General features: G+C 43.5%; 140 protein-coding genes, 1 pseudogene and 2 riboswitches (1 of these 143 running past the window's edge). Of the genes and pseudogenes, 26 read left to right on the forward strand and 115 right to left on the reverse strand.

Features of this window, described 5'->3' with window-relative positions; all coding sequences use genetic code 11:
• Window positions 1–286: 286 nt before the first annotated feature.
• The 25 genes from AZ46_RS08435 to AZ46_RS08555 form a co-directional block, all read right to left on the reverse strand.
• Complete coding sequence (locus tag AZ46_RS08435; protein WP_029280171.1) at window positions 287–475, reverse strand: hypothetical protein; 189 nt, start codon at window positions 473–475, stop codon at window positions 287–289.
• A gap of 51 nt (window positions 476–526) precedes the next feature.
• Window positions 527–1,012: a hypothetical protein gene (locus AZ46_RS08440; protein ID WP_029280169.1), complete on the reverse strand. Its 486-nt coding sequence runs from the start codon at window positions 1,010–1,012 to the stop codon at window positions 527–529.
• A gap of 80 nt (window positions 1,013–1,092) precedes the next feature.
• Complete coding sequence (locus tag AZ46_RS08445; protein ID WP_029280166.1) at window positions 1,093–1,521, reverse strand: hypothetical protein; 429 nt, start codon at window positions 1,519–1,521, stop codon at window positions 1,093–1,095.
• Window positions 1,522–1,592: 71 nt separating this feature from the next.
• Window positions 1,593–2,006, reverse strand: a complete 414-nt coding sequence (locus AZ46_RS08450; protein WP_267881648.1) for a DUF5412 domain-containing protein — start codon at window positions 2,004–2,006, stop codon at window positions 1,593–1,595.
• Between the two features lie 51 nt (window positions 2,007–2,057).
• Entirely contained in the window at window positions 2,058–2,783 is a 726-nt protein-coding gene (locus AZ46_RS08455) for an alpha/beta fold hydrolase (RefSeq protein ID WP_029280162.1), read from the reverse strand.
• A 436-nt stretch (window positions 2,784–3,219) separates the two neighbouring features.
• Window positions 3,220–3,714 (reverse strand): hypothetical protein, encoded by a 495-nt coding sequence (locus AZ46_RS08460; RefSeq protein WP_029280161.1) that lies wholly within the window; start codon window positions 3,712–3,714, stop codon window positions 3,220–3,222.
• A gap of 189 nt (window positions 3,715–3,903) precedes the next feature.
• Window positions 3,904–4,515, reverse strand: a complete 612-nt coding sequence (locus AZ46_RS08465; RefSeq protein ID WP_051865371.1) for a hypothetical protein — start codon at window positions 4,513–4,515, stop codon at window positions 3,904–3,906.
• Between the two features lie 171 nt (window positions 4,516–4,686).
• Complete coding sequence (locus AZ46_RS08470) at window positions 4,687–5,823, reverse strand: hypothetical protein (protein WP_029280158.1); 1,137 nt, start codon at window positions 5,821–5,823, stop codon at window positions 4,687–4,689.
• Window positions 5,820–6,356: an RNA polymerase sigma factor SigX gene (gene sigX, locus AZ46_RS08475; protein ID WP_029280156.1), complete on the reverse strand. Its 537-nt coding sequence runs from the start codon at window positions 6,354–6,356 to the stop codon at window positions 5,820–5,822. Before sigX ends, AZ46_RS08470 begins: the two co-directional genes overlap by 4 nt.
• A gap of 117 nt (window positions 6,357–6,473) precedes the next feature.
• Window positions 6,474–7,052: a cob(I)yrinic acid a,c-diamide adenosyltransferase gene (locus AZ46_RS08480; RefSeq protein WP_029280154.1), complete on the reverse strand. Its 579-nt coding sequence runs from the start codon at window positions 7,050–7,052 to the stop codon at window positions 6,474–6,476.
• Between the two features lie 80 nt (window positions 7,053–7,132).
• Window positions 7,133–7,648, reverse strand: a complete 516-nt coding sequence (locus tag AZ46_RS08485; RefSeq protein ID WP_029280152.1) for an ECF transporter S component — start codon at window positions 7,646–7,648, stop codon at window positions 7,133–7,135.
• A gap of 12 nt (window positions 7,649–7,660) precedes the next feature.
• On the reverse strand, window positions 7,661–8,074 hold the full coding sequence (locus AZ46_RS08490) for a DUF4430 domain-containing protein (RefSeq protein ID WP_029280150.1): 414 nt from the start codon (window positions 8,072–8,074) through the stop codon (window positions 7,661–7,663).
• Window positions 8,075–8,224: 150 nt separating this feature from the next.
• Window positions 8,225–8,409: riboswitch (cobalamin riboswitch) on the reverse strand.
• 77 nt (window positions 8,410–8,486) lie between these two features.
• The gene (locus AZ46_RS08495) at window positions 8,487–10,292 is read right to left on the reverse strand and encodes an ATP-binding protein (protein WP_029280148.1); all 1,806 of its coding nucleotides are present in this window, start codon (window positions 10,290–10,292) and stop codon (window positions 8,487–8,489) included.
• Window positions 10,289–11,011, reverse strand: coding sequence for a response regulator transcription factor (locus AZ46_RS08500; protein WP_029280146.1), 723 nt, complete (start codon window positions 11,009–11,011; stop codon window positions 10,289–10,291). The genes AZ46_RS08495 and AZ46_RS08500 overlap by 4 nt, the downstream gene beginning before the upstream one ends.
• 230 nt (window positions 11,012–11,241) lie before the next feature.
• Window positions 11,242–12,417, reverse strand: coding sequence for a c-type cytochrome biogenesis protein CcsB (ccsB, locus tag AZ46_RS08505; RefSeq protein ID WP_029280145.1), 1,176 nt, complete (start codon window positions 12,415–12,417; stop codon window positions 11,242–11,244).
• A gap of 20 nt (window positions 12,418–12,437) precedes the next feature.
• Complete coding sequence (gene resB / locus AZ46_RS08510) at window positions 12,438–14,063, reverse strand: cytochrome c biogenesis protein ResB (RefSeq protein ID WP_029280143.1); 1,626 nt, start codon at window positions 14,061–14,063, stop codon at window positions 12,438–12,440.
• A 16-nt stretch (window positions 14,064–14,079) separates the two neighbouring features.
• Window positions 14,080–14,604 (reverse strand): thiol-disulfide oxidoreductase ResA, encoded by a 525-nt coding sequence (gene resA / locus AZ46_RS08515; RefSeq protein ID WP_029280141.1) that lies wholly within the window; start codon window positions 14,602–14,604, stop codon window positions 14,080–14,082.
• Between the two features lie 100 nt (window positions 14,605–14,704).
• The gene (gene rluB / locus AZ46_RS08520; RefSeq protein ID WP_029280139.1) at window positions 14,705–15,430 is read right to left on the reverse strand and encodes a 23S rRNA pseudouridine(2605) synthase RluB; all 726 of its coding nucleotides are present in this window, start codon (window positions 15,428–15,430) and stop codon (window positions 14,705–14,707) included.
• A gap of 174 nt (window positions 15,431–15,604) precedes the next feature.
• The gene (locus AZ46_RS08525; protein ID WP_029280137.1) at window positions 15,605–16,132 is read right to left on the reverse strand and encodes a spore maturation protein; all 528 of its coding nucleotides are present in this window, start codon (window positions 16,130–16,132) and stop codon (window positions 15,605–15,607) included.
• 2 nt (window positions 16,133–16,134) lie between these two features.
• Window positions 16,135–16,728: a nucleoside recognition domain-containing protein gene (locus tag AZ46_RS08530; RefSeq protein ID WP_029280135.1), complete on the reverse strand. Its 594-nt coding sequence runs from the start codon at window positions 16,726–16,728 to the stop codon at window positions 16,135–16,137.
• Window positions 16,721–17,872: a D-alanyl-D-alanine carboxypeptidase family protein gene (locus AZ46_RS08535; protein WP_029280133.1), complete on the reverse strand. Its 1,152-nt coding sequence runs from the start codon at window positions 17,870–17,872 to the stop codon at window positions 16,721–16,723. Before AZ46_RS08535 ends, AZ46_RS08530 begins: the two co-directional genes overlap by 8 nt.
• A 508-nt stretch (window positions 17,873–18,380) precedes the next feature.
• Window positions 18,381–18,872 (reverse strand): DUF3907 family protein, encoded by a 492-nt coding sequence (locus tag AZ46_RS08540; protein ID WP_029280131.1) that lies wholly within the window; start codon window positions 18,870–18,872, stop codon window positions 18,381–18,383.
• Window positions 18,873–18,896: 24 nt separating this feature from the next.
• On the reverse strand, window positions 18,897–19,304 hold the full coding sequence (locus AZ46_RS08545) for a hypothetical protein (RefSeq protein ID WP_051827269.1): 408 nt from the start codon (window positions 19,302–19,304) through the stop codon (window positions 18,897–18,899).
• Window positions 19,305–19,403: 99 nt separating this feature from the next.
• On the reverse strand, window positions 19,404–19,988 hold the full coding sequence (scpB, locus tag AZ46_RS08550; RefSeq protein ID WP_267881649.1) for an SMC-Scp complex subunit ScpB: 585 nt from the start codon (window positions 19,986–19,988) through the stop codon (window positions 19,404–19,406).
• A 4-nt stretch (window positions 19,989–19,992) separates the two neighbouring features.
• Window positions 19,993–20,742 (reverse strand): segregation/condensation protein A, encoded by a 750-nt coding sequence (locus tag AZ46_RS08555; RefSeq protein WP_029280125.1) that lies wholly within the window; start codon window positions 20,740–20,742, stop codon window positions 19,993–19,995.
• Between the two features lie 198 nt (window positions 20,743–20,940).
• Here AZ46_RS08555 and AZ46_RS21470 point away from each other — a divergent pair, with 198 nt between their 5' ends.
• Window positions 20,941–21,036 (forward strand): YjcZ family sporulation protein, encoded by a 96-nt coding sequence (locus AZ46_RS21470; RefSeq protein WP_081414149.1) that lies wholly within the window; start codon window positions 20,941–20,943, stop codon window positions 21,034–21,036.
• 133 nt (window positions 21,037–21,169) lie between these two features.
• Window positions 21,170–21,691: a DUF309 domain-containing protein gene (locus AZ46_RS08560; protein WP_029280124.1), complete on the forward strand. Its 522-nt coding sequence runs from the start codon at window positions 21,170–21,172 to the stop codon at window positions 21,689–21,691.
• A 74-nt stretch (window positions 21,692–21,765) separates the two neighbouring features.
• Here the strand turns inward: AZ46_RS08560 and AZ46_RS08565 are convergent, their stop codons facing one another.
• The 7 genes from AZ46_RS08565 to AZ46_RS08600 form a co-directional block, all read right to left on the reverse strand.
• Complete coding sequence (locus AZ46_RS08565; protein ID WP_029280123.1) at window positions 21,766–22,122, reverse strand: GNAT family N-acetyltransferase; 357 nt, start codon at window positions 22,120–22,122, stop codon at window positions 21,766–21,768.
• Window positions 22,123–22,310: 188 nt separating this feature from the next.
• Entirely contained in the window at window positions 22,311–22,775 is a 465-nt protein-coding gene (gene ribH / locus AZ46_RS08570; RefSeq protein WP_029280121.1) for a 6,7-dimethyl-8-ribityllumazine synthase, read from the reverse strand.
• A gap of 17 nt (window positions 22,776–22,792) precedes the next feature.
• Complete coding sequence (locus AZ46_RS08575) at window positions 22,793–23,989, reverse strand: bifunctional 3,4-dihydroxy-2-butanone-4-phosphate synthase/GTP cyclohydrolase II (RefSeq protein WP_029280119.1); 1,197 nt, start codon at window positions 23,987–23,989, stop codon at window positions 22,793–22,795.
• Between the two features lie 15 nt (window positions 23,990–24,004).
• Window positions 24,005–24,646 carry a riboflavin synthase gene (gene ribE, locus AZ46_RS08580; protein WP_029280117.1) on the reverse strand — a complete coding sequence of 214 codons (642 nt, stop codon included), beginning with the start codon at window positions 24,644–24,646 and terminating at the stop codon, window positions 24,005–24,007.
• Window positions 24,647–24,652: 6 nt separating this feature from the next.
• The gene (ribD, locus tag AZ46_RS08585; RefSeq protein WP_029280115.1) at window positions 24,653–25,738 is read right to left on the reverse strand and encodes a bifunctional diaminohydroxyphosphoribosylaminopyrimidine deaminase/5-amino-6-(5-phosphoribosylamino)uracil reductase RibD; all 1,086 of its coding nucleotides are present in this window, start codon (window positions 25,736–25,738) and stop codon (window positions 24,653–24,655) included.
• 146 nt (window positions 25,739–25,884) lie between these two features.
• A riboswitch (FMN riboswitch) is annotated at window positions 25,885–26,030 on the reverse strand.
• Between the two features lie 674 nt (window positions 26,031–26,704).
• Complete coding sequence (locus tag AZ46_RS08595) at window positions 26,705–27,622, reverse strand: nuclease-related domain-containing protein (RefSeq protein WP_051865373.1); 918 nt, start codon at window positions 27,620–27,622, stop codon at window positions 26,705–26,707.
• A gap of 112 nt (window positions 27,623–27,734) precedes the next feature.
• Window positions 27,735–28,169: a peptidylprolyl isomerase gene (locus AZ46_RS08600; protein WP_029280109.1), complete on the reverse strand. Its 435-nt coding sequence runs from the start codon at window positions 28,167–28,169 to the stop codon at window positions 27,735–27,737.
• A 172-nt stretch (window positions 28,170–28,341) separates the two neighbouring features.
• Between AZ46_RS08600 and AZ46_RS08605 the strand changes: the two genes are divergently transcribed.
• On the forward strand, window positions 28,342–29,223 hold the full coding sequence (locus AZ46_RS08605) for a DUF1002 domain-containing protein (protein ID WP_029280107.1): 882 nt from the start codon (window positions 28,342–28,344) through the stop codon (window positions 29,221–29,223).
• Between the two features lie 39 nt (window positions 29,224–29,262).
• On the opposite strand, the gene AZ46_RS08610 is transcribed toward AZ46_RS08605, so the two are convergent.
• The 24 genes from AZ46_RS08610 to spoIIM form a co-directional block, all read right to left on the reverse strand.
• A complete protein-coding gene (locus AZ46_RS08610) occupies window positions 29,263–30,687 on the reverse strand; it encodes a sigma-54 interaction domain-containing protein (RefSeq protein WP_029280106.1) in 1,425 nt (474 codons plus the stop codon).
• A gap of 162 nt (window positions 30,688–30,849) precedes the next feature.
• Window positions 30,850–31,635, reverse strand: a complete 786-nt coding sequence (locus AZ46_RS08615; protein ID WP_029280105.1) for a 3-hydroxybutyrate dehydrogenase — start codon at window positions 31,633–31,635, stop codon at window positions 30,850–30,852.
• A 30-nt stretch (window positions 31,636–31,665) separates the two neighbouring features.
• Window positions 31,666–32,319: a CoA transferase subunit B gene (locus AZ46_RS08620; RefSeq protein WP_029280103.1), complete on the reverse strand. Its 654-nt coding sequence runs from the start codon at window positions 32,317–32,319 to the stop codon at window positions 31,666–31,668.
• A gap of 15 nt (window positions 32,320–32,334) precedes the next feature.
• A complete protein-coding gene (locus AZ46_RS08625) occupies window positions 32,335–33,036 on the reverse strand; it encodes a CoA transferase subunit A (protein ID WP_029280101.1) in 702 nt (233 codons plus the stop codon).
• Between the two features lie 30 nt (window positions 33,037–33,066).
• Entirely contained in the window at window positions 33,067–34,509 is a 1,443-nt protein-coding gene (locus AZ46_RS08630; RefSeq protein WP_029280099.1) for a GntP family permease, read from the reverse strand.
• 755 nt (window positions 34,510–35,264) lie between these two features.
• Window positions 35,265–36,587 (reverse strand): diaminopimelate decarboxylase, encoded by a 1,323-nt coding sequence (lysA, locus tag AZ46_RS08635; RefSeq protein ID WP_029280097.1) that lies wholly within the window; start codon window positions 36,585–36,587, stop codon window positions 35,265–35,267.
• 136 nt (window positions 36,588–36,723) lie between these two features.
• Entirely contained in the window at window positions 36,724–38,202 is a 1,479-nt protein-coding gene (locus AZ46_RS08640; RefSeq protein WP_029280095.1) for a spore germination protein, read from the reverse strand.
• Window positions 38,159–38,767 carry a stage V sporulation protein SpoVABEA gene (spoVAEA, locus tag AZ46_RS08645; protein ID WP_029280093.1) on the reverse strand — a complete coding sequence of 203 codons (609 nt, stop codon included), beginning with the start codon at window positions 38,765–38,767 and terminating at the stop codon, window positions 38,159–38,161. The genes AZ46_RS08640 and spoVAEA overlap by 44 nt, the downstream gene beginning before the upstream one ends.
• A 9-nt stretch (window positions 38,768–38,776) precedes the next feature.
• On the reverse strand, window positions 38,777–39,127 hold the full coding sequence (gene spoVAE, locus AZ46_RS08650; protein WP_029280091.1) for a stage V sporulation protein AE: 351 nt from the start codon (window positions 39,125–39,127) through the stop codon (window positions 38,777–38,779).
• Window positions 39,115–40,149: a stage V sporulation protein AD gene (gene spoVAD / locus AZ46_RS08655; protein WP_029280089.1), complete on the reverse strand. Its 1,035-nt coding sequence runs from the start codon at window positions 40,147–40,149 to the stop codon at window positions 39,115–39,117. Before spoVAD ends, spoVAE begins: the two co-directional genes overlap by 13 nt.
• 22 nt (window positions 40,150–40,171) lie before the next feature.
• Window positions 40,172–40,621, reverse strand: coding sequence for a stage V sporulation protein AC (spoVAC, locus tag AZ46_RS08660; protein ID WP_029280087.1), 450 nt, complete (start codon window positions 40,619–40,621; stop codon window positions 40,172–40,174).
• A gap of 17 nt (window positions 40,622–40,638) precedes the next feature.
• On the reverse strand, window positions 40,639–41,061 hold the full coding sequence (locus AZ46_RS08665) for a stage V sporulation protein AB (protein ID WP_029280085.1): 423 nt from the start codon (window positions 41,059–41,061) through the stop codon (window positions 40,639–40,641).
• Window positions 41,051–41,671, reverse strand: a complete 621-nt coding sequence (locus AZ46_RS08670; RefSeq protein WP_029280084.1) for a stage V sporulation protein AA — start codon at window positions 41,669–41,671, stop codon at window positions 41,051–41,053. The genes AZ46_RS08665 and AZ46_RS08670 overlap by 11 nt, the downstream gene beginning before the upstream one ends.
• A 292-nt stretch (window positions 41,672–41,963) precedes the next feature.
• On the reverse strand, window positions 41,964–42,722 hold the full coding sequence (gene sigF, locus AZ46_RS08675) for an RNA polymerase sporulation sigma factor SigF (protein ID WP_029280082.1): 759 nt from the start codon (window positions 42,720–42,722) through the stop codon (window positions 41,964–41,966).
• An 11-nt stretch (window positions 42,723–42,733) separates the two neighbouring features.
• Window positions 42,734–43,174, reverse strand: coding sequence for an anti-sigma F factor (spoIIAB, locus tag AZ46_RS08680; protein WP_029280081.1), 441 nt, complete (start codon window positions 43,172–43,174; stop codon window positions 42,734–42,736).
• Window positions 43,171–43,524, reverse strand: coding sequence for an anti-sigma F factor antagonist (gene spoIIAA, locus AZ46_RS08685; RefSeq protein WP_029280080.1), 354 nt, complete (start codon window positions 43,522–43,524; stop codon window positions 43,171–43,173). The genes spoIIAB and spoIIAA overlap by 4 nt, the downstream gene beginning before the upstream one ends.
• A gap of 110 nt (window positions 43,525–43,634) precedes the next feature.
• A complete protein-coding gene (locus AZ46_RS08690; RefSeq protein ID WP_029280078.1) occupies window positions 43,635–44,795 on the reverse strand; it encodes a D-alanyl-D-alanine carboxypeptidase family protein in 1,161 nt (386 codons plus the stop codon).
• 117 nt (window positions 44,796–44,912) lie between these two features.
• Window positions 44,913–46,217 (reverse strand): pyrimidine-nucleoside phosphorylase, encoded by a 1,305-nt coding sequence (locus tag AZ46_RS08695; RefSeq protein ID WP_029280076.1) that lies wholly within the window; start codon window positions 46,215–46,217, stop codon window positions 44,913–44,915.
• The gene (locus tag AZ46_RS08700; protein ID WP_029280074.1) at window positions 46,214–47,047 is read right to left on the reverse strand and encodes a purine-nucleoside phosphorylase; all 834 of its coding nucleotides are present in this window, start codon (window positions 47,045–47,047) and stop codon (window positions 46,214–46,216) included. The genes AZ46_RS08695 and AZ46_RS08700 overlap by 4 nt, the downstream gene beginning before the upstream one ends.
• Window positions 47,048–47,061: 14 nt before the next feature.
• Entirely contained in the window at window positions 47,062–48,249 is a 1,188-nt protein-coding gene (gene deoB / locus AZ46_RS08705; RefSeq protein ID WP_029280072.1) for a phosphopentomutase, read from the reverse strand.
• A 211-nt stretch (window positions 48,250–48,460) separates the two neighbouring features.
• Entirely contained in the window at window positions 48,461–49,354 is an 894-nt protein-coding gene (gene xerD / locus AZ46_RS08710; protein WP_029280070.1) for a site-specific tyrosine recombinase XerD, read from the reverse strand.
• Window positions 49,355–49,360: 6 nt separating this feature from the next.
• Window positions 49,361–49,591 carry a YqzK family protein gene (locus AZ46_RS08715; RefSeq protein WP_029280067.1) on the reverse strand — a complete coding sequence of 77 codons (231 nt, stop codon included), beginning with the start codon at window positions 49,589–49,591 and terminating at the stop codon, window positions 49,361–49,363.
• 100 nt (window positions 49,592–49,691) lie between these two features.
• The gene (fur, locus tag AZ46_RS08720; RefSeq protein ID WP_029280065.1) at window positions 49,692–50,156 is read right to left on the reverse strand and encodes a ferric iron uptake transcriptional regulator; all 465 of its coding nucleotides are present in this window, start codon (window positions 50,154–50,156) and stop codon (window positions 49,692–49,694) included.
• A gap of 113 nt (window positions 50,157–50,269) precedes the next feature.
• Entirely contained in the window at window positions 50,270–50,920 is a 651-nt protein-coding gene (spoIIM, locus tag AZ46_RS08725; RefSeq protein WP_029280063.1) for a stage II sporulation protein M, read from the reverse strand.
• A 126-nt stretch (window positions 50,921–51,046) separates the two neighbouring features.
• On the opposite strand from spoIIM, the gene AZ46_RS08730 reads away from it, so the two are divergent.
• Window positions 51,047–51,610, forward strand: a complete 564-nt coding sequence (locus AZ46_RS08730) for a GNAT family N-acetyltransferase (RefSeq protein ID WP_029280061.1) — start codon at window positions 51,047–51,049, stop codon at window positions 51,608–51,610.
• Window positions 51,611–51,642: 32 nt separating this feature from the next.
• On the opposite strand, the gene AZ46_RS08735 is transcribed toward AZ46_RS08730, so the two are convergent.
• Window positions 51,643–52,812, reverse strand: coding sequence for an endonuclease Q family protein (locus AZ46_RS08735; protein WP_029280059.1), 1,170 nt, complete (start codon window positions 52,810–52,812; stop codon window positions 51,643–51,645).
• A gap of 1 nt (window position 52,813) precedes the next feature.
• The gene (locus AZ46_RS08740; RefSeq protein WP_029280057.1) at window positions 52,814–53,365 is read right to left on the reverse strand and encodes an NUDIX hydrolase; all 552 of its coding nucleotides are present in this window, start codon (window positions 53,363–53,365) and stop codon (window positions 52,814–52,816) included.
• 139 nt (window positions 53,366–53,504) lie between these two features.
• On the opposite strand from AZ46_RS08740, the gene mciZ reads away from it, so the two are divergent.
• Window positions 53,505–53,627 (forward strand): Z-ring formation inhibitor MciZ, encoded by a 123-nt coding sequence (gene mciZ / locus AZ46_RS21475; protein WP_081414156.1) that lies wholly within the window; start codon window positions 53,505–53,507, stop codon window positions 53,625–53,627.
• A 71-nt stretch (window positions 53,628–53,698) separates the two neighbouring features.
• Entirely contained in the window at window positions 53,699–54,604 is a 906-nt protein-coding gene (locus tag AZ46_RS08745) for an aldo/keto reductase (protein WP_029280055.1), read from the forward strand.
• 57 nt (window positions 54,605–54,661) lie between these two features.
• Here the strand turns inward: AZ46_RS08745 and AZ46_RS08750 are convergent, their stop codons facing one another.
• Together AZ46_RS08750 and AZ46_RS08755 are read right to left on the reverse strand one after the other, a co-directional pair.
• On the reverse strand, window positions 54,662–55,480 hold the full coding sequence (locus AZ46_RS08750; RefSeq protein WP_035319167.1) for a sugar phosphate isomerase/epimerase family protein: 819 nt from the start codon (window positions 55,478–55,480) through the stop codon (window positions 54,662–54,664).
• On the reverse strand, window positions 55,477–56,328 hold the full coding sequence (locus tag AZ46_RS08755) for a phytanoyl-CoA dioxygenase family protein (protein WP_029280052.1): 852 nt from the start codon (window positions 56,326–56,328) through the stop codon (window positions 55,477–55,479). The genes AZ46_RS08750 and AZ46_RS08755 overlap by 4 nt, the downstream gene beginning before the upstream one ends.
• Window positions 56,329–56,452: 124 nt before the next feature.
• Between AZ46_RS08755 and AZ46_RS08760 the strand changes: the two genes are divergently transcribed.
• Window positions 56,453–57,403, forward strand: a complete 951-nt coding sequence (locus AZ46_RS08760) for an AraC family transcriptional regulator (RefSeq protein WP_029280050.1) — start codon at window positions 56,453–56,455, stop codon at window positions 57,401–57,403.
• A gap of 36 nt (window positions 57,404–57,439) precedes the next feature.
• On the opposite strand, the gene AZ46_RS08765 is transcribed toward AZ46_RS08760, so the two are convergent.
• From AZ46_RS08765 to AZ46_RS08780, 4 genes are all read right to left on the reverse strand, one after another.
• Window positions 57,440–57,697, reverse strand: a complete 258-nt coding sequence (locus tag AZ46_RS08765; RefSeq protein ID WP_029280048.1) for a DUF3886 domain-containing protein — start codon at window positions 57,695–57,697, stop codon at window positions 57,440–57,442.
• A gap of 66 nt (window positions 57,698–57,763) precedes the next feature.
• Complete coding sequence (locus tag AZ46_RS08770) at window positions 57,764–58,432, reverse strand: CoA transferase subunit B (RefSeq protein ID WP_029280047.1); 669 nt, start codon at window positions 58,430–58,432, stop codon at window positions 57,764–57,766.
• A 14-nt stretch (window positions 58,433–58,446) separates the two neighbouring features.
• Complete coding sequence (locus tag AZ46_RS08775) at window positions 58,447–59,142, reverse strand: CoA transferase subunit A (RefSeq protein ID WP_029280045.1); 696 nt, start codon at window positions 59,140–59,142, stop codon at window positions 58,447–58,449.
• A gap of 3 nt (window positions 59,143–59,145) precedes the next feature.
• The gene (locus AZ46_RS08780) at window positions 59,146–60,339 is read right to left on the reverse strand and encodes an acetyl-CoA C-acetyltransferase (RefSeq protein ID WP_029280043.1); all 1,194 of its coding nucleotides are present in this window, start codon (window positions 60,337–60,339) and stop codon (window positions 59,146–59,148) included.
• A gap of 920 nt (window positions 60,340–61,259) precedes the next feature.
• Between AZ46_RS08780 and AZ46_RS08785 the strand changes: the two genes are divergently transcribed.
• From AZ46_RS08785 to AZ46_RS08795, 4 genes are all read left to right on the forward strand, one after another.
• Entirely contained in the window at window positions 61,260–62,171 is a 912-nt protein-coding gene (locus AZ46_RS08785) for a hydroxymethylglutaryl-CoA lyase (RefSeq protein WP_029280041.1), read from the forward strand.
• 137 nt (window positions 62,172–62,308) lie between these two features.
• Complete coding sequence (locus AZ46_RS22445) at window positions 62,309–62,437, forward strand: hypothetical protein (RefSeq protein WP_267881650.1); 129 nt, start codon at window positions 62,309–62,311, stop codon at window positions 62,435–62,437.
• A 97-nt stretch (window positions 62,438–62,534) separates the two neighbouring features.
• Entirely contained in the window at window positions 62,535–63,455 is a 921-nt protein-coding gene (locus AZ46_RS08790) for an alpha/beta hydrolase (RefSeq protein WP_029280039.1), read from the forward strand.
• 82 nt (window positions 63,456–63,537) lie between these two features.
• The gene (locus tag AZ46_RS08795; RefSeq protein WP_029280037.1) at window positions 63,538–64,494 is read left to right on the forward strand and encodes a proline dehydrogenase family protein; all 957 of its coding nucleotides are present in this window, start codon (window positions 63,538–63,540) and stop codon (window positions 64,492–64,494) included.
• 80 nt (window positions 64,495–64,574) lie between these two features.
• On the opposite strand, the gene AZ46_RS08800 is transcribed toward AZ46_RS08795, so the two are convergent.
• Window positions 64,575–64,817, reverse strand: a complete 243-nt coding sequence (locus tag AZ46_RS08800) for a DUF2552 family protein (RefSeq protein ID WP_029280035.1) — start codon at window positions 64,815–64,817, stop codon at window positions 64,575–64,577.
• A gap of 13 nt (window positions 64,818–64,830) precedes the next feature.
• On the reverse strand, window positions 64,831–65,154 hold the full coding sequence (locus tag AZ46_RS08805) for an iron-sulfur cluster biosynthesis family protein (protein WP_029280033.1): 324 nt from the start codon (window positions 65,152–65,154) through the stop codon (window positions 64,831–64,833).
• A gap of 128 nt (window positions 65,155–65,282) precedes the next feature.
• On the opposite strand from AZ46_RS08805, the gene AZ46_RS08810 reads away from it, so the two are divergent.
• Window positions 65,283–65,480 (forward strand): CDGSH iron-sulfur domain-containing protein, encoded by a 198-nt coding sequence (locus tag AZ46_RS08810; protein ID WP_029280031.1) that lies wholly within the window; start codon window positions 65,283–65,285, stop codon window positions 65,478–65,480.
• 406 nt (window positions 65,481–65,886) lie between these two features.
• Here AZ46_RS08810 and AZ46_RS08815 read toward each other — a convergent pair whose 3' ends face one another.
• Both AZ46_RS08815 and AZ46_RS08820 read right to left on the reverse strand, forming a co-directional pair.
• On the reverse strand, window positions 65,887–66,219 hold the full coding sequence (locus tag AZ46_RS08815) for a YolD-like family protein (protein WP_029280030.1): 333 nt from the start codon (window positions 66,217–66,219) through the stop codon (window positions 65,887–65,889).
• Between the two features lie 14 nt (window positions 66,220–66,233).
• Complete coding sequence (locus tag AZ46_RS08820) at window positions 66,234–67,496, reverse strand: Y-family DNA polymerase (RefSeq protein ID WP_029280029.1); 1,263 nt, start codon at window positions 67,494–67,496, stop codon at window positions 66,234–66,236.
• Window positions 67,497–68,373: 877 nt separating this feature from the next.
• Between AZ46_RS08820 and AZ46_RS08825 the strand changes: the two genes are divergently transcribed.
• Complete coding sequence (locus tag AZ46_RS08825; RefSeq protein ID WP_029280027.1) at window positions 68,374–68,565, forward strand: YqzH family protein; 192 nt, start codon at window positions 68,374–68,376, stop codon at window positions 68,563–68,565.
• Between the two features lie 45 nt (window positions 68,566–68,610).
• Here AZ46_RS08825 and AZ46_RS08830 read toward each other — a convergent pair whose 3' ends face one another.
• A complete protein-coding gene (locus tag AZ46_RS08830) occupies window positions 68,611–69,405 on the reverse strand; it encodes an SDR family NAD(P)-dependent oxidoreductase (RefSeq protein WP_029280025.1) in 795 nt (264 codons plus the stop codon).
• Between the two features lie 13 nt (window positions 69,406–69,418).
• On the reverse strand, window positions 69,419–70,372 hold the full coding sequence (locus AZ46_RS08835) for an MBL fold metallo-hydrolase (protein ID WP_029280023.1): 954 nt from the start codon (window positions 70,370–70,372) through the stop codon (window positions 69,419–69,421).
• A 498-nt stretch (window positions 70,373–70,870) separates the two neighbouring features.
• On the opposite strand from AZ46_RS08835, the gene proC reads away from it, so the two are divergent.
• From proC to AZ46_RS08855, 4 genes are all read left to right on the forward strand, one after another.
• A complete protein-coding gene (proC, locus tag AZ46_RS08840) occupies window positions 70,871–71,710 on the forward strand; it encodes a pyrroline-5-carboxylate reductase (RefSeq protein WP_029280021.1) in 840 nt (279 codons plus the stop codon).
• Between the two features lie 81 nt (window positions 71,711–71,791).
• Window positions 71,792–72,097 (forward strand): antibiotic biosynthesis monooxygenase family protein, encoded by a 306-nt coding sequence (locus tag AZ46_RS08845; RefSeq protein ID WP_029280018.1) that lies wholly within the window; start codon window positions 71,792–71,794, stop codon window positions 72,095–72,097.
• Window positions 72,094–72,462 carry a globin family protein gene (locus tag AZ46_RS08850; protein ID WP_029280016.1) on the forward strand — a complete coding sequence of 123 codons (369 nt, stop codon included), beginning with the start codon at window positions 72,094–72,096 and terminating at the stop codon, window positions 72,460–72,462. The genes AZ46_RS08845 and AZ46_RS08850 overlap by 4 nt, the downstream gene beginning before the upstream one ends.
• 20 nt (window positions 72,463–72,482) lie before the next feature.
• On the forward strand, window positions 72,483–73,178 hold the full coding sequence (locus tag AZ46_RS08855) for a cobalamin B12-binding domain-containing protein (protein ID WP_081870163.1): 696 nt from the start codon (window positions 72,483–72,485) through the stop codon (window positions 73,176–73,178).
• A gap of 24 nt (window positions 73,179–73,202) precedes the next feature.
• On the opposite strand, the gene AZ46_RS08860 is transcribed toward AZ46_RS08855, so the two are convergent.
• The 3 genes from AZ46_RS08860 to AZ46_RS08870 are packed head-to-tail and all read right to left on the reverse strand — an operon-like array spanning window position 73,203 to window position 76,055.
• On the reverse strand, window positions 73,203–73,640 hold the full coding sequence (locus AZ46_RS08860) for an NUDIX domain-containing protein (protein WP_029280014.1): 438 nt from the start codon (window positions 73,638–73,640) through the stop codon (window positions 73,203–73,205).
• 17 nt (window positions 73,641–73,657) lie between these two features.
• Window positions 73,658–74,422 (reverse strand): alpha/beta hydrolase, encoded by a 765-nt coding sequence (locus tag AZ46_RS08865; RefSeq protein ID WP_029280012.1) that lies wholly within the window; start codon window positions 74,420–74,422, stop codon window positions 73,658–73,660.
• Window positions 74,403–76,055 carry a M20/M25/M40 family metallo-hydrolase gene (locus AZ46_RS08870; RefSeq protein ID WP_029280010.1) on the reverse strand — a complete coding sequence of 551 codons (1,653 nt, stop codon included), beginning with the start codon at window positions 76,053–76,055 and terminating at the stop codon, window positions 74,403–74,405. Before AZ46_RS08870 ends, AZ46_RS08865 begins: the two co-directional genes overlap by 20 nt.
• A 395-nt stretch (window positions 76,056–76,450) precedes the next feature.
• Here AZ46_RS08870 and namA point away from each other — a divergent pair, with 395 nt between their 5' ends.
• Window positions 76,451–77,467 carry an NADPH dehydrogenase NamA gene (namA, locus tag AZ46_RS08875; RefSeq protein ID WP_029280008.1) on the forward strand — a complete coding sequence of 339 codons (1,017 nt, stop codon included), beginning with the start codon at window positions 76,451–76,453 and terminating at the stop codon, window positions 77,465–77,467.
• 369 nt (window positions 77,468–77,836) lie between these two features.
• Here the strand turns inward: namA and AZ46_RS08880 are convergent, their stop codons facing one another.
• The 8 genes and pseudogenes from AZ46_RS08880 to AZ46_RS08915 form a co-directional block, all read right to left on the reverse strand.
• Window positions 77,837–78,625 (reverse strand): class I SAM-dependent methyltransferase, encoded by a 789-nt coding sequence (locus AZ46_RS08880; RefSeq protein ID WP_029280006.1) that lies wholly within the window; start codon window positions 78,623–78,625, stop codon window positions 77,837–77,839.
• 35 nt (window positions 78,626–78,660) lie between these two features.
• A pseudogene (locus AZ46_RS22505) lies at window positions 78,661–79,140 on the reverse strand (NUDIX hydrolase).
• Window positions 79,141–79,161: 21 nt separating this feature from the next.
• Entirely contained in the window at window positions 79,162–79,587 is a 426-nt protein-coding gene (locus AZ46_RS08890) for a GNAT family N-acetyltransferase (protein WP_029280004.1), read from the reverse strand.
• Between the two features lie 34 nt (window positions 79,588–79,621).
• The gene (locus AZ46_RS08895) at window positions 79,622–80,155 is read right to left on the reverse strand and encodes a ClbS/DfsB family four-helix bundle protein (protein WP_029280003.1); all 534 of its coding nucleotides are present in this window, start codon (window positions 80,153–80,155) and stop codon (window positions 79,622–79,624) included.
• A 62-nt stretch (window positions 80,156–80,217) separates the two neighbouring features.
• Complete coding sequence (locus AZ46_RS08900) at window positions 80,218–80,631, reverse strand: hypothetical protein (RefSeq protein ID WP_029280001.1); 414 nt, start codon at window positions 80,629–80,631, stop codon at window positions 80,218–80,220.
• Between the two features lie 108 nt (window positions 80,632–80,739).
• Window positions 80,740–81,231, reverse strand: a complete 492-nt coding sequence (locus tag AZ46_RS08905; protein WP_029279999.1) for a DUF402 domain-containing protein — start codon at window positions 81,229–81,231, stop codon at window positions 80,740–80,742.
• Window positions 81,232–81,291: 60 nt separating this feature from the next.
• Window positions 81,292–81,798, reverse strand: coding sequence for a GrpB family protein (locus AZ46_RS08910; RefSeq protein WP_029279997.1), 507 nt, complete (start codon window positions 81,796–81,798; stop codon window positions 81,292–81,294).
• 322 nt (window positions 81,799–82,120) lie between these two features.
• Window positions 82,121–82,477 (reverse strand): winged helix-turn-helix transcriptional regulator, encoded by a 357-nt coding sequence (locus AZ46_RS08915; RefSeq protein ID WP_029279995.1) that lies wholly within the window; start codon window positions 82,475–82,477, stop codon window positions 82,121–82,123.
• Between the two features lie 144 nt (window positions 82,478–82,621).
• Between AZ46_RS08915 and AZ46_RS08920 the strand changes: the two genes are divergently transcribed.
• Window positions 82,622–83,416 carry an SDR family NAD(P)-dependent oxidoreductase gene (locus tag AZ46_RS08920; RefSeq protein WP_029279993.1) on the forward strand — a complete coding sequence of 265 codons (795 nt, stop codon included), beginning with the start codon at window positions 82,622–82,624 and terminating at the stop codon, window positions 83,414–83,416.
• Between the two features lie 125 nt (window positions 83,417–83,541).
• Here the strand turns inward: AZ46_RS08920 and AZ46_RS08925 are convergent, their stop codons facing one another.
• From AZ46_RS08925 to AZ46_RS08940, 4 genes are all read right to left on the reverse strand, one after another.
• Entirely contained in the window at window positions 83,542–84,354 is an 813-nt protein-coding gene (locus tag AZ46_RS08925; RefSeq protein WP_029279991.1) for a pentapeptide repeat-containing protein, read from the reverse strand.
• Between the two features lie 27 nt (window positions 84,355–84,381).
• Window positions 84,382–85,029, reverse strand: a complete 648-nt coding sequence (locus AZ46_RS08930) for a uridine kinase family protein (RefSeq protein WP_029279988.1) — start codon at window positions 85,027–85,029, stop codon at window positions 84,382–84,384.
• A gap of 228 nt (window positions 85,030–85,257) precedes the next feature.
• Window positions 85,258–85,728 (reverse strand): GNAT family N-acetyltransferase, encoded by a 471-nt coding sequence (locus AZ46_RS20960; protein ID WP_029279987.1) that lies wholly within the window; start codon window positions 85,726–85,728, stop codon window positions 85,258–85,260.
• Between the two features lie 7 nt (window positions 85,729–85,735).
• Entirely contained in the window at window positions 85,736–86,476 is a 741-nt protein-coding gene (locus AZ46_RS08940) for a class I SAM-dependent methyltransferase (RefSeq protein WP_029279986.1), read from the reverse strand.
• Between the two features lie 194 nt (window positions 86,477–86,670).
• Here AZ46_RS08940 and AZ46_RS08945 point away from each other — a divergent pair, with 194 nt between their 5' ends.
• Together AZ46_RS08945 and AZ46_RS08950 are read left to right on the forward strand one after the other, a co-directional pair.
• On the forward strand, window positions 86,671–87,219 hold the full coding sequence (locus AZ46_RS08945) for a helix-turn-helix domain-containing protein (protein ID WP_051865375.1): 549 nt from the start codon (window positions 86,671–86,673) through the stop codon (window positions 87,217–87,219).
• Between the two features lie 2 nt (window positions 87,220–87,221).
• Entirely contained in the window at window positions 87,222–88,016 is a 795-nt protein-coding gene (locus AZ46_RS08950; RefSeq protein ID WP_029279983.1) for a phosphatidylserine decarboxylase, read from the forward strand.
• Between the two features lie 80 nt (window positions 88,017–88,096).
• Here the strand turns inward: AZ46_RS08950 and AZ46_RS08955 are convergent, their stop codons facing one another.
• The 12 genes from AZ46_RS08955 to rnz form a co-directional block, all read right to left on the reverse strand.
• A complete protein-coding gene (locus AZ46_RS08955) occupies window positions 88,097–88,804 on the reverse strand; it encodes a DNA alkylation repair protein (RefSeq protein ID WP_029279981.1) in 708 nt (235 codons plus the stop codon).
• A gap of 99 nt (window positions 88,805–88,903) precedes the next feature.
• Window positions 88,904–89,701, reverse strand: a complete 798-nt coding sequence (locus AZ46_RS08960; protein ID WP_029279979.1) for a phosphotransferase — start codon at window positions 89,699–89,701, stop codon at window positions 88,904–88,906.
• 63 nt (window positions 89,702–89,764) lie between these two features.
• Window positions 89,765–90,586 (reverse strand): CbrC family protein, encoded by an 822-nt coding sequence (locus AZ46_RS08965; RefSeq protein WP_029279977.1) that lies wholly within the window; start codon window positions 90,584–90,586, stop codon window positions 89,765–89,767.
• 45 nt (window positions 90,587–90,631) lie between these two features.
• Window positions 90,632–90,799 carry a hypothetical protein gene (locus AZ46_RS21905; RefSeq protein ID WP_161781205.1) on the reverse strand — a complete coding sequence of 56 codons (168 nt, stop codon included), beginning with the start codon at window positions 90,797–90,799 and terminating at the stop codon, window positions 90,632–90,634.
• A 143-nt stretch (window positions 90,800–90,942) separates the two neighbouring features.
• Window positions 90,943–91,155, reverse strand: coding sequence for a DUF4017 family protein (locus tag AZ46_RS08970; protein ID WP_029279975.1), 213 nt, complete (start codon window positions 91,153–91,155; stop codon window positions 90,943–90,945).
• A 229-nt stretch (window positions 91,156–91,384) separates the two neighbouring features.
• Window positions 91,385–92,200, reverse strand: coding sequence for a class I SAM-dependent methyltransferase (locus AZ46_RS08975; RefSeq protein ID WP_029279973.1), 816 nt, complete (start codon window positions 92,198–92,200; stop codon window positions 91,385–91,387).
• A gap of 14 nt (window positions 92,201–92,214) precedes the next feature.
• On the reverse strand, window positions 92,215–92,625 hold the full coding sequence (locus tag AZ46_RS08980; RefSeq protein WP_029279971.1) for a hypothetical protein: 411 nt from the start codon (window positions 92,623–92,625) through the stop codon (window positions 92,215–92,217).
• A 152-nt stretch (window positions 92,626–92,777) separates the two neighbouring features.
• Window positions 92,778–93,599: an endonuclease VIII gene (nei, locus tag AZ46_RS08985; RefSeq protein WP_029279970.1), complete on the reverse strand. Its 822-nt coding sequence runs from the start codon at window positions 93,597–93,599 to the stop codon at window positions 92,778–92,780.
• A gap of 119 nt (window positions 93,600–93,718) precedes the next feature.
• Window positions 93,719–94,267, reverse strand: a complete 549-nt coding sequence (locus AZ46_RS08990) for a hypothetical protein (protein ID WP_029279968.1) — start codon at window positions 94,265–94,267, stop codon at window positions 93,719–93,721.
• A gap of 158 nt (window positions 94,268–94,425) precedes the next feature.
• Window positions 94,426–94,575 carry a 50S ribosomal protein L33 gene (gene rpmG / locus AZ46_RS08995; RefSeq protein WP_029279966.1) on the reverse strand — a complete coding sequence of 50 codons (150 nt, stop codon included), beginning with the start codon at window positions 94,573–94,575 and terminating at the stop codon, window positions 94,426–94,428.
• A gap of 75 nt (window positions 94,576–94,650) precedes the next feature.
• A complete protein-coding gene (locus AZ46_RS09000; protein WP_029279964.1) occupies window positions 94,651–95,196 on the reverse strand; it encodes a histidine phosphatase family protein in 546 nt (181 codons plus the stop codon).
• Window positions 95,186–96,115, reverse strand: a complete 930-nt coding sequence (gene rnz / locus AZ46_RS09005; RefSeq protein WP_029279962.1) for a ribonuclease Z — start codon at window positions 96,113–96,115, stop codon at window positions 95,186–95,188. Before rnz ends, AZ46_RS09000 begins: the two co-directional genes overlap by 11 nt.
• A 172-nt stretch (window positions 96,116–96,287) precedes the next feature.
• Here rnz and AZ46_RS09010 point away from each other — a divergent pair, with 172 nt between their 5' ends.
• Window positions 96,288–96,677 (forward strand): RDD family protein, encoded by a 390-nt coding sequence (locus AZ46_RS09010; RefSeq protein ID WP_029279959.1) that lies wholly within the window; start codon window positions 96,288–96,290, stop codon window positions 96,675–96,677.
• 55 nt (window positions 96,678–96,732) lie between these two features.
• Here the strand turns inward: AZ46_RS09010 and AZ46_RS09015 are convergent, their stop codons facing one another.
• The gene (locus tag AZ46_RS09015; RefSeq protein WP_029279957.1) at window positions 96,733–97,152 is read right to left on the reverse strand and encodes a GNAT family N-acetyltransferase; all 420 of its coding nucleotides are present in this window, start codon (window positions 97,150–97,152) and stop codon (window positions 96,733–96,735) included.
• 140 nt (window positions 97,153–97,292) lie between these two features.
• Here AZ46_RS09015 and AZ46_RS09020 point away from each other — a divergent pair, with 140 nt between their 5' ends.
• The 3 genes from AZ46_RS09020 to AZ46_RS09030 all read left to right on the forward strand — a co-directional run bounded on the left by AZ46_RS09020 (window position 97,293) and on the right by AZ46_RS09030 (window position 99,627).
• Window positions 97,293–98,078, forward strand: a complete 786-nt coding sequence (locus tag AZ46_RS09020) for a GNAT family N-acetyltransferase (RefSeq protein WP_029279955.1) — start codon at window positions 97,293–97,295, stop codon at window positions 98,076–98,078.
• 216 nt (window positions 98,079–98,294) lie between these two features.
• Window positions 98,295–98,642, forward strand: coding sequence for a PadR family transcriptional regulator (locus AZ46_RS09025; protein WP_029279954.1), 348 nt, complete (start codon window positions 98,295–98,297; stop codon window positions 98,640–98,642).
• The gene (locus AZ46_RS09030) at window positions 98,629–99,627 is read left to right on the forward strand and encodes a hypothetical protein (RefSeq protein ID WP_029279953.1); all 999 of its coding nucleotides are present in this window, start codon (window positions 98,629–98,631) and stop codon (window positions 99,625–99,627) included. Before AZ46_RS09025 ends, AZ46_RS09030 begins: the two co-directional genes overlap by 14 nt.
• A gap of 92 nt (window positions 99,628–99,719) precedes the next feature.
• On the opposite strand, the gene AZ46_RS09035 is transcribed toward AZ46_RS09030, so the two are convergent.
• The 8 genes from AZ46_RS09035 to AZ46_RS09070 all read right to left on the reverse strand — a co-directional run bounded on the left by AZ46_RS09035 (window position 99,720) and on the right by AZ46_RS09070 (window position 105,017).
• Entirely contained in the window at window positions 99,720–100,109 is a 390-nt protein-coding gene (locus AZ46_RS09035) for a VOC family protein (RefSeq protein WP_029279951.1), read from the reverse strand.
• A 283-nt stretch (window positions 100,110–100,392) separates the two neighbouring features.
• Complete coding sequence (locus tag AZ46_RS09040; RefSeq protein WP_029279949.1) at window positions 100,393–100,938, reverse strand: GrpB family protein; 546 nt, start codon at window positions 100,936–100,938, stop codon at window positions 100,393–100,395.
• 117 nt (window positions 100,939–101,055) lie between these two features.
• Window positions 101,056–101,433, reverse strand: coding sequence for a VOC family protein (locus tag AZ46_RS09045; protein WP_029279947.1), 378 nt, complete (start codon window positions 101,431–101,433; stop codon window positions 101,056–101,058).
• A 148-nt stretch (window positions 101,434–101,581) separates the two neighbouring features.
• Window positions 101,582–102,271 (reverse strand): response regulator transcription factor, encoded by a 690-nt coding sequence (locus AZ46_RS09050; RefSeq protein ID WP_029279944.1) that lies wholly within the window; start codon window positions 102,269–102,271, stop codon window positions 101,582–101,584.
• Window positions 102,249–103,358: a sensor histidine kinase gene (locus AZ46_RS09055; RefSeq protein ID WP_029279942.1), complete on the reverse strand. Its 1,110-nt coding sequence runs from the start codon at window positions 103,356–103,358 to the stop codon at window positions 102,249–102,251. The genes AZ46_RS09050 and AZ46_RS09055 overlap by 23 nt, the downstream gene beginning before the upstream one ends.
• A gap of 108 nt (window positions 103,359–103,466) precedes the next feature.
• Window positions 103,467–103,970 carry a hypothetical protein gene (locus tag AZ46_RS09060; RefSeq protein ID WP_029279940.1) on the reverse strand — a complete coding sequence of 168 codons (504 nt, stop codon included), beginning with the start codon at window positions 103,968–103,970 and terminating at the stop codon, window positions 103,467–103,469.
• Window positions 103,971–104,077: 107 nt separating this feature from the next.
• The gene (locus AZ46_RS09065; RefSeq protein WP_029279938.1) at window positions 104,078–104,314 is read right to left on the reverse strand and encodes a hypothetical protein; all 237 of its coding nucleotides are present in this window, start codon (window positions 104,312–104,314) and stop codon (window positions 104,078–104,080) included.
• Between the two features lie 34 nt (window positions 104,315–104,348).
• Window positions 104,349–105,017 carry a DNA alkylation repair protein gene (locus AZ46_RS09070; RefSeq protein WP_029279936.1) on the reverse strand — a complete coding sequence of 223 codons (669 nt, stop codon included), beginning with the start codon at window positions 105,015–105,017 and terminating at the stop codon, window positions 104,349–104,351.
• Between the two features lie 309 nt (window positions 105,018–105,326).
• Here AZ46_RS09070 and AZ46_RS09075 point away from each other — a divergent pair, with 309 nt between their 5' ends.
• Window positions 105,327–105,830 (forward strand): hypothetical protein, encoded by a 504-nt coding sequence (locus AZ46_RS09075; protein WP_029279934.1) that lies wholly within the window; start codon window positions 105,327–105,329, stop codon window positions 105,828–105,830.
• 133 nt (window positions 105,831–105,963) lie between these two features.
• Here AZ46_RS09075 and AZ46_RS09080 read toward each other — a convergent pair whose 3' ends face one another.
• From AZ46_RS09080 to AZ46_RS09110, 9 genes are all read right to left on the reverse strand, one after another.
• Window positions 105,964–106,491: a hypothetical protein gene (locus AZ46_RS09080; protein ID WP_139015498.1), complete on the reverse strand. Its 528-nt coding sequence runs from the start codon at window positions 106,489–106,491 to the stop codon at window positions 105,964–105,966.
• Window positions 106,492–106,648: 157 nt separating this feature from the next.
• The gene (locus AZ46_RS09085) at window positions 106,649–107,113 is read right to left on the reverse strand and encodes an SMI1/KNR4 family protein (protein WP_051827287.1); all 465 of its coding nucleotides are present in this window, start codon (window positions 107,111–107,113) and stop codon (window positions 106,649–106,651) included.
• Complete coding sequence (locus AZ46_RS09090; protein ID WP_051865379.1) at window positions 107,103–107,612, reverse strand: NUDIX hydrolase; 510 nt, start codon at window positions 107,610–107,612, stop codon at window positions 107,103–107,105. The genes AZ46_RS09085 and AZ46_RS09090 overlap by 11 nt, the downstream gene beginning before the upstream one ends.
• A 121-nt stretch (window positions 107,613–107,733) precedes the next feature.
• Window positions 107,734–107,907 carry a hypothetical protein gene (locus AZ46_RS21910; RefSeq protein ID WP_161781206.1) on the reverse strand — a complete coding sequence of 58 codons (174 nt, stop codon included), beginning with the start codon at window positions 107,905–107,907 and terminating at the stop codon, window positions 107,734–107,736.
• Window positions 107,904–108,074 carry a DUF6678 family protein gene (locus tag AZ46_RS22590; RefSeq protein ID WP_412768597.1) on the reverse strand — a complete coding sequence of 57 codons (171 nt, stop codon included), beginning with the start codon at window positions 108,072–108,074 and terminating at the stop codon, window positions 107,904–107,906. Before AZ46_RS22590 ends, AZ46_RS21910 begins: the two co-directional genes overlap by 4 nt.
• 93 nt (window positions 108,075–108,167) lie before the next feature.
• A complete protein-coding gene (locus tag AZ46_RS09095; protein ID WP_035206974.1) occupies window positions 108,168–108,494 on the reverse strand; it encodes an immunity 53 family protein in 327 nt (108 codons plus the stop codon).
• 602 nt (window positions 108,495–109,096) lie between these two features.
• Window positions 109,097–109,240 carry a hypothetical protein gene (locus AZ46_RS21915; RefSeq protein WP_158001633.1) on the reverse strand — a complete coding sequence of 48 codons (144 nt, stop codon included), beginning with the start codon at window positions 109,238–109,240 and terminating at the stop codon, window positions 109,097–109,099.
• A gap of 48 nt (window positions 109,241–109,288) precedes the next feature.
• On the reverse strand, window positions 109,289–109,660 hold the full coding sequence (locus tag AZ46_RS09105) for a hypothetical protein (RefSeq protein WP_029279924.1): 372 nt from the start codon (window positions 109,658–109,660) through the stop codon (window positions 109,289–109,291).
• A 230-nt stretch (window positions 109,661–109,890) separates the two neighbouring features.
• Window positions 109,891–109,963 carry the end of an HD domain-containing protein gene (locus tag AZ46_RS09110; protein ID WP_029279922.1) on the reverse strand. Its footprint extends 572 nt past the window's final position, so the window shows 73 of its 645 coding nt (coding positions 573–645); the start codon falls outside the window, past its right edge; its stop codon occupies window positions 109,891–109,893.

Raw genomic sequence — 109,963 nt, forward strand, 5'->3', positions numbered from 1 at the left:
GAGAATGGAATATATAATAAATACATTCAAAAGAAGTCCCCATATTTCAAAACTGAATTGACCATCTCCATAGTAACCAAGCCATTGAGCCGGTATCCCAAAGAATCTATAAGTGCCCTCATTCCAGTATCCTATGTTAGGAATAAAAGCTATTAAAACCGTTAGAATTAGCGCAATGAGAATAAGAAATTTCTTATTAATTGATCTCAAAACAGAATCAACTCCATATATTTAAGCCTCAATCCCTTTTGAACTAGAGCGCCCTCCATTTTAAATTAGGGAAAGATCAGTCCTTATCCCTAATCATTAAATTGGCCAGTATCCCACATACAATAATAGTCAATCCAGCAAAAATTCCGGCGTATATTCTATTGTTCCAGTCTATAAGAAAATTTGCGATAGTCATTACTGTGGCAGCAATAAAGGACATGAGAATTGTCTGAGGGATATTTAATTTCAATTTTAATTTTTCCATAAAAATATCTCCTATTCAGTTTTAGTGTTACTTCGATTAGTGAAGAATTACTTAAGGGTTATTTACAGATACCGTTTCTTCAAACTTCAATCCAAAGTGACTATATGTTATATGCAATCTTTCTATGGGTTCGTTATGTACAACACTTATTCCATAACTTTTATCATTTATAGTTGCCGTTCCATCATTCATCTTTTCTAACTGGGTTATTGGTGATGTGTCGGACTCAATATCAATAGTATCAATATTACTAATGCCAAATTCCTTTTCGTCGAACGTTTTGGATATAACGAAACCTTTAAGGGGATTTGTGACCTGTATTTTAAGCTTTATAGGTTCATTGTAATTATTCACCAGGACTTCATTAATCTTCAGTTTCCCAAACCCCTTATTCCCTATTGCAACAACAACTGCTTTATTATCTTGTGTTGAACCAACTGTACCACTGACCAATGGAGAATTGATTTTGAGAAAAGAATAAAGTCCAACAAGTACTATTATTATGCTTAGAGCTATAATCAAAATGAATTTCTTCATGTTCCTTAACCCCCTTACTATGAGGAGATGATCAATTTGTGCAGAAATCGCCTCCGATTGTTAAATATCAAAAAACGAATTTAATGAAATAGGTCTCTAATTTCTAGGAGGGCTTTTCTTGATTCTTCTATTTTATATACTTCCAGTTCAAATGAGCCTTTTTGTTGTACGGGTTCAAGAACAGGATTAAGATCACTTGAATAATACGTTTTATTTAATGTATATCTGATTTGGCAAGTCGAAGGACTTACCTTATTCGCATTAATAATCACTTCTTCAGGGCTCATACTTGTAAAAGTATGCTGAAAAGTATCTATAAAAGAAATATCTTTGCTTTCACCCAAAAATTTTTCAATGTTTGATAATTCAATCCAGACATTTGGTAAAGCTGCTGTAAATCCCCGATTATGAACTTCTAAGTCTACACATATGCTCGGCAAACGATATTCCACTTCTTTTAATATATATTCGAAATAAGAGAACTCATCTTTTGAAAATATCTTTGTCATCTATAACCAAATCCTTTTTATTGCTTAAATAAAATCTTTCGTAAAAGAGATATGTACCTATGTGCCGCAATCTATTGTTGTCTAAAATCATATTTGCCACCAGGAACCTTTAATGTATGACCGTTTATTACTACGGTCTCATTATCTGTCCAAGTAATATTTGCAGAGTTCTCACGATAGTTCCAATATATATTTTTTGATTTGTTTTCTTCTTTATTGAATACTAATTCACCTCGAATCGAATAAGAGGTGGTTGCTCCTCCATTCGTGATATATGCTTTTAAGGTGTACTTCCCATCCGGTGATTTAACTTCAGTAAGATACGATCCTGTGGGCAGCCTGTTCATATCATAAAAGGCCCAGTAAACTCCATATCCTAAAAATGCCATTACCAATAATCCAACTATTGAAATTCTAATAAATATCACTTTGTACTTTCTATTTACCTCATCTTCAGAAGTCATATTTTTCTGTTTTAAAAACATCTTTTTTACTCCTTTACCTAAATCAAATTACATTTACTACATCACTCCTGCCTAACGATTTTCAATTAGTCTTCTAATGGCATCTACAACTAATGCTGGTTCATCATTTTGTATGTAATGTGTACTGTCTTCAGCAATCATAAATTCACTGATAGAAGATATTTGAAGAAGTTCTTCTTGCATTGTATTCCATAAATCTTGTGACTTGGATGAGTAGTGATTTTTTTTGCCTGCAGAAAGGACTATTAAGGGAATGTTTAATTTCTTTTGGTCTTCTTTTATTTGATTTAAACTTTGCATAAATTCTTCATAATTACCTTCGTGAACAAATTGCTTATTGTAAGCTTCTTGAAACTCTTGAGACATCGTTGGAAGAAATCTTTCTCTGTAATCCTCAGGAGTAGAGTCCACTAGAAGCAGCCCACAAACATTTTCAGGATAATTACTCGCAAATAGCCGTGCATTTACACCCCCAAAAGAGTGTCCTACAAGTATATATGGAGGAATAATATTCAATTTATCTAAAAGTTCTTTCAGTTCTTTTACCATCTCTCGGCTATTTCTAGGATTAGAACCTGGCTCGCTTCTGCCTAAACCTGCTCTATCATACACAATAACTTCTGTCAGCAGAGAAACTTCAGAAATTATGGCATTCCACCCTTTTGAATAATCCCCATACCCAGCATCCATAACAACGGTTGGCTTATCCTTTTTTTCTCCAAGCAAGTTAGCAAACATTAAAAAATCACATACTTTTATATACATCTCTTTAGACATATTGATAAGATCCCCACTTTTTTGTGCCTTTGTTAATAGACATTAGCTTATTTAATTTAACCCTTTAACGAATTAACCAATATTTACAATAATATCACAAATATCCCATCTGCTAGCCAGAAAATCTGAAGCCATAAATAAAGTCACAGCACCCTCCTGCTTTTTTTGATAACGGCAAAAAAAAAACCTAAAGCGTCATGCTAAGAGTTTCGTTTAGGGAAGGAAAACCTGAAATCACACGTTATTTAGAAGGGGGAATAGCTTAAGAAGTAGCAGGCTAATTCGCCCCTCTTTTAGCGGTGTTTTTTTTGCATAATAAAACACAGTTCATTATTGAACTGAATTAATACGCCGCCGAGTGCGGAGAAATATATTATTTTCTTTTTCGAACTGAAATAGCACCTAAAATAGCTAAAAATAACTTTTTCACTAAATCCTACATCCCCTGTTTATAAAATTCTTTACGAGTTATCTCTTCTTTATTTTTCGATAATATAATGATTTCATAAGTATCAATTGCTCGTAAAGTAGAAGGTAGATTATTTGCTACGACACATTCATTAGCTATATTAATAAGTTTGTTTAGATTCTCATCGCCCTTTAAATTGTTTTTCTTAAATGATGTCTTAATGAAAATTTTTATAGGTTTAGGATTAAAATCAATTGCGACCCCCGCATATTCATCTGTATTCTTCTTTAAGGCATCATCTATTTCTTTAGTGACTTCCATCCAGCCGAGCTCAACATCATTAGCTTGGAGTGGTTGGATACCCTCAGACTCTGTAAATGTAAATTTTGTCCCTAGGTAAAATAGGAAAATAAATAAAAAAATAATAATTGCTGCTTCTACTGCATTTTTTCTCTCATTATTTTTTAATTCTTTATCATCTCTATATTTTTGTTGTATTCTTCTTATTAAATCTTTATTCATTAAAGGGCCGCCCCTGTTCATAGTGAATTCTGTTGAATCCGGTATAAAGTTCAATAAGACATCAATTTGCTGATTCATTTAGAAGATTCTTTTCTTTTTTCAAAAGGATATTTTAAATGCTGCCCAATTCCTCAATAAGAAAAGGCGATCCACTTTGATGCAATAACCCCCTAAACTTGAATAAAAAAATCAGCTAATCTCGCAACATTTAATTAATTTCGAAATGACTTCTGATTTTTTTCTGATGTCGAAAATATTTTCAATAGGCAGTACTGCATACCACGAATTAAAAGTATTTTCAGTTAACACAGGATTATCATATATCAAATCTATTCTTAACCTTTTATTCACATTTAGAGAGTTAGATAAATCCCTATAGACCTCATTCATTCTATTCTCATCAAATACACTTTCAATCGAAATTTTTCCGTATATCCCATTCCACCAAGTTACAAAGGATTTAACACTCTCAGAATATCCAAATACTCCTGTTTCATTGTCCTTAAACAATTTTTGATAAAATGTTTTATCCAGATTTAATGTTCCATTATGATCGTATAAGCCGCTTTGACAATTTCTAATTACTGTCTCGTTCCATACTTCTGTAAAAATATTTTCAAATTCATCTTCTAAGAGCCCCCACGTTGAACTATAAACGTATGGAAACAAAGGATTTTCCCGGTCTTGATTTTGACTGTTTATATATATGTTTTGGACATAAATCAAATAATTCAAGGAATAAGGAGCGTTAACTTCCAGTTCAAATCCGCTAAGTCCTACTTCCTTTTGAGTATCCTCCATAAGTCTTTTCCCTCCTGCTCCCAAACAAAATAACCAATATTTACAATAATATCACAAATATCCCATCTGCTAGCTGGAAAATCTGGAACCATATATAAAGTCTCAGCACCCTCCTGCTTTTTTTGATAACGGCCAAAAAACCCGCAAGCGTCAGGCTGCGGGTTTTTCCTGTTATTCCTCAAGATCGACGGGGTTTGGCGAGAACGGAACGGGTACGGCCTGTGTTACGTCCATTTCACCAATTTTGCCGGCTTCGATTCCTTCAAATTTTACACTTTCATAGCCGAAATCTTTGGCCGTCATCAAAATCGCTTCGAGCATCAGTGTATCTGTTTCGTTATCATCAATTGTTGAGGCGTCTGTGAATTCAATGGTTACTCCATTTTCTGTTTCTTTTATTTCATCGATGATAACTGTTTCTTCGATCACCGGTTTTAATCCGAGTGTCCCTTTTTCTTTCATAGCCGTCAGGGCATCTGTCAGCTTGTTGAAGGATAGAAGGGAAGGCGCCAGGAGTTTAGGTGAGTTCAGGCTCTCCTGATACAGGAAATAGGCTTTCTTCTTGAACTTTTTGAAAGTCAGTTTATCCTGATAGCCATACGCTCCGATTTCCGCTCCCTTTTCGCCGCCGGTATAATAGTCAGCCTGAGAGGCATCCTGCCAGCGGAAAGACTCTTCAAGACCTTCTGTAAAGAGCCTGTTTTCTGTTTCTGAGCTTGAAGTCGCATATGCATTGCCTTTTATGTCAACAGACATCCGTTCTTCTCCTGTCTCATACGAGAGCTTTGTTCCTGAGAGCGCAGAAGGACTCAGTCCGGCGCTCATCGGGTCAAATGAAGTCAGCGCCGACTCAAAAAGAGTCATGTACGAGTCAGAGGAATCGAACTGAAAGCTGAGCGGTATCGTATTTTGAACCTGAAGATCGGGATAGGCAACCGTTACAATCGTTTGATTGTCCTTTGTCCTTGCTACAAATGACTTTTTCTCAGGCTCTGGTGCAGATTTTGCTTCTAATTTCATGTCTGCGTTTTCTTCAGACACCTGGCCGCTTTCAGCTGCTTTATCCGCACTGTACTCAGACCTGCTTTCACTCATCTGGAAGTTCTGAAGGAAAAAGGGTGAAAGGATTAAAAGAATAAAAAGGGCGGCAAAGCTTGCAAGAGCCGGTGTTTTCCATTGAACTTTCTTTTTGTGCATACGCTGCTGCAAACTGGTGTAGATTTGCTGCTGCGTCCTCCGGTCTTTGATATCCGGCATGGCTTGAAGTTTATCGGTAATCTGCTCATCGTTCCATTTTGATTGATTCATCCCTTTGCTATTCCCTCCTTCCTGATCGAGTGTTCAGATAATTTATTTTTCAAAGCTTTCAGCGCTCTGTGCTGGGTCGTTTTCACTTTACTTTCCGTAAATCCGAGGGCTGCTGCTGTATCGGCAATGGACATTCCCTGAATATACCTTAAGATAACGACGGCCTTCTGATCGACCGTGCATGTATCAAGCATCCGGTAAACCATCTGCATCTCTTCATTTAAAGCAGCAATTTCCTCCGGCAGCGGCTGCTGATCCCGTATTTGCTCACGGTCCCAGTCAAACGCTTCAAAGATTCGCTGTTTGAGTGTTTTCTGTTTGCGGAAAAAATCAATCGCAACATGTCTTGCAATGGAGAGGATCCAGGTTTTTTCACTGCTCCGTCCTTCAAAACTGCTGTGTGATTTTAATATTCGTATATACACTTCCTGAACGAGGTCCTCGGCCTGTTCACGATTCTTCACCATATAAAACAAGAACTGGAAAAGATCGCTGTGATATTTTTCATAAATCCTCTGAAAGGCCTCTTCCATGAACGAACCTCCAATCAATACATTAGTCGGAATGAAGAATAAAAAGTTACACATCTTTTACTATATCGGGATTGCATAGAAAAAGGAAGGCAGTTTCCGCCTTCCTTTTCAAAGAAATTATGACTCTTTCTTTTTCGTAAATACGATAGCACTTCTTTCATACTCCACATCTTTTGAACCGAGTCTGGCATTTGCCGCTCTCGCAGCCGCAAAGAAATAATCGGAAAGTCTGTTCATATACGTTAAAACATGTTCATTGATCTCCGTTTCTTTTTTGAGTGAAACAATACAGCGTTCCGCTCTTCTTGCTACGGTCCTTGCCACATGGATGGCAGCGGCCGCCTCTGTCCCTCCAGGAAGAATGAATCGCTCGAGCGGAGGGGCTTCTGCTGTGTACGCATCAATTCGCGTTTCAAGAAACTCAATCATGTCAGGTGTTGTTTTATAGGGATACTTTTGCTTGCCGTGGATGACAGCAAGATCGCTTCCGCAGTCAAAAAGTTCATGCTGGATTTTTTCAAATTCCTGCTTCATGTCTTTCAGGATTTCATCGTTCATCCATGTCATGGCAAGACCGGTAAAAGAGTTTACCTCATCGATTGTTCCGTAGGCTTCTACCCTCAGGTCATCCTTATCGACCCGGCCCCCGATAATGCTTGTTTTCCCTTTATCGCCGGTTCTAGTATACAAATTCATATTCAGCAGCTCCTGTCCTTTGTTCTCAGACTGTCTTGCCTAAGCTAAAAAGAAAGTCTCTCTCTTATTCTGCCATTATTTTATTGAAGTGTAACGCCATAATCGTTTTTACACAGATAATACTGAAACGTTTTTTGCATAACCGGGTACAGCACAAGAAAGAAAATGCCGTTTCCTGCTGCATGCATCGTATCAAACGGGATTCCTGCAAGATAGTAGGCAAGTCCGTTAGCTGTCAGGACAAACATGTTAAGAGAAACAATGAATCCAAAAAGATATCCCGCAAGAACAGCTGCCGGGGTAAAAATGAGCAGCCTGTTTCTTTTAACCGCTTTTCCCAGCAGGCCGAATACGAGAGCCAGAATCCCCCATGCAAGCATCTGCCAGATTGTCCACGTTCCCATGCCAAGCAGCAGGTTGCTCAGGAAACAGCCTAGCACTGCGACAATCATTCCATTAACCGGTCCGAGCAGAATCGCCGTGATGAGGATGATGGCTGTCATCGGCTGTATGTTCGGAACAAATTGAAAGGAAAGTCTGCCGACAACGGACAAGGCTATAAGCAGAGACAGAAGACTGATTCTTCTTGTTGTCATTGTTTCTCACGCTTACTCATAATTCCGCAGATCAAATTCAATTTTATCGCCGTCTTTCAGTTTAATGTCATTAGCTCCTGTCATGGCATCTTCCCCGTTAACGATTAAATGCCAGTATGTTTTGTCCGCTTCGCTCGCCTGGATGCCTTCAATTCCGTTGATAAAACCTCCGGACTCTTCAATTTCAAAGTTCTCCTTCATGGCATCCATCAAGTTTTGTCCTTCTTCAAATGCGATTTCTTTAGCGTCTACTTTTTCTGCCATTTCATTTTTTGTCAGCGTGACAGATGCTTTCAGCTCTTCAGCCTGCTCTTTGCTCTCAGCAGCAGGTTTTGTTTCTTCCGTTTTAGGCTGCTCTGCCGCATTTCCGCAGGCACTCATCAGTGTCAGAAGAATGATTGCGAAAAAACTGTAAAATTTGTTCATGTTCCATCTCTCCTCTTGTTGTTGTGTATGTATTGGAAAAGCAAAAAGCCCATCTTATAGAAGATGGGCTTTTAAAAACGGCATAGAAGAAACTGCAGGCACTCATGCCATACCTGTGCCGTTTCTATGCTCAAATCCCCGAAGAATAGTAACGTTCGAAAGATCCCGGCAGGTCTACTGACTCGTGCTTCATCCTCAAGCCTGCACCTTCCCGTCTGAATTCTGACAGTGGTCTAAAAGCAGGTATTGTCTGCACTTACAGTTGCGGGGACAGTTCAGGCATCTCACCTGATTCCCTATTAAGCAAAGTTTGCACCAGTTTCTTTTCGTATTCACTTTTATATCCAGCTTTTATTGTACCTAAAACGACATGCGGCATCAACAGGTGTTTCGTATGAAACAAGAATATTCGTCAGATTCTATCAGGATAAACGGTTTTTCGAGGCAGAAAGAAACTGAATGTGGTTCCTTCATTTACTTTGCTGTGCACATTAATCGATCCTGAATGAGCATCGACAATGTTCTTGGCAATCGCAAGACCAAGGCCAGTTCCGGAGCGGCCTCTCGTCCTCGCCTTATCTGCTTTGTAAAAACGCTCAAAAACAAACGGTAGATCTTCTTCGACAATTCCTGTGCCCGTATCCTTCACATCAACTTTAATACCGCCGGCAGCAGACTGCACAGCCATTTCGACTGTACCGCCCTCAAGTGTATGCCTGATTGCGTTATCCACAAGATTCGTCAGAACCTGTTCAATTTTATCCGGATCAAGAACAAATTCAGGTTCGTCAAGTGTAATGCTGGAGGTGAGCCTAATGTCTTTTTCTCTTGCAAGCCCCTGGAATTTCCGGTTTATTTTTTCTATAAATTCATAAATGGAAATGCTCTCGAGATTAAGGGTAATATGACCCGCTTCCATCCGGGCAAGATCAAGCAGATCATTGACAAGCCGACCCATTCTGAGCGATTCATCGTAAATAACCTGTGCAATCTCTTTTTTCTCTTCATCCGAGCTTGCAATATCATCCACGATTGCTTCAGAATACCCCTGGAGCATGGCAATCGGCGTTCTCAATTCATGGCTGACGTTTGCGATAAAGTCTTTGCGCAATTTATCAAGGCGACGCTCTTCTGTCATGTCCCGAAGCACTGCTACAGCCCCCCGGACGTACGACTGATTGTATAGCGGGCTCATGACAAGCACCCAGCTTCTTCCCTGAAGGGTCACTTCAACGATATGCTCTCTTTCTGTATTGACAACCCGCTGGAACAATTCCTTTGCTTCCGGCGGAATTTCTTCCCCCTCATTTATCTGCATTTTCTGTTCATAGTACCATGACTGCAGGAAGCGCTCTGCAGGGGGGTTGGTCACGAGAATCGTGCCATCAATATTAAGCGTGATAACCCCGTCTGCCATACTGCTTAAAATGCTCGTTAAGTGTTCTTTCTCCTGATTAAGAGCGTTGATGTTAAACTTCAGCTGTCTGCCCATCTGATTGAACGCAATGGCGAGCTCCCCAATTTCATCGTGGCTCAAAATAGGAACTTTTGTATCAAAATTGCCACGTGTCAGCTCTTGTGTAGCCTCTCTCATTTTTCTCAATGGATAGGTAATTCTAGTAGACAGGAAGAAGGCAAAAACCGTTGTCAGAATGATGGCTATACCTGCTGCAAGAAGAATATATTTTGTCGTGTGCTCGGTCGTCTTTTGGACGGCCTGCAGGGACTGTGACATAAAAACGGCTCCGTCTTTGCCGTCACTTGTTTTATAGGGAACACCGACTACAAGTACTTCCTCCTTGTTTCCGGAGTTTTTTTGCTGTTCTTCAGGCAGCCGGGTGAGCTTGCTTACATTTTTCTGATCTTGGAACACTTTTGACAGCTCTCTGTCAGCGCGGATATCCTCCATACTGAAGGTTGGTGTGTTTTCATACTTTTTTGGTGAAAACCAGTATTCATTTTCGTTCTCGGCTATCACAATGCTTGTCAGTTCATCTGCAAGCTCCCAGGTGATGGACCTTGCAAGCTCCTGGTCTTCATGGTTTTCTAAAATAACAGACACTTTGTTGGCCAGCTGTGTCAGTTCATTTTCGGCTTCATCAACATGAAAGCTTTCAATAAATTGAAGCAGCAGAACGGTCAGGACAAATAAGACGAATGATACAAGAAGCAGGATGGTAAACCAGAGTTTACCGACTACGCTTTTCCAGAACATCATTCACTGCCTGCCTCAAACTTGTAGCCGACACCCCAGACCGTCACAATCATCGAGGCAGCATCGGGTGAAACTTTGCTGAGTTTCTCTCTAAGGCGCTTAACATGTGTATCAACCGTTCTCAAGTCGCCGAAAAACTCATACTGCCATACTTCTTTCAAAAGCTTCTCACGGTCATACACTTTATCAGGCGTTTTCGCCAAAAAGTAAAGAAGCTCATATTCTTTCGGCGTTAAGCTGACTTCTTTTCCATCAGCAAGAACGCGGTGGGCATCATGGTCAATGGAAAGATGCGGGAAGACAATCACGTTTTTGGCCTTTGTCTCTGTTTTAAGGAATGAAGTCGTCGAAGAGCGTCTAAGCAGGGCTTTCACTCTCAAAACAACTTCTCTCGGGCTGAAAGGCTTAACGATATAGTCATCTGTGCCGACCTCAAATCCCTGTACCCTGTTCACTTCTTCCCCTTTTGCCGTAAGCATAATGATCGGGGTCGCTTTTTTCAGGCGAAGCTGTCTGCACACCTCAATGCCGTCAATGCCCGGCATCATCAAATCAAGCAGAATCAGATCATACTCTTCTGCAAGAGCCATTTCAAGCGCATCGCTCCCGTTGTCGGCTTCTTCAATCTGATAGTTTTCCCGTTCAAGGTACATCTTCAGCAGTCTTCTGATTCTGTCTTCATCATCTACAACAAGTATTTTATAGTTTGGATTGTTTTCCATAGAGGTTCCTCCTGAATTAGAAAAGTGTAAGCGGACGTTTAGCTCCGGGAGCCAGATAAGAAATCACCTGAAAAGTCCGGTTTTAGACTTTTTAGGGGATTTTGTTCTGGCAGAGGAGCTGGCCGCTGAAGCTAGACACTGAAAAGCGTAAGCGGCCATAAGAATGATTACTTCCTATTTTACCAAAAAACCTTCACTTTATAGGAGTGAAGGCTCTTTTAAAACGTATTTTAAGCGTAAGAATGCAAACCGGCGATGACAAGGTTCACAAAAATCAAGTTGAACATGATGATAGCAAAACCGATCACAGCAAGCCAGGCCGACTTTTCTCCCTGCCAGCCTTTTGACAGCCGCAGATGGAGGTATGCTGCATAAAACAGCCAGGTAATCAGTGCCCAGACTTCCTTCGGATCCCAGCCCCAGAAACGTGTCCATGCAATCTGCGCCCAGATCATGGCAAAGATCAGCGCGCCTAATGTGAAGACCGGAAATCCGATTGTTACCGAACGGTATCCAATTTCATCAACAAGGTCCAGGTTGACGTTTTTCACGAGCGGCTGCAAAAAGGCGGAGATCCGCTTTCTTAAAATCAGGCGAAGCGCACCGTAAAGCAGCAATCCTGTTCCAAGCGACCAGAGCACGGTATTCAGTTTTCGTGCTGAAATCAGGGCCGGAACTTCAACAGCAGCTTCCATTTTTCCTTCTGTCAGGAGCTCACCTTTATGGGGAACTACAAGAGCAGGAAGGTTATAGACCATTTCCGCTTGCTGTTCATTTTTATCTGTCCATTGATAGACAGCTTCATAATCCATGATTCTGAATGTGCTTGTTATCGCAATAAACGCAATGGTTGCAACCAGGGCGTACATCACCGTCTCAAGCCAGAACGTCTTTTTGGATTTAACAGACTGATCAACCGTGCGAAGCAGATAAATAACGCCGGCAATGAAGCTGATGGAGAGGATTGCCTGTCCAAGAGCCGCAGTGGTCACATGGATGTGAAGCCAGCTGCTCTGCAAAGCCGGAATCAGCGGAGATATGTCTGTTGGAAACATGCTTGCATAGGCAATCAGAAGCAAGGCAACAGGAAGTGTAAACAATCCAAGAACCGATACTTTATAAATAAAATAGAGGACAATAAATGCCAGAACAAGCATCATGCCGAAAAACGTTGTAAACTCAAAAAGATTGCTGACAGGAGCATGACCGGAAGCCATCCATCTTGTAATAAAATAGCCGGTCTGTGCTGCAAATCCGGCGATTGTTACCGCAATGCCTGCAGACGCCCATTTTGTAGGCTTTTTATATTCTTTTCTCTTGTCGCGGATTGCTCCTGCAAAAAGAAAGGTTGCAGCCAGGTATAGAAAGAATGCTGCAAATAGCAAATTACTGCTTAAAGCCGCCACACCTTTTCCTCCTCATCGCTTTATTTCTCATCTGACTGGTCAGCCGGCTTTTCAATCACTGTTCCTTCAAGCACAGCTTCCATTTCCTTTTTAATGCCGTACCAGTTTTTATTGGTATGGCCTGCAAGGAGAATGGCATCCCCGTTCCGCCTGATCCAGATGCGGCGGTGATTCCAGTACATGCCCTGAGTGACACCGATCATGAAAATGGCTCCGCCAAGTCCAAGGAACCAGAGGGTATTGTCTTTTCTTACTGTAAGAGCAGAAAGGTTTTTCGTTTCGACTCCTTCAAACTTCATCTTCATCTGATTATCTTCACTCGGCTCAATCGTCTGCTGAATCGCAACAAAACTCGTCTCGCCCTCAGGTTTATCAGGAGAAATCATTTTAAAAACAAATGCCGGGTTATCCGGTATTCTTGTTTTCGTTGCCGGCTCTCCCTCGCTGTTGAAATAAAAATCAGGAAGGTAGCTTGCAACTTCCACTTTATAGCCATTGCCAAGGTCATACTGTTTTTTCGGATCAAGCAGATCTATGGCAAGTTCACCAAAGCTCTCTTCCGTCTCTTTGTCTATCAGACTGAATTTCATCTTGTTTAATTCGTTCAGTTTGAAATCAACTTGATAAAGAGCATACGAATCATGCTTTAACGGCTGATTCACTTTAATCTGCTCATCCTTTATTTTCTCAAGCTCAGGATCTGCGCCAATTAGCGCTTCCCCTTTTCGTTCAAATAAGGTGACGTTTGTCTGATAGTTTTTGGCTACACTGCCGTCTCCTACTCTAGTAATCGCGTTTTCAAATACTTCATCTTCGCTTTCTTTCTGGTAGGTTTCCATAATGAACTGATCGCTTTTCAGAAAATACTTGCCGTCTGTTCCGGGGATGACCTTTGTTTCTCCTTCGCGGATCCACAAGACATCATCCACATACATGCCCGGCACAAACCTGAGCATCGCTCCAAACAAAAAGATGATCAGACCGATGTGGTTGACATAAGGTCCCCATCTGGAAAAACGGTTTTTTTCAGCCAACAGGCTGCCGTTCTCTTCTCTGACATGATAGCGTTTTCTCTCAAGCTTTTCTTTCACCATTTTCAGCTGCGCATCTGCGTCAGTGACAGACGGTGTCTCGCTGAACAGGCGCTGTCTTCTCATAAAACTTTCATGGCGCGTGACGCCCTGCTTTTTCAGCGCCCTGTAAAGCGGTACAAACCGGTCAAGGCTTGCAATGACAAGCGAAGCCGCCAGCGCCCCGATCAGGACGATATACCACCACGAGCTGAAAAGTTCATGAAATCCAAGCTGATAATAAAGCTGGCCAATTACGCCGTATTCTTCCCGGTAGAAATCTTTAGGCGTCACATTCGGCGGTATGTACATCACTTGAGGAAGAATGGTGCCGATCGCTGACGCTATTAAAATCAGAACGATAATCCAAATCCCGACTTTTACGGAAGAAAAGAAATTCCAGATCTTGTCGACCGGGGTTCTTTTATAGGTCTGGGACCGTCTTGCACTGCCGTCATACTTCATATCAAGCAGCTTGCTTCCGTTCTCCTTTTCCTGAATAGGACGGCCGCAGGATTCGCAGAGAACCGTTCCATGCGGATTGCTGTGGCCGCATAAGCATTTCACTTCATTCATGATGAAAACTCCCCGTTTACGGCTTGATTGATTCCATATAATCCCTGACCATCCGCTCATTCATCTGGCCAGTGATAATTTCTTTCACTACTCCATTTTTGTCAATGAGAAATGTAGTCGGAAGCGGGACAACTCCATATGCCTCCAAGACTTGTGAGTCTTTATCAAGGACCACGGGAAAAGATAAATCATATGTTTCCATGAAGCTCTGCACGGCAACGTTTGACTCTGCGGTGTTCACGGCAAGAATTTCAACGCCCTGGTCTGAATAATAATCATACTGGCTCTGCATATAGGGCATCTCGCGTTTGCACGGCTCACACCATGTTCCCCAGAAATTCAGAAAAACACCTTTTCCTTTGTAATCAGAAAGCTGGTGCTTTTCCCCTTTCAGGTCTGTTAATACGAAATCAGGCGCCTCGCTGCCAACCTTCACCTTTTCTTTGCTTGAGAAAAAATTTGTGTATAACGTATATCCCAGCGCCCCGGCAAGCAGGGCGAGGATAATGGATCTCATGATCAGACGTCTTTTTTTCTTCATTGAAAACTCTCCCATATCCTCATACATTTCAACTCATTATATCACTGTTTTTTTGGAACATTTTCCTGATAATTTGAAGTTTATGTGAAAATTAAGGCGCTTACTTTCCGAATTTGGCAAGGGATCTGAGCTGTTTTACCTCATGCGGGGAAAGCTCGCGGGCATCGCCTGTTTTCAGTCCCTTCAGGTCAAGGAAGCCGTATGTTTCGCGCTTCAGCTTAAGAACCGGGTGACCAATCGCTTCAAACATGCGGCGCACCTGTCTGTTTCTGCCTTCATGAATCGTCAGTTCCACAATGCTTGTCTGCTTCTTTTTATCAAGAGATACAAACTTCACCTTTGCAGGAGCCGTTTTTCCGTCTTCAAGCATAACCCCTTTTTCAAGCGATCTCAGCGTTTCACGCGGAGGAATGCCTTTGATTTTTGCCACATAGGTTTTTTCAACCTCGCTCTTCGGATGCATCATCAAGTTGGCAAATTCGCCGTCATTTGTCATGATGACAAGGCCGGACGTATCATAATCAAGCCTTCCCACCGGATAGATGCGCTCTTTAATATGCTGGAAGAAATCTGTCACCGTTTTTCTTCCTTTATCGTCAGAAGCAGTCGAGACCACTCCGCGCGGTTTGTAAAGAATAAAATACACAGGTTCTTCTTTTTCAACAGGAATTCCGGCAACTTCAACACGGTCGTTTCCGGATACTTTTATCCCAAGCTCCCGGACTGTTTTTCCATTCACTGTCACTTTTCCTTCTAATATAAGCTCTTCCGCTTTCCTTCTTGATGCAAGGCCTGCGTGAGCTATCACTTTTTGCAAACGTTCCATTCTTTTCACCTCGTTAACATCTTACTGCTAAAAATTTGATTAGACAAGTTTACGTGGCATGCACGAAGCCTTATTATCTCACAAAAATGATGCGCCTGCTCAAAAATCTTCATAACCGCCCATTCAGGCATATAAAAAAGCCTTCCAGGTGAGGAAGACTTGTATTCTCTGCCATTAAAAAGCAAGCATCACAATAAAAATAGCGGCCGCGATTCCAAGCAAGTCTGCGAGAAGCCCCACTTTCAGCGCATCCCCCATTCTTTTCACACCGACTGCACCGAAATATACCGTCAGGATGTAGAGCGTTGTATCCGTGCTGCCCTGCATGACTGCAGCCAGCCTTCCGATAAAAGAATCCGGTCCGTAGGCGGCAATCAAATCTGTCGTCATGCCAAGAGCGGCAGTACCTGATATCGGCCGGATAAACGCAAGGGGAACAATTTCACTCGGCACACCAATTGCATCCAGTGCAGGTTTCATCATCCCGACGAAAAACTCAAGCGCACCAGATGCGCGAAAAATGGTGATGGCTACAAGCATTCCTACTAAATAAGGAATAATGGAAAAGGCAATCTCAATTCCTTCCTTGCCGCCTTCAACAAACGTTTCATAGGTCGGCACTTTCTTAAACGTGCCGTAAAGAAGAATGAACCCGATCATCAGGGGAATCATCCATAGAGATATGATACTGACAAGCCCCATCCCTATCTCCTCTCCTTCCGCATTCTTCTATGGTAGAAATAGCGGTCTATCAGAATGGCGCCAATGGCTGAAATGATGGTTGCAAGCAGGGTAGGTCCAACAATATCAGTTGGTGACTTTGACCCGTACGTCATCCTCACCGCAATGACTGTTGTTGGAATCAGCGTAATACTTGATGTGTTCAGTGCGAGAAACGTAATCATCGACCTGCTTGCATCCGTTTTATTCCCATTCAGCTTTTTCATCTGTTCCATCGCTTTAATGCCAAGAGGGGTGGCTGCATTGCCAAGTCCGAAAAGGTTCGCCATCATGTTCGACAGAATGTAGCCCATTGCAGGGTGTTCAGGAGGGATCTCCGGAAAGAGTCTTTTAACAAGCGGCTTAAACAAATTGCTCAATTTTTCAAGAAGTCCTGCTTTTTCCGCCACCTTCATCAGACCAAGCCAGAACACAAGCACACTGATCAAGCCGATGCTGATCGTAACAGCATCTTTAGCCCCTTTAAAAACCGCAGCATTCACTTCTTCCATCGTGCCGTTCACCATGGCAAATACAATTCCGATGACGGTCAGCCCCACCCATATGATGTTAATCATGTCCGCTGTAGCCCGCTCCGATAAAAAATAGCTTCCGGAATTTTTCCCAAAGAGGGGCATTCGGTTTGTTTGTCAGGCCATTATCATAGTAAATGGGCACTTCATCGACACGTTCATCTTCTACAATAACGGACATTTTCCCGACGACATTCGGAACATCTTCCGGCTTATCCCATTTTTTATCCGGTTTGATGAGCGTGATGTCGATTCTGATTTCATCCTCCTCTTCATCATTCAGCGGATAGTACACATCTCTTTTGATGAAAAGACGGTTCTTATAGATCTTCTCCTGAATATCTTTCAGCGTTCCCGACTCTTTCACTTTAAAAAGCTCATAATCTCTGTATGCCATATTGAACATGGCAATATGATCATTCCAGTCATCAGAAGCATCAATCGTCACAGCCACAAGGTTCATGCCCTCTTTAGAAGCAGTTGACACAAGCGTCCGCTTCGCCCGTTTCGTATACCCCGTTTTCCCGCCTGTGCTGTACTCATAAAGACTTGTCAGCAGTTTATTTTTGTTTCTCCAAACACGGTCCCACTGCTCATTCGGATTGGGAGCACGGTGCACCTTAGTGCCTGATATTTTCTGATACATCGGGTTTTGCATGGCATACCTTGTCAGAATCGCCATATCATAGGCAGTTGAATAATGGTTTTCATGATCATCCAGACCGTGCGGATTCGCAAACTCCGTGTTCATCATGCCGATTTCCGCCGCCTTCTGGTTCATCATATGGACAAACCCTTCAACACTTCCTCCGACATGTTCTGCTATTGCGACAGCCGCATCATTTCCGGAACGGAGCATCAGGCCGTACACAAGGTCCTCAAGCTTGATCTTCTCTCCCTCCTGAAGGTAGACCGCCGACCCTTCAGTATGTATCGCGCGATTGCTGACCGTTGCCTTTTCATCCATCTTTCCGGATTCAATCGCAAGAATGGCCGTCATAATTTTAGTAATGCTCGCGATTCTCCGTTTTGTATGGGCGTCTTTTTCAAAAAGGATTCTTCCTGATTCCTGTTCAAGCAGTACAGCACTTCTTGCACTGACGCCCATCGCATCAGCCTTATGCGGCAGACCCGAAATAAGCAAAAGGCAAACAAGTGCGGTCACTGCGATCTGTTTCCATTGCCGCACAGCCCCCACGTCCTTTGATCGTTTTGTACAAGTTTATGCGGATGGACAAAGGTTATGAAGGAATAATTTTTGCTTTTGGAAAGAAAGTGTCATTTCGGTAGAGTGGTTGCTTACCCTCGCAGATCGTTTTACAGTTTGCGAGGGTACGATTTGTGACTTTGCTTACCCTCGCAAATCGTTTCTCGGTTTCCGAGGGTGCGATTCATGAGTTTGCTTACCCTCCCAGATCGTTTTTCGGTTTACGAGGGTACGATTCATGGGTTTGCTTACCCTCCCAGATCGTTTCTCGGTTTACGAGGGTACGATTCGAGCCTTTGCTTACCCTCCTAGATCGATTTACAGTTTACGAGGGTACGATTCATTGCTTTGCTTACCCTCCCAGATCGATTTACAGTTTACGAGGGTACGATTCGTCCGGTTGCTTACCCCAAAATCAAATTCAGGCACGCACTTCGTCACAATTCCGCACAACAAAAAACAGCTGCCCACTGGTCAGCTGCTCACATCTTTATTTAGATTGAATCATTTTTGTGCGGTAATCGGTTTCGTAGTACTCAAGCTCTTCGCGGATCTCCTGAAAGCCGCTTTCAAGCGAAGCAATCATCGTTTGAAGAGTTGCCGGTACAGCATGGCGGTATTTGATGGCGTTTTTGCCTGTATAGGCGGACCTGCTGTCTTCATACCACACATCAGTTTTCGGATTATAAAACTCTTCAATGCACTGATGATAAATTTTATAAAGCGCCTTTTCGGCAGCAGGCTTTCTGAAAGGCTCGTTCTGAAGCACAATTTTGCACGCTTCAAGCCCTTCCTCACAGTAGACGGACAGCCTTCTCAGATTGCGGAAAAGATCTTCGTAATACTCCTCTTCTCCTCCCGCTTCCTCGTTTAAAAAGGATGAGATTGTCGCATGGTTTAAAAATGTATTCAACTCATTGACGACATTCCCCAAAAAACGTTCTACTTGTTCTGTTTGTGCTTTTACAATGGCATTTCCCACTTGAGACACTTCCCTTCCGTTTGTTTAGATTTCTTTATGTACAGTCATTTTCAGTTTTTCAGCAGCATCTTTAATACTGATCCTGCCATGCTCTTTAATGTGAGCCGGAATCTCCAGGGCCTGCTGGAGATTGATTCCATCCAAGTACTTGAGAAAAACATCCTGTTCATTTACATAAAATCGTTTCCGCTTTAAGAGCGATTCATTTTGAATAATGCAAATTAACGCCAGTACATCCTTTATTGCCGCATCTTTGAAAAGGCCAGGGTTTTGGCCGGCAAACACCTCTTCAAAGTACCTGACATACAGGACGTGAAACGTTTTTTCGGTTTTACCTGTGACAATCGTGATTTCAGAGCGGTTAAAAAAATCCTCGGATGTATTCGGCATCTCTTTTTCTAACTCATAGCCTCTGCACATGGTTATGTACACCTGATTGCCCTCCTGATTTAGATTCAAAAAAAGGAACAAAGAGTGTCCTTTGTTCCGTTGTACCCTATTTTACCACAGGTTCTGCTTCAATTGTGTAAATTATTTGATTTCTTCAAATGTCTGATTGAAATTTTCAAAAAAGAGATCGGCTTCTTCTCCGAACGCCTCGTCGTCTTCTTTTTCGGGAAGAGGAGGAAGCTCTTTAATGTTCTTCAGTCCAAAATGCTCGAGAAATTCCTTGGTCGTTCCATAGAGAATGGCCCGTCCTGTTCCTTCCGCCCGTCCGACTTCTTTCACGAGAACCTTGGCTGTGAGTGTCTGAAGGGGGCGCTCGGATTTGACCCCTCTTATCTCTTCAATTTCCGCTCTAGTAATCGGCTGTCTGTAGGCTACTATTGCAAGAATTTCAAGGGCTGCCTGCGACAGGGAGCTGTGGTTAGGTGTTTCAACCAGTTTCTTTAAATAAGCTGCATGCTTTTTTTTCGTTGTCAGCTGATATACACCTGCGACTTCGATCAATTCAATGCCCCGCTGCTTTTTCTTATACTCTTTTTGAAGTTCTTCTATTGCTTCTGCTACAACCACTTCTTCAATCTCAAGCACGGCTGTGAGCTGTTTTTTTGAAAGCCCCTCATCACCTGCAGCAAACAGCAGGGCTTCCATAATGGATTTCCATTTCTCCAAGGCTTTAAACCCTCCCCAGAATATAAATATCTGAAAAATTTTCTTCCTGTTCAATCATGATGCTGTTGTTTTTCATCAATTCCAAGATGGCAAGAAAGGTTACCACTAGATGATCCTTCTGGTCTGAGGGAAACAGCTCGGTAAATTTGCGTCTGCGGGGATTTCGCCTGAATTCATCAAGTATTTCATCCATCCGCTTCTCAATCGGTATTTCCTGTCTGGCAATTTTCGTCTGCAGCGGCTTCTGCAGTTTTTTTCTGCGCATCATCTTCTGGAATGCCCCAAGCATATCGTAAATGGTGACATTCACCGGATCGGATCCTGCAGCAGGCTCTGCGGCATATGCGCTGAGATCACTCGGCGGCTTTGTAAAAACCTTCGACCGTTCTTCTTCCATGTGTCTTAAATCATCTGCAGCTTCTTTGTACTTGCGGTATTCAATCAGCCTTCTCATCAGCTCATCGCGCGGATCTTCCTCAGGCTCAAACCCAAAGTCATCCTCTTCAAGCTCTTCTTCATGTTTTGGAAGAAGCATGCCGCTTTTAATGGACAAGAGCGTTGCTGCCATTACCAGATACTCAGACGCCACATCAAGCTGAAGTTCTTTCATTGTATGTATATAGAGCATATACTGCTCGGTTATTTCAGCAACCGGTATATCATAAATATCAATCTCAAGTGTATTGATTAAATGCAGGAGAAGATCCAGCGGCCCCTCAAATGCATCGATTTTCACTTTGTACTGCACGTTCATCCCACCACTTCATTCTGTACCGCTTAAGCAGACTACCCTTTAGTATAGAACATAATGTGATCAATCTCCATTACTATTTTAAGTGATTCAGAGAACAATGAGAAAAAAGTCCAGAACCGGGATATTCGCCCATACACATCAAAGCGCCCTGCATAAGATACCAATGTAAATTCGAAAGTTCTTAAGGAGGAATTAGTAATGGGAGATAAAGGTTTTGGCTACGGTTCTGGATTTGCGCTGATTGTTGTATTGTTCATTTTGTTAATTATCGTTGGAGCTGCTTGGCTGTACTAATCAGCGCCTATTAAAGACAGCAACATTCTGGTGCTCAGGCTGATGAGCACCTTTTGTGTTTCATTTCTTCATGGGAGATGCCCCTTTATGCTAAACTGAAGATACATATTTTCTGATGTGAGGGTGATGTTGTCTGTATCCTAAAGCCTATTTAGATTATTTAGTTCACTTCCACGGAGACCGCGACTATTTTGAATGCCATGAAGTGCTTGAAGAACACTGGAAGGAAGATCCTCCCGGAAAGCGCAAGGCATACTGGGTCGGGCTCATTCAGCTTTCGGTCGGTCTTTATCATTACCGAAGGGAAAACTGGAACGGTGCAGAGCGGATGATTAAAAATGCCATTTCCATTTGTTCGCAGGAAAAAGATGCGCTCGCATCACTCGGCCTGCACCCCGAATCGCTTCTTGAGCTGATGAGAAAAACAGCTCTTGCGATTGAACAAAAGCGGCCATATGAGAGCATAAGTCTCCCTGTTGCTGATGAAGAGCTGCTGAAGCAGGCGAAATCACACTGTATAGAAAACGGCATGACGTGGGGAAACCCAAGCAATCTTGCGGATGCCTCCCTCGTGCACAGACATTCCGCGAGGGACCGGTCGGATGTTATTGCAGAACGGAACAGAAGTCTTCTGCAAAAGAAAAAAAACAGATGAAGCATATGCTTCATCTGTTTTTTTGAAATCACGGATTTCTTTAATCCGTGCTCAGGCGTTCTGAAAGTCTGCAGCTAGCAGTCCGGTTCCGTGCACTTTTCGAAAAAAGCTTTTGTCCGTTCATCCGGAACCACTGTTTTTGTTTTGTACTGTTCTTTTAATGCCGCCACCATTTTTCTGCCGATTCCCTGATGACGGTGAGAAGGGTTCACACTTACATGCTGAATCTTCACGCGGTCATCGTCCTCGAACACGACTCCGATTGTGCCGATGATATCATCGTCTTCTTTCCATAGAAACAGCTGCCAGAACTCATCTGCTTCATACTGTTTCATTGTCTGCTGCAAATGCTTTAAATCTTTTTCATTTGGCATAAAAGACAAAAGACCCATGGCAATTTTTTCAAAGCTTTTCTTATAGCGAATTAACATATGAACCCCTCATTAACGAAATAACCTTCCGATTAGAGAAAGCAAAAACAAAAAATTAGAGCCTGTCATCAGACTGATGTTCGGTCCATGTTTCTTCCGTTCACCTAAGCAGATCCCGGATCAGGCAAGAATCACTCTCAGAACATTATAAACAGTTTTCCGGGCTTTTTAAACACTTTTAAGCGAAATTAATCCAATGTGCGCATTAAATTCGCCATTTCGATGGCTGCAACGGCTGCTTCATAGCCTTTATTCCCAGCTTTCGTGCCCGCACGCTCAATCGCCTGTTCAATGGATTCCGTTGTCAGGACACCGAAAATCACCGGAACGCCTGTTGACATGGATGCCTGCGAAACTCCTTTTGCCGCCTCATTGCAGACATAATCATAATGAGTCGTAGATCCTCTGATGACCGTTCCAAGTGTGATCACTGCATCATATTTGTTTGACGCGGCCATTTTTTTGGCAACCAGCGGTATTTCAAATGCGCCCGGCACCCATGCAATTTCCACATTCTCTTCCTCTACGCCGTGGCGCTTTAGTGCGTCTGTTGCCCCGCTCAAAAGCTTGCTTGTAATGAATTCATTAAATCTACCTACGATAACCGCTACTTTTAATCCTGATCCGACTAAATTACCTTCGTATGTTTTCATGACTGTTTCCTCCAATGTTATAGGTTGAGTAAATGTCCAAGCTTTCCTTTTTTCGTTTTCATGTAGCCTTCATTTTCTTCTTTAGAAGGCATTTGAATTGGCACGCGGTCCACTACTGTCAGTCCGTACCCTTCAAGCCCTGCAATCTTTCTCGGATTGTTCGTCAGAAGTTTCATCTCTGCCACGCCAAGATCTTTCAATATCTGGGCACCGATTCCGTAATCCCTCAGATCATCGGCAAATCCAAGCTTATGATTGGCTTCAACCGTATCATAGCCTTCTTCCTGGAGGGCATATGCTTTCATCTTATTTAAAAGGCCGATTCCTCTGCCTTCCTGTCTCATATATAGTAGAATCCCGCTGCCGGCTTCTTCAATCTGAGCAAGCGCTGCATGGAGCTGAGGTCCGCAGTCGCAGCGGTTTGACCCGAACACATCGCCTGTCAGACATTCTGAATGGACGCGTACAAGAGTTGGCTGATCAGGAGAAATGTCTCCTTTCACAAGGGCAATATGCTCCTTGCCGTCAAGAACATTTGAATATCCGACGGCTCTGAACACGCCGAACTCAGTTGGAAGCTTAATATCCGCTTCTCTTTTGACAAGAGCATCCGACACATTGCGGTAGTGAATCAGATCTTTAATGGTGATCATTTTCAGGCCGTGGTGCTCTGCAATTTCCATTAAATCAGGAACCCGCGCCATTTCGCCGTCTTCTTTAATAATTTCACAGATGACGCCTGCCGGGCTTGCACCAGAGAGCCTCGCAAGATCAACAGCAGCTTCTGTATGCCCTGCCCGTCTCAGCACGCCTCCCTGCTTCGCAACGAGCGGAAAAATATGACCAGGCCGTTTAAAGTCAGAAGGAACGGCATCTTCATTTAGAATCGCCATGATCGTATCTGATCGTTCAGAAGCGCTTATCCCTGTTTTGGTGGTTTTATAGTCAATGCTGACAGTAAACGCCGTTCCATGCGGGTCCGTATTGTCGCTGACCATCGGATGAAACTGAAATTTTTCCGCGTATTCTGCTGACAGCGGCACACAGACAAGTCCTCTGCCGTGCTTAATCATGAAATTGATCACTTCAGGAGTCGCATGGTCGGCGAGTGCTACAAAATCTCCTTCATTTTCACGGTCTTCATCATCTACGACAATGACAACCTTGCCGTTTTTCAAATCCTCAATTGCCTCACTTATGGAATGAAATGCCATGAGGTGTCCTCCATTCTAGTAAAATCCGTTTTCTTTTAAAAAATCAGGTGTAATCGATGAAGAGCCCTGTGACTGGTCGATGAATTTCTTCACATACTTGCCAAGCATGTCACATTCAATGTTTACAATATCCCCTGCCTCTTTGCCGCCAAGAACGGTTTCAGAAAGAGTATGCGGGATGATGGACACCGTTACTAATTCATTCTCAAGGCCGAAAATTGTGAGGCTGATTCCATCAATGGCGATTGAGCCTTTCATGACTAATGATGAAGTCAGGTCCCTGCTTGCTTTTATATCGTAATAAACCGCATTTGCAGACGGCCGCTTGCGGATAATCGTACCTGTTCCATCCACATGTCCGGTGACAAAATGCCCGCCAAACCTGCCTCCTGCCGCCATCGCACGTTCAAGATTTACGTTTGAGCCCTGTTTCAGGGCATTCAGCGAGGTAGCCTTCACGGTTTCAGGCATCACATCCACTGTAAAGGAGGATGACGTGAACTTTGTCACCGTCAGGCACACACCGTTCACGGATATACTGTCGCCAAGCTTCACATCTTCCAAAACGTTTGACGCATGAATGGTCATTTCAATGGCTTTATCACTTCCGCTCATGCTGCCGATCGTGCCGATTTCTTCAATAATTCCTGTAAACATCCTGCACTACCCCTCCTTCTTCACGCAGACAATCTTCAAATCTTCTCCAATCAGCTCGGCTGACTTAATTTTCAGCCGGATGGCTTTGTTTATTTCCTTAATCCCTGTTCCTCCTGCAAGAGACGGGGCACCTTCCCCTGCAATCAGAACGGGAGCCGTATAGCTGATGACTTCATTAAACATGCCGCTTTCAATAAAACTTCCATGTACCGTTGCGCCGCCTTCTACAAACAATGACGTCACACCCATTTCACCGAGGGTCTGCAGCAATTCCTCCATTTTTATGAAGGGCGTGTTCATTTTTATCACTTTGGCTTTCTTTTCAAGCCGGTTTACTTTTTCAGCAGGTGCGCCGCTTCCGGCGATCAGCCACGTTTCTGCAAGTCCGTCATTCAGCACGGCGGCTGTTTCCGGAATTCTCAAATGCGTATCAAGCACAATTCGGACAGGCTGCTTTTTAGCATGCTCCGTCCTGCATGTTAAAGACGGATTATCTTTTATAACTGTTTCAATACCGGTAAGTATGGCATCGTGCCTCTCTCTGTAGGAGTGGACATCCTTCCTTGCCTCTTTCCCGGTGATCCATTTGCTCTCTCCCGTGACAGTGGCTGTTTTGCCGTCAAGACTCCCAGCCCACTTCAGCGTAACAAACGGACGTTTCTTTTTAATATAATGGAAAAAAATTTTGTTCAGCTCTGCAGCTTCTTCTTTTGAGACGCCAAGCTCCACTTCAATCCCGGCATCACGGAGTTTCCTTATACCTCTGCCGGCAACTGCCGGATTCGGATCTTCCACAGCCACTACCACTCTTCTCACTTTGGACTGAATAAGCAGATCCGCACAAGGAGGAGTCTTCCCGTGATGGCTGCATGGCTCAAGCGTCACATAAACAGTCGACCCTTCAGCCTCAGCACCCGCCATCCTGATCGCATGAACTTCTGCGTGCGGCTCTCCCGCTTTAAGATGTGCACCAAGACCGACAATCCTGCCGTCCTTCACCACAGCCGCACCAACATGCGGATTGGGCGACGTCTGCCCGATTCCCTGCTCTGCCAAGCGCAGAGCGGTCATCATATACTCGCGATCCTCCAAAACCATATCCCCTTTCTTTTAGAATGCAAAAAAGCCCGCAGGTTGATACCTGGGGGCTTGTCAGGGATTATTGGTCACATTCGCATGCCAAACAAGAGTACTATTCCTCTGTTTTTTCAGAAAAATAATACCCGCACGTCAACACTGTGTTCCTTCTCCCATCCAGACTATACTGTCGGCTCCAGAATTTCACTGGATCCACCGCCTGCACACTGTGCAGCCGGGTCACGGACTGAAAAGCATCTGCTTTATCACCGCCGGTTGGGAATTTCACCCTGCCCCGAAGGAAAACAATGAGTATGAAATTGTTCCTTTCTATCATCTTATCCGGATATGCGGAAGATTGCAACGATTTAATTCCGGGGTTTTCTTATTGGAGATTGATTTTTCTTCTTAGAAAGGGTTGCTGGTTTTTTGAGGTACATTTTATGCGTTTACTTACCCAGCTCACCTGTTTTTTCCGATTTGCGGGGTAAGATTCCCCCCTTTGCTTACCCTGCTAACCCGTTTTTTCCGCCCTGCGGGGTAGGATTCCTCGCTTTGCTTACCCTGCTAACCTGTTTTTTCCGATTTGCTGGGTAGGATTTCTCGCTTTGCTTACCCTGCTCACCCGTTTTTTCCGCTTTGCTGGGTATGATTCCTCCCTTTGCTTACCCTGCTCACCTGTTTTTTCCACTTTGCGGGGTAAGATTCATCCCTTTGCTTACCCTGCTAACCCGTTTTTTCCGCTTTGCGGGGTAAGATTCCTACCTTTGCTTACCCTGCTGACCCGTTTTTTCCGCTTTGCTGGGTAAGATTCCTACCTTTGCTTACCCAGCTCACCCGTTTTTTCCGCTTTACAGGGGTAGGATTCCTCGCTTTGCTTACCCAGCTCACCTGTTTTTTCCGCCTTGCTGGGTAAGATTCCTCCCTTTGCTTACCCTGCTCACCTGTTTTTCCGCTTTGCGGAGGAGGATTTAACTGAATTTACACTTTTTCACGTGGCACATAATGAATTGCTCTGCCATTACCTGTCTGTAAAAAATGATTGTTTAAGATCTTCCTGATGGTCTTTTTTGATTTTACCAAATGACACCATTCCCAAATCTGCTCAACAGTAAGCTTTCTTTCAGGAAAGAGAAACTGAAATTCTTCTATCGCCTGCAGGATGGCTGGAAAATGAGATTCCGTGAATTCACAATTGGAGCAATGAAACTTGGAGTTTTGGAAAGTAGCGTAGATTGACCCGCAAAACCTGCACCCCACCCCCTTCTCAAGCTCATCATACTCATACCCAGGCAGCCGCTCAAAACGGGATTCCTCCTGATGGAGTGCCAAAAGCTTCTCCGCAAGCTTCGAGTGAATGGCTTTAAGCGGGGCGGCACTATTTTTGTTTAGTGTTTTGGCAAAACGGTCCAGCTGGGAATGAAAAATGATGGGGTGTGAGGACGATGCTTGGTAAAGGTGAAACCGGGGATTGATAAAAACCAGGATGGCTTCTACGGGGAGCTGAAAGTGGTGTTCCTGCAGCAGGATTCGAAAGAGGGTTTCGTTTCTGCTTAGCTGCAGCAGGGGGTTTTTGACTTCTTTTTTAACCGGAGAGAGCCACTTATCTTTGTCCAGGTGATAGTCTCCTTCGAAGTTCTTCACTTCAAACAAGTAGATTTTTTGCGGCGAGAGGTACAGAGAATCGATTTGATAGGTTGTTTGATTGGTTTCGAGCAGGAGATCGCTCAAGATGATTCCGTTCCCTTGGTGAAGTTTCAGCCACGCCTCAAACTGTTTTTCCCCTTCAAACCCTTTTTCAAGGTTAAGATGGTGGGCTGCTTCTTCTGCATTCAAATTCTTTCGGGCATTCAGCTTTCTGTACATCAGCAGTTCTTTTGATTCTCGCAGATCTTTCAAGTGCATTCCTCCTTTTACCCATCGTATCTCAAGAAGAAAATTCCATCAAATCCCGAAAATCAAATTTTCGCACAAAAAAAGCTATCCAATTAAGGACAGCTTCCCATTCATCTTATTCTTCCCAGACTTTAACTTCTTTCATTGCATCGCCCTGTTTGATTTTGTAGACGTTGTCCAGTCCTTCAACAACTTGTCCGAAAACAGTGTGGACGCCGTTCAAATGAGGCTGTGGCTCGTGAACGATGAAGAATTGGCTGCCGCCAGTGTCTTTTCCGGCATGCGCCATTGAAAGAGCTCCCGCAACGTGCTTGTGAGGGTTTCCTGCTGTTTCGCATTTGATTGAGTAGCCAGGGCCGCCTGCGCCAGTTCCAGTTGGATCTCCGCCTTGTGCAACGAAGCCAGGGATAACGCGGTGGAATGTTACGCCGTTGTAGAAGCCTTCGTTTGCAAGCTTTTCGAAGTTTTCTACTGTTTTAGGTGCTGCTTCAGGATAAAATTCGATCACCATTTGATCGCCGTTTTCCATTGTAATTTGACCTTTTTTCATATGTATGAAACCTCCTGCATCTTTTTTTCGTCTAATAGACTGAACGTTATTCATTCTACTATATAACGTTTCATAAAGCCAAACAGTTCGCTGTTTTCCTGAAAAAACCTGTCGCCAAACCGATAAAGATATTATAATGAAGATTGCTGTCATAAAGAAGGAGGTCTTTTTTTTGAAAAAGATAATGATTACCGCATTCTCACTGGCACTGCTTGCTTTTCCGTCAATGGGACTTGCCGATGCAGCACCCGGAGACAAAATTATTACACTTGGAAAGAACTTAACAGAAGCACAAAAGGATTCCATGCTGTCTGAAATGGGAGCGGATGACAGTGCTCAAGTCATAGAAGTGACAAACGAAGAAGAACATAAATATCTCGGAAAGTATATTCCGAAGGCGCAAATTGGAACGAGAGCGATTTCCTCTTCAGCGATTACGATTGAAGAGAGCGGCGCAGGCCTTGAAGTAAATACGAAAAATGTCAATTGGGTAACAGATGAAATGTATTTGAACGCCTTGATGACAGCAGGCGTAAAAGATGCTTCCATCCAGGTTTCAGCGCCATTTGAGGTATCCGGCACAGCAGCTTTGACAGGTTTGCTGAAAGCTTATGAAGTAAGTTCAGATGAGGCTATTCCGGAAGATGTGAAACAGGTGGCGAACGAAGAACTTGTCACAACAGCTGAACTCGGCGACAAGGTCGGACAGGAAAACGCCAGTGCGCTCATGGCTAAAATCAAAGAAGAAATTGCGAAAAACGGAGTTCCAAAGACTGATGCCGAGTTCCGTGAACTGATCGAAACATCGGCAAACGACTTGGGCATTACACTGTCTGAAGAAGAAATCAACAGCCTTGTAGCCCTGTTCAATAAAATGAAAGACGTCAACATCGACTGGAATCAAGTAGGACAGCAGCTTGATCAGGCAAAAGACCAGATTTCAAAATTCATAGATTCAGAGGAAGGCCAGAACTTCCTTGATCAGCTGAAAGAGTTTTTTATTGCTCTTTGGGATGCGATCATTGCTATTTTCAGCAATAAAGATAATGCCTGACACATACAGCCTGCAGATACCCATTTCTGCAGGCTGTTTTTATCTTATTTCATATTCCCTGCATTTTTCATAAAAGCTTGTTTTCCCAATTCCAAGAAGCTTTGCCGCCTCCAATTTGTTTCCTTTTGCTTCTGATAAAGCATGGAGGATGGCTCTCTTCTCAGCTTCGGCTACAATGCTCTTAAGCGGTTTCACAGGTCCTTCGAATGTGTTCCTGTTTACTGGCTGCAGCGGCGGGCCGGCAGTGTATGGCATGCTTTGGCTCTGCTCTTCTTTCTGAAGATACAGCGGCAGATGTTCCGGGTAGATGATTTGTCCATCGAGCACATTTACAGCCCGTTCGAGCACGTTTTCAAGTTCCCGGATGTTTCCGGGCCATGTATGCCGTTCAAGATCATGCATCGCTTCTTCTGATAGATCCAGACCGTATCTGTGAAACTTCGTCTCGAGTTTTTTCAATAGAATTCTTGAGATCGGGACAATGTCTTCCTTTCTGTCTGCAAGTGAGGGAATCTCAATTTTTATGACATTGAGCCTGTAGTAGAGGTCCTCTCTGAATTCTCCGTCCAAAACCATCTTCTCCAGATTCCTGTGGGTAGCGGCAATGACCCTAACATCAATTTGAACAGGCCCCCTGCCGCCGATGCGTTCAATTTCCTTTTCCTGCAGCACGCGGAGCAGCTTGCTTTGCATCTGCAGCGGAAGATCGCCAATCTCGTCAAGAAAAATAGTGCCCCCGTGCGCAAGCTCAAACTTCCCCTTTTTCCCTCCTCTTTTAGCACCGGTAAAGGAACCTTCTTCATACCCGAAGATTTCCGATTCAAATAGATGTTCGGGGATGGATGCGCAGTTGACTCTCATAAAAGGGGCAAATTTTCTGCCGCTTGTCTGATGGATGGCGTGGGCAAACAGTTCTTTTCCTGTTCCGGACGCTCCAAGAAGGAGCACGGCTGACTGGCTGTCTGATACTCTTTCTGCGAGCCTTTTTGCTTCGGTGAATTTCGGGCTGCTTCCTACAAGATCCCCGAAATGATACTTGCTGAAGAGCTCTTTTTCAAATTTCTTTTTATAATAGTTTAACTCTTCCATGATCGGCTGGATTTTCTTCGAATAGTCAATCCATTCCTGTGCATTGCGGAACATAACCGTCCCTACAGCGCCAACGAGCTCACCTTTAACATAAAGGGGATACCGGTTGGCAATCATTTCGCTCCCCTTAATTGGATGGATGGACGCTACCTCAGCCTGTCCGGTTTTGGCGACAATCTGCATTCTTGTGTTTTCAATCACATCCTGAACAGGCTTTCCGATTGATTCTTCGGCATTCACGTTTAAAAACTCACAATAGGCAGAATTGAGATAAAGAACTGTCCCCTCATGATCCACTACTACCATGCATTCAGCAGCTAAGTTTACGACCTCTTCAATCCAGTCTGCAGGAAGCTTTTCCATGAGCCCTTTCATTCTCTCCACCTCTTTCCTTTCTTTAAACCGTTTACATTTTATGTTCATCTTACACAGACAGATTGACAAAAATCAATAGATTATGAGATTCAGCACCAGCATTTATACTGTTAAAATTCAGCATATAAAAAAGACAGCATTGCACGCTGTCTTTTTTCACTCTTATTGCACCGTATAGCCGCCGTCAAGAATCGCTGCCTGACCGGTTATTCCTTTCGCTTTGTCGCTTGCAAGGAAGACGGCATAATCGGCAATTTCCTGAACAGCGAGCAGTCTCTTTTGCGGAACGAGCGGATAGATGACCTGCTCGAGCACGCGTTCAAGCTCTACATTTCTTGTTTTTGCAAGGTCTGCGAGCTGGTTTCGCACAAGCGGTGTATCCACGTATCCCGGGCAGAGGGCGTTAACGGTAATCCCATGCTCTGCCCCTTCGAGCGCCGCTACTTTTGTTAATCCGATGACACCGTGCTTTGCACTGTTATAAGCTGCTTTTCCAGCAAATCCGATGACCCCGTTTATGGATGCCATGTTGATGATTCTCCCGAATTTTTGCTTTTTCATGATTGGAAAAGCATGCTTTGTGGCAACAAAAGGAGCTGTAAGCATGACTTTAATCAGAAATTCAAACCGGTCAGTCGGAAATTCGTCAATTGGAGAGACGTGCTGCAGTCCTGCATTGTTGACCAGAATATCCAGGCGGCCGTATTGCTTTTGGACGGTTTCGATTGCTCCAATCATCTCTTCTTCCTTTGTTACATCGCACGCCGCCGCAATGGATTCAAATCCTTCATCCTTAAGCTTTGATGCAGCTGCTTCTGCTGCTTCTCTATTAATATCTGAAATTACGACCGCAGCACCTTCTCTTGCATACTCTTTTGCTATTTCAAAGCCGATCCCGCCTGCAGCGCCTGTGATCAGCGCTGTTTTTCCGCTGAATAATTGGTTCATCGCCATATTCCTTTCTGTCTGTACCTCGCCTTAATGGGCGGTCATTAATGATTGGTTGACCGTAAACGCGGCCTCTGTTTTCTCTTTTACCTCTTCTATGGTCACTCCGTCCTGCAGTTCGACAAGCTCCATCGCACCATCCGCAAAATCAAAGACAGCAAGATCGGTAATGAGGCGGTTGACTACATGCTTTCCTGTCAGCGGAAGGCTGCATTCTTTTTTCACCTTAGATTCGCCGTATTTATTGACATGCTCCATAATCACAATGATTCTTTTGGCGCCGTTTACAAGATCCATGGCACCGCCCATTCCTTTTACCATTTTCCCCGGAATCATCCAGTTCGCAAGGTCACCCTGTTCAGAAACTTCCATTCCGCCGAGAATGGCAAGGTCAATATGCCCCCCGCGGATCATGGCGAAGGATTCGGCACTGTCAAAGTAGGAAGCTCCGGGCACACTTGTTACCGTTTCTTTTCCTGCATTGATCAGGTCTGGATCTTCTGTTCCGGAAACCGGATAAGGTCCGATTCCGAGGAGGCCATTTTCTGATTGCAAAAGAACATTGTAATCCTCCGGAATCTCATTAGCTACAAGAGTCGGCATTCCGATTCCGAGATTCACATTCATTCCGTCCTGAATTTCTTTCACTGCTCGCTGCACCATTTTCCGTCTGCTCTCATTCATGGTTCTGCCTCCTTCTTATGCCTGGCGCACAGTCAGGCGTTCAATGCGCTTTTCATAGTTTGTTCCAAGCAATACATGCTGAACGTAGATACCCGGTGTATGAATTTCGTCCGGATCCAGTTCGCCTGCTTCTACGATTTCTTCCACTTCTGCAATCGTTATTTTCCCTGCCATCGCAGCTACCGGGTTAAAGTTTCTTGATGTTTTCCGGAAGACTAAATTGCCAAGGGTATCTGCTTTCCATGCTTTCACGAGGGCAAAATCACCTACAATCCCTCTTTCAAGAATATAGGTCCGGCCGTCAAAGTCCTTATGTTCTTTTCCTTCCGCGACCTTTGTTCCTACCCCGGTTGCTGTATAAAAGCCCGGAATGCCTGCACCCCCTGCTCTCATCCTCTCGGCAAGCGTACCCTGCGGAATTAATTCAACTTCCAATTCGCCGCTTAAATACTGGCGTTCAAAAATTTTATTTTCCCCTACATAAGAGGACATCATTTTCTTAATTTGTTTGTTGGCGAGAAGAAGGCCGAGACCCCAGTCATCCACTCCGCAGTTATTGCTGACAACTGTCAGGTCTTTGACCCCTTTATCTCTTAACGCAAGAATTGATTTTTCCGGAATGCCGCAGAGGCCGAAGCCTCCAACGACCAATGTTGCACCGTCTTCTATCTTTTCAATTGCCTGTTCAAATGAGTCGAGCACTTTCCCTTTCTCCATCACTGTTCCCTCTCTTTCCCCGATGTTTTCTTAAACTAGACCGAATAGACTGTAAATACCGATGATGACAAATACGGCAACTGTTTTAATGATCGTAATGGCAAAAATATCACGGTAGGATTGTCTGTGAGTCAATCCGGTAACAGCAAGAAGCGTGATAACCGCTCCATTGTGAGGAAGCGTATCCATACCGCCGGAGGCCATTGAAATGACCCTGTGCATCACTTCAGGAGGAATATTAAATTTTTCAATCGCCTCAAGGTATTTATCAGACATCGCACTGAGCGCAATTCCCATACCGCCGGATGCAGAACCTGTAATACCTGCAAGTGTCGTCGTCGTAACCGCACCGTTTACGAGCGGATCTGTGAAAGTAGAAGAAATTCCGTTGCTTACTGCTTTAAATCCAGGCAATGCAGCGATAACGCCCCCGAATCCGTACTCAGCGCCTGTATTCATAGCTGCAAGCAGAGCACCGCCGATACCGGCATTCAGGCCCTCTTTAATGTTAGCGGTTACAGCTTTCCAGTCAAAAGCAATTGTCGCGACGATACCAATTAGCAGCGCCAGCTCAACAGACCAGATAGCAACAACGGACGGCAGTTCGATCTTGCCGAACGCTTCAAGGCCGATGGCTGAAAAATCAAATCCGTTCGGATACCATTTCGGAAATGAAACTGTGAAAAATTTATTCATCACACCAACCAGAATCAGCGGCACAAATGCTAAAACCTGGCGGGCAACACTCGGGTCAGTTCCAGCTGATAAGATAGCTTCTTCTTTTTCGCGGGCGATTTCAGGATCAAGTCCTGCAGCCGTCTCAGAATGAAATCCTGCATATCCTTCTCCGGCTTTTTCCGCTTTTTTGCGTCTTGATTCCAGATACCACATCCCAAGTGAGAGGACGAAGATCGCACCAATGATCCCAAGAACAGGTGCTGCATAGATATCTGTTTTGAAGAAAGTAGTCGGAATTACGTTTTGAATCTGCGGAGTACCCGGAAGGGCATCCATTGTAAAAGTAAAGGCACCGAGAGCAATCGTTCCCGGAATCAGGCGTTTTGGAATGTCCGCCTGGATGAAAAGGTTTTTCGCAAATGGATAGACGGCAAACACAACAACAAACAGACTGACGCCGCTGTACGTTAAAATCGCACCCATCAGAACGATTGCAAGAATCGCTCTCTTCGCACCGACAAGTTTGACAATCGTCTTGGCAATCGATTCAGCAAGGCCTGACATTTCAACCACTTTCCCGAATATTGCCCCAAGCAGGAAGACAGGAAAGTAAAGTTTAATGAATCCGACCATTTTCTCCATAAACACATTGGAGAAAAACGGAAGGACATAACTCGGATCTGTCAGCAGCACGGCAAACAGTGCACAGATCGGAGCAAACAAAATAACCGAAAATCCCCGATAAGCCACAAACATCAATAAACTCAGTGACAATAAAATAATAATGATTTCCACAAACATCCCCCTTAACCTAAGTGTTCTCCTGCATAAGCAGCTCATTTAATGGTAAGCGCTTACAATTTGGGTACCCCTTCCCGCTTTCGCCTTCCATCTAAATGACCGCCTCACAGTAATTACTTGCAAGTTACGTGCCAACATGGCTTTTCCAAATAAAAAGTTCGGAAAATCGACTTAAATTCAGTGAGGGCTTGGTTTGCCTGATTTCAAAAAACAGAAAATTCAATTTTAAAAAGCTGGGTTTTTCCGCAATCTCGGAAATAGAACTCATTCCATTCCGGTATAGCGGAATATTCCGGATATGCGGAATGGGCTTTTATTAAGCATTATTTACCTGCTCCGATTTATAAGGATGCATTTCTCTCTTTTGCTACCCCATATTTCACCCGCACCATTTTATAAGAATGCATTTTCTCCTTTTGCTACCCTATATTTCACCCGCTACGATTTATAGGGTTACATTTTCTTCCTTTGCTACCCTATATTTCACCCTCTCCATTTTATAAGAATGCATTTTCTTCTTTTACTCCCCCATATTTCACCCGCTCTGTTTTATAGGGTTACATTTTATCTTTTTGCTACCCCATATTTCATCTGCTCCGTTTTATAAGGATGCATTTTCTTCTTTTGCTACCCCATAATTCACCCGCTCCTTTTTATAGGTACGCATCCCCTGTAATAACCAGCCTTTTTCACCCCTTCTCCCAAAATCAAAAAAACCGCTCCCAACCGGAAGCGGTTTTTTCTATCTATCAGCATTGAGACACTTTTGATTTTAATGGCAGATCCAGTGCGACCAGATCCTGATACGTTTCTCTTTTAATGACAAGCTGTGCTTCTCCATTTTCTGCGAAAACAACCGGTGGACGCGGGATGCGGTTGTAGTTGTTTGCCATGGAGTATCCGTATGCGCCTGTGCAGAAGACTGCAAGCAGATCATCTGGATTTGCTTGCGGCAGTGGAAGATCCCAAATGAGCATATCTCCGCTCTCGCAGCATTTTCCGGCGATGGAAACCGAGTCATCTTTAGGGTCATTCATCCGGTTCGCAAGGGCTGCTTCGTATTTTGCCTGGTAAAGAGCGGGACGGATGTTGTCGCTCATGCCGCCGTCGACTGAGACATATTTGCGGACATTCGGCACCACTTTTTCTGAGCCGATGGAATAAATCGTTGTGCCTGCGTCACCTACAAGTGAACGGCCCGGTTCAATCCAGATCTCAGGCATGGCAATGCCGCTTTCCTTCACCTGCTGTTTGATGCTTTCAACGATTTTTTCAACATAATATGTGGCAGGCATCGGCTCATCTTCTTCAGTGTAGCGGATTCCGAATCCGCCGCCGAGATTGACCACTTTCGGTTCGTACTGGAACGTTTCTTTCCAGTACGTCACTTTAGTGAAGATTTTTTCAGCAGCGAGAACGAAGCCCGTTGCATCGAAGATCTGTGAACCAATGTGGCAGTGATAGCCGAGAAGGTCGAATGCATCTGATGAAAGAACACTTTCCATCGCGCGTTCTACCTGGCCGTTTTGAAGGTCAAAGCCAAATTTTGAATCTTCCTGGCCGGTCGTAATATAGTCATGTGTATGCGCTTCAACGCCTGGAGTAACCCTCAATAGAACGGGCACTGTCGTTTTTTCCTGGGCGGCAATCTCTTTGATAAGCTCGATTTCTCTGAAATTGTCAACAACGACGCAGCCTATATTCAGCTTAATCGCCATTTCAAGCTCTGCTCTGCTTTTATTATTGCCGTGGAAATGAATTCTGTCTGCAGGAAAGCCTGCTGTTACAGCTGTGTAAAGCTCTCCGCCTGATACCACGTCAAGGGAAAGGCCTTCTTCTTCCACAAGCTGAAACATGGCAACGGAGGAGAACGCTTTGCTTGCATAGGCAACCTGCGCCTTTACGCCAAGCTTTTCAAATGTATGTTTAAAGCTTCTCGCACGTTCGCGAATAAGCGCGACATCGTAAATATAAAGAGGTGTACCGTATTTTGATGCGAGCTCTGCTGCATCTACTCCCCCAATTTCAAGGTGATTCTGCTCGTTGACTTTGCTGCTTCCATGTAAGAACAATTTAGCATCCCTCTTTCATTCCGTAAAAGGACAAAAGAACAGCTGCTACCTTTTGGGTGAACAGCTGTTCCGCACTTCTGGTCCTTCAGGTAAATTAAGCTTACAATATCACAAAATCCATGCACTTTCAATCCTTTTAGCGCGGCTGTTTCCTGATATTCTGGGGGTGTACGATGCTTGGTCTGACCTTTGCCCCGGGCACCGATGTCCGGATGAAAACCTGCCACAGAGCTTTTGCATTAAATGGGAGGAACGGCCACAAATATGGCGTGTTCAACGATCTGATGCTCGCCAAGTATAAGAAAATCAAGGTAGTCCCGACGACAAGTCCTTCTGCGTGAAAGAGTGCAACTGCCACAAGGAGCACCAGCCTGACCATTTTGTTGGCAATGCTCAGCTCATAACTTGGTGTTGCGAACGTTCCGATGGCAGCAATCGCTACATATAGAATGACTTCAGGAACAAAAAGTCCGACATCAATGGCAATCTGTCCGATCAGAGCTGCCGCAATCAAGCCCATGGCAACGGACAATGCTGTCGGCGTATGAATGGCCGCCATTCTTAAGAATTCGATGCCGAGATCAGCGAGAAACAGCTGTACGACAATTGGAATGTTCTTCTTTTCATTTGGTCCGATATAGTCTATCGCTTCAGGCAAAAGTGACGGCTCCAATACGTATGCAAACCACAGCGGGACGATAAATATCGATCCTATGATGCCGAGAAACCTCACCCATCTTAAAAATGTCCCGACAGCAGGGGCCTGGCGGTATTCCTCCGCGTGCTGAACATGGTGAAAGTACGTGGTTGGCGTAATGATCACACTTGGAGATGTATCAACAATAATTAATACATGTCCTTCAAGCAAATGATTGGCCGCAACATCAGCCCGCTCTGTGTACCTGACAAGCGGAAACGGATTATATCCCTGTTTCACCAGGAATTCTTCCACCGTTTTGTCTGACATCGTAAGTCCGTCTATCTTAATGGTCTCAAGCTCTTTTTTTACCACTTCAACCATATCGGGGTCTGCAACATCTTCTATGTAGCACAGGCACACATCGGTTTTTGAGCGTTCACCGATTTTCATCATTGAAAACCGCAAGCCTTCATCCCGGATTCTTCTGCGCATCAAAGCAGTGTTCACAATGATATTTTCAACAAAACCGTCTCTTGAACCCCGGACCACTTTTTCTGTATCCGGTTCTTCAGGGTTTCTGCCGGGATAGCTCCGCACATCAACGACGATTCCGTAATCAAAGCCTTCAATCATGAAGACAACTAATCCTGAAAGGACCTGATCTACTGCTTCATCCATGGTTTTAAGCTTTTGCACCTGCTGATGGGCAAGCCTGTTTTCAATGATTTCATTGACTTTCATCCGTTCAAACTCAAAGTCATTGATTTCAACGAGTTCTTTTAAAATCGGAATCAGAAAAGAAGTATCACAAAGGCCTGTCACGTAGTACATATTGACCTCTACGCCCAGGACATAAATTTTCCGGACTCCAAGGTCAAAGCTTTGATTTAGCCCAACATGGTTTTTAAAATAGTTTTCATTGACGGATAGTTTAGATGAAATTTTGGTCTTCTGTTCTGATTTTTTTTCGCTCATCTGCCATTCCGCTCCTTTCCAGGATTAATTCAACTGCTTTCATGGTTATTGGAGAGCCCCGGTCAACGCTGTCTTTGCGGGACATTTTCCCGATGTCTCCGATCCCCACAATAATCGGCACATTCAGTCTGTCCAGACAATAGACGGTGTCTCCCGTCATTTTTCCAACTTCAAATTCTCTTATGCCGCTTTTATCGACCCCATATTCGGAAATCTGTCCGTCCCGGTCGATGGATACATCAATATTCGTCCATTCGGACCCGTGCGTCTTGGCTGCAACGGCGATGACCCCAAGCACTTCAATTTGAGGATGCTCCGCTACATGCATAAGCGCTCTTTCACCCGGACCTTCTTCTAAAAGACCGCAATCATCAAACATGACAAAGACAGGGTCATATGGGGTTTTTAAGATTAGCTTCACAATTTCAGGACCTGTCAAAAAAGTGGGATTCCCTTTGGACTGGGAAATGCATCTGCCGCCGACTTTCTTTGCCGCATAAGCAATCGTTTTGGCCGCATATACATCTCCATCTGTCACGATAATGACCCTTCTTGTCTCTGTCATAGGATGATCTTATCCTTTCGGCTTAAAAATAAGTGCCACGAAAAATGCAAACACGATAGCAGCGGAGATCCCGGCAGATGTCAGTTCGAAAATACCGATTCCAATCCCGATAATGCCGTGTTCCTCTGCCTGCTTCATTGCCCCGTGCAATAGAGAATGACCGAAGCTTGTAATCGGAACGGTGGCGCCTGCCCCTGCAAATTTTATAAAATTATCATAAATGCCAAAGCCGTCAAGAATGGCACCTGACACAACGAACGTACTCATAACATGTGCCGGTGTAAGCTTTGCAAAATCAAGCAGAATCTGGCCGATGACACATATAGCCCCGCCAACTGCAAACGCAATTAAGTATTCCATGTATTGTTCCCACCCCTGTCCACTCTCTCGAAAACAACTGCATGAGCAATTGTCGGAATGGATTCTTTTTGCTGAATCATCGTCGGGCTTAAAAGAGCACCCGTTGCAACCACCATCACTTTTTTCAAATTGCCGTTTCTCATTTCGTCAAAAAGATGGCTGTACGTGACAACAGCCGAACATCCGCAGCCGCTGCCCCCTGCAAACACGTTCTGGTCAGGCCGGTATATCATAATGCCGCAGTCGTTATGATTGGCATAGACGTCAAATCCTTCTTCTTTTAAAAGATCTTTCACAATCGGGCTTCCGACAGAAGCCAGGTCGCCTGTTGCAATCAAGTCATACTCGTCCGGAGATATCTGCAAATCCTTAAAATGCTGTGCAATGGTATCCGCAGCTGCAGGCGCCATAGCAGAACCCATATCAAAAGGATCCGTTATTCCAAGGTCCGCCACACTGCCGATGGTCGCTGACGTAATTCTGATGTCACTCTCGTCGCGGCTGACAATGACAGCTCCTGAACCGGATATTGTGGACTGAGCTGTTTTCGGCTTTTGACCGCCATATTCGGTAGGATACCTGAATTGCCGTTCTGCTGTAGCGTTGTGGCTGCTCGTAGCAGCCAACACCCTGTTTGCAAATCCCCCGTCAACTAGGGCCGAACTCACAGCCAGCGTTTCCATGGAGGTTGAGCATGCTCCAAACATGCAGAGAAAAGGAATCTTGTTATGCCTTGCTGTATAGTTTGCTGTCACGTTCTGATTCAGGAGATCTCCTGCAAGGAAAAAATCAATATCTTCCTTTGTGAAATTTCCTTTCTTCAGGGCAAAATCGATCGCATCCTCCATCAGCCGCCGTTCTGCAAGCTCCCAGTTATCCTCATCGCAGTGGAGATTATCATATGTTTTATCAAATCCGCTGCCGAGCGGACCATCTGCTTCTTTTGGCCCGACAGCTGTTCCGCTTGACTGAACATAAACAGGATTTTCAAAAACCCACGTCTGCTTCCCGGTTAATCTCATTTTTTATAGCCCCTCCTTCTTTTTAAAATGCCAGTCCGTAAACATATCTGATAATCCCTACCACGTATGCTGCCACTACACCGAATACAATGACCGAACCTGCAAGCTTAAACATGTTTGTCGCAACTCCGAGCACAATCCCTTCACTTCTGTGCTCAAGAGCTGCACTTGTCATAGAATTAGCAAAGCCGGTAACAGGTACGGCTGAACCTGCCCCTGCAAACTGGCCGATTCTGTCGTAGATGCCAAAACCCGTAAGGAGAGCTGAAATTAATATAAGTGTTGCGACCGTAGGGTTTCCGGCGGTTTTTTCCGTAAAATGAAAGAAGTTTATATACATGTTTGAGATGGCCTGGCCAAACGCGCATATCAGCCCTCCCACAATGAAAGCCTTGAGACAGTTTTTGAAATATGGCGGCTTCGGCTGATACGTCTTTACCTTATTTTTATAATCGTCCTTTAAATTTGCCATGTTTTCTCCTCCCGGAATTATTGATAGACGAAATAGAGCCAGTGAAACAGAGACCCTGCAACTTTTCCAAACACAATCGCCATTAAGAGAATGACAATCTTGTCGGCAATCCCGATTCTTTTAGCGAGAATCGGAAAGACATTCAGCACTTCAGTAAGCGCTGCGGCAAGCATGCCGATGAAAATTCCATTGATTAAGCCAACGGGTAAAAGGAAAAATTCGGGCAAGAACAGTTTTGAATCCCTTAAGCTGACCCATCCCCCTGTAATAGCCCCTGCTACAATGGCCCACTCATATGCCTGAATCATATCGACGGTTTTCGTCAGCTGCGTGAGCCGGGGGATGATTCCGAGCACCGCTAAAAATGCTACGAACCCCGATCCTACAGCAAGCCCCCCTGCGAGCCCGATCAGCATCGTGATCAGAAGGTTAATGATCATCGATTTTTTTCATGCTTTCTTTGTTTTCTTTCATGGATACATACATATCCATGTCGAGCTGATAATTGAACATCTCGACCTCAAGCGGACTTGGCTCTTCATTAATTCTCTTTTTAAAGAGATGATTGAAAAACAGAATCATCCCAAGACCGAGTCCGATTGAATATGGGATTTGCAGAAGAAGCGGATGCTCAGACGTTTTTCCGGTAATAATCGTATACAGCCGTTTATGCACAAGCTGCATGCTGACATCTTCATGAAAATTCATAATCGCAAGCGCTGCTCCGACAAAGAGCAGAATCCAGACAAGCGCGAACAAAACAGGCGAATACGATTTTTTCTGAAACACAATCTCCACAATTGTCTGCGCAGGCCCTACAGCCTGAACATCAATATCCGGATCTGTCTTATGTACCTCTGCAAGCACCCGCATGACATCGATCACGACGATATTCTTATCACTCGGCTGCACCCTGTGGACAACAAGATTTGAAACCCGGGTCCGGAGCTCCTTTTCAGCCACAATCTGAGCAATTTTTGAGACGGTAATACAATCGTCAGGGCGGACCTGCACTCTGTGACGCAGCCGGATGTATACCGTTTTTTCCATCACATTCACTTCCTGAAAATAGGATTGTACCTGTAGTATGCATTGGAAGAATTTATATCATGCAACTTGCAGCGGGCCATTAATTACCAAAGGAGTTTTTATTAAGGGGATACTCGGGGCTTTGCGGGATTGTAGAGGGAAATAGTGATGCGGTGCCGGGGACCGGTCAAATTGATCTGATGAATTTTATATATAATACAGTTAAAACTGCCAGCCGTACTTCAATCCATCACGCTTAGTATTTTCCGCAAACTCAAAAAAGACACATCGCATGATATGTCTTTTTGAACAATTATTGATCCATCCGGTCTTTCATTTGCTGGAGGATCTTTTTTTCGAGCCTTGATACCTGCACCTGTGAGATGCCGAGGCGTTCGGCGACTTCTGATTGAGTCTGGTCTTTGTAGTACCTGAGATACACGATCAGCTTTTCCCGCTCATCGAGTTCTTTTATGGCATCTTTCAGGACGATTTTGTCAAACCACTTCGTCTCGCCCGAGTCGGCGATTTGATCGAGCAGGGTGATTGGGTCGCCATCGTTTTCGTAGACGGTTTCGTGGATGGAGGATGGCGCGCGTACGGCTTCCTGTGCAAGAACGACTTCTTCGGGTGTGATCTCAAGGTAGTCTGCGATCTCAGAGACAGTAGGCATTTTGCCGAGCGATTTTGATAAATCATCTTTTGCTCTTCTGATTTTGTTGCCCAGTTCTTTTAGAGAGCGGCTCACCTTTACTGTGCCGTCATCCCGGATAAAGCGCTGAATTTCGCCGATAATCATCGGAACCGCATAGGTTGAAAATTTAACGTCGTAGGACAGGTCAAATTTGTCAACCGATTTTAAAAGGCCGATGCAGCCGATCTGAAACAGGTCATCTGCTTCATAGCCCCTGTTCAGGAATCTTTGAACGACAGACCACACTAAGCGCATGTTTTTTTCAACAATCGTGTCTCTTGCCGTCTGGTCACCTTCCTGGCTGCGTTTGATCAGTTCCTTTACTTCATGGTCCTTAAGCTGAGTTTTTGAGATATCGTTCTTGACCTCCACATCCATAGCAAGTCTCCTTAGTTTACTAAAGCTTTGCTTTTCGATAAGTGTTTTGTAAGCTTTACCGATGTTCCGCGGGATTTTGACGATTCAATTTCCACTTCATCCATGAAGTTCTCCATGATGGTAAAGCCCATTCCTGACCGTTCAAGTTCCGGCTTAGTTGTATAAAGAGGCTGTCTTGCTTCTTCTACATCGCTGATTCCCATTCCCTCATCGCGGATGGACAGTGTGACTATGCTGTCTTCGAGTGTGACAGAAATATAGACAATTCCGCTTGGGTCGTTGTCATAGCCGTGAATGATGGCGTTTGTCACCGCCTCAGATACGACCGTTTTGATTTCAGTCAGTTCATCAAGTGTCGGGTCAAGCTGGGCAATAAATGCCGCAACTGTCACGCGCGCAAAGGATTCGTTCTGGCTGAGCGCGGAAAATTGAAGGTTCATCTCATTTCTCATGATGCCACCCCCAATGTAACGAGCGCTCTTTCTTCAGACGACTCCAGGCGGATGATTTTAAACAGGCCTGACATATCAAACAGGCGTTTGACTGCAGGCGATATGGCACAGACGACCATTTCCCCGCCGATTTGCTTCACTTGTTTGTATCTTCCTAAAATGACACCAAGCCCTGAACTGTCCATAAATGACAGGTGCTCAAGGTTCAGTACGATATGCTGAACGTTTTCAGATGCAAGAATGTCTGTCACCTTCTGGCGCAGTTCCTCCGCAGTATGATGATCGAGTTCACCGATCAGACGAATGCACAGGACAGATTGTTTGACATCAAGCTCTACTGCTAGACTCATCCCTATTCCTCCCTAAATTCCGGATATAGTCAGTTTCGAGGTTTTGACGCTTTTTTCCTGCCCTGTGACAAAACTAGTGCCTATTCGCCAACATTAGCCAGTTTCTGTTTTCAGCCTGATTTCGTAAAGTCTGAGAGGACGCGTTTAAAGAGTGTCCACCAGCCGGCCTGCTGAATATCGCCTTCTGCAACGAGAGGACTTTCAACGACCGTTTTACTGTCTTTTTTCAGAATCAATTTTCCAAGCTCATCGCCTTTTTTAAGCGGCGCCTGAAGATTTTGCTTCATGACAACTTCCTGAGTGACATCTTTTACACTTCCGCCTTTTTTCGTCAGTACTGAAATCGGTTCAGATGTGACAAGATTTAAGGTTTTGCTGTCGCCTTTGCTGATCTTCATTTTTGCAACGACTTCGTTCCGTTTGAACAGAGGGTGCGTTTCATATTGGCTGAATGCGTAATCAAGCATTTTTGTCACTTGTGCATTTCTGTCTTTTGGAGTCGGCGCTCCCATGACAACGGCAATGACACGCATGTTGTCTTTTTTGGCAGTGGCCGTCAGGCAGTATTTTGCTTCATTTGTAAAGCCTGTTTTCACGCCGTCTACGCCTTTATAGAACTTTACAAGGCGGTTGGTGTTAACGAGCCAGAATTTTTTATCGGTATCCTCGCGAAGATAATCTTCATAAGATCCTGTGTATTGGGTAATTTTTTCAAATTTCAGTAGTTCTTTCGCCATAACGGCCATATCATGAGCTGTGCTGTAATGCCCTTTTTCAGGCAGACCTGTCGGGTTTTGAAAAGCCGTATTTTTAAGTCCCAGTGCTTTAACACGTTTGTTCATTTTTTTAACAAATGCATCCTCAGAGCCTGCAATACGCTCGGCCATGGCAACCGATGCATCATTTCCGGATGCGATGGCGATGCCTTTAAGCATTTCATGAACGGTCATCTCTTCTCCCGGTTCAAGGAAGATTTGAGATCCGCCCATGGAAGCTGCATATTCGCTTGTACGGACTTTTTCGTCCATTTTAAGCTGCCCTTTATCAATCTCTTCCATAATCAGCAGCATGGTCATAATCTTTGTCATGCTCGCTGGAGGAAGCTTTTCATCACTGTTTTTATCATAGAGAATGTTGCCGGTGTCGCGTTCGATCAGTACAGCCGATTTTGCTTTATCCGCAAGCTGGACTGAGCCTTCTTCTGCAAAAGCAGGTGTTGCAATGGTCAATATCATGGTGCTGAGCACTGCGGTTGATAGTAGACGTTTCATCTCCAAGCCCTCCATTCATATACTTCCCATTTTTTCCATGTGATGAAAAAATATACTTATGGACACCAAAATTTTTGCATGCAAAAAGCCGGGAGTTCATCCCGGCTCTGGCTGTTCTTATTCTTTTACTGTATCATGCACAAGCGGCGGTGCTTCCACTGCCTGCTGTGACACTTTGATGCTCTCATAAAGCTTCGCTTTGACTTGCTCCACATCTTCCTGGTTGCTGTAAATAGTTACTAGAGAATCGCCTTTTTTGACGGCCTCTCCAATTTTTTTGTTCAGCATCAGACCGACTGCAAGGTCAATTTCAGATTCTTTCGTAGCGCGTCCCGCTCCAAGCCACATCGCTGCAACTCCTACAGAATCTGCTACGATTTCAGACACATAGCCGTCTTCTTTTGCCGGAAGTTCAACTTTGTATTTTGCCTGCGGCATTTTGCTTGGGTCATCAACCACTGAACCGTCTCCGCCCTGTGCTTCAAGGAATACTTTCAGCGTTTCAAGAGCTTTTCCGTTTTGAATCACTTCTTCAAGCATGCTGCGCGCCTCTTCAAGGGATGATGCTTTTTCTGCAAGGAACACCATGTAGCTTCCAAGCGTTAAGCACAGCTCGTGAAGATCTTCCGGACCTTCGCCTTTTAATGTATCAATGGCCTCTTTGATTTCAAGTGCGTTTCCGATCGCGTAGCCAAGCGGCTGGCTCATATCAGAAATAACGGCCATCGTTTTGCGTCCGACTGCATTTCCTATCTCAACCATTGCCTGTGCAAGTTCTCTTGCATCATCAAGGTCTTTCATAAATGCTCCAGCGCCTGTTTTTACATCAAGAACAATGGCATCTGCTCCTGCTGCAATCTTTTTGCTCATAATCGAGCTTGCAATCAGCGGAATGCTGTCAACTGTTGCTGTTACGTCACGAAGAGCGTAAAGCTTTTTATCAGCAGGAGTTAAGTTGCCGCTCTGGCCGATAACCGCGATTTTGTTTTGGTTTACAAGCTTAATGAACTCTTCATTTTCAATCTCAACATGGAAGCCAGGTACAGCTTCAAGTTTATCGATCGTTCCGCCTGTGTGGCCAAGGCCGCGTCCTGACATTTTTGCAACAGGAACTCCGACTGCAGCTACAAGGGGTCCAAGAACAAGTGTCGTTGTATCGCCTACTCCGCCTGTGCTGTGCTTATCAACCTTGATGCCTTCAATCTTGCTGAGGTCGATCGTGTCGCCTGAATGAACCATTTCCATCGTTAAGTTTGCGCGCTCTTCTTTTGTCATGCCTTTAAAAAAGATGGCCATTGTAAGAGCACTGATTTGATAATCAGGAATGTCACCGTTTGTATAGCCTTTGATGATAAAGCTGATTTCTTCTTTTGTCAGTTCTTTTCCGTCACGTTTTTTTTCAATTAAGTCAACGATTCTCATTTTTTCTCCACCCCGCTGTGAATATCTTCAACGATTTTCTTCACTAGATTCAGGAAGTTCGTTTTTACCATTTCTGTTGTTTCCATTACTTCATCATGTGAAAGCGGCTGGTCCAGAATACCGGCAGCCATGTTTGAAATACAGGAAATGCCAAGCACCTTCATGCCTGCATGATTGGCTACAATGACTTCAGGCACAGTTGACATGCCGACTGCGTCTCCGCCAAGGACACGTGCCAGGCGAACTTCTGCCGGTGTTTCATATGCAGGTCCCGTATTTCCGACATACACGCCTTCCTGCACTTTAATGCCAAGCTCTGAAGCCGCATTCTTTGCAAGAGTTCTTAGGTCGCGGCTGTATGCCTGGGACATGTCAGGAAAACGCACGCCGAGGTCTGAATCATTTGGTCCAATTAACGGGCTTGTTCCCATATTATTAATATGGTCAGAAATGATCATTAAATCACCCGGTTCAAACGATTCATTCACTCCGCCTGCTGCATTCGTGACGATAATCGTTTTTACGCCCATTTCCTTAAGTACACGGACAGGGAACGTAACTTTCTTCATGTCGTAGCCTTCGTAAAAGTGGAACCGGCCCTGCATAGCAGCAACGTTTGCTCCTTTAAGCGTTCCGAATACAAGCTGTCCGGCATGGCCCTCAACAGTGGATACCGGGAAATTTGGAATGTCCTCATATGGAATTTTAACCGGATTCTCGATTTCATCCGCCAGAACACCAAGACCAGATCCAAGGATCAGACCGATTTCAGGCAGGTTTTTTACTTTTTCCTTCATGAACTCTGCAGACTGTTTAATTTCTTGCAGCATGTCTCGTTCCCCCTTTAGTTTTTCAATTCGTGCAAAAAGCTTTTTCCATGCTTTGGCATCGTCACTTTAAAGTTGTCGGCAATCGTCGCGCCGATATCAGCAAATGTTTCTCGGACAGGCAGTTCCGTGCCTTGTTTCATGCGCGGGCTGTACGCCAAAAGCGGAACATATTCACGTGTATGGTCTGTCCCGTGATGAACAGGGTCATTTCCGTGGTCAGCCGTAATGATGAGCAGGTCATCTTCGTTTAATTTGGACATTAATTCAGGCAGACGAGCATCATACTCTTCAAGCGCGAGGCCGTATCCTTCAGGATCTCTTCTGTGCCCGAACAGCGCATCAAAATCAACCAGGTTTACAAAGCTTAGGCCTGTAAAATCACGGTCGGCTGTCTCAGCAATCTTGTCCATTCCGTCCATATTCGATTTCGTGCGGAGCGCGTCTGTAATGCCTTCTCCATCATAAATATCCGAAATTTTGCCGATGGCAATGACGTCGAGCCCGCCATCTTGAAGCTCATTCATAACCGTGCGTTCAAATGGCTTCAGCGCGTAGTCGTGGCGGTTTGCCGTACGCTTGAAATTCCCCGGATTCCCCACAAAAGGACGGGCAATCACACGTCCGACCATATATTTTTCATCAAGGGTCATCTCGCGTGCCATTTCACAGATCTTAAGCTGCTCTTCAATCGGAATGATGTCCTCATGAGCCGCAATCTGAAGAACCGAATCCGCAGATGTATACACAATCAGCGCTCCCGTTTTCATATGCTCTTCGCCAAGCTCATCCAGAATCTCCGTTCCTGATGCAGGTTTGTTTCCAATTACTTTTCTGCCTGTTTTTTCTTCAATAGCTGAAATCAGTTCATCTGGAAAACCGTCCGGAAACACTTTAAACGGTGTATCAATACGAAGGCCCATGATTTCCCAGTGGCCTGTCATCGTATCCTTTCCGTTTGAAGCTTCCTTCATTTTTGTATAGAATGCCTGCGGTTTTTCCTGAACAGGAATTCCTTCGATTTCTTCTATGTTGCTCAGTCCAAGCTTTGCCATGTTCGGCATGTTAAGGCCTTTCATATGCTCTGCAATGTGGCCGAGTGTGTGTGAGCCTTTGTCGCCGAAATCAGCTGCATCCGGTGCTTCCCCGATGCCGACTGAATCCATGACGATCAGAAACACTCTTTTATATGTATAATCAGACATGTAGATCCTCCTTATGACTTAAAGTTGCTCTTTACTACCATTTCCCAATCGATGAAGATTGATTTACGCGTTTTCATTGGTCAGAAGTCTGACATCTAAAGTATAAACCGTTTTCACGGATTCTGACAATCATTATCTTTCTTTTTCCTTGTTTTATTTGTTCGAAAACCTGTTTGTCAAAAAAAGATAAAAAGCCACCCCTCAGGATGGCTTATGCTCTTGGATGATATTGTCTGTAGACGTCTTTCAGTCTAGTCTTTGAAACATGCGTGTAAATTTGAGTGGTGGAAATATCCGCGTGGCCGAGCATTTCCTGTACCGCCCGCAGATCTGCTCCATTTTCAAGAAGATGCGTTGCAAACGAATGGCGGAGAGTATGCGGCGTAAGCTCTTTGCTGATGCCTGCCTCAAGGGCAAGCTTTTTCAGATTCTTCCAGTAGCCCTGGCGCGTCATCCTGTTGCCGTGATGGTTTAAAAACAGGGCATCTGTCTGGTTTTTCTTCGATGCAAGCTTTGTTCTTCCCCTGTCAATGTACGTCTCAAGCGCTTCTGCTGCGGTTCTTCCAATCGGAACGATCCGCTCTTTATTGCCTTTTCCGATGCAGCGGACAAAGCCCATCGTCAAATGCACGTCGGTTATATCAAGATTAATCATCTCACTCACCCGTATGCCAGTCGCATAAAGCAGTTCAAGCATGGCTTTATCTCTGTAGCCAAACGGCGATGTGAGTTTTGGGGTATCAAGCAGTTTTTCAACTTCTGTTAGTGAAAGCACTTTTGGAAGGGTCCGTTCGACCTGGGGAGATTCAATATGTACAGTAGGATCGTGGTCTGCGGCCTTTTCTCTTAAAAGAAACTGATGAAAGCTGCGGATGGAAGCAGTGTGCCGGGCGATTGTCTTGCTTGATTTTCCCGCTTCCTTTAAAGATTTTAAGAAATGGATAATTGAAAGTCGCGTCACGTCCTGAAAAGACGAAAGCTCTTCTTTTTCAGTCAAATAGTGATGGTAGCTTTTTAAATCACGTTCATACGAAACAATGGTATTGTGGGAAAGCCCCCGCTCCACCACCAGGTAATGCATGAAATCCTGAATTTGATCTTTCAATTTCCTCTACTCCCCGTTTAAGTAAAAGAAAAGCAGCCTGTTCAGCCAGTGCTCCTCTTCATCGGCCACCATCTTGGTGACCTTAAGCGCTGCACCCTCGGGCTGGTCATAGCGGTGCATTTCTTCATACTCTAAGTTAACCCAAATGATAGCATAATAGAAAAGAATCGTAAATCCGGTAAACAAAATAAAAACTTTGATCATATCAAACATGGTCCGTGCTGCTCTCACTCGCATTGCCTCCTTAAGAACCCGGCATCTTACCTAAACATATGCCAAAAAGGACAAACTTTATACGAATAAACGCAAAAAAACCTCTCCAATAATTAGGAAAGGTTTACTCCTGCTCTTCGTCCGGCTGTTCTTTCTCCTGACACCGGCGGCAAATGCCGTGAAAGGTCAGACGGTGATCTTTAATTTTAAATTGAAAGTCCCGTTCAACAATCTGTTCTACATCCTCAAGAAGATCTTCTTCTATTTCAGCGACCGCGCCGCATTCAATGCAGACAAGATGATGATGAAAGTGCGCTGCGCCTTCTTTTCTCAGATCATAGCGCGATACGCCGTCTCCAAAGTTTATTTTATCGACAATTTTAAGTTCTGTAAGTAGCTCCAACGTACGATAAACAGTTGCTAAACCAATCTCTGGCGCTTTTTCCTTAACGAGGAGGTAAACATCTTCAGCACTCAAGTGATCTTCTTCACGCTCTAGCAGTACTCTGACAGTAGCTTCGCGCTGAGGAGTCAGCTTGTAGCTGGATGAATGCAACTGCTTTTTTATCCGCTCAATTCTGCTTTCCATACACACATTCCTCCCTCGCCGCGTTCCTCATCCATTATATCAAAAGAAAGGGATGTGTCCAACGAAAATCATTCCAATCTAATAAATAAAATGATTATTAGATAAAAATCATTCTATTTAGATACAATCTCAATAACATTTTTCATCAAAACAGGCGACGCATATGCCTCAAGCCCTGATGCAGCAGCGGTCAGCACAGCAATAGCAACAAAGAATGCCGCATACCGCGCGAACATCGAAAACGGCGACTCTGCCAGATTTGATTTTTTATTCAAGAGCTGCTTTACAATTTTAAGAGAAAAAGAGATGGCAGTCGTACCCATAATAATAAATGCCGGTATTAAAATCATATTCTGCGGCATAACCGAAACAAATGAAAGCAAAAAGCCCTGCCAGCCCATTTGATTGACAAGAAAACCGACAGTAAAGCCAACGACAATTCCCTTTAAGAATAACATAATCAGAATCACCGGCAAACCTATGATTGAAATGCCGAGCACCCACATCAGGCCCAGATATTTCAGATTATGAAAAAAACTCTGCTGCAGCATTTCCACTGAACTTGCCACCTTGCCCTCAGAAACTTGTCCGAAAAAGCGGCTTAAATAAAAATATAAATCTTCCTTTTGAGTAAAGTTCATGCTGTTGACGATGACCGCCCCGAAAATTACCCCCATCAAAAACAATACAAAGACAAACAGGTAGAGCGACGAGCGTTCTTTCATATGCTGGATCATCATTGCTTTTAATGGATGTTTGCGCATCTTTTCTTCCTCCCGGTTTTTCACTTACTAGATTGTATGAAAAAAAGGAAGAAACTATGACAAGCCCCTATTGCATTATTTTCCCAAAAGGTTATAATTCTTAAAAACTGACAAGGCGGTGTTCCTATGAAACGACCAATCTTACTTGATTTTCCGAATGAACTGACAACAGACAGACTCCTGATCCGCGCTCCCCGTCCAGGTGACGGCAAGGCAGTGAACGCCGCCGTAAACGAATCACTTGAAGAATTAAAGCCTTGGATGCCGTTTGCGCAAAAAAGCCAGTCTATAGAAGACACAGAAGCAAATATCCGCGAATCCTGCGCTAAATTCATGCTGCGGGAGGATCTGCGTCTTCTCATGTTTGACCGGATCACCGGCGAATTTATCGGAAGCACCGGCTTCCACCGCATGGACTGGGATGTTCCGAAAGTGGAAATCGGCTACTGGATTTCAACAAAGCACTCCGGAAAAGGATACATGATCGAGGCTGTTGAAGCCCTGACTGCCTTTGCCGCCAGAGAATTCGGCGCCAGGCGGGTAGAAATCAGGTGTGATCCGGAAAATGTTAAAAGCCGGCGCATTCCTGAAAAACTCGGTTTTCAGCTGGAAGGCATCCTCAGACAGGACGATGTTTCTGCAGACGGACGTTCCCTGAGAGATACGTGTGTGTTTGCTAAAATCTTTTAACGCAAGAAGGCACTTTGACAAAAAGTGCCTTTTCATGCTTTAGAAACCCTGCCGTAAATCCCGCCTCCGCCCGGTTCTGCGCCAAGCCTGCCTTCCCTTGCCGCAAGTATGTACGCTGCTGTTTTAGCAGGAAGCACATTCTCAAGAAGTTCCTTTGAAACCTCATGCAGGATCATCATTTCCGTTCCGAACGCAGTCTTCAGTTTTTCCAGTGTTTTCGGTCCAATGCCGGGGATAAACTGCAGCGGAACCTGATGTACATAAGGCGGTCGCTCCCTGCCACTTCCGGCCCTTCTGTCCGCCAGTTCAGCCAGCCGGGTGCTGACCCCTTTTGTAAACCGGGAACTGCCGCAGTTTTTGCATGATTGTTCCTGTTCTTCGTTTGCAGCACCGCATGTTTCACAGACGGTTCTGTAATACTTTCCAAGCAGCGGATTCAGCCCGTGGTTGGAGGCAATCCGGCGGTCCCCTTCCCCTTTCAGAGCCATCCTGACCTCTTCAAATGAAGGTTCGGCAAGCTTGAGCTTCTGATATTCTCTTCCGATTTTGGACGTCGAATGAGCATCCGAATTGGTCAGAAACGGATACTTGTCAAGCTCTGTGACTTTCGATGCCATCTCTGTGTCTGAACTCAAGCCAAGCTCAACGGCGTCAATCCATTCAGGTTCCAGTATCTCTTCAAGAGAAGCATGGACTCCGCTTCCATAAAGACTCTTATGCGGAGTGAAGATATGGGCGGGAATAAACAGCCCGTTAAGCTCCCTTACTTTCTTCTGCAGCGTTTTGGCTTCCCCGTACATTCTCTGCGTACTCAGGGTCAGGTTTTTCACCCTGCTGCCGAGCCAAAAGGAAAAATCCTTCATCCTCTCAATCGTCGGCATGAACACCAGGACGTGCAGCGGCCCTTTGCAGAGAGAATCATACACTTCTATTTCACAGCCAAGGAGAAGGGTCGTTTTTTCAAACCTGATGCCGCCGTGCTGGAGCTCGCGCCATTTGCCTTCCCCGATGCCGTTTTCAAGCGTAATCAGAACTTCAGGAACGTGACAGTCTATGACTCCTATGATATCCATCCCTTTATGCCCGCTTGCTTCTACTAAAATATTTTCAAGCGTCAGCTGCTTTGAGGCCGTTATTTTCACAGGCTTTCCGGAAGAAGTCCGGCCTATATGAATATGTAAGTCCGCATAATAATCGTTCATGCTATTTCTGAAGAGCCTGCTTTAATTGCAGATATTGAACAGCATAGGCGGTTTTTGCATCGAAAATCCGCTGCTCATCAATCAGCTGCTGCGCCTCTTCAAGCGTCACCTCCAGCACATCAACGAACTCATCCTCATCAAGCTCTGCCTTTTCTTCAAGAACGTGCAAGTCATCCGTGTAGTAAACATGAACAAGTTCATCGGCAAATCCCGGAGATGTATAAAAAGAAATCAGATGCTGCAGCGATTGTGTTGTATAGCCTGTTTCCTCTTCAAGCTCACGCTTTGCCGTCACTTCCGGAAGCTCCCCTTTTTCAAGCTTGCCTGCAGGAATCTCCACAAGCACCCTCTCCATGGCTTTTCGGTATTGCTGAACCATCACAAGCTTATTGTCTTTCGTCAGTGCCAGGACAGCTACAGCACCGGGATGCTTGATAATTTCGCGCGTGCTTGTTTTTCCGTTAGGCAGCTCCACCTCTTCCAGATACAAATCAATAATGCGTCCTGAAAACAATTTTTCTGATGTTTTAGTGGTTTCCTTTAAGTGGTTCATTTCCGTTCCTCCGCGTTCTACAAATTCTCATGATTACATATATTCTACCACATTCTTAAGAAGCATCAGAGGCACCGCCTGAAACACCGCTTTAATGGACATACTGATATCCACTACACGGGAAGCGAGGCGAATAAGCATGAAGATCTACCTTCTTGAAAAAGGCATCGTCCTTGTCGGCAAAGCATGGGAAGTCCGGGAAAAGCTGAAAGAATACAGCAGAAAATATGAAACAATTGAACAGTGGACAAAGGACAAGTAAGCGTCACAATTGCTTTTTCCTCCTGCTTGTACTAATGTCAGTAGAAAGACGAACAGGCAGGAGTGAGACAAATGAAAAAAAGACAGCTTGGCACATCTGATTTAATGGTAAGTGAAGTCGGACTCGGCTGCATGTCCCTTGGAACAGACAAGGAGCAGGCAGAATCCATCATTGATGCAGCACTTCATGATGGCATCAACTATTTTGACACGGCCGATCTATATGATTTCGGACTGAACGAAGAATTTGTCGGAGCTGCCCTGAAAAAGAAACGAAAAGAAATCATCCTCGCCACAAAAGCGGGCAACCGCTGGAACGAAGCAAAAGACGGCTGGACCTGGGACGCTTCCAAAGCCTATATAAAAGAAGCGGTCAAACACAGCCTGAAACGCCTGAAAACAGATTACATCGACCTTTACCAGCTTCACGGGGGCACAATCGAAGACAATATCGATGAAACCATCGAGGCTTTCGAAGACTTGAAAAAAGAGGGATTGATCCGCTACTACGGCATCTCCTCCATCCGTCCGAATGTCATTAAACAGTACTTGGAGAAATCCTCCATCATCTCTGTCATGATGCAGTACAGCCTCCTTGACCGCCGTCCCGAAGAATGGTTTTCCCTTCTGAACGACCATGGTGTCAGCGTCATCGGCCGCGGCCCGATGGCCAAGGGACTGCTTACAGACAAATGGGAAACAAAGCTGAATGAAAAAGGCTACCTCTCATACAGCGAAGAAGAACTGCGCAGACTTCTTCCGCAAGTCGCAGCAGAAAGCGGACTTACCATGACCGAAACGGCCATCCAGTATTGCCTGAAACAGCAGACAGTCGGAACCATCGTTCCCGGCGCCAGCAAAATCGAACAAGTTCAGGCAAACTGCCGCGCTTCTGAGGCACGCCCGCTTTCAGGTGAAGAATTTGTAGCGCTGCAGGCTTTGACGAAGTTTGATAAGTATGAGGGGCATCGGGAGTAGACATGCTGGTGAATAGAAAAAGGAGGGGCTTTAGAGAATTACTCAGCCCCTCCTTTTTTATTTTGAATCTGCTGAAATGGAAAGACTGTTCGCCCACTCGTTTTCTATAAACCGTTTTTTCCAGAGGCAAATCTCCCACAAATCGCTTACCGGATCCTGTGTGAAAGGAACTGTCGGCATGTAGCCCGGCGGACCGTATTCAGGCGTAAAGGTCAAATCGGTTCCCTCACGCTGATGACGGGTAAAGATCGAACGCCACCATTTCAAATGGGCATCCTGCTCCTTCCCCCAGACAGGATCTCTCGGATCAGCCACCTGCGGCCCCTGCGCATGGCCTGTTCTTGTATGCACATGTATGGTTCTTTCTGCCGCAAGCTCGATCCATTCTGCATGGTCTTCAAGCAGTGATTCGCACACACATACCCAGTGGCTGAAATCGGCAGTAAGCTTGAGATCCTTGATTTCGCTGAGCAGCCGCCCGGTTGTCCATGGGCTGTACATCGCTCTTCCCCTGTGTGTTTCGTGCGCCACTGGAAGGCCAATCTTTTTTTCTGCGTCCACTGCCCTTTTGAAATAATCAAGCTGCTCTTCAAATGGCATTGAGTCTTTCGCACTTTGAGAATTAATCAGAAGCGGTTGAAAATCAGCCGCTTCCTGAACTTGTTCCTCAAAGCTTTTGATGTCGGCTGCAAAAATCTGCGCGACATATACAAACCCGTACTGATGAAGAAGCTCACTAAATTCAGACCTTTTCCCGCCGTCAGGCAGCGGGCATTCAATACCTTTATAGCCGGCTTTGTAAATGCGCTGAAATTGGGTCTCTAAAGGTCCAGGCATTCCCCAAAGCGACTTTATGCTGATTAACTCTGCCGTCATTTCTCATCTGCTTTTTTCGTTTTATGATAAACAAGCGGGTTAAGAGGACTGTTTACAACATCCCCGGTAACAAGCCCGGGCATCCATTGTTTTAAATCATTTGCTCTTGCTTCATTGTCTATTTCGGCTACCTTTGTTCCGTCTGCAATGTAGATGACAGTCATCACTTCACGGGTTGAATCCGACGGATTTCCCGGAGCGCTGTGCAGCGTCCATCCATAGTGAAATGTCGCATCACCAGCTTTCATCGCCCCATAAGTCACCTGCTTATAACCATTTTGATCGATATACTCCCCAAGTGTCCGGTGAGATTCATCCGAAATGCCAAGCTTGCTGATGTATCCTTGTTTATGGGAGCCTGATGCAAAACTCATGGAGCCCATTTGATCTGTTACATCAACAAGCGGCATCCACATTGTAATGGTCTTCGAAGTATCGACAGGCCAGTAAGTCTGATCCTGATGCCATGGCGTGTGTCCACCGCCAGGCTCTTTGTACAGGGCCTGATCATGATAAATCCTTACCCCGTCTGCACCCAGAAGGTCGGCTGCAATTTTGGCAAATCTCTCTGCCATGACAAATTTCTTTACATCCTCCGAATGCTCCCACACATTCATGACCTGAATAAACGCTTTTCCGTACGTATCCCTTTCCTCCAATGGCGCAAGCTTCTCGGCGTGGCGCTGCACAGATTGATGGATTGCATCCCTGTAGGATGCTATTTCCTCTTCTGAAGCCACTGCTCTAAGACAAATATGCCCATCCTCTTGATATGCTGCAATTTGCTCTTTTGAAAGCTCATACTCTCCCTTTAAATCCGGAAGTTCCCGCTTAATCTTCTCTGTCATTGCAATCCCTCTCCTCTTTCTGTCATTCTCTATTTTTGTCCTTCAGACTTGGTCTGTACACCGATCATAAAAGAATGAAAGCGCACAAAGTTTGCATTTTTTGCTGGCAATGTGCGATTTATTGATGAAAAGAAGCATTCTTGAGCAAAGTCCGTTTTTCTTTGCTATTCTAAAGAAAAAAGAGATTGGACAGATCATGATGAAGGCAGTAAAGGAACGGCACGAATATGACCCGCTTTTTCCCCTTGTGTACCTCCCAAAATTAACTGGGAATCCTGGTGAGAAGGTACCTTTTTATCATTTTCATAACTGGTATGAGCTTGTTTTTGTTCACGACGGAAAAGGGTCCTTTTTAGTTGATAAGCATTTTTTTGATATGGAGAAAAATGATCTCTATTTGATTCCGGGGGATGTCATTCATAAGGCATCCGCTGATAAAACGGCCCCTTACACATGCTCAGTCATCCTCTTTCATCCCATGCTTATTCAGATAGCTGAAGTAGGAGATTCTTTTTCCTATCTTGGGCCATTTCATGATCTTATTCGAAGCGGCCGGTTTAAGCTGCGTCTTTCAGCGGAACGGATGAAGGAGTTTGAAAAGCTGCTTGGCATGATGGATGATGAATACTGCAGCGCTGAAAAAGGAAACCGCAGCGCCGTGATTCTCCTGCTTCACTGGATGCTCCTTCAAATCAGCAGAATGAATACGCACTTTGAACATGCGAAGAAAGGGCACATGCCTGATAAAAGGGACTGGTGGATGAAGGATGTCCTGAATTACATTGACTCTCACTATACGGATTCTCATCTGTCCCTCACCGTACTTGCCGATCAGGCATTGGTCAGCCCTGCCCATTTCAGCAGAACCTTTAAAAAGACGACCGGTTTTACTCTCCCTGCTTTTCTGGAAATGAAGCGTCTTGTAAAAGCCAAAGAGCTGCTGCTGACCTCAGACCACAGTGTTTCCTTCATTTCTGATTCGTGCGGCTACAAGAGTCTGTCTCATTTCCATAAGCGCTTCAAACAGCAGCTTGGCAAAAGTCCCGGTGAGTTCAGAAGAGGAAATAACATGTAAAAAAAATGCCTCCGCATCATCCGCGAAGGCATTTTCTTATTTATAATCCGACCACTTCAACTGACTGTCGTTAAGCAGTTCTTCAAAGCTTTTATTTTTCTCTTTTTCTTTCTTTTCCTTCAGCTTCTGCAGGCGTTCCTGCTCCTGCTTTTGCTCCTGTTCTTCAAGCAGTCCTTTTTTCATTCCGGAGAGCTGTTCAAACAGGCCTGAATCGAGGCGGTCCTTCAGGTTCAGGGACGCATCGTCTGTTTTTTTCGGCTGTGCCTTTTGATGTTTTTTCTGTTTTTTCGCCATGATGATCACTCCTATATACACTCATTATATACAAGAAATGGCGATGTTAGAAAGGGATTTGACTGATTAATAGGCGTCCAGGATGACATCGTCGCCGATGATTAGCTCAGGTTCAGTTGAGCGTTTGATATCTTCTACTGTATAGCCTTTAGCCACTTCTTTAAGTTTGAGGCCAAGTTCAGTGACATCTATTACAGCCTGATCCGTTATGATCCGGTTCACAACACCTTTGCCTGTAAGCGGCAGTGTGCACGTGTTCAGGATCTTCGGTTCGCCGCTTTTATTTACATGCTCCATAATGACAATGATGCGCTGCGCTCCATGAACGAGATCCATCGCTCCGCCCATTCCTTTGATCATTTTGCCCGGGATCATCCAGTTTGCAAGATCGCCGCTTTCTGACACTTCCATGCCTCCGAGAATGGCCACATTCACGTGTCCTCCGCGGATCATCGCGAATGATTCGGAACTGTCGAAATAAGCGGATCCAGGAATCGCTGTGACGGTTTCCTTCCCCGCATTGATTAAATCAGGATCGACATCCCCCTCTTTAGGATAAGGCCCAATCCCGAGAAGACCGTTTTCTGACTGCAGCACAACCTCTTTGTTTTCACCGATATAATTGGCGACCAGTGTCGGCATGCCAATTCCGAGATTCACATAGAAACCGTTTTCAATTTCCTGTTCAGCCCGTTTGGCAATTTTCTCGCGGACTTCTGCTTTGTTTTGTATCATGGCTTTGCCTCCTGTCATCCTGTCTTTTGTACAGTCAGACGCTCAATACGCTTCTGCTGCTCTCCGAGAATGAGTGCCTGAACGTAAATGCCCGGAGTATGAATCCCGTCCGGCTGAATGCTCCCCGTTTCCACCAGCTCTTCCACTTCTGCAATCGTGACTTTTCCCGCCGCTGCAATCATCGGATTAAAGTTTTGAGCCGTCTTGTTGTAGAGCAGGTTGCCCATTTTATCCGCTTTGCTCGCGCGTACAAGGCTGAAGTCTGCCGTCAGCGCTTCTTCAAGCAAGTATTCTTTCCCGTTAAAGTTCCGCGTTTCTTTTCCTTCAGCAATTGGCGTTCCCACTCCTGCAGGCGTATAGAACGCTGGAATGCCAGCTCCGCCAGCGCGGATTTTTTCAGCAAGCGTTCCTTGAGGAACGAGTTCGACTTCAATTTCGCCTGAGAGCACCTGGCGTTCAAATTCCTTGTTCTCGCCCACATAAGAGCTGATCATCTTTTTGATTTGCTTATTTTTCAAAAGAAGCCCAAGTCCCCAGTCGTCTACACCGCAGTTATTTGAAATAATCGTCAGATCCTTCACGCCTGTTTCAACAAGGGCAAGGATGAGGTTTTCAGGAATGCCGCACAGCCCGAAACCGCCGACCATCAGAGTGGAACCATCTTTGATCTCGCTTACTGCTTCTGTAAAAGATGTATAGATCTTCTTCATCATTTATCCCTCCAGATTTTCAACGATTGTCGCAACACCCTGGCCGCCGCCGATGCAAAGAGTGGCAAGGCCGCGCTTTGCGTTTCTGCGCTTCATTTCGTGAATCAACGTCACAAGAATGCGCGTGCCGCTTGCACCGATTGGATGTCCAAGGGCAATGGCGCCGCCGTTTACATTGAGTTTTTCTTTGTCAAAATGAAGTTCGCGGTCAACGGCAATCGACTGTGCCGCAAACGCTTCGTTCGCTTCCACAAGGTCCATGTCATTCATTGTCAGCCCGCTTTTTTGGAACGCTTTTTGAACGGCTGCAACAGGTCCAATCCCCATAATGCTTGGATCTACACCGGCATTCCCATTTGCAGTAATTTTAACAAGCGGCTGAATGCCCAGCTCTTCTGCTTTTTTTCTGCTCATAACAACGACAGCTGCAGCACCGTCATTAATGCCGGACGCATTTCCCGCCGTTACAGAACCTTCCTTCTTAAATGCAGCACGAAGACCGCCGAGCTTCTCTGCCGTTGTGCCTGCGCGCGGGAACTCATCCGTGTCAAACGTAACAGCATCCCCTTTTCGCTGAGGAATGACGACAGGCGTAATCTCCGATTTGAACGTACCGGACTCAATCGCCTTCACCGCTTTTTGCTGGCTCCACGCTGCAAACTCATCCTGCTCTTCTCTCGTAATCTCGTATTTATCGCACAAGTTCTCTGCTGTCACACCCATATGATAGTTATTGAACGCACACGTCAGACCGTCAGAAACCATCGTATCAATCAGCTTCTGATCGCCCATCTTAAATCCGTCCCGAGCATTTTTCAATATGTAAGGCGCCTGGCTCATATTTTCCATACCGCCTGCAACCACAATCTCTGCATCCCCTGATAAAATCGCCTGTGCCGCAAGATGGACCGTTTTCAAACCGGATCCGCACACTTTGTTGATCGTCATGGACGGCACATTCTCAGGAAGACCCGCTTTCATAGCCGCCTGGCGCGCCGGATTTTGCCCAAGTCCCGCCTGCAGCACATTCCCCATAATGACTTCATCCACCTGCTCGCCCTTTAAACCCGCTTTCTCAAGAGCATCCTTGATCACAATCGCCCCAAGCTCCGGCGCGGACACACCCTTCAGCGCTCCTCCGAAACTCCCGATTGCCGTGCGGACAGCACTCACGATGACTACTTCATTGCTGCTCATACTACACTCATCCCCTTTGTCATGGCTTTAACCATTGGTTTCGCTAAATCCTGATAAATTCCTGCAATCTTTTCAAAATTCAGCTTTCAGTTGCATACACTCTTAGTAAACTATTAATATGGGGATATGTAAACCCTTACAATACGAAAAGCGGAATCGCCCGTTTAGCTCCGACAGACAGAAAAGAAATCAACCGAAAAGTCCGGGTTTGACTTTTTGGGGGATTTTGTTCTGGCGGAGGAGCTGGGCGATGGAGCTGGACAACCCGAAAAGCGGAATCGCCTTGGTCAGCTCCGAAGGACAGAAAAGGATCCGCCGGAAAAAGCCGGGCTTGCTTTTTGCGGCGGAGCCGTTCTGGCCGAGGAGTTAGGCGATGGAGCTGGACAATACGAAAAGCGGAGCCGACTGTTCAGGCCTGGCAGTCAGATAAGAAATCACCGGAAAAGTCCGGTTTTGACTTTTTCGGGGATTTTGTTCTGACAGAAGGACTAGGAGGCGGAGCTGGACAATGTGAAAAGTGGAGCCGACTGTTCAGGCCTGGCAGTCAGATAAGAAATCACCGGAAAAGTCCGGTTTTGACTTTTTCGGTGATTTTGTTCTGACAGAAGGACTAGGAGGCGGAGCTGGACAATGTGAAAAGTGGAATCGTACCCTCAAAACCTGAAAACCTGAAATTGAGGGTACACAAATTGCCGATAAGTACCCTCAAAACCTAAAAATCAAAATTTGTGGGTACGCAAAATCCCGATTCGTACCCTCAGTACCCAAAAATCAAAATTTGAGGGTACGCAAATTGCCGTTTCGTACCCTCAAAACCTAAAAATCTGAAATTGAGGGTACGCAAAATCCCCAATCGTACCCTCAAATCCTGAAATCCCGAAATATAAGGTACTCAAAAATCCGAAAGGCTGGTGCTTCCTGTGAATCTTCCAAAACATGCAACGCTGATTGAGGTCGGTCCCCGTGACGGGCTGCAAAATGAAAAAAATGAAATTCCGACAGACGTTAAAATTCAGTTTATCAAGGAGCTTAAAAAAGCAGGGTTCAAAGAAATGGAATTGACCTCTTTTGTCTCGCCAAAGTGGGTTCCCCAGCTGAAAGATGCAGGAGACATCATCACCTATTGTTCCGATGAGAACAGAAACCTGGTTCTGACTCCTAATGAAAAAGGGATTGCGCGTGCAAAAGAGGCAAATTGCAAAGAGGTGGCTTTTTTTGTGGGAGTCAGCAGCATTTTCAATCAAAAGAATATCAACGCGACAACAGAAGAAAGCATGCAAAAGCTCCTACCGCTGATCCGCTCGCTCAAGGAAGAAGATTTTTTTGTGAGGGCGTGTATTTCGACTTCTTTTTACTGCCCGTATGAAGGAAAAATAGAAGCGGATGCCGTTGTTGAGCTTTGCAGGCAGTTTGCAGATGCGGGTGTTGATGACTTAAGTGTTGCCGACACCATCGGCATGGCGAATCCGCTTGAAGTGCATGAGCTTTTTTCACGCCTGAAAAAAGCACTGCCGGACGTGCTGATCACGGCCCATTTCCATGATACAAGAGGCATGGCGCTCGCCAACATTTACGCAGCGCTGCAGGCAGGCGTCGACAGGTTTGACACGTCTGCAGGCGGACTCGGCGGATGTCCTTTCGCACCCGGTGCTACAGGAAATGCTGCAACAGAGGACGTGCTCCATATGCTGCATGCTCTGAACATTGAAACAGGCATTGACATGAACCAGCTTCTGAAAGCAGTGGAGATCATTGAGCCGCATCTTTCAGGAAGTGTTCAAAGCAAACAATATCAGCTCAGCAAACGGTCAAAAACGCTTCTAACTGAATAAACAGCAGTGGATATAACTGCGCTTGACATATCTTTATTAAGTATCCATTCTAGTCTTGCTGGTCTTAAGATTGGTTCATTCCATGTATATTTCTCCCCCTTTCTTCACATCTTAGATGACAGAAAGGAGCGGATATCATGACAAACGAAAAGGCATCAAAAAGCCAAAAAGGCAAGCCGAATGCAGATACCCCGAAGCAGACTATGGCTTTTGAAGAATTGGAAAAGGCTGTACACCCGACAAAACGCCAAAACTCGGAACAATAACGCGGCAGCAAGCCCCATGTGCTTGCTGCTTTTGTTTTTCTCCTTTTCCTTCTTCGTGATAAAATGGATGTATTATACAGCGGAAGGAAGAATGCAGATGAAAAAGTGGCTGATCGGAGCTGGCATCATCCTCTCCTACATCTTCGTAGTAGGATTTTTTTTCACCAACCAGATGATGTACATGCGAAAGAAATCAGACAAAGAAATTATCGACCGCGAAACAAAAGACGGCCATTACGATGAAAGCGAATATGAAGCCTACAACAAAATCGAAGTATCCATCCCGTCCCAGTTCGGGTATGACATCAAAGGCCATCTTATTGCCCCGCACAGCACCTCCTCCTATGTCATTATCTGCCACGGGGTCACCATGAACCGGATCAACTCGGTCAAGTACATGAAACTGTTTTTAAAACGGGGCATCAACGTGCTGATCTATGACCACAGAAGGCATGGGGAAAGCGGCGGGAAAACAACAAGCTTCGGGCACTACGAAAAATACGACCTTCAGTCTGTCGTGCATTGGCTGAAGGACCGTGTCGGCGATGACCTGCATCTCGGCATTCACGGTGAATCCATGGGTGCTGTCACGACGCTACTTTATGCAGGACTCGTAGAAGACGGTGCCGATTACTATATTGCCGACTGTCCGTTTTCAGATCTTCAGGAGCAGCTGCTTTACCGTCTGAAATCTGACTTCAAGCTCCCCGGTTACCTTGTGATGCCGATTGCAAGGCGGTTTCTGAAACTGCGCGACGGGTACACCATCCAGGACGTTTCCCCGATTGCGGTGATGGACAGAATTCAGCATCCTGTCCTGTTTATCCACAGCAAGGACGACGATTACATACCGGCAGCGATGACCCAGCAGCTGTTCGAGAAAAAATCCGGCATGAAAAAGCTGTATTTTGCCGAAAAAGGCGCCCACGCCATGTCCTACACCGAAAACCGCGAGGAATACGAACGAATTATTGATGAATTTTATGAAGAAATGAAAGAATACGAAACAACCCTATAAGTTGTTATGCATGATATGACATCTTCCCTTATACATGATATAATTCTCATTTTTATATCGTTAACGAGAGGAGTTTACGTATATGTTAAAACACGAGGAAATCAGGTTTTCCAATGCATTAAAATCGGTTGCCAGAAATGGTGAGATAAAAAACTACATTCAGAACTCACAAGAGCTCTATCCTTTATTTATGCGCGCAGCAAAGCGCTTTGTATCAGGTGAAACAAGACTGGATGCAATGAATAAAGCGAAAGAACTTATCGCGAAAGACTACCTTATCTCCTTAGAATACATAGGTGAAAATACAACAAATGCCGACGAGTGTCATGCTGCAAAAGAAGAGTTCATTTCGTTAATTCATCAGTTAGGCGCTAATGGAATCAAATCAACCATCTCATTTGATTTATCCCATATTGGCATGTCGGTTGATAGAGAGCTTGCCTTGAAAAATTTAAAGGAAATGGCACAAGCTGCTGAACTTTATCACTTAAATCTCATGATCAGCATGGAAGAATCTGAAAAGACAGATCGTATTTTAGATATCTATAAAGAAGTGGCTTCAACATATAAAAACGTAGGAATTACATTACAAGTTCATTTGAAACGTTCATTAGACGATTTGAATGAATTGTTGAAATATCCTGGAAAAATCAGAATTGTAAAAGGTGCTTATCAGGAACCTGCAGACCTTAAGATCGGCCGTTCTGAAGAGCTGAATAACCGTTACCTGGAATTTATCAGAATGGGCGTTGAAGCTGAACATCCTATTTCAATTGCTACCCATGATGAAAAACTGCTTGAAAAAGTATTTGAGCAAGGTTATTTAAAGCATTCAAACGTTGAGCTTGAAATGTTAGATGGGGTTAGGTCTGATTTAATCAAAAATGCAAAAAATGAAGGATACAAAGCGAGGGTTTATGTAACTTACGGCACAGAATGGTATCTGTACTTAGCGCATCGCATTGCAGAATATCCTCCTAACATTTACACTGCTGTATCAGATATTATAGCTTTTGAAACGAAAACTGCTTCTTATTAAACGAAAAACGGTGACATCGTTGTAAAATGTCACCGTTTTTTCATTTCAGATGTGGTTTTGTCCCAGACACTTTTTCGCGTTTATCCTAGTACGTCTGTAATATCATGCATATGTTCATCAAGCCAGGCAATTGCCTCATCAATCGTAGCAAATTCCTGTGCTTCAAACGTCATTTCATCCTGAAGCAGCCAGACATCTTTTTTGTCCTCAAAGACTCCGCCAATCGACCAGTGCAGCAGGGTATATGGATGGTTGCTGTTCAAAAACGAAACCCATGTTTTATTTAATGCAATATTCTTAAGAGTTGTTAAGCGGTCCTTCATCTTTCTCTCCACCTCACTTTACAGTCAGACTCATGCGCGGATTCAAGATTTGCGAAGGACACGTCAGCATGTAGCTGTTTGCCGTCTCGTTAAAATCAATTGTCATCTTTTCATCCAGAAACACCATCTTTGATTTTTCAACCAGAACCGGATATGCGTTCGTTTCAATCAGAACATCATCTCCGTCTTTTTCATCAACAAGCCAGAGTGCGGTCACCCCGCTGACCACGCATCCGCAGCCGTCGGTATCATACTTGAGCTTCACTTGTTTATCGGAATGAGCCTGAACACTGCCTTCTATTTTTTTCATGGCACGGTCTGTCCATTTAATTTCCATACGTCTTGTCTCCTCATTTCAGGTTGCTTAGGGACATTTTATCACAACTCAGTCAGATGCGCACCGCGGCTTGCCTGTCATACCCCGGGGTCCAGCTGAATACGTCTAGGTATAGAAGGAGTGATACCATGACAAAACCCGTCATCAAAGTAAATGACAACGGCTCCCTGCGCATTACCGGAGACGTCGAACTGATCGACGCAGAAGGAAACGTCTTCCAAACCAAACAGAGCTTCTCCCTCTGCCGCTGCGGCCTCTCCAAAAAAATGCCGTTTTGCGACGGTTCGCATAAGGGAGTGTTTCAGTCGGTGGTTAGGGCGGAGTAGGAAGAGCGGAGGCGGCCGTTTAGTTCAGAAGGTTAAAAATCCGCCGAAAAAAGCAGGATTGGCTTTTTACGGCGGAGCCTTCAAAGTTCTTGAGACAGGATTACAGCACTTTCCCTCGGTTCTCTCATTCCAAAAGTGTTCTTAAAACCCGATTGCAACACTTTCTCTCGCCTCTCCCATCCCGAAAGTGTTCTTAAAACCCGATTACAACATTTTCTCTCGTCTCTCCCATTCCCAAAGTGTTCTTAAATCAAAATTACAGCACTTTCCCCCATCTCAAACGCCTGCAAAGTGTTTTAAAAACAGGACTATAACTCCTATACAACAAAAAGAGCATGACCAGTATGATCACGCCCATTTTCATATCTACCGCAAGAGAAGGCAGGCACCCCCGCCCGCCTTCACCTCACTCCTTCTCCCCTATATCCGTTATTTTTTCGATTGGCAGATCAACGCGCGTGTGGTCTTCGCCGATGATCCGCAGGCATCCGCGGATCGGATCTACGTAGTGTACGCGGCCTTTGAGCACGTGAAAATCATGATGTTCGTAGTAGGTAAACGCAAGCTCGCGGTTTTCCTCCATGGCGAGGCCGATGATTTCGTTAAAATGCTCGAGCTGCTGTTCGTCTACTGCGGGCTTCGTTTTATAGCCTTGTTCAATTTCAAGTTCTCTTAAGATTTTTACATGCTCAGGCAGCATCATGGATGTCCATTTGATATTGCCCCGATCCCGAATCATGAGTATCCCTCCTTTTACGCTTTGTGTCCGCCGACAAGCTTGGCGCGGTGCCTTGCTGTGCCTGCGTTTGTATAGGAAACGGCCCGCAGCAGGGCATTGGGTCCGTATTTCCCGCGGATGGAGTCCATGACATAGCCAAGGATCTGTTCTTTTTCGCGGTTTGGCTGGAATAAATCGAGCTGCATTTCGGAATCATCTTCAATGTTGGAGAGGGCAATCGAAATTTTCCGGACAGTTTTATGTGCGTAAAATTGTTCAAATAAGGCGAGGCATGTTTCGTAGAGCTCCATTGTGATGTTGGTCGGCCGTTCCATCGTCCGTGAGCGGTGAAATCCGCCTCCAAGCTCATCATGGCTGTAGCCGATGCCGAGACTGATCGTTCTGCCTGCTTTCCTGTGCGTGCGCGCCCTTCTTGCGACTTCTTCGCACATTTCAAGAATGACGTGCTTTACCTCTTCCGGATCTGGATAATCCCGCATGAGAATCTGGCTCTTCCCGAAACTGATCTGCCCCTGCAGAATCGGCGCACCAATTTCAGAGAGATCAACGCCCCAGGCATGGTAATAAAGCTGGTTGCCCATAATCCCGAACTTTTTCTCAAGCACTTCAAGCGGATGAGCCGCAAGCTGCCCTACGGTGAAAATACCCATCCGGTTCAGCGTTTTTTCAACTCTGCTTCCGATGCCCCACATTTCCCGGAGCGGTTGCACCTTCCACAGTTTTTCTTTTACATCGTCGTACGTCCATTCCGCAATGCCCTTTTTCTTTGCCTCAAGATCAAGGCAGATTTTCGAAAGCAGCATATTGGGTCCGATGCCGATTGCACACGGCAGCGAAAATTCACGGTCCATATCATCTCTGATTTTTGCAGCAACCTCCCACGCATCTCCCCAAATCCCCTCCACTCCGTCAACTTGGATGAAGCTTTCGTCGACACTGTACGTGTGGATGGCATCCTTCGGGACATACCGGTGAAACAGGCGCGTCAGTTCAGTCGAAATACGGACAAAAGAAGCCATTTTTGCGTTCACAATCCGAATGCGGGAATCTTTCGGAATTTCGAACAGACGGGATCCGGTCTTGATGCCAAAATCTTTTTTCAGACAGGGCGAAGCTGCCAGGACAATACTCCCCTGCCTTTCTGTGTCACCAACCACCGCCAAATGGCACGTAAGCGGATCAAGACCTTCCAGAACCGCCGCGCAGCTGGCATAAAAGCTCTTCATATCAATGCACAGAATCTTTCGTTTTGGAAATTGGCTGTAATCCTCAATCATCGTTCTTACTCCTCACGACAGAATATATGTTCCCATTCAGTATATGCTAATAGTAAGCGAATATACGTTCGATTTCAATGGTAGTTTTTGCTACGAAAAGCGGAGCCGACTGTTCAGGCCTGGCAGTCAGATAAGAAATCACACGGAAAGGCCGAACTTGCCTTTTCGGGGGATTTTGTTCCGACTGAGGAGTTGGCCGGTGCAGCTGGACAACGCGAAATGCGGAATCGCCTTGTTTAGCTCCGAAGGACAGAAAAGGATCCGACGGAAAAAGCCGGTCTTGCTTTTTGCGGCGGATCCTTTTTGGCCGAGGAGTTAGGCGATGGAGCTGGACAACACGAAAAGCGGAGCCGACTGTTCAGGCCTGGCAGTCAGATAAGAAATCACCGGAAAAGTCCGATTTTGACTTTTTCGGGGATTTTGTTCTGACAGAAGGACTAGGAGGCGGAGCTAGACAATACGAAAAGCGGAATCGTACCCTCAAAAACCGAAATTCAAAAATTGAGGGTACTAAAAAGCCGGTATCGTGCCCTCAAAAACCGAAATTCAAAAATTGAGGGTACTAAAAAGCCAGATTTGTACCCTCAAAACCCAAAAACCAAAAATTGAGGGCACTAAAAGCCCGGATTCGTACCCTCAAAACACAAAAATCATAAATTGAAGGCACTAAAAAGCCAGTATCGTACCACCAAAACTCAGAAACCAAAGATTGAGGGTACTCAAAAGTCTCCCGCCCCTCTTTTCCGGGTGACCCTATGGAGCTGCTGGCCCAACACAAAAGGCGGAGCCGCTAAATCAGACCCTTGCCCCCCCACAAAAACCCCCGCTTGGCATCTCCCCCAATCCTCCTTATAATCAGGATAGAATGAGGTGGAATATGAACGGAAAGTGGATTTTGAAAATGATTCTTCAGTCTTTTCAGCAGTATGAGCTGCAAGGATCACTGAGTAAAAAAGAGGAAGAAGAACTTGTTGAAAAAGTGATGCAGAAGCGGGCGCAGGAAGATTCGGAGTGGTTTGAGGCGGTCGAAGACGTTGTGTACGGGTTTGTGACGAATCAGGAATTGTAGCATATGAAAACAGCCTGCCTTTTTGCCGGCAGGCTGTTTTTCTGCTTATTTTTTCGATAATGCTTTTCCCGCAAGCTTTTCAAACACCCGGGGCATGAGCTGATAAAAGCTGCTGCCGGCATTCATCCAGCCGGGCAGGTTGATTTCGCGCTTTTCGGTCATCATGGCGCTGACAATTTTTTCAGATACTTTATCAGGATCAAGCATAAAGCGCTGAACATTTTTTACGTACGTTCCGCTTTGATCGGCAATATTGAAAAAATTCGTCTGGATCGGTCCCGGGTTGACGGATGTGACGTGAATGCCGGTGCCGGCAAGCTCCATACGGAGGCTGTTTGTGAAGCCGAGAACCGCATGCTTTGTTGCTGAGTACAGGCTTGATTTTGGTGTTGCGAGCTTTCCGGCCTGTGAGGCGATGTTGATGATGTGGCCGTCATTCCGTGATCTCATCCCCGGCAGGACCATTTTGGTGCAGGCAATCAGTCCGAATACGTTCACCTCAAACATGGAGGTCATTTCATCCAGTGTAGCCTCTTCCACTGTGTTAAAGATGCCGAAGCCGGCGTTGTTGACGAGCACATCAATTTGAGGGACACTGTCCAAAATCCGGGCGAACGTCTGCGCGACAGCGTCCAGGTCGCTTACGTCGAGCGGATAATACGTGCAGGTGACGCCGTATTGGTCAGAGATTCGTTTTGCTGCTGCGGCAAGCAGGTCAGCCCGTCTGGCAATCAGGATCGGGTGTGCGCCGCTTGCAGCTGCGAGTGCGGCCATTTTTTCGCCGATTCCGCCTGAAGCGCCTGTAATGACGACATAGCGGTCTTTCAATTTTTGATTCATTTCGTTCACCTCATCAAGAGTAAAGGATGTGTACCCCTTCCATTTGACCCTTAATTTCCCCCATCGCTTCGAGATAATCCAGCTGCCCCACCGTTTCTGACATCGTGAGCATCATCTGCTTCTGATAAAGACGCGGGAACAGCCTTTCGGATACTTCAAACGCTGTCATCGGTTTTTCTTTTAAAAACGACAGCACTTCATAGGCGCGTTCTTTTTGTCTTTTCAACCGATATTGTATCAGTTCGTGCGGATTTGCGACAGTTTCACCATGCCCGGAATGCACACTTGAGAGCGGGATTTTCAAAAGAGCCTCAAAGGATTCATTAAACTGCAGCTGCGGTTTCGGCCTCGCCCCGCCCTCCATCGACGGTTCCAACAGAGGATTTGCCGATATATGCTTCAGGATATGGTCTCCCCCGAACATCATGCCATCCTCAGCCCTGTACAGCGCAATATGTGTCTGCGCATGACCCGGTGTCTCAATGACGTGCCACCCGTTCATTCCCGGCACAGGGTCCCCTTCTCTGAGATCTGATGAGAGCTCCCGTTTGCATGAATATTTTAGATTTGATACAAATCTTGCGAGGTACGGAAGCTGCTTCTCTTCTACGCCCAACTCGGCAAACAGCTTCAGAAAAAAGGTCTTTTGCTCTTCCATAAATACCTGATCCTGGCTGATCCACGGAGCATTGTAGCGGTGACCAATCACTTCAGCCGACTCGGGCAGATAATCGAGCAGCCCGACATGATCCGGATGGTGGTGGGTCAGAATTACCTGCTCAATGTCTTCCGGACGGTATCCGGCATCCTTCATCTGGGCTGTAAGAGCGGCAAATGCCTCCGGTGTTTTCGGACCGGCATCAATCAGCGTCAGGCGGTCTCCTTTTACAAGATAAACGTTCACATCCCCCACCGGAAAAGGCGTCGGGAGGGTGATAGGGATTATGTAATCTGATTTTAATTTCATACCATCGTCCTCATTTTGTTATTTTTATATATGACTACTATATTCAATACGTGTAAAATGAATGCTTATTCACCTATTATTAAGCCTATTTTACACGTTCCCTGCAAACGTGTCATTATTTTCAAATAATTCACCGGTTATTATTGAAAAAATACTCCTTGACAAACGCCTGTCCAACCTCGCATAATGATGAACAACTAATATGCTTTAACGCGCGAATGCTGCAAAATAAATAACGTAATGAGCTGTGAACAGGAATAGTAAATCCGCAATGATGAACAGAGAGTGAAACCCGCCGGCTGAAAGGTTTCATCATCCTCTTGCCGCTTGAACCTGCCCTGTGAGCTTTCAGGCAAACCTGACGCTGCCCCTCGATACGGGAGCATAAGCTGGAGTGATTCACGTCGCTCAATGAAGGTGGTACCGCGGAAACCGTTTCGTCCTTTTTTTACTGGATGAGGCGGTTTTTATTTTGAAAAAAATTTCAGGAGGAAAAAGATGAAAAACATCGCATTTACAGGTGCAGGAGCTATAGCCGAAGCCATCATCAACGGGTTAATCAGCGACGGTGTCTGCCTTCCTGGCCAACTAATTGTCACGAACCATTCAAATGATGAACGCCTTTCATTTTTAAAAGAGTCCTACGGGGTCTCAGTCACCAGAGACAAGCGCGAAGCTGTCAAACATGCCGATATCATCATTCTTGCCATGAAGCCGAAGGATGTCAGATCAGGAATTGAAAGCATACGGGAGCATGTGAAGGGCAGCCAATTAATTATTTCTGTCCTTGCGGGAATTTCCACTGAAACGATCCAGGATCTGTTCGGAAAAAAATTGTCCGTCATCAGAGCCATGCCAAATACATCTGCAGCCATCCGGAAATCGGCGACCGCCCTTGCCTGCACATCAGAAGTCAGCCAGGCGGAAATGGACGCAGCATCAGAACTGTTCCGTGCAATCGGTACGGTCGTGCACGTTTCAGAAGATCAGCTTGATGCCGTAACAGGCCTTTCAGGAAGCGGACCTGCCTACATCTATTACTTAGCAGAGGCACTGGAAGCAGCGGCGGCCGATAATGGCATTGAAGCACACACAGCAAAAGCACTCATCGCCCAAACTTTCCTCGGAGCGGCCGAAATGCTCCTGCACTCAGGAAAACAGCCGGAAGTTCTCAGAAAAGAAGTAACAAGTCCGGGGGGCACAACAGAGGCCGGCATTGCAAGGCTTGAGCACTATGCCGTTAAAAAAGCATTAAGAGAATGTGTGAAAACGGCGACCGAACGCTCTGCCGAAATGGGTGAATTGTTTGCAAAAAACGCTCAAAAAGAGCATACTTGATAAGATAAAGGTGCAGGAAAAAAAGCAGCCTTGTTGAAATAAAAAGAAAACGAAATGTCACATTTACAGACAGGTGGTAGCATGTATACAGTTTTTTCGACCTTCGATGTGCCGGATGAAAAGGCCGAAGAAGTCATTTCCATATATCAGAACCGTTCAAGAATGGTAGATGAAGCAAAAGGATTCGTTGATTTTCTGCTTCTGCAAAACGATAAGCGAGCGGGAGAATTGACGGTCCAGCTGCTTTTTGAAAGAAAAGAAGACTACATGAACTGGGTCAAAAGCGAGGAATTCAAGAAAATCCATGACCTTGAAAAGAAGTATCCTGATCAGGAGCTTGCTGCCGTCATTCCCAAGGTCAAGCAATACAAGGTGGTCGCCCGATGAGCTTTTTCCCTGCGGATCAGATTGTCTATGAAGCAACCGAGAAAATCTATCAAAATGAGCCTTTCCTTCTTGAGAGATTCGGAGAAAAAGGCAAAGAAAAATGCAGAGAAGACAACCATCATCATCTTAAGCACCTTCAAACCGCTTTTGATCTGCAGAATGCACAGGTATTTACAGACTACGCCATCTGGCTGAACGGCATTCTTGTCAAACACGGCATGAAAACGCAGCATTTGATTGATAACTTTGATTACCTGGAAGAAGTGCTCATTGAAATGGAGATTCAGGATCAGGAGAGAGTGTCTGCCTACCTGGCTTACCTTAAAGCCGGCACAGATGCACTAATGAAAGAGAAAGAGAAATAAAGAGAAATGAGGTGCTCTGTATGAAGAGTTCAGCAGCTTTTGAGTTTGCAAACCTGCTGTTAGACGGCAATGAAACAGCCGCTGTTCAGCTGGTTAAGGACCACAGTCACCTGTCACGGATCCAACTGTTTGAAGAGTTGTTTACCCCCGCCATGCAGCATGTCGGGGACTTATGGGAAAATAATGAGATTACGGTTGCAGATGAACACCTTGCAAGCGTTGTGTGCGATTTTATCCTTTCGACCCTCTATCCGCTGGAACAGCATCCGGAGTCAGAAAACAGAAAAAAAGCTATGCTGCTTTGTGTAGAAGGCGAGCAGCACTATCTCGGGCTGAAGATGGTCAACAGCCTGTTTGATCAGCAGGGGTGGGAAACTCATTACCTTGGGCCAAATCTTCCGCTTGAATACGCCATAAAAAAAGCCGAGCTCTGGAAACCCGAAGTGATTTGTCTTTCAGTATCTATCGTGTACCATCTTCCGAAAGTCAAAAAGTACATTGATGCTCTCTCTTCTCTTCCAAATCACCCGGTCATCCTGCTCGGCGGACGAATTGTCAGCCAGTATGATATCAGTCCATACAGCTCTGGAAACACAGAAATCATGTACGACCTGAAATCGGTGGACAACTGGCTGAAGAGACACAATCAAATCAAAATCAGCAGCAGCGTTTCAGCTGCTCCGGTACGTGCAGATAAAAGTCTGACCCGATCTTAAAAAAAGCGGCCGGACGACATCCTGTTAAAGGATGACGTCCGCCGCTTTTTTGCGCTCTGCAAGACGGATACTGGTTTTTAGCCAGACAGGTGCATTGGGATGAGCAAAAATTTCCTCCGCTGTCATCCAAACAGCCTCCGAAACTTCCTCTTCGCTTTTCGGATGAGCCGTCCCGCTTTTATATTCACATAAAAACACGATGTTCACGACATGAAAGCCGTCATCTGACTCAAACGATGCACTGTGAACATAACGGACTTCATCCTTAACCACAACATCTGTCTCCTCTTCCACTTCCCGCTTGACCGTATTTTCCAGAATATCCATTACAGCGCCTTCTTTTTCGGTTTTTCCGCCGGGCAGGGAAAGCAGCCCTGCGGCGTGCTCTTCCCTCATGCTGCGTTCAATGATGAGCCATTTGTCTTCTTTAAAAACAGCCCCTTCTGCGTTTACGATGAACATGCTGTTTCCCCGTCCCTTCATTCGTCTAAATGCTTACAAAGCCACTCAACTGCAAGCTTTTCCACTTCATCAAGATGCTCCATAAAACTGTGTGAAGCTCCATCAATCACCTCAAGTTTTGAACCTTGGGGCAGCAACTTCATTCCCCTTTTGGACGTCTCTAAAAGCATTCTTTCTTCTTCGTCCGCATTCCCGTGTATGATCAGAACTGGACAGGCAACGGCCGACAGCAGCTCCATCTGGTTCCCCTGTTCAAAATCATGCAGCATCTGCTGATCGATGATGATATGTTTCCGGGGACCTGAGGAAAGATGCTCTGTGATCACTCCTGTTTCTTGCAGCTCTCTCATTTGCTCAGCTGTGAAGTGATCATTCCAGTTGTACGTATGCGGACCTGTTGACGCACCTGTCAAAATCATCGTGCTCACTTCTTTTGTATAACACATCAGGCAGATTCTGCTTCCGAGGCTGTGACCGTAAAGGACAATCGATTGAAAGCCGCATTGTTTCGCGTATTCAATGACCGACTGAAGATCATCCTTTTCTTTTGCCATCGTCAGCGTATCGTCATCACTCTCGCCGCAGCCGCTGAAATCAAAGGCAAGCACGTTCCATCCGAGCGACTGGAAGACAGCGGCAAACCGGTCGAACCGGCCACTCGATGACTTGTCAGACGTAAACCCGTGGCACATGATGACAAGTCTGCGGGAATCGGCTTCATATAAATGACCGATCAGAGCCAGTCCTCTTGAATTTTTCAGCTCAATCCTGACGCAGTTCATCACTGTCTGCTTTTTTAAAGATTTGTTTCAAAGTATAGTTCAAGAGCTCCGGACACGTTTCAAAGGAGTACGGCAGATGAAGACGCTCTGTCCACTTATGCGGGTCTTTTCCGTAAGGGCCGACGTTTAAAACAGGAATATTCAGCTCTTTTATTTCATCAAGCGGCAGCTTATAGTGATCCCCGTAGATTGGCATGTTGGCCGTCAGCTCGCGGATTGACTCCTCACTGTCACGCAACTGAAGAAAGCTCAAATCCGAAAGGCCCGCAAAGTACTCCTGATTCACAAGAGAGATTCCGAATTTGCTGCCGGCATAGCTCTGCACATCAGACAGTACATCCTGGATAAACGCGTCCTCTTTTGACGAAACAGACGGATAAAACGGCGGACTGTAAAACACGACGATTAAGGGAGCAAGCTCCTTGCACAACCCCGACAGACCTGAAACGATTTTGTTTGTAAAATGGCGGTCATCAAGATCACCGCGGTTGGCTTTCAAGTAACCTATATGCCTGTTGACTTCCTCTTCGCCGACTTTTTGAACGGCGTAGGCAAGCAGTTCGTCATAGGACATGACCGTGACCCGATAGGATGCAGGGGTGTAACCGACAGACCGGCTGTAATGCTTTGCCTTCTCGTCGTAAAACTTCTCCACCCGGCGTGCAGCCGCTGAAGCTGTATTCATCAGCATCCCGTGCAGCTCAAGCATGCTGCGCTTCATCGTCAAAATGTTGAACAGCGAAACGGCCTCATGCGGAATCTGCACCGAATACTCCTCTTTCAAATCTTTCTGCATAAGGTTCATCGGCGGCGGCGTCACTTCTCCGCCTGCTATCTCTGAATATTTTTCATTCAGCTCAAGCAGCCTGTTCAGCTCGGAAATGATTAAATTCGCGTTCAGTCCAGAAAAAGGCTCGCCTACATGCGTTTCCACCCCGCTGCAGTAAAACCCGGCCAGCACTTTTCCAATCGACCCGCTGTACACATAGAAATTCTCATCATTCGGATACCTCGAAAACATCGGCTCTGAATTGACGCATGCCGTGTAGGAAAGATCGTATTTTTGTTTCAGCTTTTGAAGAACAGGCACAGCCCCGAGCATCCCTGCTGAATTTACTTCTTCATCAGGAACCGTCAGCAGGAGCAAATTTCCGTCAAACTCACCGTTCATCGCCTGCTCAAGCATGCCGAGCTGAACCGTCAGTCCCGCCTTCATATCCATCGTTCCGCGGCCAAACAGCCAGTCGCCTGTTTCAAGATCCTCTTTCACCGGCTGCGGAAGAAGATTCGCCGAGTTCGCAAGTTCCTTTGTCAGCTCGTGCGGCCGGAAAGCAAGATGCTCAAGATGACCGTAATCCTTCACATCCACCACATCGAAATGGCTCATCAGGATAACCGTATCTTCCGTTTCTTTTTTGCTTTTAACAAAAGCCGTCAAAAAATAGCGGCCGTCTTCAAGGGGATGCAGTTTCACATGATCCGGATGTTCTTTGAAATAAGGAAAATCATTCAGCACATAATAAAGATGCTGGGCAAGGGCAATCTCATCCTTTGATCCCGTGATGCTCGCAAGATTCACTAGTCCTGTTAAAAGCTCTGTCAGCTGCTGTTTCGATTGCCATTTTGCTGTCATGATGAGACCTCCTAAAATAGATGCTGACTCTATTCTAAAGAATTTTCGCAATTTTTAAAAGAGGATCATTTTGAATGAATTCAGAGGAGTGAATTTCCACTTTTGGTATCCTGTATTTTCGGCGATTCTGATTATAAGGCAGCACTTTGTCTTTTTGGCACCTTATATTTTGTGCTCGCGATTATGGGATAGCATTTTCTCTTTTTGTTACCCCATATTTTCGATGCTCGCGATAATGAGATAGCATTTTCTCTTTTTGCTACCCTGTATTTTCGGTGCCCCCGATTATAGGGATGCATTCACTCAATGCTCCATCGTCAGGCAACTTACATGAAGTCTTACCTCAAAGCTGATATACTTTTTTTATGAAATTTCACTCAAGGAGGCAATCAAACATGAAGAATCACTTATTTACACCATACACCGTAAAAAACGTCACACTTAAAAACCGGATCGTCATGTCTCCGATGTGCATGTACTCATCACACCGCGAAGGCGGAATGGTCGAGGATTTTCATATGACCCATTACATTAGCCGCGCCATTGGCGGTACGGGGCTGATCATGATTGAAGCGACATCCGTTACGCCTCAGGGCAGAATCTCTCCGCAGGATCTCGGCATCTGGAGCGATGACCATATTGAAGGCTTGAAAAAATTAGTTGACGGTATGAAAGAAAATGGCGCCAAAACGGCGATCCAGCTTGCACATGCCGGAAGAAAAGCCGTGCTCGAAGGCGAGATTGTCTCACCATCCGCCATTGCATTTAATGAAAAAAGCAAAACACCTGTCGAGATGACAACAGAAAAAATTAAAGAAACCATTCAAGCTTTTAAAGACGGAGCAATCCGTGCGAAAAAAGCTGGATTTGATATCATCGAGCTTCACGGCGCACACGGATACTTAATCAACCAGTTCCTCTCACCGCTTTCCAATAAGCGGACAGACGAATACGGCGGCAGCAAAGAAAACCGCTACCGCTTCCTGAAAGAAATCATCGATGCTGTTAATGAAGTCTGGGACGGACCGCTGTTCGTAAGGGTATCTGCAACAGATTACACCCCTGAAGGACTGAACGTAGAAGATTACGTGGATTACTGCTCATGGATGAAAGAACAGGGAGTCGATCTGATCGATGTCAGCTCAGGTGCCCTCGTTCCTGCAGACATCAAAGTCTTCCCTGGCTACCAGGTGAAATTTGCCGAGCGCATCCGCGAAGGAGCCAGCATCGATACTGGAGCCGTAGGCCTGATCACAACCGGAACACAGGCTGAAGAAATCCTCGGAAACGGCCGCGCAGATCTTATCTTCCTTGCACGCGCCCTTCTTCGCGACCCATACTGGCCGCGGACTGCAGCTGCTGAACTTGGCGTTGCGATTGAGGCGCCAAAGCAGTATGCGCGCGGGTGGTAATCCTTATTGCAATGAGAGAAAAGAATTAATAAGCACAATTTGGCACCGCTTTTGGCGGTGTTTTTGTATGTAAAAAAACTCAAATCGCTGTGAAATGAGTTGAAGGAATACTAATAATTAATTCCTCGCAGATAACTATAAACGATCAATTTTTTTTATCAGCCTGCTTACACTCAATAAAATGATTGTAAACCCAACAAAATTTATCAGCATATTTGCTGTAACACCCAAATCATCAAAATTGATGCTAGCCAAAAGCACTCCGATGAGTATCAAAAATAATGCAAACAATGTTTTCAACTATTCTCCCCTCTTTCGTCTACATGCTCTTAAAGAATGGGTGCTTGCTGCTGAACTGCCGATAGTTGACTAATCCATATTTCTTTTCTGACAAACATACACCATTTCTTTACTTCCACCTGTCAGCGGATTTTCATTCCAATCCCCATACACATTTAAAACCTTGAATCCGTTCATGGCCAGCAGCCTCTCCATTTCCCTTGGAAAAACAAAGCGCAGAGAGATCTCAGTTTTTTTCTCCTTTACTTCTTCTCCCGCGTCATTCTTATACTTTCTTATTGTTGTGTTATGCTGGATCTGGCTGATGGCATCATAAGAGGATTGGCAGTAAACGTCTACTTGCAGCTTACTCTCCTCATCCTCATAAGTTTTCCAAAATTCCTCTGTCCCTGCTGAAACCAGCTCTTCTGCCCCAGGAAATCTGGTTCCAAAAATAAAAATCCCATCAGGATTTAAATGCCGGCTGACTGAAGCCAATAGCTTATCCTGATCCTCGTTTGTAAGAAAATGCTGAAAAGAGTTTCCAACGGTATAGATGAGATCTGATGAAGTTTCGATGTTTAAATCCATACAGTCCTGTTGAATCCAATTGATTTCAAGACCCAGGTCCGAAGACTTTCTCCTTGCTTCGTCCAGCATTCCTTTATGTACGTCCACTCCAGTTACGCGATGACCTTGCCTTGCTAAAGGGATAGTGGCTCTCCCTGTGCCGCAGGCAATATCGATTATTGATCCATTTGTCAGCGATGCCCATTTCAATAATAAGGGAATGTCGCTTATATAAGACTCGTTTTCCCCATCATAAAGCGAAGGGTCGTCGTACTCTTCGAAGTTGTAGTGTGACTTTTTTTCTTGCATGAAGGTCTCCTTTTCTTATGTTTGCAATATATCTATTAACCTACTACAGGAATCTTCTTTTCAGACAACAAATCATTGATTACAGGTAAATGTTCAATATATAGATTGTCAGGTAAGTCTGTTAATGGAAAAAATCTATTTTCAAGTGTTTCCTCGTTTTGCTTCGTTAAATATACAGAATAATCTGTACACTTGAAAAAGACTTCAACCAAAGCCGCCTGATCACCATTAGAAAATGTCTTATCTCTTGACGGTCCTGAATAAATGCCAAACAAACTGAGTTCACCTAATGTAATACCGGTCTCTTCAAAAACTTCTCATTTTGCAGTATCTCGGACAGATTCATTCAGTTCCATGAACCCTCCAGGAATTCCCCATAAATGGCTGTCTGCTCTCAGCTGCAACAACACCTCTTCCTTTTCGTTGAAAACCATCGCACCAACTGCAACCATTATTACTTTTTCATGACCTACCATAGATCTCAAATAGCTTATATAGTCCATTGAATCCTCCATATTAAAAGCTCAATTCTTTATTCAATTTGTCCGCTTTTTAAAATAAATCACTTCCGGATCTCCATCATCCAAATTCTCCACAATGCCGCTTTCAACGAAACCATTTGAATGAAAGACCTTATGCATATCTGAATTAGATTGATTCGTTGAAGAAAAAACTTTCTCGGTTGCAGATGACCTCACCATATAGTCAATTAGCAAACTTGCAATTCCCCTGCGCCTCTTGGATGGAGACACAATAATGAGAGAGATAAACGTACACTCAAAAAAGCTTGTATCATGAATAAGAAACCCTGCAATCTCCTCTTCTTCATTTGCAATGAGACACTGTCCACTCTCGATAGCATGTTTTATGATTTCCCGTCTGCTTGAATTACCAATTACCTCACTGTCTATTTCTACTAACCTATTTAAGTCTGCGATATCTGCAGCAAGCACTCTGTTCATATTTTTGCTCCTTTAAAATTAACAACTCTCAACACTACTTTACAGACTTATCCATTTCTATCTCTTGAATACAATGTGCAATCACTTCGCATTTTTTTATAGCCCAAATGTAATGACTGGACGTGTTTGCTTCGAAATAGCTGTAAAGATTACTTGTTTTTGTCCACTTGGAGTATTTTTTTGTCATGATTTCTTCATTTGTATGTAAGTTGATTAAGTCCATTACTCTCCCATGGCTTAACTTCACTTTTTTTACGGCTTGATTTAACGTAACCTCCTGATACCCTTCCCAGATTTTCATGTTGAGCAGTTTTATCCTACTCCACTTATAACCTGGTGCCGGCATAACCGGCTGATCCCCATCCATTCCTTCCCGGTACCATCTCTCGAGCATGGCATGCCATTCATAAAGATGCATCAATACATCGCGAAAATTTTTGTCTCTTTCTTGAGTATCAATAGAAATATTTCTTTTTCTGACAGGAACAGATTCAATGATTTCGAGCAATGAACTAAAATACGTGTCGCTATTTAACAATAGAATCTCTTTTTCACTAGTCATACTAATCTCCTTATCACAGTCGTATAGTATTTTGAGAGGAACATACTAATCATTGATTCCTGAATACTTCAGTTATTCTGTTGATCAACTTTCCCGTTCTTAAAATGTCTTTTTAACAAATCCTCCAGATCTTTATTTGGTTCGTAAACATGATCATTGACTAGATTTGTTGACATAGTAAAGAAAGGATTATTGCTCCCCTTTTCATAAAAAGCAGCAGCATAGAGAAATCCATTAATCTCATCTTTATCAATGTCTCTTTTATTAAATGTGATATCCTCTAACTCAGAAAAAAAATCGTTTACTTGTCTAGACGAATGTAATACTCGCCGTTCACCATTTGCACCATTGGTGATTGTGATTTTTTGAATTCGTTTAGGATCACTATCATAGAGGTCTATAAACACAACTTCACTGTCGGTACATCCTGCCAATAAGAAAATGACACAGATACTTACAATATATAGATACCTTTTTATCATTATAGACACCCCGTAATAAACAGACTTGAAAGAGAATATTCCGCTTATTGTTCATCAAGAACGTACTGGTGAAAGAAGATGAAGATAAGAAGACAAAAAGGCCAGTGATTATTCTTCCAACAAAGCCCCATCAAAAGGAAATTCTTCTCTCTTAATTTTCCCTTTCAATTCTTCCAGTGATTGAATAACGTAGTCTTTAAACTCTGGAGGGTAGTTGTATGTATAGCTATTAATCTCAAATTCATCTTCATCAAGAACTTCCCATTCATTATTTAACCGCTTCACTAGATCCAAGTCCAAATCGATAAAGGAAAGATGGTTATTTTCAAACACAGACGGCATTGCAATGTTGCAGTAATAAGAGACAATTTCCCTGTTCTCCATCTCCATCGCAACTGTAAATCCTTTCTTTAAGGAAAAGAATTCTAATGAATCATTAGGAAGTGTAAAGGTTGTCCCTTTTGTATGATGCGTTAATGTTCTACCCGCCTTGCAAAGCACTAACACGTATTCAGATGTGATCTTCAGTAATTCTCCCTGCCATTCATAATGAATAATGTTCGGATACTTTAATGCAGAAATCGTGATAATTGGTCTCATAAACAGCACCTCTTTACGGAGTTCATAGGAAGAAAAACGTGCATTCAGAATGTACCCATTCTATCCTTTTTCTAAAATCGCCCTAACAAATTCCGTTTTTCCATCTGCATATTTATGTTTATCATTCGAGTTCGAGCTTGCTAATGCAAGCTTCAGCCGTTCATATTCTCTTCTCTGCTGCTCGTTCCTTCTCAAGCAATCTCTGAATCTGAGCTGTTCTGCCAAGTATCTATTACCTGTTTCGTACATATGAATCTGGTGGGTTCTCGGTTCTCCTTTATTAAAGTAATGCCTATCCGGTAATACGTTTGTGCCTCTGTAAGCGTAACCTATTTTCTCTAGTGCGGGTGCACACTTTTCACCCTTTGAAAAATCATGTATTTCTATAGCTATATCAATGATGGGCTTTGCACAAAGACCTTCGATGGCTGTACTTCCAATGTGGTGAACACGATGGATGCAAGGACCAATTAAATCTTGAATGTGCTGCCTCTCTGTCTCAAATTCAGTTCTCCATTCATTCGACCATGGTACTAAGAAAACTTCTCCTCTGGGTAATCCGAGCATGTTGTCCCCCCTTCTAGCTTCAAGCTTCACTATCAACCTGTAAATTTATAAAAGATTCTTTTATATCCACTCAGCAAATATTCCCGCAAACTTTGAGCTGAATCATCGTCAGATTTCCCGCCAGTACAACAGGAGATGTGAAACCAATCAGGACCTGTTCCTAAAAGAAGGATAATACCAATTATTTCAAATTCCGACTGATTAAACAAGGATAAATAAAGAGAGCACTGTTTATAAAGAATATCACACCATTGAAAAAGCCGGTCACCTTAACAAGGCAGCCAGCGGAGACAGTCGTATATTTACGTTTTACATTTTCCTGCTATTTATTTAAAATGCTTTCTTCCAAAACATCATATTTATTAGCATATTTCCTTTCGATATGCATCTCCCCCCAATTGCAAAGGGCATCAAGAATTTCCTTCAGCGACCAGCCGTACTCTGTTAGTGAGTACTCTACCTTTGGCGGAACCTGATTATAAACCTTCCGCTCTATCAATTCATCTTTTTCTAATTCCTTAAGCTGCTGCGTCAGCATTTTTTGTGAAATACCTGGCATCAAACGTTTTAATTCGCTCGTTCTCTTTGTTCCTAATATTAAGTGACACATGATGACGACTTTCCATTTTCCTCCGATCAATTCGAGGGCAGCTTCTACGGGTATATTATATTTTTTCATTCTTTCCTCCATTATTTACAGTTACCGATTGGTTCCTACATAACCCAATGGTTACATTGTCCCTGAAAAGTGCGTACTTTTCAAGTTACTAGCTATCATGCATAATAAATCAGCCGGCAATACTTTGAAAGTGAGTTGTTTGAATTGGAATTAAAATTAAGAGATAAATTGGTTCTTGTAACAGGATCAACTGCAGGAATCGGTAAGGCAACAGCAATCAGTTTTTTAAACGAAGGGGCTCGCGTAATTATCAACGGCCGTTCAAAAGAGAATGTGGAGAGTGTTGTTAATGAACTTTCTTCAATGGGAACCGTTTATGGTATTCATGCAGATGTATCTGTAAAAGAAGAGTCAGACAGACTAATTGAAGAAATAAATAAAATTGGTGATTTGGATGTATTAGTTAATAATACTGGTGTTTTTACGGTAAAACCCTTTACAGAAGTTACAGATGAAGAATGGCTGGACTATTATCAAATTAATGTCATGAGTGCTGTCCGCTTATCACGTGCTTTTTTACCAAAAATGATGGAGCGCAATTCAGGAAGAATCATCAATCTTGCAAGTGAAGCAGGCATTAAACCATACCCTGAGCTAGTACCTTATGGTGTTTCAAAAACAGCCCTTATCACATTGTCAAGAGGGCTTGCTGAAGTAGCTAAAGGAACAAACGTTACAGTAAACTCTATCCTTCCTGGACCGACATGGACAGAAGGCTTCGGCCAGTTCATCAGCGATATGGCAAAAGAAAATGGACAAGAACTGGATGCTTTCATCAGCGACTACTTTAAAAACGACCAGCCAACGTCTCTAATTCAGCGCTATGCAACTGTAGAAGAAGTGGCTGATACGATTGTCTTTATTGCATCAGATAAAGCTTCTGCCATAAATGGAACTGCCCAAAGAGTCGAAGGCGGCATTATCCAGAGTATCCTTTAACTATCATTCAGCAGCGGACTTCCCAGACTGTAGCAGACTTATCTATTATGAGTTTGCCTACAGTCTTTTTATTGTTGAAGGTATCATCTGTAAGCCGTAAAACGTATTTATGAAAAAGACATCTATTAAGTAGTTGCCCAATGCCCCGGCCTTTCCAAATATACCGGAATCTTAGTATGAACATCTCCAATAGCGGAATTAATTTGTGACTGTGTCAGAAAAAGAGCTTCCGTCAGGTCAGCACCCCTCAAATCTGCATCCCTCAGATCGGCACCAATGAAATCAGCCCTTTTTAAATCACTGTTGCTTATGTTTGCTGCTATCATCAATTTCCCGCGAAAATCTTCACCCTGCAGGTTCAGCCCTTTAAGATTTGCCCCTATGAAATCCGCAGCCTTTCTGCTTTTTTTCTTTTTGATGTCATTCACTCTGCTTCTGTACAATTTGCTTGTTTCCATTAACAGAACATTCACCTTACTTCTATGTGCTGACACATCAACTTTTAAAATAGCTTCCGGCTTTCTTAAGGTCAGCTCGACCGTTTCCTCATAACTGTTTTGAAGACTTACTCGAATGGACTGAGTTTCTTTTAGATGCAGGGCCTGCTTAAGGTAGAACAGCATTTCGTGCAGCTGCTGCACATTTGGAAAAACTGCAAACATCTCTTCCGCATGCTCTTTATTATCCCGCCAGTCCCGGCCGTTATAAATCATCTGTGAAACATGCTGGCCGGCGCCGAAACACTCATAGGATACACACCCTCGAAAGCCCTTTTCCCTTAATTGACTGTGTATGGCGCAGGTATAAGTAGAACACAAATTCCGGCAAGGATCTCCTCCATCTTTATCAAAAGGGAAATCGGCTGATTTTCCATAAGGCAACGCGACACAGCATAATCCAAAGCAATTTTGGCAATCTGATTCCAATTCATTAAGCATTACGAAGCACTTCCTGTTTGTTGATTTCTAAAACTTAAAAAGATTTTTCTCTATGTATTCACCTTTTTCAAAAGATTTGATAACAATATCAAATTTCTCGCTGTACGGATGCATAAACAACTTGTACTGTATCCGGCGCTGATTATGGGAAAAGAGCAAGTACTCTTTATTCGTTCCACGTTCAAGAACATCCCTGTTCATTCTTCTGGCCAGCTCTGTTTCGTCATCCGTATAAAAATAGATGTTCAAATCATAGAGTTCCGGGTTCGTGAAAGCAACAGCCATTCCTTCGACAATTGATATCCTTTTCTTTGAATCAATCAACATACTTTTTGCGTAAGGAGCATCGATTGTAAGAAAATCTAACCCCTGCCTGATCATCTGCACATCTCTTTCTAATGCAGGCAGATGATGAGCGGCTGGGTGGCAGGCCGTCATTTTAAAGGAATGATTTTCGTTCCCATAGCTGTATTCGATCCGGGCATGTTTTCTAACTCCTGAACTTATGATGTAAGGATCTGTATTCAGGTAATTGGCATCTTCTTTGTTCAGTGCAGCCAGGAGTTTATCTGCGAAGGTGGTCTTCCCCGCAGCACCGTGGCCTGAAATGCCAATTATGATTCTTTTCTTTGTACTTCCAGTCCACTTTAAGATGTTCTCTGTTAATTGATTCATGTCTTCAACCCTTCGGTAACGTATATAAACTAATAAAAAAAGCGAATGAAAAGTACAATTCCATAAAGAGGTATACCGACAATCAGCATTCCCGCTAAAAAGTAACAGATACTTTTAAAGATACCCTTGAGAAAATCAGAAATTGCTCCTGCAAAATCATCTATAAAATGCTTCATGACTCACACCTTCCATTCATTAAAATAGAATACAGGTCATTCTTGAAAAGCATTAACCGAACGAGAAAATGCTTATTAAATAGTCCTCTTCAGGAAAGTCACCCTGATAATCGAAGCCAGCTTTCAAATAGAAATTTTTTAGTTTCTCATTTCCCGCCCAGCAGTCCAAATAAATCTTTTTCTTTACTGACATGGCGTAAGAACAAGCAAACTCTGTGATGTACAAGCCAATCCCTTTTCCCTGATATTCACACAGAATCGCTATTTGACTTAAATACATATTGGCTGAATCCATCATCAGCCTGCTCAATTGATTGATTTCCTCTATACAAAAGGCACCAATTAACACTGAGTCATCTACTAGTACGTACATTTCATGGTTCTTAATTTTGCTTAAAAGCTTTTCAGCACACCAGGGATACTCCCATTGGTTTATTCCCTTTTTGTGCAAGTCGATTGTAACTTGATTGTACACATGCGAAACTTGCTTCAGGTCTTGCCTAGAAGCTAATCTTATGTTCATGTTCATATCATCCAATATCTTTTACACAAGAAAAAACCAAGACTACCGGAATTCGCTGCCTTCTTAAAAACTCTTCTTCAATGCTGAAATGCTCCCGTTTAGGTGTGCCTTCACGCAGATCAAGCACTGTAAAACCAGCTTGTCTAAGAGCCGAAAAGTAGTGTTCAGTTGTACGATGATACTTAACGACGGTTTGGTCAATCCACGGTTCTTTTCTTTCTCCCTCAAGGAAATAGTCATCAACAAGCCAGCTGCCTCGCTTATCTCCATGCTCTTTACTTGCAAAAGCAGAGGTTGTAAGCGGATGCTGAATGCTGAAAATAAATTTGCCGTTTTCTTTAAGTGTTTGATGTATATTTTCAAAAATTCTGCAGACATCTGAGATATAATGCAGGACAAACCGGGACGTTACAAGATCAAATACTTCTTTAGGAAAGGTATGAGCTTCTATCGTTTCGCAAAGTACATTTCCATTTTGTCCAATCAGATTGGATCGCGCTGCTTCAGCCATTTGCTCCGAACCTTCTACTCCTGTATAGTGTTTTGCCCCTTGGTGTAAAAGCTCTTTACCAAACCTTGCATCACCGCACCCTAAATCAAGGATGCACTTATCCTGAATGTCCCCAATTAATTCATGAATGATCGGACCTTCAATGGCATTATTGGGACTGTCCTGTCTGTTCCTTCTATTCATGTACTGGTCAAAAAAATCCGGCTGATTATAGGCACTGGCTCCTCTGAATTCCACTCATATCTCTCCCTGCGTTTTTACGGTTTCTGCTCCATAATTATTAAAAGTTCTGACTCCACTTTAGCATAATTATCCAAATTTATAACAGTACTTCTTTTCAATGTTATCCATTAATCTAAATGATGTTTGACAATCTCTCTTCTATCAAATATTATCATTACTGATAACAATAATAATTAAGGGTGAGAATAGTGTCCAAGGCCAAGATGGATTTGATCCTGCATCCGGTCCGAATGCAAATTATTCAGCAGCTTTCCAGGAATGATGCGACTGTGAGTCAGCTGAAGGAATGGCTCTCTGATATCCCGCAGGCGACTCTTTACCGCCATTTAAATATTCTTAAGGAAAATAAGATTATTTTTGTAAAAGAAGAACGTAAAATAAGAGGTGCCGTTGAGAGAACGTATGCGATTGAAAAGCAGAATCCTGTGGTGTCTTTGGAAGAGCTGAAAAGTATGTCCGGTGAAGACCACCTGAACATGTTTATGACCTTCCTGTCCAATGTGACCGGCCAGGCCAAAAGCTATCTGCTCGCCGATCCCGACTTGTCCAATGATCCATTTGGATACAGTCAAGTAGATCTCTACCTGACGAAGGCGGAGGTTGAAGATTTGTCTAAGGGCATGAATGAACTCCTCAGCCGTTTTATAACAAATAAGCCTTCCTCCCAGAACGAGAAGGTTACTCTGATTCAAATGCTTTTACCAGAGCCCAAGAATAATAAAGGAAGTGCTGACTAACAATGTTAACCCGTTTTTATCGTAAAGTGTTTGAATTAAACGGCCATCCTGCGGCTGCAAGATTACTTAAAAGGTTTGCACAATCTAAAGCCAGTAAACCTTTCACAGGTTCATTTTCAAGACTGTATAAATTAAATTTACAGGAAGCAAGCAAAAATCTTCAAGACTATCAGTCTCTTCACGATCTTTTCACCCGTGAATTAAAACCGGGTGTCCGCCCGATTGCAGGAGAACAGGATGCGTTCGTCAGCCCGAGTGACAGTGTGTTGTCGGTGGTTGATCACCTGACGCCTGAAAGCAGGTTTGTTGTTAAGGGACAGGAATATACTGTGGAAGAGCTGCTTGGGTCTAAAAACGAAGCCGAGGTATATTCAGGCGGACAAGTGCTGATCTTTTATTTAAGTCCCACTGACTACCACCGGGTTCATGTCCCAATGGATGCAAAGATCGAAGAAGTATATACATTGGGGAAAGAAGCGGCTCCCGTTAATACAATCGGCTTAAAATACGGACTCCGCCCGCTGACGAGAAATTACCGCCTGGTGACGAAATTCAGCGCGGCAGGAGTTCCATTTGCACAGGTGATGGTCGGTGCGCTCAATGTTAATTCCATTGAAAGAACCAACCATCAGCACGATGTTCGCCGCGGCGATCCATTCGGCTACTTTTCATTCGGCTCAACTGTGGTGATTTGTGTTCCAAAAGGACATCTTGAATTTACCGGAAAGACAGGACCTGTCAAAATGGGCGAGCAAATTGGCAGATGGAAATCTGCTGGTGACATGCCGAAGCTGTAATGTCACGCCGTCTAATTAAATGTACAAAATCTTAAAAAAGCAGCCAATGGCTGCTTTTTATCGTTAAATATAGATAAATCCTAACACCTAACATACTTCCGCTTAAACCCAAGCCGCCCTTTATCCAGTTCCTTATGGATCGTTTCAAAAGCATTCAGAGTACTGCTTTTTTTCGTATCCCGCCTGATTTCAACTGTTCCGATTGCCTTGGCCGTTTCAACTGCTTTTTCACTCAGCGGTATATACGAAATCCCGACCGTGTAAACAAATTGATTCATGGCATATTTCGCTCGTTCCGGCGAATCATGAATGGTGTTTTTGACCTCACTAAGCATCGCCGCAATTTTGCTTTCTGAAAATTCATGGTCCTTGCGGTTTCCAAGCAGCCAGCAGTAGCAGCTCCAGCCTGCAGACATTTTTAACTCTTCCCCGCTAGCAATCCACTTATCTGCCACATCCTGCGCAATATCTGATTCTGATAATGTCACTGCCACCACATAGTCCGAAATCATATAAAAATATGCTGCATCGATCCAGCGGTCAAAGTCCTCTTCTGTCATGGCTTTTGGATCTGCAATAATCCCGGCAAAATACATCGCATCATAATTCCCTGTGGCATACAGCTCTTCTGCGAGTACCTGATTGATTTTAATTTGCTTGGCAATTGGTTTCATCGCTCCAGTTGCCACACCAAAAAGAGGTTCCTGTGCCCCATTTGACATGTACATTTTCTTTGTCCGTTCCTTGCCGAGGGATTCAAGCTCCTGCATAACCGTTTTGGCATCCATTGTTTTTGCACGTCCTTTCATATCTTTAAACGATTCTATTTGAGTTTTTGTTCGAGCAAAAATTTATGTTCATTCACTAGCTTCCATGTCGAAAATGAATTATTCCCAATCATTCCTATGATTTGATATAAATGAAAGGTCTTTTTGATAATGTTCAAGATGGCCTTCTTCGATCATTTTCTGAAAAGCAGGATGGCCTTCACCCGCTTCTCTTTCAATCGTTTTGCACAAGCCTTCGATTCGCAGCAGAACGATATCCAGAACATCTTCTTCAAACGTCTTTCCGTAAGCATCTAAGAACAAGTTCATTCTGCGCTTAATCCTGCTTGCATGCTCCGATGACGATGATTGATAATAAACCTTCTCCCCTTTTTCTGAAACATAAAATCTGCTTAGCGGCACGCATGTATAAAGAGTGTATGCAATGTCCCAAATGCGCGGTCCAGGTCCAGCGACATCAAAATCAATGATTCCGGTTGGACGCTGGTTATTAAAAATGATGTTATATACCGCAAAATCATTATGACAGAGTACTTCATATGGCTGAGGAGTGTTATCAAGAGGTTTCCAGCTGCTGTCGATCGGAAAATCACTGACAGCATCATGATAGAGCCTGAGCATTTCAGCTGTTTCTTGCAAAACCGCATCTGACCACATGTACTTTTTCAGCGGATAATGCCCGGCTTCGCCTTCAATAAAGGTCAGAATCTCTCTGCCTATTTCATCTATACCGAGATATTTGGGAGCATACTTATATCCTCTGTCTTCGAGATGCCTTAGTAGTGAATGAATCTTTCTGCTATTTGGCTTGCATTCCCGTCTTACTGTCTGTCCTGAGCGGTATACACTGGACACGTTGCCTCCAGTGAGCAATTCTTCGTTTGAAGGATTTGACAAAACGACGCACCTCCTTGTTTTCATTATTTGCGGGCGATTTCCTATCCCTTTATTATTTCTCCCTTATGACATATCAGTCGTAATCCGGTGTTTCCCGCAATGAAGACATGCAAAAAGATGGACGGTCATGTATGAATTCATCGCTTTCTTTAATTCATCTACTTGATAATCGTACTTATCAGCTTCCAGCAGTAAATCCTGCTGCAGTTCCTCCTCCAGGTGACTGATAGTACGCCAGTTTGAAGCTCCTTTATAAGCGCAAAAGTCATGGCAGTGTTCAAGCCAGGAAATTTCCTGCCAGGACCGGATGGAAGGGGTCCGCATATGCAGCTCCTTCACCTTAAAATCATCGTCAAATGTAGCTGCATAGGGCTGATTAAAGAAAACCTCGTACTCGTCCCCGGCTCTTCCGGATGCAATGCAATGAACACAAATCACATCCAAATCGTCTTCTCCGTATGCTCCTTCATGAAAGATATAGCCTTCCTGCCTGCATACCTCGCATGTATCATGATAAAAAGACAAAGATCCGCTTTCATACACATCTGGATGATAAGTAAAATGAGGAAGGCCCAGTGCAGTTTTAAATTCTTTGATTTCTTTTTCCAAGTCTATGAGACTGACAGTCCATTTCTGATCTTCTGTTTCCTTGTAAACCGTATAGTCAGCACCGGCACTCACCAGATCAATGATTGCTTTCATAAGAAGCATTCTATCATATTCAAAATCCTCCGCGCGGTAAACCTCTGTTTTCTTACTAACGGCTTTTCTGAAACTTTCAAAATCATTGGCAGGCAGGACATGGCTCACCCGGGAAAAGAATGTCCCCTTTTGATTCTGCTGCCACTGGGATAAATCAATTTCTAAAACAAATGAATTGGACATGGTGATTCCTTTCTTCGGCAAACCTAAAGTGATTTCATTCCTTCATTAGATGAAAAAGAAGGTATAGACCTCCTGGACGATCACAGCAAGCAGTGCTGTAATCAAAATATCAGAAACAACCCATTTCTTTTTTCTCTGCTTATATTCTGAATCAAAAAAATACCTGATCACATACACTGCGGTAAAAATGCCAAGCAGTTCAAGAATCGTCAATTTCCGTGTCCTCCAGCCTTCGGTTGGTTTCAAGAGTGTATTCAACAAAAAAAGCATGAATCCTTTTTCGGACGCACGCTTCAATAAAATCTTACAGGTCTTCTGTTCAATATTTGCTTTCTGTTGTTCGCCTTAAATCCTTTTTAGCCAGCAGTCTTCTTTTTTCTGTTCGCAAACAGAGATACCATCAGCGCGATCAGAAATCCAGGGATTGCATAAACTTGAATAATGTATAGATTCCATATCTTAGTATCATATCCTGATCCCTCAGGACCCCCTACTGGCAAAAGAAGTCCAATTAAACAAATTACAAGATACACCACTACTGGCGGCATGATTACTTCTAATAATTTCATTTCGCATCCTCCTTTAGTGTAATTTTACACTAAATGGACGTAAATGGAAATTACTTTATAATAAATACTGGAAATTTTTTAATTAATTTTTAGCAGTTAGATTTTACGGCAGTATCTAAGAGAAATATAGTCTTCACTTTCATTTTTATATATAAGCAGTCCTGTAACCGTCAGGACATACTTTGACGATGCTCTGTTTTTTTAAACTTCTATCAAATATTTCACCCGCTTATCCCAGCCTCTTCCTCCCTATATAAAGCAAATGCGAGGATATCCCCAAAATAGAAGGATCCGACGCTTTCTCTTTGATTAACTCAATTAGTTTCTGAACTTCTTCCTCCCCTTTTTCATTCCAGTAATTCCAGTTCTCTTTTGATAAGGTGGCACCCGCATTAGACCCGATTAATTCAAGCGTTTCAAATCCATGTGTTTCCATAAAAGGCTTGATGTCGGCTATTTCGAAATAATACGCACCTGTAAAACGGCCCTTATCAGCGTGATCAAAGCAGCCGGTTTGCGAGAACTTATTGATGCTGTCTATGTTATCATTCGGTCTCCAGTTGTCGGGAAACAAGAGGGATGTGAGGATGTGTCTGAATCTTGGCATAAAAGCTACAAACACTAAGCCATCCTGCTTTGTTACACGGTATAACTCCCTTACGGCTTTAATCCGGTCGTTTTCTTCCTGCAGATGATACATGGGGCCAAGCATTAAGGCTGAGTCAAACTGTTCATCTCCTAACATGTTCAAATCTCTCGCATCTGCCACATGAAAAGCTTCAAACTGTTCTGCTAAATGTAGTTCTTGTGCTTTAACCTCAGCGATTTTCACCAGTTTCCGAGTTAAATCGGTCAGCGTCACACTATATCCATCTGCAGCCAACGCCATAGAATATTTTCCGGGTCCCGCGCCATTGTCAAGAATGTGTCCGGTACTCGGCAGATATTTTTTTATATAATGCCAATTCACTTGGAATTCGACCGGCTCCCGTTCAAGCCGGCCCCATTCATCAAAAGTATTGTAGTAGCTGATTATGTCATTCATATTTCACCTTTTTTCTATAAGGATGGTGGATACTCTTCTAAAAAATCACTCATATACTCTCTTAACTCACTTTCAACATCTTCAACTGTTTCATCAAGCAGCTCACCACTTATGGTACTCCAGGGAATCTTCCTTGAGGTAGTCAACCCTAAAAAAGATCGTTGGCACTCCCATATTTTAATTGTATGTAAATCAATAAGTTCCCCGTTTTCTTCAGAAACGCCAATCGATACAGAAGAACTGTAGTCAGGTGTAAAAGGGTCGTTTCCTTCTTTATAGAACTCGCCATGCAGATCAAGTTTCTTTTCTGCAAAAACAGGCTTATTTTTGACCAGCAACCTTTCTATCAGTCTCTTCATTGCCGTTTCAGTCGTTATGATAGTAGATAATAAAGCTTCTGAAAAATCCTTTTGGTGAACTTGCATCTCACTCACCCGCTTAGCTTTAGATTTGAGCGATGCTTCATTTCCATTTTATCACAGCTGGACAAAACACAATATAAAAACAGGATGCGAAACAAGCATCCTGTGAACCAGTTTATTATGCTACAGAAAACACCCGTTTTCTCCAGTCATTCTCATCTTTTCTGACACTCCGGGCAGTAATACAGCCGCCTGGACGAAGCGATGATTTTCAGAATTTCCGATCCGTCTTTGCGGCAGGGTCTTCCTTCGCGGTTGAAAACCCAGTGGCGGTACTGGGATCTCTTTTCACCTTGTTTTTTTAGTTTTTCGGCAAGCTCCAGGTCGTTTGTGATTCCCTTGTGCCTGTAGGACTGGACTGTGATGCTGATGATGGCCTCAGCAGCTGCGCGGAGCTGTTCCTCTGTGCAGTCGACGGGACGCATGTCCGGATGGATTTCTGACACATACAGGATTTCGCTTCGCAGGTAGTTTCCGATTCCGGCGACAAATCCCTGATCTAAAAGCAGAGCTGACCATCTTCTCCGGAAAAAGCGCTTGTCCATGAAACGGTCAAAAAGATCTTCCGGGGTGATGTCATCGTTCAGGACATCAGGACCTGCTTTGCAGATGAACGGATGAGCCGGCACTTCACTGTCTCTGAGAACCTCAATGTCAGAGGCACTGTAAAGTAATGCCGACTTTTTCTCGTTATGAATAGCGAGTCTGAGGATTCGGTTTGTTTTAGGATATGTATAGGCATTGCGAACGACCCACTTTCCGTACAGCTGGTTATGGGAATAGATGGTATAGCCGTTGTTGAAGCGGATCAGCATGGCTTTGCCCTTCGTCTCGACTTTTTCTACACGAGCCCCTTCAAACAGAGGTTCATAATCTTTTAGATGGTCAAATGCAAAGGACACCTCTCCTACCGGCAGAGGAAGAAGAACTTTTTCAATCTGGTCGGCTGCAAGCCTTATTTCCGGCCCCTCTGGCACTCAGCAACACTCCTTTCTTCTCTGTAAAATACCTTTTGTCATGAAGTGTACCCTCATCAATCTACCTTCAAAACCAGTCAATATGCAGGCAAAAAAAAAGAAGCCTTAGAGCTTCAGCATTAAAATCCTTTTTTATTCAGAACAATGACACTGTTTTTCAGCGTTTTCACGCCTTCTGGCATCAGATCTTTCTGCTGGTAATACCAGAGGATTTTATCCTGGAGATTATGTTTTTGCGCTACTTCCTGTTCAAGCATGACACCGATTTCAAGGGTGCGTGCCGGTGCTCCGTTTATATTCACTTCAAGTGACCCTTCGGCATCGGATATAAGACCGTAAATCATGGAATTATCATATACATGGTAGTCGATGAGTTTTTGATCGGCCTTTATTTCTTGCTGCGGGCTTGCCGATATTGCGCCTGTCTTCCACCCGTAAATACCTTGTTTCATAAATGCCGTACCGAGCTGATCGTTTTCATCAATGAAGAAATAGAGGGCTTCGTCGTTGATATTGTAGGCTGGAATGATGACTTCCATATCCTGCTTCGTCTGTTTGAGAGCTTCAAGGGGTTCGTCGTAGGAGTGAGAGATTTCTGTCATAGACCAGATCACAAATGCCAGGCCAAAACAAATGAACAAGCCTAAATAAATGCGGTATTTATTCATCCTATTCCCCCTTCTCTTTCTGTCTTCTTACCTTTTTATATTCTAGGTCTTTGTGCTGTATTCCTTTTGAGTCAAGGAGAAATCATGCGAGGGATTTCGCTAATTCCGGGCAAGAAAAAAGGAACTTCATCAAATTCCGATGAGTTCCCTGTGAATTCTTACTTTGTTTCGCGGTGCACCGTTACTTTTTTAAGGCGCGGAGAATATTTTTTCAGCTCCAGACGGTCAGGATTGTTGCGCTTGTTCTTAGTTGTAATGTAATTGCGGTCCCCTGACTCTGTGCATTGAAGTGTAACGTTGACTCTCATGATTGTTCCTCCTAAAAATTAAAACGTAATAGTTACGATTTGATAAGAACATTCTATCTTCTCTGCCCTAAGTTGTCAACTCCATATCCGGCGAATCTTTGTTTCTCCATCATTTAATTCAATGTGGAAAACATCCGGATTGCTCATCTTCATCATGAGGTCATATCCATAGCTTTCTTCAAAGTATCTAAGCAAAAGCGCAGAAAGATTTCCATGACTGACTAAAACGATGTGCCCCTCCTCAGCTGAAAGCAGATCGCCAAGCAGTAAGCTTACCCGCTTCATGCCTGACTCATTTGATTCTCCACCGTCGAAAGAGAGGGTAAAATCAGCAAACGTTTCCTTCAATTTATCTTTCCAGTCTGCCATATCTGTTCCGCTCATGACCCGCTCTGCAAGTCTGTCGTCCCGTTCCACTTCAAGTTCGCGCGCAGCAGCAAGGGGCTCAGCGGTTTGAAGGGCACGGCGAAACGGACTGGAGAGAATCCTGTCTATTTTCTTCCCTTCGAAAAAAGAAACAAGCTTTTCAGCCTGCTGAAACCCCGCTTCGGTCAGAGAGGCCGAAACCTCCTGACCGTGAGCCTGGCAGTGGCGGACCAAATAGAGGTGCTTAGCTGTCATTTCTCTCCACCTCAAAACAAGAAAAATCTTCTGCAACAGAAGTATTAGGGAAAATAGCAGATGCTTCGCTTAGGAGAGTTTGCTGATCCTCATTCTGATACCGGGCGCTGATATGGGTCAGAACCAATTTTTTCACTCCTGCATTCAAGGCAGCTCTGGCGGCCTGAGTAGTTGAAGAATGAAAATACTCATACGCAAGCTGTTCATCCTCCTTGCCGAACGTGGATTCATGAACAAGGAGGTCGGCATTAGCTGCAAGCTCCTCTACCTGAGGGCATGTCCTTGTATCACCAAGGATCGTAACGACTCTTCCTTTTTTAGGAGCGCCGAGAAAATCCTGCCCGTGCAGGGTTCGTCCGTCATCAAGCATGACCGATTCCCCATCTTTCAGTTTCTTGTAGAGCGGTCCGGGCTGAACACCCGCCTCTTTCAGCTTATCCACCATGAGCATGCCGGGCAGATCCTTTTCCGTGATCCGGTAGCCGTAGGATGGAACGCCATGGGAAAGCCTTTTGGCCTCTACTTTAAACTGGCTGTCTTCAAAAACAGTCCCGTCTTCAAATTCCACAATTTCAAGAGGATATTTCAAATACGTATAGCTCAATTTCAAAGAGTATTCCACATAGTCTTTTATGCCGGGTGGACCATAAATGACAAGTGGTTCTTCCCCTCCCTGAAACGAGCGGCTTCCAAGCAGACCCGGAAGTCCGTATATATGATCTCCGTGCATATGGGTTATGAAAATCTTCTCTATTTTTCTCGGTTTAATGCTCGTATGTAAAATCTGATGCTGCGTGGCCTCCCCGCAGTCAAACAGCCACACCGCCTGCCGCTCCTCAAGCAGCCGCAGTGCAACCGACGTAACATTTCTCGCTTTTGCCGGCATCCCGGCACCTGTCCCCAAAAACAGCAAATCCATGAAGCCTCACCTCATCCGCTTTCTAGTAACTCTAGAATACATGAAAACAGGGAAAAGTTGAAGATTGGAAAGAGTTCAGAAGAGAAAAGACTTCTGTTTTTTCATCAAATTGAAACTTACCTGTTCTTTATTCGTATAAGTACTGGCAAACAAAAACAGAGGAGGATCATCGGTGAAATCACTTACCAAAAAACGGACAAAAGCGATTTTAATAGACCTGGCAATCTCAAGCGCTGTGACAGCTGGAGTTGAGTATTTCCTGCGCAAAAAAGTAAAAAGCGAAGCAGTACATACGCTGATCACACCGACTATCGTCATGTGGACACTCGAGTACGCACAGCTGCGCAAAAGAGGTCAAACCGTCGGCTACAAAAAAATGGGGCTGGTCCTTGAAAATGAAGATGGTTCAAAACCGACTTCCCGGCAAATTATTAAGCGCATGGGCTACAGGGATACAGTAAGTACTATTGATTACATAAAAAACCGGAAAGCGTTCGAAGCCGAAGAAGGAGCCGTCTTTCCACATGATCGCTTTTCGGGGACAGAAGTGCGAGAAGTATAGAAAACAAAAAGATCGGTCCCTAACCATGCGGACCGATCTTTTCACTCATGCTCTATTATTTTTTTGAAATGACAGTAAACATCCCGGTCATGTTCGGTGAATAATCTTTAAAATCATATTTTTCATAGAACGGTCCTTTCCCCTGCGAAGCAAACAAACCCACAAACGCCTTATCCGGAGCATTCTGATTCAAATATTCGGTCAGCATGTTCATCATTTCTTTACCAATACCGCTTTTTTGATAGTCAGGATGAACCACCAGATCTTGAATATAGAAATAGATTGCGCCATCTCCAACAATTCTGCCCATACCTATTATTCGGTCTTGATCTTTTACGGTAACCCCGAAAATAGAATTCTTTAAAGATGTTTCCGCGACTTCAAAATTCATATGCTCGGTCCAGCCCGCCGATTCGCACAGGTATTTGTATTCTTCGAGTGTCGGACAGTTTTTTTCATACGTATATTTTTTCAATATTTATCCTCCAATACATCATTATTTCAATCAACTATGCTTCTAAAATATATTTTGCTGCTTCCGCGATAAACCCATAAAAAGCAGTATGCTATAATTTGGTTATTCACCAACTATATTAACATACAGGGGTAACTACTATGACAAGCATACAAGATATTTTCAAACTGGATTTCGCCTATCTGGAAACCTTCACTACCCGGACAGACACCAAATGGGGAGCCATGTTCTGCAACGAAGATCAGCCTACCTATTACGATGCCAATCATGCTCATATTGATCAGGTTTGTGAGCAGCCTCAACTAGTGATTGATCAAGTGATGAATTTCTATCAATCTAAAAAAATCATTCCAAGGTTTTACATCTATAACCTGGAAGCTCAACAGGAATTGATCAACCTGCTGAAATTAAATCATTTTGGGTTTGAAGAATTAATCAGCCCTGTTCAAATGTGGGATCAAATCATTCCGGAAAAGGAAATGGATCAGGCAGTTACTATTGAAGTGGTCACAAAAGACAATTATTCTGAAGCATTGGACATAGAGTGCAGCATTACCGAATTTGGGGGCAAAGCCGTCAGGGAAAAGGCTTTTGAAGAAGAATTTAACCACCCAAGCTTCGTACACTATATCCTCCGCTATAAAGGGACTGCCTGTGCAACAGCCTGTCTATTTATCAGTGGCCAGCAGGCTAGGATGGAAAGCGTAGCAACTCTGAAAGAATACAGGGGCAGAGGTTTAATCGGCGAGCTGATTCGTTACATACAGACAGAAGTTTCCAGACAGGGCCTGGAGAAACTCTGGGTATTTCCGATTAACGAAAAAATTGAAAACGTGTATCAGAAATATGGGTTTAAGACTTTTGCTAAACTGAAGACAGGACATGCTTTTTTAGGCGGAAGAAGTATTAAAGACATCCAGGGATGATGCTAGACATTAGCCTCCGAATATTTTTCATCACCAAGCGCTTTCCTATATCAGGATCAGCGCTTTTTTCATTTCATGCAGCATCAAAAGGTTTAAAATGTTTTTTCACTTAAATCAATTACCTATTTTCCATTATTACTGTCACCACAATAGTGTATGTCACATAGCATAAGACAAATAGTGTATGTCATACAGTACTTAAAAAGAGGTGGGTGAATGAGCACGTTATTGAATTCATTATCGACAGAGCTTAGGCGAGGAACGCTGACGTTGGCCGTTTTAAGTCAATTGCGGACACCCCAGTATGGATATTCACTTGTCCAGTTATTAGAGGAATCAGGCATTACCATCGATCAAAGCACATTATATCCATTGCTTCGCCGTTTAGAAAAACAGGAATTAGTTACGAGCAGCTGGGACACATCCGAAAGCAGGCCGCGCAAATATTATGTATTAAGCGAATACGGTCTGGAGATTTTTTTGCAGTTGAAACAAGAATGGTTAAAAAATTCGAAAGAACTTTATCGTTTGGTAAAAGGAGAGAACGAAGATGAATGTGATTGAGGTTTATATATATGAGGTCACTCGCAGGCTGCCTGAAAAGAACCGTCAGGATATTGCCCTTGAGCTGCGGTCAACGATTGAGGATATGCTGCCCGATGATTACAATGAAAAAGATGCTCATGCAGTTCTCAAAAAATTAGGGAATCCTGCAGCATTAGCCAGCGGATACCGGGATCAGCCCATGCATTTAATTGGACCGCGCTATTTTGATGTTTATGTCTCTTTGTTAAAAATGATCTTGCCTATTGCTGCTGCTGTTTCCCTGATAACGGTTATCGCAGAATATGTTATAGGGTTTCCCCGCGGAGAAACAATCATTGATGCCGTTTTAACTATAGCTGGTTTCGGTATTTGGAAAATGATCGAAGTCAGCATCCACACTTTTTTCTGGCTTACCCTCGTTTTCGTCATGATCGAAAGAACAGATAAAGGAAAAGACCAGCAGCCATTATCCGCAAGCTTGAAAAAATGGACACCTGATGATCTGAAGAACATTCCTTATATCCCAAAGAAAAAAGCCATTACGAAACTCGAAGTATTTGGATATTTGATGTGGACGGCGATTTGGGCAGCACTATACTTTCATGCCAATCATCTTTTGGGAATCTATGAAGGCGGTGAAGCGGGTCTCAAATTCTTGATTCCAGCCTTTAATCAAGAAGTATTACTTCAGTATTGGCCAATCGTCCTTGTCATCATCTCCTTCGAAATAGCGTTATCTCTATATAAACTAATAATAGGACAATGGACAAAAAGAATAGCTATCTTTACTGCTGCTCTTGAAGTTATCGGAACAGGTGTATTCCTTGTCATAGTAAGTAATCCAAAGGTAATGAACCAAGAATTTATTGCGTATATGAGCCATTTATTTAATACTACAGATTTGCAATTTCAAACATGGCTTGTTGGAAGCGTCATAATCATCTTTCTATTTTCTGCGGCATTCAATGTATTCAATGGATTTCGCAAGGCCAGAATTCGTTAATTAGGTGTGGGTATGATTGGCTAGAATTGTGAAGTTGTTTTATGTAAGGAACTTCAAACTTAGAAGTTCCTTTGTTTTTATTAAAACTTCAACTAAATTCCTTTAGTACACATTAAAACAATTCGCCAGCCATCTGGATCTTCAATCGTAACACCAGATTCTTTCCAGTAAGGATTTTCAGGTTCGACCGTCTTGTAGCCCATCGTTTTCAAATGGCTGTGTAAACGCTGAATCTCACCTTTATTAGGAATATAGAAAACAAGTAAATTATCTTTTGTTGGAGCAGGACACGGACTTCCATCTATATGCTGCGTAAATTCCAAATGGTACGATGCATCAGGAATACCAAACATCACCCCGTCATAGCCTTCATGATTTTGAAATTGCCCAATTTGTTTCAACCCTAATCCTTCTCCATAAAATCGAACGATTTGCTGTAAGTTGTTTGTTGGTCTAGCTACACGAACTTGTACGTAATTCATTTCAATCTCTCCTTACAATAACAATTCACCAAATGAGAAATTTCTCCTTATTTCGGCTGGTATCATAAGCTTACTTGTTTTAAGAAGGAAATGCTTCAGTTGTTTGGAGGAATGATTATACTTCTTTTGATGTACATTGATACGTGCTCGACAAAATAAGAAACCTAGTCTTTTTGGCAATGGATATGATTGAATGGTGAAAACAGCTACACAATAGCGCCCAGAAACACCAAAAAAACTCCAGATTAAAATGGAGTTCTCTTTCGAATTACATATAAGTTCCTTAAGTAAATAACACCTTATTAATAAATTCTGCTTTAGCTTCTGTATATCTCTCACGGTCATCATTAAATTCTTGCGCTAACTGACTTTTCATTACAGCGTATTCATTTGCCAGATGTGCGTCAGTTCTTAATTTATCTCTAAATGCAAGTAGTTTTCCCCAGCGTTCTTCGCCTTCTTGCATCAACTGTAAATGTGCTACTCGTTTGTCGTTTTTCACTTTTACGAAAAACCTTCTCCACGGCTTTTTGTCTAATTTAGGAGGTACATAATGCCAATGGTATAAAGCTAGGGTTTCCGCTATTTCTCTGACAAGTTCAAATGATGGAACAGAGGCCATTAAGTCGATAACTGGTTTGGCGGGCAAATTAGGAATTGCAGTACTGCCAATATGCTCTACTTGTTTTACATTAAAAGCTGAAAGTACATTATGAAGCTCTTCTCTTTCCCGAATACCTTTGTCCTTCCAATCAGGGTCTGGCTTAACTATCTCAATTCTTTCAAATGCCCACACTGGAATGTTGTTATGCTCATTACCATTGTCCACTAACTCTATCCCCCGCGCCTAATTTCCCACTATGAAAAGGCAATCCATTTGCTGCAGCCGCTCCCTTTACCTTGCTTCCATGCCAAAAATCATATTTCTTATTTGGCGCTTCTTTCATTAATTCCTTTCCTGTACGGCAAAATAATGATCTTCATCATCGGCAAAGTTGAATAGTTTTCCGGACGGTAAGTCTACAATCTCACCGACCTTCACACCTTTATTCTTTAAGTCATCATACAAACGGTCCACGTTGTCAGTAAAGAACATGAGTGAAGGAGTACCGAGATTCAGTTCAGGTTCCATTTGAGCAATGAAGTCCTTATTATGAAGCACGATACTTGTTCCTCCCGCTTTAGGAGCTACTTCAATCCATCTCATACCTTGTTTGTTATCTTCTTCTGCAATAACGGTAAAACCTGCTTTTTCCACCCAAAAATCCTTAGCTTGATCTTGATCTTTAACATATACCATTACTTGACCCAGACTTTTTATCAATTTCTTCACTCCATTTAGTAAATTTAAATGCTATTTGCCCGATAATACACTACTAATTATTGATTCGAGAAAGATGCTCATGATTCCTTCACCAATCAGAAATGAGCCGCCGCCTCCCATTATTAGAGAAATCTCGCGTTGTTTCGTTCTATTCCTTTTTAAATCTGTAGCCTACCCCCCAAATGGTTTCAATCAATTTAGGCGCAGATGGATCCTGCTCTATCTTCTCACGGATTTTCCTGATGTGGACGGTGACCGTCGTGATGTCCCCAAGAGAGTCATATCCCCAGAGCCTCTCGAATAGGTGCTCCTTCGAGAAGACCCTTTCAGGATGGGACGCCATGAACACCAATAAATCGAACTCTTTTGCCGTAAATGTTTTTTCTGCATTGTCGACGTATACTCTCCGGGAATCGAGGTCCACCCGCAGGTTCTTAATCTCAATTTCATTTTTCAGGGAAACCCGGCTGATCAACCGGTCATATCTAGAAATATGTGCTTTTACGCGAGCGACCAGTTCATTTGGTGTGAAGGGCTTTACAAGATAATCATCCGCCCCGCGGTCGAATCCCCTGATTTTATCAATGTCTTCTTTTCGGGCGGTTACCATAAGAATCGGAATATCCAGAAAGTCCCTAAGTTTTTTGCATAACTCAAGCCCGTCTATACCCGGAAGCATTAAATCGAGTAATATGAGATTGTACGAATGAGTTCTTGCCAGGTGCAGCCCTTCCTCCCCGGTCGAAGCGATATCACTGTCAAATCCGTTCACTTCTAAATAATCCCTTTCAAGTTCAGCAATATCTGTCTCGTCTTCAATTATCAATATTTTCTTCACGCTCATTCACCTTTTTCAGTGTAAAATAAATACTCGTCCCCTCTCCCTGTTCACTCTCTGCCCAGATTTTCCCTCCGTGTTTTTCAATGATCTTTTTGGCTATCGACAGTCCGAGACCGGTGCCTCCCGTAGATGAATTTCTCGATTCATCTGTCCGGTAGAAGCTGTCAAAAATATGGTCAATATCCTTTTTCCGGATTCCGCTCCCATTATCTTTGATTTCCACCTGGACCTCTTTTTCTCTCCCACTCAGGATGATCTGGATGTCTTTCACTGATTTATCCATGTACTTCAAACTGTTTTGGCTGATATTCATGACGACCCTGTTTAATTTTTCTCTGTCCGCTTCCACTATATAAGTTTGAAGAGGATCATAGATCAGAACCGCTTTCCCCTGTTCCTGTTCAAGTGTTAACGAAAGTTCCTCAATGAAATCATGAAAATAATCGTCCAGTTTTACGTTCTCAAACGCAAATGGAATTTTTTCAAGGTCCAGCTTGGAATAGAGAAACAGTTCATCGATTAGAACATCCATTTCATGAGCGTTTTTTTCAATTTTAGAAAGGTAACGGTTCAGTTTCTCTGGAGTGCCCGCCACTCCATCCTGAATACCGCTCACATACCCTTTTATCGAGGTTAAGGGAGTCTTTAGATCATGCGAAATACTGGCTATGAGCTCCTGCCTGCTAACCTCGTACTGTTGTTGAACCGCTGCCGCTTTCTTTAGTTTCAACCGCATGTCTTCAAAGGTATTGGACAGCTGCCCCAATTCATGCTTCTGATCTGAAGCACAGCTGTGATTGAGGTCGCCTTCACTGATCTTTTTCGCCGTTATAGTTAATATCTCAATCGGTTTAAGAATACTTCTGGAAATCGAATAGGTCAGGATGCCGGTGGTGATGGCCAGTATCACAATCATTGCTGCGAAACGAAAGGTTTGAAAGACTTGCATGTCCTCCCCTTCCGGCTTTCTTTCGAGCACATAAAAAAACAAATACCCGGCAGCGAGTTCGACAATGATTAAAGCGAGAATCGGGATGACAACCATACCGATATTGGATAAAATCAGCCTTTTCTTTAAGGACACCTCCACATTACCTCCTCGTTCACACTTATATCTTCAGTATAAGTACCGGTATAGCCGGACGGTACTCCACTCTCACAAAAACGGACTGTTCGGCACCGTTTATATGATCTAGTTATTTCCTTTTGCTGTCATAAAACGATCAAACTTAATAAATCCTATGAAGATGAACAGTGATCCAACTATATTACACATAACCCTGAACCAATGCACGATCTTGAATTCCATCACCGTTTGCTTTAGAAACTCTGCAGAATGAATATCATCACCTTCAATAAACATAATCTCATTCCGAGGCCATTCAAAAAGAATAGAAGCTGCCCCTTCTAATAGGATGGCCAGCAGGCTGAAGAGTACCCACTTTCTTGCCGGTTTCACTTTCCACACTAAAATCCCTGCCAAAACACCAGTCAAAATACTTGCAAATCCCAATGGCGGAAAATAAGTATGCGGACTAGCGACATCCATCCAATCCATCGTTGATTCCAATGTTTCCGGTACGTTATGAAAAATATTCGGATAGACCATAAACGTATTAAGCAAGATGCCCCCCAACATGATCCACTGAATCCAAAGATGAGATAAAACCGAGTAATAACCTGCTTTTTTTGCCATGCGAAAAACTCCTTTTCAATCAATAGTTTTCGTCGCCTTATCGGCTGACTAGAACTCATTGTAAGGAACAATTCGAAATGATTTCTTATGTAGTTCTTAAATAATTCTTAAATGCCATAAAAGATAAAATGCAATGATGGTTCACCTTCTACTACAGTTTCAAAGAAATATTTCGATTCTATTTTCACCTGCTGCTGAATTTCAGGAATACCTTGTGACCAGCCAGAAACAATCCAGGCTTTAGAGCATCCAGCATTAGTGCTGCTCCAAGCAAAGCAAAAAGGATCTGGAAGCTTACTTTCAGATCCTGTCCATATATAAGCTTTGAATTCCTTTATTTTCAACTCAAAACCTTATGAATTTATCAGTTAGTTCTACCTAATTATTCATTCGTTTGTTAACTTCAATCGTAATGAACTCCGGCAAATAATTGGGAGTACATCCCTTAGATACCATTTCATCTTTGTAAAGACCCGTTTTCTCACCAAGTTTAATACAACGTGCTCGATACTTTTCATCATAAATGCCTATCCAGCCTGCGGTGAAATTCATAGCCCATTGAACTTCCGGCTCTTCCTGCGCAATAGCAGCTTCTATTGCAGTTAGTAACTCTGCAGTGTTTTCAGGCGGTGTCTGTCCAGTCCATCTCAATCGCGCTTGATAATACCAGAAAGCTCGCCTTTGAAGAGCAGAAGGACTATTTTTCCATGACTCCATCAATGCAATGTTCTTCTTGTCTTTAGTGAGCTGATTGGCCATTAACCAATCCATTAAGTTATTTCTCTCATCAAAAGTGTGAATCTGCATATCCTTATCAAGCTTATTTAACACATCTTGCGAAAGAAGTTTTTTGTCCATAAGTAAGATTGCCAGTAGTCTGGGCAAAAACTCTCCGGTTGCCCAAAGTTCCATAGCTAGTTCGTGATCTTTTTTAATGTCCTTCGCGATTTTTCGCAAGTCGCCTAGCTTAGTTTTAGTATTGATTTGAGAGAGAATGTCTTCTGCTTTTGATGAGCGTTTTAATTCTGTATCTTTTTTTTCATTCATTATATACAACTCCTTTATTAAAGCAATGTTTCATAATATGTCCTTGACGTGATCGATCAAGAACTTAAAGTCATTAAAAAACTTATTACAGGATGTACCTCCAAAGTTTACCTTTTTTAATATAGTAGCATATATAGGATTAACCTCTCTAATGTAGTAAATAACATTTACATACTTATAATTGGATAGAAATTTTTCAATTTCTGAAAGTAACAAACAAGATTAATTAAAGTTCCATCAATTATTGTTGTAAATACATGGTACTATTTGAAATAACTATCATACATTGAGCTGAAAAGGAGGGATAAAGTGGAATTAACGATAGGTGCTTGGTTCAATGAACCAAAAATTAATTTTAAATTCTCTCATAAAGTGGATAATTACATAAGGATACAAATAATCGAACATATTATGAAACCTTTGGGATTATTAGATATAGAGAAAGATGTGTTTTTGCATCTGACAGTCGCAACTAAAAAGGAACAGGACAGACTAGAGGTTTTTTTACCGAGAAAGAATAACCGTGCTAAAAGTAAAAATTATGGTCTATGGTTTCCATATATTGAAATCATCCATTCAGATTATCCTCTTAAGAGCTACGTTGAATTTTTCGTACAATCACTGCCTATCATCTTCAATGAATGGGGAGTAAAACAAGAGCAAATTGAAAATGTAACTCAAAATGTGTTTAATGAAATATTAAGTAACAAATTTTATGAATTAACAGCGGAAGAATTAGAAGAATTATCATTCAGCGAAAGAATGTTGGATGGGATCCTAGAAGAATTAGGCCTTGACAATGATGAAGAGTAGAGTGGAAATTAAAGGATATAGAAACTAAAAAGGAACCCCAGCTGAAAACGGAGTTCTCTTTCTTCTTCCATGCAAGCCCCAGATTACGGAAAAACAAGATTAAATTAAAGCTCCTATCAAGAATAAGAAATCCTTAAAAAATTGATACAATTTTTAGTGACTCATAATCTTTCATTTCGTTTATTTTTGAAGCATAAAAGAGCGGAACTTCATATCTCGATAACTCAAAGATTTCTCCTTCTTTGAATTCTATAAATTCTTTTAAAGCAGGGATTATACTCGCAATGTTTATTCTCTTAAATTCTTGTGATGATATAGTTAGTATTATTTTAGATTGCTTATCATTTTCTTCGTTTTTTTCTCTTCCCAGATAGAAGTTATAATCAAACGCAGCTTGAGTAAAATTTTCAGGTAAAGAAATCAATGCCATTGAGAAAAGATCATGACCCTCTGTAAGTGATTTCAAAAGCCGTTTTTCAGTTCTCTTGATTGTTAACACTTTTCCGGATTTAAATTCTTCACCATTAAGACCGATGTAGTTGGATTCAAACGAAAAATTCCTTGAAAGTTCTTTTGATATTCTGTAGAACTCTATCCATTTATTAGTATCAAACTCATCAATCTCACCGTATAAAGCAATGGATGTTGTCATCTCAGACATTTCCTTCACACCTTTATTAATAAGGATAGGCCAATTCACTTTGCTGCAGACGCTCCCTAATGCCGAAACCATCCAAAATGGCGATCACACTTTGCAGCAATCTCCTCTTTGATGGAATATTAATAAGTAGGAAATAAGTTATAATCTATCATAACAGTTAATCCTCTAGAGCATTAATTAACAAATCCGATAAAAACCCTCCAAAATTTTCCGCTACTATTGTAAACGATTGTTCGTTTATTGGTATGCCACTAACGAAGGAAACGATAGGTGCGTTATCGTCATTGTTACTTTGTATTTTTGAACAATCAAGGCATAGATACTCACCGTCATCAGCGAAATAAACACAGATAAGGCTATGAGGTAAATTTTCTGTTCTTCGAAATTCTTCGGTAATCCAAATCATACTTGGAACTCCTGTGTCATCTGTGCCTAGACCATAAATTTCTTCTCCAAAAATATCTCCCAATCCATATTTTTTCAAAAAAACTTTATAACTTTCAGGTAGTTTTATTCCTAATTTACTTTCTGCATCCCTAATTATTTGGTCATCAATTTCACCAACAAAATCGGCTTCCTCAAGGTTTGCTTCTATAATAGCTAGTGCTCTATTAATCGTCACTGGTTGTCCTCCATTTTTTTATTTCCGTCAAAACAAAATTTTCACGGTGTATCCATACGTTCTGCTCACATTGATTTAAAATGAATTGGTTTTGTTCCATCGCATCTTCGAGCTTTACCCATTTAGGTGTATATTCTTGTTCAGACTCGTAATCATCTAACTTTTGTACAACGACCTTCTCGTCTGTTAATTCACAAAGATAATAATGCGAAGTCATTTGAAAGACAGCATCTTTATCATAGTCATCTAAATGTCTTTCAATGACAATGCCCATTTTGTCTCCAACTAAACCGTTAAGATAGCCTGTCTCTTCTGCGACCTCACGCATTAGAGCTTCTGCATGACTTTCATTCTTATCTACTCCGCCACCTGGAAATTTACAGTCTCCAAGATTTGAATGAACCAAAAGGATCGTATTATTTTGGATAATTACAGCCCTGACCGCTTCTCTGTTGTTTATTCTAATTTTTTTATCATCAATTCCCCGAATTCCTAACATTTTATTAAAAATGATAACCCCTCCATTATGTATGAGAGAAATACGCTCTTAGTAGTATTCCTTTTGGAGGAACCACTCTGTTTAGATTCTGTTGAATTGCCCCGATATTTGAAAAAAGTAATCAAAGGTAGTCGACAGAAGTACCAACTTCAACGTAACCATACACCCTGATTTTATCTTCAAGTATTTTTCCCGGAACGTGGACATTTTTAATTATCTCTAATACCTCATTCTTGATTATTTCAGTTTCTGTCTTTATCTCCAGCCATTCTATGTATTTATATCCCTCATTCATAACCATTCGCTATCCCAAGTGCTAATGTGGGCTGTTTCAAAATCTTTTGTTCGCCATTGAAGAGTAGAGGTAAAGGATGACATCGCTATCCTAATTTCATTCCATTTTGTATTATTCATTACATACTGGTAATCTTTGTTTTGCATAATTTGTTCACCTGATATCATTTAATTAATTTTTGCTCATTATAATTAAACTATTATTTAATAATCATCCAAATCCTCAATAGAATAGGCGATCCGCTTTGCTGCAATAGCCCCCTATACTTCAGTAAGGTTTTCTTGTCTTTCAGCCCAATTTTTGAAGACTATTAAGATTTCTTCTAAATTCTCTGGACCACCGTAACCGACAAAGTAAATTACGTCCGGTTCTCGTTCATATTCTATCTTACAATATATCCAGTCATTTTCTGCCCGTTCAATATCAATACTTTCAAAGGGATTATCGTTTATAACAGTTTCCTCTATACTAATTTTTACCTCCCAACCAGGATTATCTAATGTATTAATTCGTAATCCGTTTGAATGTTCCCAATTACCGTTGCATTGGTTAACATACCACTTTTGAATCCAATTTAATGTCCCCATAACATCCTCCATTACATCTACCCTTCATCGATTAACCTACCATTTTATTAAGACTGCGTTTACAAGTAACTGCGCCAGGTTTTTTAGAATGAAAAATCTCACTATGGAGCTCTTCTGAGACTTCAAATATAGTCTTTAGTCTACATCCGTCACGATTATATAGAACCACATCAAATCCCATACATTATCACCTTGTTTTCTTGGTTAATCCTGCTAAATCTTTGTTTTCTTCATAAAGAATTCAATAAAAGAAGCGATTATCCCTTGTTGGAAAAAATCGCTTCCGATAATAATAAATTATTTTTTCTTTCTTATTAAGTCGATCAAATAGTATGTTTGTGAGATCAAAAAAGAAATTAAAATGATTATTATAAGACCTACTGTATAGACTGCCTCTTCAGCAGAATTAACGCCGGCCATAAATATTGAACCATATATCATGTAAAGTGCAAAAACTACCATGATCGTTAAAAAGAAAATACTAATATACTTTGACATAGTACCTCTCCTGTCTTATGCAGAAGTTTTCATCGTTTAATTATAATGGGACGGCGTTAGCATACGCCTTGATTGTTAATGCAAGTTACTTCATTCGACCCTTCTTAACCAAATATCCATTGGTATCCAATATAGATGACAATTAAACCAAAAACTATGAACCCACCAATAGTAGGGCTGCCGTAAACCGTCCGGTTCCAGCCATCATCTGTGTTGATTTTGCTTTTTTCTTTATCATCTTTTTTCATTCTAAAATCCCCCTATCAGCAATCTACCTCTTACGAGTATTGTGACGATTATTTTCTCAGAAAAATTTCTTCCTTTTCACCGTTCCATTCCACAAAAATGATTGCTGAAGTCGTTTTTAAGACATTTTTATTATTTAAATCGCTGCCCTTTAAATGTCCTTTTTCATTTAATTCTAGTCCGCTGCCACCAAATCCTCCGGCATTAGTGTCGACCTCATATGAGATATTGCCTGCAGAATCTAGATCATTGCCCTTAAATTGGAGGTTTACATATTGATCTACAATATTGTTATCATTATGAATAATCTTTAATTCAGCTTCCCAGTTGTCTGATTCCCCAGTGAAAACAGTCGTATTTGGAGAGCAGGCAGTTAATAATAATATCATTAGTACTGTCGTTATTTTTGTAACGTTACGCAATACATTTATACCTCCTTTAAAGAAATACCATTATTGTATATACGGTAGTTCAACCTTCAAGTTTCACTATTCAGATAATTGTTCATTTGACAATGCCTTATTCCGTTAAAAGAAAAGGTAAACCATGTTGCTGCAAATACTTGAGCTTGTTAAATAAAATCTGCCCCCAATTGAGCACAATTCTCAAGCATTATTGCAATTTTAATTAGCAAACACTTCTAACAATAAAATTAATAGTCGATATTCGCATATATTGATTTTTCAATATTTGGTAAAAGGGAATATATACTTTTTTTATCAATT

Source organism: Metabacillus indicus LMG 22858, from assembly GCF_000708755.2.
Classification (GTDB): Bacteria; Bacillota; Bacilli; order Bacillales; family Bacillaceae; genus Bacillus_P; species Bacillus_P indicus.

Bases quoted from the DNA above. Each gene is read 5' to 3' on its own strand.
- AZ46_RS08810 (WP_029280031.1), top strand. From the start codon at position 65,283: ATGACAAAACCCGTCATCAAAGTAAATGACAACGGCTCCCTGCGCATT.
- AZ46_RS08860 (WP_029280014.1), bottom strand. From the start codon at position 73,640: ATGTTCATCGTAAACGCAGAAGGGGCTGTTTTTAAAGAAGACAAATGG.
- AZ46_RS08700 (WP_029280074.1), bottom strand. From the start codon at position 47,047: ATGCTGCAAGAAATTAAACAGTCTGCAGAGTTCATGAAGGAAAAAGTA.
- AZ46_RS08770 (WP_029280047.1), bottom strand. From the start codon at position 58,432: ATGATACAAAACAAAGCAGAAGTCCGCGAGAAAATTGCCAAACGGGCT.
- AZ46_RS08530 (WP_029280135.1), bottom strand. From the start codon at position 16,728: ATGATTAACATCATATGGGTGGGGCTGACCGTCATCGGAATTGTATTT.
- AZ46_RS08795 (WP_029280037.1), top strand. From the start codon at position 63,538: ATGTTAAAACACGAGGAAATCAGGTTTTCCAATGCATTAAAATCGGTT.
- AZ46_RS08975 (WP_029279973.1), bottom strand. From the start codon at position 92,200: ATGAATGACATAATCAGCTACTACAATACTTTTGATGAATGGGGCCGG.
- AZ46_RS08440 (WP_029280169.1), bottom strand. From the start codon at position 1,012: ATGAAGAAATTCATTTTGATTATAGCTCTAAGCATAATAATAGTACTT.
- AZ46_RS09035 (WP_029279951.1), bottom strand. From the start codon at position 100,109: ATGAATTACGTACAAGTTCGTGTAGCTAGACCAACAAACAACTTACAG.
- AZ46_RS08910 (WP_029279997.1), bottom strand. From the start codon at position 81,798: ATGCTCGGATTACCCAGAGGAGAAGTTTTCTTAGTACCATGGTCGAAT.
- AZ46_RS08445 (WP_029280166.1), bottom strand. From the start codon at position 1,521: ATGACAAAGATATTTTCAAAAGATGAGTTCTCTTATTTCGAATATATA.
- AZ46_RS08460 (WP_029280161.1), bottom strand. From the start codon at position 3,714: ATGAATAAAGATTTAATAAGAAGAATACAACAAAAATATAGAGATGAT.
- AZ46_RS08765 (WP_029280048.1), bottom strand. From the start codon at position 57,697: ATGGCGAAAAAACAGAAAAAACATCAAAAGGCACAGCCGAAAAAAACA.
- AZ46_RS08715 (WP_029280067.1), bottom strand. From the start codon at position 49,591: ATGCGAGTGAGAGCAGCACGGACCATGTTTGATATGATCAAAGTTTTT.
- AZ46_RS08930 (WP_029279988.1), bottom strand. From the start codon at position 85,029: ATGAATCAATTAACAGAGAACATCTTAAAGTGGACTGGAAGTACAAAG.
- AZ46_RS09070 (WP_029279936.1), bottom strand. From the start codon at position 105,017: ATGAATGAAAAAAAAGATACAGAATTAAAACGCTCATCAAAAGCAGAA.
- AZ46_RS08730 (WP_029280061.1), top strand. From the start codon at position 51,047: ATGAAACGACCAATCTTACTTGATTTTCCGAATGAACTGACAACAGAC.
- AZ46_RS09095 (WP_035206974.1), bottom strand. From the start codon at position 108,494: ATGGGGACATTAAATTGGATTCAAAAGTGGTATGTTAACCAATGCAAC.
- AZ46_RS08455 (WP_029280162.1), bottom strand. From the start codon at position 2,783: ATGTCTAAAGAGATGTATATAAAAGTATGTGATTTTTTAATGTTTGCT.
- AZ46_RS08625 (WP_029280101.1), bottom strand. From the start codon at position 33,036: ATGGAGAAAGGGAAAGTGCTCGACTCATTTGAACAGGCAATTGAAAAG.
- AZ46_RS08925 (WP_029279991.1), bottom strand. From the start codon at position 84,354: ATGCTTAATGAATTGGAATCAGATTGCCAAAATTGCTTTGGATTATGC.
- AZ46_RS22590 (WP_412768597.1), bottom strand. From the start codon at position 108,074: ATGATATCAGGTGAACAAATTATGCAAAACAAAGATTACCAGTATGTA.
- sigF (WP_029280082.1), bottom strand. From the start codon at position 42,722: ATGGATGTGGAGGTCAAGAACGATATCTCAAAAACTCAGCTTAAGGAC.
- AZ46_RS08825 (WP_029280027.1), top strand. From the start codon at position 68,374: ATGAACGGAAAGTGGATTTTGAAAATGATTCTTCAGTCTTTTCAGCAG.
- AZ46_RS08670 (WP_029280084.1), bottom strand. From the start codon at position 41,671: ATGGAAAAAACGGTATACATCCGGCTGCGTCACAGAGTGCAGGTCCGC.
- AZ46_RS08870 (WP_029280010.1), bottom strand. From the start codon at position 76,055: ATGACAGCAAAATGGCAATCGAAACAGCAGCTGACAGAGCTTTTAACA.
- AZ46_RS08740 (WP_029280057.1), bottom strand. From the start codon at position 53,365: ATGAACCACTTAAAGGAAACCACTAAAACATCAGAAAAATTGTTTTCA.
- AZ46_RS08760 (WP_029280050.1), top strand. From the start codon at position 56,453: ATGAAAAGAAGCATTCTTGAGCAAAGTCCGTTTTTCTTTGCTATTCTA.
- AZ46_RS08800 (WP_029280035.1), bottom strand. From the start codon at position 64,817: ATGAAGGACCGCTTAACAACTCTTAAGAATATTGCATTAAATAAAACA.
- ribH (WP_029280121.1), bottom strand. From the start codon at position 22,775: ATGAAAACATACGAAGGTAATTTAGTCGGATCAGGATTAAAAGTAGCG.
- AZ46_RS09000 (WP_029279964.1), bottom strand. From the start codon at position 95,196: ATGACAGCTAAGCACCTCTATTTGGTCCGCCACTGCCAGGCTCACGGT.
- AZ46_RS09020 (WP_029279955.1), top strand. From the start codon at position 97,293: ATGACAAGCATACAAGATATTTTCAAACTGGATTTCGCCTATCTGGAA.
- AZ46_RS08500 (WP_029280146.1), bottom strand. From the start codon at position 11,011: ATGGAAAACAATCCAAACTATAAAATACTTGTTGTAGATGATGAAGAC.
- AZ46_RS08690 (WP_029280078.1), bottom strand. From the start codon at position 44,795: ATGAAACGTCTACTATCAACCGCAGTGCTCAGCACCATGATATTGACC.
- AZ46_RS20960 (WP_029279987.1), bottom strand. From the start codon at position 85,728: ATGAACATAAGATTAGCTTCTAGGCAAGACCTGAAGCAAGTTTCGCAT.
- AZ46_RS21915 (WP_158001633.1), bottom strand. From the start codon at position 109,240: ATGAAAAAAGATGATAAAGAAAAAAGCAAAATCAACACAGATGATGGC.
- AZ46_RS08640 (WP_029280095.1), bottom strand. From the start codon at position 38,202: ATGAGCGAAAAAAAATCAGAACAGAAGACCAAAATTTCATCTAAACTA.
- AZ46_RS08525 (WP_029280137.1), bottom strand. From the start codon at position 16,132: ATGGGGCTTGTCAGTATCATATCTCTATGGATGATTCCCCTGATGATC.
- AZ46_RS08480 (WP_029280154.1), bottom strand. From the start codon at position 7,052: ATGAATTTGTATACTAGAACCGGCGATAAAGGGAAAACAAGCATTATC.
- AZ46_RS21910 (WP_161781206.1), bottom strand. From the start codon at position 107,907: ATGAATGAGGGATATAAATACATAGAATGGCTGGAGATAAAGACAGAA.
- spoVAE (WP_029280091.1), bottom strand. From the start codon at position 39,127: ATGGAATACTTAATTGCGTTTGCAGTTGGCGGGGCTATATGTGTCATC.
- AZ46_RS08600 (WP_029280109.1), bottom strand. From the start codon at position 28,169: ATGAAAAAAGGTCAAATTACAATGGAAAACGGCGATCAAATGGTGATC.
- AZ46_RS08820 (WP_029280029.1), bottom strand. From the start codon at position 67,496: ATGATTGAGGATTACAGCCAATTTCCAAAACGAAAGATTCTGTGCATT.
- rluB (WP_029280139.1), bottom strand. From the start codon at position 15,430: ATGGAACGTTTGCAAAAAGTGATAGCTCACGCAGGCCTTGCATCAAGA.
- AZ46_RS08490 (WP_029280150.1), bottom strand. From the start codon at position 8,074: ATGAACAAATTTTACAGTTTTTTCGCAATCATTCTTCTGACACTGATG.
- AZ46_RS08835 (WP_029280023.1), bottom strand. From the start codon at position 70,372: ATGAAATTAAAATCAGATTACATAATCCCTATCACCCTCCCGACGCCT.
- spoIIM (WP_029280063.1), bottom strand. From the start codon at position 50,920: ATGCGCAAACATCCATTAAAAGCAATGATGATCCAGCATATGAAAGAA.
- AZ46_RS08450 (WP_267881648.1), bottom strand. From the start codon at position 2,006: ATGTTTTTAAAACAGAAAAATATGACTTCTGAAGATGAGGTAAATAGA.
- spoVAC (WP_029280087.1), bottom strand. From the start codon at position 40,621: ATGGCAAATTTAAAGGACGATTATAAAAATAAGGTAAAGACGTATCAG.
- AZ46_RS08915 (WP_029279995.1), bottom strand. From the start codon at position 82,477: ATGAAAAAATATAATATACCCGTAGAAGCTGCCCTCGAATTGATCGGA.
- AZ46_RS08890 (WP_029280004.1), bottom strand. From the start codon at position 79,587: ATGAACAGAGTGCTTGCTGCAGATATCGCAGACTTAAATAGGTTAGTA.
- AZ46_RS09030 (WP_029279953.1), top strand. From the start codon at position 98,629: ATGAATGTGATTGAGGTTTATATATATGAGGTCACTCGCAGGCTGCCT.
- AZ46_RS08575 (WP_029280119.1), bottom strand. From the start codon at position 23,989: ATGGCATTTCATTCCATAAGTGAGGCAATTGAGGATTTGAAAAACGGC.
- AZ46_RS08790 (WP_029280039.1), top strand. From the start codon at position 62,535: ATGAAAAAGTGGCTGATCGGAGCTGGCATCATCCTCTCCTACATCTTC.
- proC (WP_029280021.1), top strand. From the start codon at position 70,871: ATGAAAAACATCGCATTTACAGGTGCAGGAGCTATAGCCGAAGCCATC.
- AZ46_RS08900 (WP_029280001.1), bottom strand. From the start codon at position 80,631: ATGATAAAAAGGTATCTATATATTGTAAGTATCTGTGTCATTTTCTTA.
- spoIIAA (WP_029280080.1), bottom strand. From the start codon at position 43,524: ATGAGTCTAGCAGTAGAGCTTGATGTCAAACAATCTGTCCTGTGCATT.
- AZ46_RS08495 (WP_029280148.1), bottom strand. From the start codon at position 10,292: ATGATGTTCTGGAAAAGCGTAGTCGGTAAACTCTGGTTTACCATCCTG.
- AZ46_RS09060 (WP_029279940.1), bottom strand. From the start codon at position 103,970: ATGGCAAAAAAAGCAGGTTATTACTCGGTTTTATCTCATCTTTGGATT.
- AZ46_RS09080 (WP_139015498.1), bottom strand. From the start codon at position 106,491: ATGTCTGAGATGACAACATCCATTGCTTTATACGGTGAGATTGATGAG.
- AZ46_RS21470 (WP_081414149.1), top strand. From the start codon at position 20,941: ATGGGAGATAAAGGTTTTGGCTACGGTTCTGGATTTGCGCTGATTGTT.
- AZ46_RS08470 (WP_029280158.1), bottom strand. From the start codon at position 5,823: ATGAATCAATCAAAATGGAACGATGAGCAGATTACCGATAAACTTCAA.
- AZ46_RS08955 (WP_029279981.1), bottom strand. From the start codon at position 88,804: ATGGATGCCAAAACGGTTATGCAGGAGCTTGAATCCCTCGGCAAGGAA.
- AZ46_RS08755 (WP_029280052.1), bottom strand. From the start codon at position 56,328: ATGACAGAGAAGATTAAGCGGGAACTTCCGGATTTAAAGGGAGAGTAT.
- spoIIAB (WP_029280081.1), bottom strand. From the start codon at position 43,174: ATGAGAAATGAGATGAACCTTCAATTTTCCGCGCTCAGCCAGAACGAA.
- spoVAD (WP_029280089.1), bottom strand. From the start codon at position 40,149: ATGAGATTAACCGGGAAGCAGACGTGGGTTTTTGAAAATCCTGTTTAT.
- AZ46_RS08780 (WP_029280043.1), bottom strand. From the start codon at position 60,339: ATGAGCAGCAATGAAGTAGTCATCGTGAGTGCTGTCCGCACGGCAATC.
- deoB (WP_029280072.1), bottom strand. From the start codon at position 48,249: ATGTCTGATTATACATATAAAAGAGTGTTTCTGATCGTCATGGATTCA.
- AZ46_RS08750 (WP_035319167.1), bottom strand. From the start codon at position 55,480: ATGACGGCAGAGTTAATCAGCATAAAGTCGCTTTGGGGAATGCCTGGA.
- AZ46_RS08855 (WP_081870163.1), top strand. From the start codon at position 72,483: ATGAAGAGTTCAGCAGCTTTTGAGTTTGCAAACCTGCTGTTAGACGGC.
- AZ46_RS08695 (WP_029280076.1), bottom strand. From the start codon at position 46,217: ATGAGAATCGTTGACTTAATTGAAAAAAAACGTGACGGAAAAGAACTG.
- namA (WP_029280008.1), top strand. From the start codon at position 76,451: ATGAAGAATCACTTATTTACACCATACACCGTAAAAAACGTCACACTT.
- AZ46_RS08830 (WP_029280025.1), bottom strand. From the start codon at position 69,405: ATGAATCAAAAATTGAAAGACCGCTATGTCGTCATTACAGGCGCTTCA.
- AZ46_RS08745 (WP_029280055.1), top strand. From the start codon at position 53,699: ATGAAAAAAAGACAGCTTGGCACATCTGATTTAATGGTAAGTGAAGTC.
- AZ46_RS08950 (WP_029279983.1), top strand. From the start codon at position 87,222: ATGTTAACCCGTTTTTATCGTAAAGTGTTTGAATTAAACGGCCATCCT.
- resB (WP_029280143.1), bottom strand. From the start codon at position 14,063: ATGAATGAAGTGAAATGCTTATGCGGCCACAGCAATCCGCATGGAACG.
- AZ46_RS08555 (WP_029280125.1), bottom strand. From the start codon at position 20,742: ATGAACGTGCAGTACAAAGTGAAAATCGATGCATTTGAGGGGCCGCTG.
- AZ46_RS08485 (WP_029280152.1), bottom strand. From the start codon at position 7,648: ATGACAACAAGAAGAATCAGTCTTCTGTCTCTGCTTATAGCCTTGTCC.
- AZ46_RS08465 (WP_051865371.1), bottom strand. From the start codon at position 4,515: ATGGAGGATACTCAAAAGGAAGTAGGACTTAGCGGATTTGAACTGGAA.
- fur (WP_029280065.1), bottom strand. From the start codon at position 50,156: ATGGAAAGCAGAATTGAGCGGATAAAAAAGCAGTTGCATTCATCCAGC.
- AZ46_RS08735 (WP_029280059.1), bottom strand. From the start codon at position 52,812: ATGAACGATTATTATGCGGACTTACATATTCATATAGGCCGGACTTCT.
- AZ46_RS08665 (WP_029280085.1), bottom strand. From the start codon at position 41,061: ATGATCATTAACCTTCTGATCACGATGCTGATCGGGCTCGCAGGGGGG.
- AZ46_RS08775 (WP_029280045.1), bottom strand. From the start codon at position 59,142: ATGAAGAAGATCTATACATCTTTTACAGAAGCAGTAAGCGAGATCAAA.
- AZ46_RS08815 (WP_029280030.1), bottom strand. From the start codon at position 66,219: ATGATTCGGGATCGGGGCAATATCAAATGGACATCCATGATGCTGCCT.
- rnz (WP_029279962.1), bottom strand. From the start codon at position 96,115: ATGGATTTGCTGTTTTTGGGGACAGGTGCCGGGATGCCGGCAAAAGCG.
- AZ46_RS08850 (WP_029280016.1), top strand. From the start codon at position 72,094: ATGAGCTTTTTCCCTGCGGATCAGATTGTCTATGAAGCAACCGAGAAA.
- AZ46_RS08435 (WP_029280171.1), bottom strand. From the start codon at position 475: ATGGAAAAATTAAAATTGAAATTAAATATCCCTCAGACAATTCTCATG.
- AZ46_RS08980 (WP_029279971.1), bottom strand. From the start codon at position 92,625: ATGCAAGTTCACCAAAAGGATTTTTCAGAAGCTTTATTATCTACTATC.
- AZ46_RS09025 (WP_029279954.1), top strand. From the start codon at position 98,295: ATGAGCACGTTATTGAATTCATTATCGACAGAGCTTAGGCGAGGAACG.
- resA (WP_029280141.1), bottom strand. From the start codon at position 14,604: ATGAAGAAAAAAAGACGTCTGATCATGAGATCCATTATCCTCGCCCTG.
- AZ46_RS09090 (WP_051865379.1), bottom strand. From the start codon at position 107,612: ATGTTAGGAATTCGGGGAATTGATGATAAAAAAATTAGAATAAACAAC.
- mciZ (WP_081414156.1), top strand. From the start codon at position 53,505: ATGAAGATCTACCTTCTTGAAAAAGGCATCGTCCTTGTCGGCAAAGCA.
- AZ46_RS08845 (WP_029280018.1), top strand. From the start codon at position 71,792: ATGTATACAGTTTTTTCGACCTTCGATGTGCCGGATGAAAAGGCCGAA.
- AZ46_RS08620 (WP_029280103.1), bottom strand. From the start codon at position 32,319: ATGAATGAGAGCAGACGGAAAATGGTGCAGCGAGCAGTGAAAGAAATT.
- AZ46_RS08880 (WP_029280006.1), bottom strand. From the start codon at position 78,625: ATGCAAGAAAAAAAGTCACACTACAACTTCGAAGAGTACGACGACCCT.
- AZ46_RS22445 (WP_267881650.1), top strand. From the start codon at position 62,309: ATGACAAACGAAAAGGCATCAAAAAGCCAAAAAGGCAAGCCGAATGCA.
- AZ46_RS08565 (WP_029280123.1), bottom strand. From the start codon at position 22,122: ATGTTAATTCGCTATAAGAAAAGCTTTGAAAAAATTGCCATGGGTCTT.
- AZ46_RS08805 (WP_029280033.1), bottom strand. From the start codon at position 65,154: ATGGAAATTAAATGGACAGACCGTGCCATGAAAAAAATAGAAGGCAGT.
- AZ46_RS08865 (WP_029280012.1), bottom strand. From the start codon at position 74,422: ATGAACTGCGTCAGGATTGAGCTGAAAAATTCAAGAGGACTGGCTCTG.
- AZ46_RS08990 (WP_029279968.1), bottom strand. From the start codon at position 94,267: ATGAATAAATACCGCATTTATTTAGGCTTGTTCATTTGTTTTGGCCTG.
- ribE (WP_029280117.1), bottom strand. From the start codon at position 24,646: ATGTTTACAGGAATTATTGAAGAAATCGGCACGATCGGCAGCATGAGC.
- AZ46_RS08970 (WP_029279975.1), bottom strand. From the start codon at position 91,155: ATGAAATTATTAGAAGTAATCATGCCGCCAGTAGTGGTGTATCTTGTA.
- sigX (WP_029280156.1), bottom strand. From the start codon at position 6,356: ATGGAAGAGGCCTTTCAGAGGATTTATGAAAAATATCACAGCGATCTT.
- AZ46_RS08905 (WP_029279999.1), bottom strand. From the start codon at position 81,231: ATGAGACCAATTATCACGATTTCTGCATTAAAGTATCCGAACATTATT.
- rpmG (WP_029279966.1), bottom strand. From the start codon at position 94,575: ATGAGAGTCAACGTTACACTTCAATGCACAGAGTCAGGGGACCGCAAT.
- AZ46_RS08965 (WP_029279977.1), bottom strand. From the start codon at position 90,586: ATGTCCAATTCATTTGTTTTAGAAATTGATTTATCCCAGTGGCAGCAG.
- spoVAEA (WP_029280093.1), bottom strand. From the start codon at position 38,767: ATGACAGAGACAAGAAGGGTCATTATCGTGACAGATGGAGATGTATAT.
- AZ46_RS08615 (WP_029280105.1), bottom strand. From the start codon at position 31,635: ATGAACCAATTATTCAGCGGAAAAACAGCGCTGATCACAGGCGCTGCA.
- AZ46_RS08610 (WP_029280106.1), bottom strand. From the start codon at position 30,687: ATGAAAGGGCTCATGGAAAAGCTTCCTGCAGACTGGATTGAAGAGGTC.